The sequence below is a fragment of the Nisaea sp. genome (genome assembly GCF_017640745.1).
Classification (GTDB): Bacteria; Pseudomonadota; Alphaproteobacteria; order Thalassobaculales; family Thalassobaculaceae; genus Nisaea.
In genome coordinates, this window is the sequence record NZ_JAEPQA010000006.1 from 57,199 (window position 1) to 141,141 (window position 83,943).

Below are 83,943 nucleotides of genomic sequence, written 5' to 3' on the forward strand. Positions count from 1 at the left end.
ATGCTGCGTGTTCTGCCCTATGGACCGCTCAAGGCGGCATTGGAGGCGAGCTCGGCCGTTTGGGCGGAGGAACTGAAGGACACCGGCGTGACGGTGAATGTCCTGGTTCCGGGCGGGCCGACCGACACCCCCTTCATCCATCCCGATGCCGGCATTCCGCGGGAAAAGATGCTCCAGCCGTCGGTCATGGGGCCGCCGGCAGCATGGCTCGCCAGTCCCGAGTCCAACGGAATCACGGGAAAGCGTTACATCGCCGGTTTCTGGAACACGTCCCTGCCGGAGCGCGAGGCCGCCCGGGAATCAGGTGCCCCCATCGGCTGGCCCGACCTCGCCGCCGCAACCAGGCTGTGGCCCGGCCAGGAACCGGGGAAAGGTCCCGGTCAGGGGATATAGAGCCGGCTGACGCTCCCGTAAACGTTGCTGCGGGGCAGGATCCGGAGGCGCCGAAACTAAGATCCCGACGGCGTATCAGCATTCTCCACGACCTGCCCCCCCTATCGCGCAGGCAGGTGCACCGTGATCTTCGTCCCGACTCCAAGTTCGCTCTCGATATCCATCCGCCCGCCGTAGAGCTCAACGAACTTCTTCGAGAGTGCCAGCCCGATACCCTTGCCGTGCGGATTGTGGGTCTTGCCGTTTTCAAGCTGGTTGAACGGCTCGAGGGCTTTCGGAATATCAGACTCGGACATACCGATCCCGGTATCGGAGACACTGATCTCGACGGCGTTCCCCGTGACCCGCTTCGCCGTCAGCTCGATCCTTCCACCCTGCAACGTGTAGTGAATGGCATTGTTGAGCAGATTGATCAGGACCTGACGCAGTTTCAGCGGATCGATCTGGATCGGCGGCAGGTCTTCCTGGCCGCGCACGAGGCGCAGCTCGATTCCCCGCGTCTTGGCAAACGGCGCGAGCATGTCCCGGCAAAACACCATGATCTCGCTCACATCCACCGGCTCGCTGTCGGCTCCTGCCTGCAGGGAGTCGCCTTTCACGAGGGTGAGCATCTCGTCGATCAGATTTGAGAGATGTTTGCCGCTCTCCGCGACGAGCGCGGCATATTCCTTGTATTTTGAGGTCCCGACCGGACCGACCGCTTCGCTTGCGATAACTTCGGCGAACCCGATGATGCTGTTGAGCGGCGTCCTCAGTTCATGCCCCAGCTTGTTGAAGGTTTCCTGCTTGAACTCCTTCTCCAGCTCGGTCTCGCGCTGCGCGAATTCCAGATTGGCGAGCAGATGCTCCTTCTCCGCCGCCAGCGCGAGCCGTTCTTCGGCAGAGCGTCCGATCTCGCGGCCCCAGACCAGGACCACGGTGAGATAGACAAGCCCCATGAGGGCGATCACATGCCCTCCAGACGTATCGAGGAAGCTAACTCCCGCAATCAACCCGATGCCCGCCGGCAGGACATAGGCCCTGAAGATTCTCTGGCTGCCGGTAAGGGTGAAGGTCGCCCCGGCCAGCATCCCGCAGACTCCGACGGACACAATCCCGAGAATCTCGATCGGCATCGGAAAACGCGCGACCGCGAGGCCGGTCAGGGACCAGGCGATACCCTGGGCCGCCGCGCAGTGGAACATCCGGCGCTCCCAGAGGGGCGCCTTGGAAGGGTCCGGCTCCGAGCTGCGAAATCTGTCGACCAGGAACACGCGGTACAGCGAAAGCACGCCCATGAGGAGCACCCATCCGAGGAGATAAATGGGTGGAACATGATCCTTGGCGGCGAAAGAAATCAGGGCAGCGATCGCGACGTTGGCAAGCGCCGGAAGATTCGAACTGAAGAGCGGTTCAATCCGCTGAAACATCAGATCGACCGCAACATCGTGGACGGCAGGTCTCTCGATCCGATGCGGAGAAGACTGCTTCATCGATCCTTCCGTCCTGCTGTTTCGCGCCTAAAACCCAACGGGAGTAAGCCTTCCCGGATCTTCTGAGTCGAGGCAATACGACATCTTCAGTTTCAGCATGCGTTTGCCGTGTCTGATTTCTCACAATTTTCCGATGCCAAAAGCATGCGGCATACATGCTGGCGCGGTTAACGTAATCAAACGGTTAAGAAACGCGTAAACGATTGAAATTTTTGCCAGTCGCGCGCGGCCAGAGGACACTCCCGGAGGATATGGAGCAGCTTCGCGTCACCTGGATCAGGTACGGCCTTCGAGACCAGGGCCGTCTGTTTCTGACGTACGGACGGATTCCCGCCCGACCGCCGGAGACACTACCGTTTAGCCGGAATAGCCGAGCAGGCGCGGCAGGAACAGGACGAAGTCCGGCACGAAGGTTATGATGCCGAGCGCGACCAGAAGTGCCGCGAGAAACGGCAACAGGTCCCTTACGATCCGGATCATCGGCTGCTTTGTGATCGCAGCGACAATGAAGAGCAGCAGGCCGTAAGGCGGCGTGATCAGCCCCATCATCGCATTGACCACCGCGATCACGCCGAAATGCACCAGGTCGATCCCGAGCGCCTCGGCCGTCGGAAGGAAGATCGGCACGATGATCAGGAGGATGGCCCCGGATTCCAGAATGCAGCCGAGCACCAGGAACATGATGTTGATCGCGAGCAGGAAGCCCGTCCGCGACAATTCATACTGGGACAGGAAATCAGCCATCATCTGCGGCACGTTCTCCCGCGTGACGACGTAATCGAAGGTCAGGGCGCCGGCGATCAGGATGCCGACCGTCGCGGTCGACCGGGCCGAGCCCAGCAGCGCCCGGTAGAAATCTCCGAAGGACACCGAGCGATAGAACAGGACGGAGATCGACAGCGCGTAGAACGCCGCGACGGCGGCCGCTTCCGTCGGCGTCATGACGCCGCCGTAGATCCCGCCGAGCAGGATCACCGGCAGCAGCAGCGCCGGCACGGCGCGGAATGTGGTTGCCGGAAGCTCCCGGAGCGGAACCGCCGTATCGGTCGCGAAATCACGGCGATGGGCAATGATCGCGTTCATAATGATCAGCACCACGCCCATGAGCAGCCCCGGCAGCATGCCGGCGGCAAAGAGGTAGCCGACCGACTGGTCGGAGACGAGCGCGTAAAGCACCATCGGGATCGAGGGCGGAATGATCGGGCCGATGGTCGCCGAGGCGGCGGTGATCGCGCCCGCATAGGACCCGGTGTATTTGCCGTCCTTGGTCATCATGGTGATGATGATCTTGCCCATGCCGACGGCGTCGGCGACCGCTGAGCCGGACATGCCGGAGAAGATCAGCGAGGAGACCACGTTGACGTGGCCGAGCCCGCCCTTGAAGCGGCCGACCAGCGCCTGGCTGAATCGCAGAAGCCGGTCCGCGAGAGAGCCGACATTCATAATGTCGGCCGCCAGGATGAACAGCGGGATGGCAAGCAGCGTGTAGCCGTTGAACAGACCCTGCAGCAGGGTCTCGGACGCGATCGATGGATCGAAACCAGCCAGCAGCAGATAGACGAAGGCGCCGCAGATCATCGCGAGGCCCATCGAGAGCCCGCCGAACGCCAGGAACAGGATCAGCAGGAGCGCCGCCGCAAACGGATCAATCATAATCGTGACTCTCCGCCCCGTGGGTCGGGCTGAAGGCTGGCCCGGTGCCGGAAAGACCGAACCAGACGCTCTTGAGCGAGCGGACGATCACGGCCAGCGCGAAGGGCACGTAGATCGCGAAGACATAGTCGAAGCGCAGCCGGATGTAGGCTGTCTTCTCGATCTTCATAAAGGAGATGTATTCCCAGGCCTTCGGCAGGGTCCAGGCGAAGAGCCCGGCACAGATCAGTCCTGTGATCACGTCGAGCGCACGCCGCCCGCCGCGCGGGAACATGTCGTAGATGATGTCGAGACGGATGATATCGCTGTCCCGGACCACGAAGGCGTAGCCGAAGAGAATGCCCCAGAGCCAGCAGATCGAGACCAGCTCGACGGTCCAGCCGAGCGGCAGGTTCAGCACATAGCGGAACACGATCTGTATCAGGAAACTCGCGAACAATGCCGCAAGCACCAGCGCGAGGAAATTTTCCGCGCGACGCGACAGCCAACCCAGCAAGACGGCCCCTCCCGGCGAGAGAACGGTCCCGGCAGACGAGCGCCGGGACCGCGTTTTTATTAGTTTGCGTTGATGCTTTCGAGGAGACCGGCGGGCCAGTTCTTCGAATAGTCGGAGTTCTTGTACATCTCGAGCGCGTGGTTGCGGAACGCCTCGATGTCAGGGGTGTAGATCTTCAGGCCCTGCTGCACGAAGAAGTCGGACATTTCCTTCTCGAGCCCGAGCGTGCTCGCGTCCATCGCCGCCTGGAACTTCATCGCACATTCCTTGACCTTCGCCTGCTGCGCCTCGTTCAGGCTGTTCCACTTCTTGCCGGACATGGCGAAGATGTTGGTCGCGACCCGGTGGCTGGTGAGGATGATCTGGTTGGTCACCTCGTAGAACTTCATCTGCTTGTTGGTCGGCAGCGGGTTGTCCTGGCCGTCGACCGTGCCGGTCTGCAGCGCGGTATAGACCTCGGTGAAGGCGACAGGCGTCGGGTTGGCGCCGAGCGCCTTGCCGAGGAACTGCCAGCCTTCGCCGCCCGGCATGCGGAGCTTGATGCCCTGCATGTCGGCGGGCGTCATGATCTTCTTGTCGCCGCGGATATTGACGTGACGGGTGCCGATATAGGGATTGGCCAGGACCTTGACCCCGGTCTTTTCCTCCATCTCGCCGAACAGCCCGTTCATGGTGTCGCCGTCAAACACCTTGCGCATGTGGTCGTAGCCGCGGAAGAGATAGCCGATGCCGAGGATCGATGCCGACGGCACCTGATTCTCGAAATCATAGCTGGCGAGGTTCGCCATATCGAGGTTGCCGCGCTGCATGGCGGTCAACTCCGTGCCCTGCTTGAACAGGGTGGCGCCGAAATACGGCTTGAATTCAAACCCGTCACCGAGGCACTGGCCGAAATGCTCTTTCAGGATGCCGCTGCGGCGATCGGTCTCCTGCACGGTGTCGGAATAGATGATCTCCACCACGTCCGCGGCGGCGACGCCGCCGGAGACCATGAGGGCAACGGCGGCGGCTGCACCCCGGAGAGCTGTCTTGAATGTCATGTTTCGCATTGTTTCCTCCCTTTTGCGAAATCTGTGGAACCCCATTCCGGCGGTCAGCCGAAGGAGTCGAACGTCTTTTTCATCCTCTCCGCGTCCGGCGCGATGCCGGTGAAGAGCTCGAACGCCTTCACCGCCTGAAAGAGCGCCATTCCGGAACCGGGCAGCACGGCGCATCCCTTGTCCCGGGCGGTCGCCAGCAGTTCGGTCTCCAACGGGAAATAGACGATGTCCGCCACCCAGTGACGCGACTCGATGAGGCGCCCCTCGATCGGCATCCCCGGCATTTTCAGCATGCCGACCGGACTGGTATTCACGATGCCGTCCGCAGCAGCGGCGGCAGAGGCCGGATTGCGGGCAACCTCCGCGCGCTTGGCCCCGGCCCGCGCGTTCAGCTCGTCCGCCAGAGCTTCCGCCAGGTGCCCGTTGACGTCCCGGATCAGCAACCGGCCGACACCGGCATCGAGCAGGGCATGCGCGACGGCATGCCCGGCACCGCCGGCGCCGAGCAGAAGCACGCAATCGCGTGCCGCTCCGGGCAGGCCGCGCCGCAGGCTTTCGGCGAATCCCCAGTAATCCGTGTTGTGGCCGACGCGCCCGTGCGGCGTGAACAGCACCGTGTTTACGGCGCCGACGGCCTGCGCTTCTACCGACAGCGAGTCGAGGTGCGACAGAATGGCCCTTTTGTACGGTACGGTTACATTGATGCCACAAAAGCCGGAATGCTCAAGGTTGCCAAGAAGCTGCGACAGTGCCTCCTCACCGAGATCCGGCGGCAGGTCGATCAGCCGGTATTCGTAGGACATCCCGAGCGTCGCACCTTCTGCCATATGCATCCCAGGCGTCCGGGACGCGGCGATACCGTGCCCGATCAGTCCGACCAGCACATCCTGCGGCTCCGGCATTGCCTCTATGCCGGCGGCTTCCGGTCCCGCGGCGCCCATCCCTTTTGTCCTCAACCGTTAATATTTCGGTTCAATTCTGCAAAATATTGTTCGTGACGGTTAATTATGTCAATAGTGATGCGCGCCCTCCGTCACGACCTTGCGGAGGGCGCGCATCCGCAACGGCACTCCGCTATGCTGGAAGCCCCGGAGAACAAAGAAGAAGAAGGGAAGAAGAGTGGGAGAGGTCGTTACGCCGTCGGGCGAGATCGAGGAACTATACCGCGGGGGCTGGAAGCAGGACCCCGACGCGGTGCGGGCGAATATTCTCGAGGTTGCCCGCGAAGTCTTTGCCGAAAAGGGGTTGTCCGGCGCGCGGATCCAGGAAATCGCCGCGCTGACCAAGACCTCGAAACGCATGATCTACTATTACTTCGGCGACAAGGAAGGGCTCTATCGCGCCGCCCTGGAAGAGGCCTATCAGGAGATGCGACGGTCGGAGGACGCGCTCGATCTGACCCAGGTCCCACCCGTCGAGGCGCTCCGCCAGCTCGCCGAATTCACCTTCGACCACCACCGCAACGCGGTGAATTTCGTTCGCCTCGTGACCATCGAAAACATCCATCACGGCGAACATATGCAGCAGTCCGACGGCATCGTCGGCCAGAACAGCTCCGCCATCCGGTTGCTGGAGAACATCTACGCACGCGGCTGCGAGCTTGGACTCTTCCGGCGCGGCCTCACCGCGCTCGAACTGCATTGGCACATCTCCGCGCTCTGCTATTTCAACGTCTCCAACCGCGCGACCTTCTCGCGGATCTTCGGGGACGATCTCTTTCAGGAAAAAGGTCAGCAGATGCTGCGCCGGCATGTCGGCGACATGATCCTGCGCTTCGTCATGCGGACCGATACGGACAAGGGACGCACCGTGCTGAACGCTCTGGACGACGGCCGGAAGATCAACCCCGGCATTCTCAAGTTTCTCGATGTCTGGGACGGCAAGTGGGCAACTCTCGCCCCCGGTGCGACACCCGCCGACCGGCGGCTCAAGTTCGAGGCGATCGCACGCGAGATGCGCCTTGAAACACCGCCCGGCATCGAGACCGACGACGAGCACTGGATCGACAGCGAGGGCGGACCGGTCCGGGTGCGGATCTTCCGCCATTCCGGCGGCGGCAGCCAGGCCGCGCTGATCTACATGCATGGCGGCGGCTTCATGCAAGGCAGTCCCGAAACCCACTGGGATATCACCAGCCGGATCGCCGCCTGGAACCGGCAGACCGTGATCAGCGTCGACTATTCCCTTGCCCCCGAACATCCCTACCCCTTGGCTTTCCAACAATGCGTCGCCGTGGTGGAATGGGCGCGCGACAATGCGGCAAGCCTCGGCATCGACCCGGCGCGCCTTGCGGTCGGCGGCGACAGCGCCGGCGGAAACCTCGCCGCGGTCACCGCTCTCAAGGGCCGCGAGATCGGTCTGCCCCTTCGTGCGCAGATGCTCGTCTATCCGGTCTGCGACTTCGACCGGTCACGCCCGTCCTATAGCGAGAACGCGAACGGTCCGCTGCTGCGCGTCGCGGGCATGGCGGAGAACAACGCGCTTTATTGCGCCGATGTCGAGAAGCTCAACACCGACCCATTCATTGCGCCGCTCGCGGCCTCGAGCCATGCGGGCCTTCCGCCCGCTTTCGTCGCGGTCGCGCAATACGACCCTTTGCGGGACAGCGGCCGCGCCTATGCCGACGCGGTGAAAACAGCCGGCGGAGACGTCACCGTCGATGACGGCGCGGGCCTGATCCACGGCTATCTGAGGGCCTTGGAATATTGCCCGGAATCCGAGACCGCGCTTCGGCGCATGTGCGCCTGGCTCAAAGAGAAATGCGCCTGACCGGCAAGAGGCCCAGAAACCGGTAACGATGCGGGAGGAACCGTAACGAAGATGAAGACATCCATCGCCACGGTCTCGATCTCGGGAGATTTCGAGGAAAAACTGGCCGCCATCGCCGCCGCCGGCTTCGACGGGATCGAGATCTTCGAGAACGACTTCCTCGCCTTCGACGGCTCGCCGCGCGAGGCGGGACAGATGGTCCGGGACAGAGGCCTCGAGATCACCCTCTTCCAGCCGTTCCGCGATTTCGAAGGCATGCCGGAGCCGCAGCGCGCCCGCACTTTCGACCGGGCCGAGCGCAAGTTCGACCTCATGGGGGAACTCGGCGCCGACCTGGTGCTGATCTGCTCGAACATCTCCCCGCTGTCGCTCGGCGGGATCGACCGCGCGGCGGCGGATTTCGCCGAGCTCGGCGAGCGCGCCGCCAAGCGCGGCATCCGCATCGGCTACGAGGCGCTTGCCTGGGGCCGTCATGTCAGCGATCACCGCGATGCCTGGGAAATCGTGCGCCGGGCCGACCACCGGAATGTCGGTCTGATCCTCGATTCCTTCCATACGCTCGGGAAAGGCCTCAGTCCCGAATCCATCCGCTCGATCCCGGGCGACCGGATCTTCTTCGTGCAGCTTGCCGATGCGCCGAAGGTCGACATGGACCTGTTTCACTGGAGCCGGCACTACCGAAACATGCCCGGCGAGGGCGACCTCGACGTGACCGGCTTCATGCGTGCGGTCTGCGCGACCGGCTATGACGGCGTGGTCTCGCTGGAGATCTTCAACGACCAATTCCGCGGCGGCTCGCCCCGCACCATCGCCGTCGACGGCCACCGCTCCCTGCTCTACCTGATGGACCAGGTGAAACGCATCGAGCCCGGCATCGCGATCCAGGTTCCGGAGATGCCGGCGCGGGTGAAGGCATCGGGCATCGAATTCATCGAGTTCGCCGCCGACGAGAGCGAAGCGGAAGATCTCGGCGCGATGCTCCGGTGCCTTGGTTTCCGGCGCGCGGGGCGGCATATCGCGAAAGACGTGATGCTCTGGCGCCAGGGTGGGATCAATATCGTCATCAATACCGAGCGCGAGGGGTTCGCCCACTCCTCCTATCTCGTACATGGCACGACGGTCTGCGATATCGGTCTCAAGGTCGAGGATGCGGGCGCGACCGTGGAGCGCGCGAAAGCGCTCGGCGCCACGCCGTTCGAGCAGCCTGTCGGGCCGGGCGAGCTGAAAATCCCGGCAATCCGCGGGGTCGGCGGCGGCCTCATGCACTTCCTTGACGGCAAGAGTGATCTCGCCCGTGTCTGGGAGATCGAGTTCAAGCCGGAACAGGATGAAGCGGCACCCGGCGACGTCGGGCTGACCGCAGTCGACCATATCGCGCAGACGATGAACTACGAGGAGATGCTGACCTGGCTGCTCTTCTACACATCGATCTTCGAGACCCGGAAGACGCCGATGGTCGATGTGGTCGACCCGGCCGGTCTCGTCCGAAGCCAGGCCATCGAGAATGCGGACGGCTCGCTCCGCATCACCCTCAACGGCGCCGAGAACAGCCGGACGCTGGCCGGCCATTTCATTTCAGAGAGTTTCGGCTCTGCCGTCCAGCATATCGCCTTCCGGACGGAGGACATCTTCAGGACCGCGGAGAACCTGCGAGAAACCGGCTTCGTGCCGCTCTCGATATCACCGAACTACTATGATGACCTTGAGGCCCGCTTCGGGCTCGAACCGGACCTGCTCGACCGGCTGAAAGAGGCGAACATTCTCTACGACAGGGACGAGCGCGGGGAATTCTTCCAGCTCTACAGCCCCAATTACGGCGACGGCTTCTTCTTCGAGATCGTCGAACGGAGGAACGGCTACGGGGGATACGGCGCCGCAAACGCGCAGTTCAGGATCGCGGCGCAAAAGCGGGCCTTGAGCGCCAGCGTGAGCGCCGCATCCGCATAATGAGAAACGCTCGAGACCAGAGCGGCTTCTCAGACGATTTTGATCCCGACGCCCTTTTCGTCGACCCGCTGGACCTTGCCTGACAGCGGCTTTCCGCCATGACTGAACTCGACGCGGTCACCGACCCTCGCCTGCAGTTCGGTCGAGAAGCCGGCTCCGGCCTCGGAAATGTCCAGAAGCGTGGCTTTCTGCGACTGACCGTTGACGCTCACCTGGATCTTTGAGCCGACCTCGCGGCGATCCCGGGAACGGCGATCGACTTCCTTGGTCGAACTGCGGACGATGCGCACGATGGTTTGGCCGAGTTGATCGACTCCGGCATGTAGCGCACTGGCGATCGAGCCGATGGAAACCGACACGGTCTCGTTCTCGGTTGCCCGCTGCGCGACTTCGGCGATCCGCGTGGCTACCTCGCGCGCAGCGGACGCCGTTTCGCCGACCGAATGGGCGATTTCGCCCGTCGTCTGGTCCTGCTGCTGCATCGCTTCGGTCACAGTACCGGCCATCTCGTTGATCTGATCGATCATCCCGGCGATGGACCGCACCTGCTCGACCGCATTGCCGGTCGCCTGCTGGATTGCCGCAATCTGCGCCGAGATCTCTTCTGTTGATTGCGCGGTCTGGTTCGCGAGCGATTTGACCTCGGAAGCGACGACGGCAAAGCCCTTGCCCGCGTCGCCGGCGCGCGCAGCCTCGATGGTCGCATTGAGGGCGAGCAGATTGGTCTGCTCGGCAATTTCGCTGATCATCTTGGACACGGATTCGACCCGCTCGACGGCCTCGGCAAGCGAGGCGATGGCCTGTTCCGCGCCTGAAGCGTTGCGAACCGCCTTGTCGGTGATGCTGCCGGTCTCTTCCATCTGCCGCACGATGTCCCGGATCGATGCCGACAATTCTTCGGTGCCGGCGGCAACGGTCTGGACACTGGCAAGAGCCTGTTCGGCCGCGGCGGCAACGCTCTGCGAGTTGCCGCCCACTTCAGACGCCGATTCGGCAACCGCGCCCGCCGCCTGGTTCATTTCCTCGGTTTGCTTGCTGACCTCGACCAGCGAAACGCGGATCTGGTCTTCCAGCGTGTCGGCCATGTCCGACAGGGCCTTGGCCTTGGCGGCTTCAGCTTCCTCCTCCAGCCTCTTCTGTTGAGCCCGGAGTTCGACAGCCTCGCGGCCGCTTTCCTGGAAGCGGAGCAGGGCCTTCGCGATCGAACCTATCTCGTCGCTGCGGCCCGCATCCTCGATCGGCCCGTCGAAATCGCCGTCGGCGACACGAAGCACAGCACCTGTTAGGCGGCTCATCGGCCTGAGCACCGAGGTCACGGCGAACCAAAGTATCGCAAGCACAATGGCCAGAGATACGGCGGCCACCCCGATATTGACCGTCAGGCTGATATCCTTTTCCGCTCGCGCCTGGGCGATGACGCGCTCCACCAGTTCAACCGACTTGTCCCGCTCGCGGCGAACCTCGTCGACAAGTGCTTCCACGGCGTCGTTGATCGCCTCGGCGCGCCCGTCGAAATCCGGCATCACCTTGTTGCCCTCGGCAGGCCCGCCCGAGATATACGCTTCGGCCAGTTTCGCGCCGACTTCGACATAGGCCTGGCTGGTCGCTGAGATCGCCTTTGTCTTTTCGACGACGGCCATCATCCCGGCTTCCTGCGCCAAGGCCTGGAGCTTGGCCAGGTGCTCGCGCAGAAAGCCTGCGTATTCCAGCGCCTTCTCGTCGCCATCGTCGAGTCCGTCCAGCGCCCGGGTCGCGGAAACATCGGTGAACCACTGCTGGATCTGGACGACATCGTACCTGATCTCGCCTGTCAGCTCGGTCATTTCCTGAATGGTTTCAGCGAGGTACGTGACCTGCCTTTCCATTCTTTGGAGCTGTTCATTCTCCTTTTCGGCGGTCAACAGCGAATAGCCAGAACTGACGGTCAGGGCGACGGCGATGAAGCCGAGTCCGGCCAGAATCTTGGTGCGAATTTTCACGAAAGCCTCCAGTGCGAAGAGAGAGCGATCCTAACAGAAATTAGTAAACGAATTCTATACGCCCGGATATTTCAGCAAGACCCTTAAACCGCTGGAGCAGGCAGTGGACCGGGTCACCTTCCGCGCCAAGCGACTTGACATTGCGGCAATTTTGCGACTGATTCTGCAAACAACTCTCATTTTCAATAGCGGCACCCGTTGCCGCATCAGGCGCGGGGCCATGCAGTCAGAATTATCCGTTTCGCTCGGAAATGCCGGGCATTGGCTGGAAGAACATGTGCGTCACCTTGCGACGCACGATCTCCATCCTGTTGCACGCCACTCGGGCCGGGCTGTCTTCGAGACTTCTTACGGAAAGATCCGGCTCGCCGCGGACGCGGACAGGCTCAGTGTCCGCATCGACTCCCCGGACGAGGACGGCCTGACGGTGCTGCAGGGCTCCGTCTCGGAATATCTGATCGCCCACGATCCGGGCCTCGCGAAAGGCATCGCCTGGAGCGGAACGGCACCGGCGCCGGGGCGGCCCAAGAATCTGCGGGAAATGAAGGTCGTCCGCACAAGGGAGATCTGCGACTGGCTGCTGCGCATGACCCTTAGCGGAGAGGATCTCGCACCCTTCACCGAACGCGGGCTGCATGTCCGGTTGATGCTGCCGCGTGACCCGTCGAGCACTGAAATCGTCTGGCCGACCATTGAGCCCTCCGGCGCCGTGCGCTTTCCGACCGGAGAGGACGAGCTGACCGTTCGCGTTTACACGATCCGCGGGATCTGTCCGGAACGGGGTACGGTCGAGATCGACATCGTGCGCCATGCCGGCGGCCTCTTCTCGGACTGGGCGGAGACCGCACAGCCCGGTGACCGGATCGGCATGATCGGCCCCGGCGGTGGTTATTTCCCGGCTGACGGCTGGCTGGCGATCGGCGGAGACGATACCGCCGTGCCGGCGATCATGCGCATCCTCGAGGCCCGGTCCGGCACAGAGGGCGGGCATGCAGTCATCGGATTGCGGGAGCATCAGGAACCGGTCGCGGTCTCCCTGCCCGAAAATTTTACGTTCGACTGGGTGCCACTCGACGAGCTGCCCGCCGCGCTGAAGGCGGCGACGGCGGCGCGCGGCGCAGACCAGACTGGCTGGTTCGCCGGCGAGGCCGAACAGGCGAAAGAAATCCGCGACCATTTCAAAACCGTGCTCGGCCTCGCGCCGGAGCGCAGGTACAGCGCCGTCTACTGGCGGCGCGACGAAACCGCCGAATCCCATTGAATTCCAAAGCGTAAAGTGAGTCACTCCATGAACAAGCTGCTTCTGCTCGCGCTGACCGCCTCGACTGCCCTGACAGCCGCGACGGCCATGGCCCAGGACGCAACGACCGCCGGTACGTCGGCCACGCTCGACAAGATCACCGTGACCTCGGCGACCAGGACCGAAACCCCGGTCGAGGAAACGACGGTCTCCGTCACCGTGATCACCCGCGAGGAGATCGAGGAGCAGACATCCGTCAACACGCCGGTCGGCCAGATCCTCGCCAAGACCGTTCCCGGCTTCGGACAGTCGACGGAGAACCTGACGGAATACGGCCAGACCCTGCGCGGACGGAACTTCCTCACCCTGATCGACGGCGTGCCGCAGACCAACACGCTGAACAACAATTACCGGGCGCTGAACAGCATCAGTTCCAGCGCGATCGAACGGATCGAGGTGGTGCGCGGCGCGACGGCCGCATACGGCTTCGGCGCACCGGGCGGTCTGGTCAACATCATCACGAAGAAACCGGAACAGGGCGAGGTCAACTACACCGCCTCCGCCGGCTTCCGTTTCCAGCCGGAAGATGTCGGCGAGTCCGCAAGTTACACGACCAATCTCGGCACCTCCGGCCGGACAGGTCACATCGACTATCTGGTGAACGGCAACTTCGACAAGGCCGGCGGCAGCTTCACCGCCGACGGCGAGCGCCGTCCGCCGGACAGCTACGGCACCCAGGGCGGCACCGACGACATCACCTCCTACAACTTCCTCGGCAAGCTCGGCTTCGAGCGGGAGGACCACCGGCTCGACGTCAGTGCCAACTATTACGACTACACCCAGGACAGCGACTGGGCCGGCCTGGTCGGCGGCGGCAGCATCTCCAACAACACAAGCGCGACGCCGTCCCGCGGCAACCTCAACACCAGGAAGCCCGGGATCGAGAACCTGACCCTGAACGCGACCTACAGCAATATCGACGTGCTGGGGAGCGCGGTCAGCCTGCAGGGCTACTTCAACAACAACACGACGACCTTCACCCGGACCGAGTTTCTGAACACCGTCTATAACCAGTACGAGACGGAATCCTCGAAGTTCGGCTCCCGGCTGACCATCGACACGCCGGTCGAGGCCTCTCCGCTGCCCCTGAACGTGATCTGGGGCGTCGACTACATCCATGACAAGACGGTCGTGAACGACATCGACGCACCCTCGACGGTGCCGGATTACACGATGAACGGCTATGCGCCCTTCGCGCAGCTTCAGGCCGACCTGACCTCCGACCTCAAGGTCACCGGCGGCGTCCGCTATGAAATCATCGATGTCGACATCCCGACCCACGTGAACGAGCTCGGCAATACGGTCAACGGCGGCACGGTCGACTACCGCGAGCCGCTCTTCAACATCAGCGCCTCCTACCAGATCCTCGACGGGCTCGGCGTGTTCGGCGGCTATTCCGAAGGCTTCCAGCTCGGCGATCTCGGCCGCTACCTCTACGACTCGAACTTCACCGACGTCTCCCAGCTCTCCTCCGAGGGACAGAAGACCGAGAGCTACGAGCTCGGCTTCCGCTTCGAGCATGCCGGGCTGATGGTGCAGCCGACCATATTCTACAACGAGTCCAACAACGGCGTGACCTACGACCGGAACCTGAACATCCAGCTCGCGCCGGAGAAGGTCTACGGCGTCGAGGTGGCGGCGTCCTACGCGCTGCACGAGAAGGTCGATATCGGCGGCACCTTCACCTGGCTCGAAGGCCGCTACGATGCCAATGGCGACGGCGACTACGATACCGATCTCGGCTCCGACCGGATCGCGCCGGCCAAGATCACGACCTATATCGAGGCGCGTCCCTGGGACTTCGGCTCGCTCCGCCTGCAGACGCTCTATTCCGGCACCCGCAATCCGGACAGCGACCAGTTCTCCGGCCTGCAGACCATCGACAACTACTTCCTTGTCGACCTGCTCGGCCGCTTCCAGGTCGGTCCCGGAACCCTCAGCTTCGGCATCGAGAACATTTTCAACGAGAGCTACGTGCCGGTGCTGCAGCAGTCCTACTCGGTGCAGTCCTACGCCTATGACGACTACTACTACGTCAAGGGACCGGGCCGGACGGTCGCGCTGGCCTACAGCGTGAAGTTCTGACCGGAAACGGCCGACGAAACCGGCGCGGGGCGACGACTTAATGTTCAGGATCAGCGACCTCAGGGTCACCTACGGGAAACGGACAGTCCTCGATCTCGAACGGCTTCGCATCGCGCCGGGCCGGTTTACCGTCATTCTCGGGCAGAATGGATCGGGCAAATCGACCCTGATGAAGGTCCTCGCACGTCAGCATCGCGCCGGGAGCGGTCAAGTTCTCCTCAAGGACAAGCCGATCGAACAATACGGGCAGTCGGAGTTCGCCCGCACGGTCGCGTATCTGCCGCAAAATCTTCCGGAAGCACCGGGGCTCGATACCCGCGCCCTCTGCACCCTCGGGCGCTACCCCTGGCGCGGCCCCTTCGCCCGCTGGCGCCAGGAGGACGACCGCATCGTTCAGGATTGCCTGAAGGCGATGAATGTCGAGAAATTCGCCGACACGCTGGTCGACCACCTTTCCGGTGGCGAGCGCCAGCGTGGATGGATCGCCATGGCACTGGCGCAGGACGCGAGCTGCATCCTGCTCGACGAGCCGGTCTCCGCGCTCGACACCGCCCATCAGGTGGAGGTCGTGAGCCATCTTGCGCGGCAGAACCGCGAAACAGGGATCGGCGTGGTCGCCATCCTGCACGACATCAATCTCGCTGCGCGCTATGCGGACGAGATCATCACCCTGAAACAGGGACGGCTCGCCTTTCACGGAGCGCCGGAAGAACTGCTGGACGGCGCCCGCCTTCGTGAACTGTTCGGCCATCCCTTTTCCATCACGCGGCATCCGCGCGACGACCGTCTCGTTGCGCTCAGCGACTGACAGGACCCTTGCATGTGCCCCCTCGCACGACGCGCTTTCCTCGGGAGCCTGCTGGCCTCCGCCGGCGCCACGGCTTTCCCGGCAACCCTCCTTGCCGGTGACGTCAAGACGATCACGGACTCGCGCGGCCCGCGCAGCTTCTCTTCCGTTCCTCAGCGGGTCGTTTCGCTCAACTGGACGCTGACCGAACAGCTTATCGAACTGGGCCTCACGCCGGTCGGGGTGGCCGATCCGGAGGGTTACGCCCAATGGGTCGCTTACCCGCCGATCCCGAAGGCTTCCGTTAATGTCGGCACACGCGAGACTCCGAATCTCGAACGCATCCTCGGCCTGCAGCCGGACCTGCTGCTGCTGGGAGGCCAGCAGGGAAACTATGCCGACCATGCGGAAGCCGTTGCACCGACGCTGCATTTCGAACTTTTCAGCAAGGATCACGACAACGAAGCGTCCGTCCGCGCCAATTTCCTCGAACTCGGCTCACTCTTTGACCTCCGCGACCTGGCGGAGAGGAAACTGGCGGAAATGGACGCGGAGCTCGCACGGCTGAAGCGCGAGGTCTCCGCCGCCTTTCCGGATGGCGCGCCGAAACTCACCATCGTGCGCTTCATCGACGACAAACGCGTCGTGATTTCAGGCACCAACGGATTGCCGGAAGCGGCGATGGACGCGCTCGGTCTCGAGACCGGCTATCCGATCGAGAACTCGCGCTGGGGCATCGCCTTCAAGCCGGTCACCGCGCTGGCCGAAATCGAGGACGGCTACGTCATGCATATGGAGCCCTTCCCGAAAGGCGATCAGCTGTTTGACACCGCGCTCTGGCGGGAGATGCCTTTCGTGAAGGCGGGACGATTCCGCACCCTGCCGACGCTCTGGACCTATGGCGGGGCGCTCTCGATCGGCCGCATCGCCCAACAGATCACGAAAGCCCTGCTGGCCGGCCAAAACTGATGCGGCCGTATCTCATCGTCCTGGGCTTGCTGGTCGGGGGATCCTCTCTGCATCTCGCCGCCGGTTATCCTGCCGGCCTGACCGCCGCCACGCTGCTGGACGGCAGCGGCCTGCCCGGCATCCTGTTCTGGAGTTCCGAGCTGCCCCGCATCGCGATGGCGCTCCTCGTCGGCGCCGCGCTTGGCCTCGCCGGCAGCACCATGCAGGAGATCACCCGTAACCCGCTCGGTTCTCCCTCGACCCTCGGCACCATTGCCGGCGCCTGGCTCGCCCTGATGGTCGCAACCGTGTTCTGGCCTGATTTCGCGGCCCGGCATGGTGTCTGGATTTGCCTCTTGGGCGGTCTCGGGGTGACGGCACTGGTACTCACCGTATCCGGTCTCGCGCGGATGGACGGGATCGTCGTCATCGTCGTCGGGATGGCGACCAACCTGTTTCTCGGCGGGGCGGCCCTGATCCTTGCGCTGCTCAACGGCGATTCCGTACAGGCTGTCTTCGTCTGGTCCGCCGGGGATCTGACGCAGACGGGCTGGGCCGACGCGCGGTGGCTGGCGCCGCAGATCGCTGCCGGAGCGATCCTTCTGCTCGCCCTTGCCCGGCCACTCTCCATCATGCGGCTGGGCCAGGACGCCGCCAAAGCCCGCGGCCTTGCGGTGCTGCCGCTGGTGATCGCTCTGCTCGGCCTCGCCGTCTGGCTGACCGCCGCCTCGATCGCGGTGGTCGGCGCCATCGGCTTCATCGGCCTGATAGCGCCAAACGTGGTCCGCCTGCTCGGGGTCCGGGCGGTCGTGCCCTCGCTGTTGCTCGGCGCCCTCGTCGGCGCAGCGAGCCTTGCCCTGACCGACGCCATCCCGGTCGCCCTGAACGACTGGTCGCGCACCCTGATCCCGAGCGGATCCAGCGCGGCACTGATCGGGGCGCCGGTGCTGATCCTGGTCGCCTTCAGGCAGCTCAGACCGGAATCAGCGGGCGGTTTCCACATGGCATGGGGGCTGGAGCACTGCCCTCGCCTGCTCATTCCCACGCTCTGCGCAGCCGCACTCGCGGCCCTCGCCCTCGCTATCGGCTTCGGCGCCTCGCCCGACGGCCCCGTCTGGATCGGAGACCAGTCGGAGCGGATCCGCGGCATGATCCTCGCCCTGCGCTGGCCAAGCGTGGTCGCAGCCGCCGGCGCGGGCGCCCTGCTTGCCACCATCGGCGTCATCCTGCAGCGCCTGCTGCGCAATCCGCTCGCCAGTCCCGACGTGCTCGGCGTCACCGCGGGCGCGACATTCGTTGCGGTCGGCGGAGTCGTGTTTCTCGGACTTCCGGCCGCTCAAATCGCGATCCCGAGCGCGGCGCTCGGCGCGTTTGCGGTGCTGATCCTTTTGTCCTTCCTCTGGCAGCGGAGCGAAACTCCGCCGGCGATCCTGATCCTGACCGGCATCGCCCTCGCGGCTTTGCTCGACGCGATGATCCAGTTCGCAATGGCACGCGCCGGCGAGGAAGCCTACGACCTGCTTGCCTGGAAGACCGGCGCGACCTCCCTGGCCTCGCCCCCCGGCGCCGCGACTCTGTGCGCGACCGCCGTCGCCATATTCGGCCTCACATTCGCGCTACGGCGCTGGCTGACCTTGCTGTCCCTGGGAGAAGGCATGGCGGCGGCAAGGGGTGTCGGCGTGATCCCCGCCCGGCGCATTCTGCTAACGCTCGTCGCCGCGGGAGCCGGCAGCGTCGTCGCATGGGTCGGCCCGATCTCCTTCATCGGCCTCCTGGCGCCGCACGCGGCAACCATGCTCGGGGCGCGAAGGGTGGGACAGCAACTCGTTGCCGCCACCGCACTCGGCGCGATCCTTCTGGTGGCCGCCGAGGTCACCGGCCGGTTCGTCGCCTATCCGAACCAGCTTCCGGCAGGCGTTGTCGCCGCGCTGATCGGCGGTGGTTATCTGTTCGTGCTGCTACTGCTTTCGCTGCTCCGGCGGCGCGGGCTCTGACGCCGCACCCGCATCAGTCCGCCGCCTCCGGCTGCGGAACCTGGCGCGCGCTTCCGATCTGCGCCTCGAAGGCCCGCAAACGCTTGTAGACCGAGATCAACTCGACAATCGTGCTCCAGCTGCGGACCAGAAACTGGAAGGAGGATTCGACGCGGCCGAAGGCGCGGACGATCTGCTGCATGACGCCGAGCGTGATCCCGGCGGCGACGATGGTCGGCGCCAGCGCGATATAAGGCACCAGCACGCCGAACTGCAGGTAGCTCCACTTCGCGACGTCGAAATACATGTAGTGGAAGAACAGGCGGAAATAGTTTCGCCGCACGTTCTGGAAGAGTTCGCGCACGGTCGGCGGATCGGCGCGTTCCTCATGGTCCTCGCCATAGACCAGTTCCTTGCGATAGGCCGCCTCGACCTTCTGGTTGTTGAACTCGAGGCCCGGGAGCTTCACCCCGACCGCCGCCAGAACCGCGGTGCCGAAGAGGGCGAACAGGATCGCGACATAGACCAGCGCGTGATCGACCTCTCCGAAGAAAGGCACTTCCTTCACTTTTTTCGACAGTTCCCAAAGGATCGGCAGGAACGCGACGAGCGTCATCAGGGAATCCAGCAGATTGCTGCCAAGCGACTCCATGATGTTCGCGAACCGTTTGGTGTCTTCCTGAACGCGCTGGCTCGCGCCCTCGATGTGCCGCAGATGCCGCCAGTGCCCCATGTAGAAATTGTTCATCGCCTGGCGCCACCGGAACACCCAGTGCTTGGTGAAGAAACCAAGCATCACGGCGACGAAGATATAAATGCCCGCGATCTGTCCGAAGGTGAGGAGAAATTTGTAGAACTCCCCGATCGTGATGCTGTTTGGCGCGGCCAGCGCCTTCTGCACCATGTCGTAGAAACCGCCGAACCACTCGTTGATCTGTACGTCGAGCTGAACCTGATACCAGGTGCCGCCGAAGATGATCGCCATGCCGACCCACGCCCAGATCGCCCATTCGCGGGTCAGAAAGAAGGATCGAAACATCTGGTTATCCGTTCTCGAAAGAGTTCAGTTTTGTGGATGTATAGGCTGTATCGGCGAAGAACAACCGGCACCGCCATTCAGACAGCGAGAAGGCCGTTTCTATGCCTCGCCCGGATTCTCCTCGGGCAATGCCTTCGGGCCAGCATATTTATGCTCCGCAATGGCCAGGTTGGGGCCGAGTGAGGCCTGCAGCCAAACGGTCACCTTCGTGCCCACCCCAAGGGTACTCTCGATTTTGAACTCGCCCGAATGTGCCTCCACGAGGGATTTCACGATGCTGAGACCAAGTCCGGTCCCCTCCCGGCTGTGGTGCGGGTGATGGCCTGACTGCGAAAACGGGTCGGTAATGGTCGGAAGCCGTTCCGGGGCGATGCCCTCACCGTTGTCCTCGACCGAAATCGCGACCATGTCGCCGCGATCCGGTTTTGCAGTCGCCCGGATCCAGCCCCCTTCCGGCGTGAATTTCACGGCGTTCGACAGCAGATTGAGAACGATCTGCCGGACCGACCGCGTGTCGGCCAGAACGGTCAGCCGCTCGCTCGGAACGCCGACCTCGAGATTGATCGATTTGTCCGCCGCGATCGTGGAGACCTCGACCGTACATTCCTTGAGCATGTCGAGAACGGCGATCTCCTCCTTGGCGAAGGTCCGTTTGCCGGCCTCGATGGCCGAAATGTCGAGAATATCGTTCACCAGGGCAAGCATGTGCGCCCCGCTGTCGTGGATCGCCTCCGCATAGTCCCGGTAACCGTCTTTTCCGAGGGGCCCAAGGACCTCTTTCGCCAGCATCTCGCTGAAACCGAGGATGGCGTTCAGCGGGGTCCGGAACTCGTGGCTCATCGTGGCGAGGAACTCGGACTTGGCGCGGTTCGCGCGCTCGGCTTCGAGGCGCGCCCGGTCCCGCGATATCTCGGCCTCGCGCTGCTGGGTCACGTCGCTGCCGGTGCCCCGGTAGCCGAGAAACGCGCCATCGTCGTCGAAGATCGGTATGCCGTTGATCACCACCGCGACATCGTGACCGTCGTCTCCGCGCAGGAGATAGCGGAAACCGCTGAACGGGCGCCGCGCCTCGATATCGGCGATATGCGCGCGCCACTTTTCCGACGTCAGATCCTCGATGGTCGCCTCGAAGCGGGTCTTACCGAGATTTGTCTCCGGAACATGACCGCTATAGTTCGCGCTTCCATGGGCGAAGTAGGTGAAGCGCCCGTCGACATCCGTTTCCCAAAGCCAGTCGGACGACGACTCGGCAAAATCCCGGAAGCGTTTCTCGCTCTCGTACAACTGCCGTTCCGCCCGCTTGCGGTCGGTCATGTCCTGCAGGACGCCGACGATCGCCGGGCGCTCGCCCCCGTCGATCAGGAGCGGCACTTTCGAGACCACGTAGTCTCGGCTTTCCTTGCCGGGCAGCGTCAGCTGGGTTTCCATGACTTCGGACTCCCCGCGGCCAAGAGAACCATCTGCGATGCGGAAGATCTTGTCGGCGGCCGGATCGTTCCATATCTCCGTGACGGAGACGCCAAGAATCTCGGCGGACGATCTGCCGAACAGCTCCGCGAACGCGCGGTTCGCGCTGATGATCCTGTCGTCGGAATCCTTCAGGAAAATCGGGATCGAGACCGCATCGATGATGCTCTGCTGGATGTCCAACTGCTTGCGCAGCGCCTTGTCGGCGAGGTTGCGCGCCGCGCCTTCCGCCTCGGCTTTTTCCATGAGACTGTGCTGCGCCACAAGCATGAGACCGACCGCTGCCGCTATGGCAAGCACTTCGGCGAGGATGAAGCCGTAAGGCGCGAAGGACTCGACCGGACGCAGGAACGGATAGTCGAGCCGATGCAGTCCCCAGAGCACGAAGACGACGCTCACGACGCGGTATCCCGTTCCGAGGCGCCCGACAGAAGATCTCCGCCACAGCAGCCATGCGGTCAGCAGTAGAGCGCCGCCCGACAGCATGAAAACCGGCAGCGTCCGGAGCACGAAACCAAGCTCGGCGACCGCCCCGAAGAGCGCCCAGAAGGCCACGAGGGATATGCCGACGACGAGCAGTGGCGGGCGAACACTCCGCCCCATGAAGACAGCGGTCCCCGCCAGAATCAGGATAGCCGAGGCAGCCTGAAGAATTTCGCCGAGCAGTGATTGGAGCGGAGGCTGGATGAACGCGGTACAGGCATATCCGGAGACATGGACCCAGAATCCGCCGGCCCAGTAACCCAAACCGCGTGGCGCGTTGGGCAAGGTCCGAAGATAGGTAAGCGCCGCCGCGAGCAGCAAGGTCCCGACCATCGCGCTGAGGACTGCCGTCTGCAGAGATATCGCCATGTCGAGGTAGCCCACCGATCGCGCGACTGGTTCTGGATTACGAACCGACAATTTATTGAAATATAAGCCGGAATACCAGACTTGTCACTCATCCGGACTATGGGGACGTGGCCGCCGGTTCGGGACCTTGAGCAATTGCCCGCAGGATTGATAGGCTTTCCGGAAAGGCTGCGAGAGGACTGTGGAATGCATATCCGCGTTGACGATCTGACCGGCCGCGAAATCGCCGCGCTGCTGAGTGCGCATCTCGACCACGGGAACGCCCACTCCCCGCCGGAGAGCGTTCACGCTCTCGACCTCGACGGACTGCGCGCGCCGGACATCACCTTCTGGAGCGCCTGGGAGGGCGACGAACTGCTCGGGTGCGGCGCTCTGCGCGAGCTTTCGCCGGAACATGCCGAGCTGAAGTCCATGCATACCGCCGCCCGGCACCGCGGCAAGGGCGTCGCCAGGGCCATACTGGAACACATACTCAAAGAGGCGAAAGCGCGGGGCTATGCCCGGATCAGTCTCGAAACCGGGTCCATGGAGGCCTTCGCTCCGGCGCGGGCACTCTATCAGCGCTATGGCTTCGCGGAGTGCCCGCCCTTCGGCAGTTACAAGCTCGATCCGTACAGTACTTTCATGACGCGCGAGCTCGCGGCCTGACAGCTTCGATCAGCGGCCCTGCCAGTTCGGCTTGCGCTTCTCCAGGAAGGCGGACATGCCCTCGCGGAAATCGGCGCTGGTATAGGCCGCAACGATCAGATCGTGGTCGTCCGGGACGCCGCCGCTGGATTTGATCCGCCGCAGCGCCTCCTTGGTAACCCGCATGGTGATCGGCGCATGTCCCTTCATCGTTCCGGCGAGCGCCGCCGCGCGCTCGATCACTGCCGCCTTGTCCGTCAGAACCTCCGAAACCAGCCCGATCGCCTTGGCCTCCGCGGCTTCGATCAGGCGGGCGGTCAGCAGCATCTCCGAGACGCGCGCCGGCCCGACCAGCCAGGAGAGGCGGCGGAGATTCTCATTCGAAAGGCAATTGCCGAGGGTGCGCGCGATCGGAAACCCGAATTTCAGATCCTCTGCCGCGATGCGGATGTCACAGGCGGCCGCGATCGCGGCCCCCCCGCCGGTGCAGGCACCGTGGATCGCAGCGATGGTCGGCACCTCGCAGCGCTCGATATCGTTCATCATCTTGTTGCCGTTCGCCTCGTAGGCGAGCGCGTCGTCGGCGCCGGAGAAATCCTTGAACTGGCCGATGTCGGTCCCGGCGGCAAAGGCCTTGTCGCCTGCGCCGGACATCACGATCGCGGCCACATCGCCGCCTGCCCGCGCGTTGCGGCAGATCTCCGCCACCGCCGCGTACATCGCGAAGGTGAAGGCGTTGCGCGCCTGCGGCCGGTTGAAGGTGATCCAGCCGATCCCGTCCTTCACCTCGTAAATGAGATCTTCCGTTGCGCCCGTCATTACGCTTCCCCTTTGACCCTTGCGGTCTTTCGATTTTGCCGATGTGCCACGGAGGACTCCGTGGCAAAGTCGCCCCCATGAAAGCAGGAAACAAAACCCTCGGTCCACGCTTGCGCGTCGTCTTGGACGAGAATGTCGCCATCGGCCCCGGCCAGGCCGACCTTCTCGAGGCCATCGGCGAGACCGGCTCGATCAGCAAGGCCGGGCGGCAGATGAACATGAGCTACCGGCGCGCCTGGCTTCTGGTGCAGAAGATGAACGCGCATTTCTCCGCCCCGCTGGTCGAGACCGCGAAGGGCGGCAGCAGCGGCGGAGGAGCGCGGCTGACGAAGCTCGGACAAGAGGTCGCGGCCTGCTATCGGCAGATGGAGGCGCGTGCAGTCGAGGTGCTGGCACCCGAGATCGAGCGTTTGCGCGGACTTCTCGCCGGGAATCGGGATTAGCAAAGGCCTGGGCCGGGCGCTTGACGCTGCGATGTATCCGAATGAATATATCGACATCCCGTTGAGCACCAGTTACCGGTTACGAGACCATTCATGCATTTCCGTCTTTCCGGCAGGGTCGCCCGGCATCTGATCTGCCGCATTCTCGGACTGGCCGCAGCCCTCGGGGCCTTCGCCTGCGATGCCCACGCCGGACAAGGCACTGTGGCCGTCGCAGCCAATTTCACCTCGACGGCGCAGAAACTGGCCGAAATTTTCGAGCGCCGGAGCGGTCACAAACTGGTCATCGCAACCGGGTCGACCGGGCAGCTCTATGCACAGATCCGTCAGGGCGCCCCGTTCGACGTGTTGCTTGCCGCAGACCAGCACCGCCCGGCGCTGCTCTTCGCGGAACATCAGGCGGCGGCAAAGCCCTTCACCTATGCGACCGGACAGCTCGCGCTCTGGAGTCCGGATCCGAAAAGGATACCCGCGGACGGTGCGGCCTTTCTCGCCTCTGATATGGACGGACGGATAGCGCTAGCGAACCCGAGACTTGCGCCGTACGGGCTGGCCGCCCGCGAGAGCCTCGAAGCGATGGGGCTATGGGACGGCTTTCGCGACCGGATCGTGATGGGACAGAACATCGCACAGGCGTTCCAGATCACCGCCTCCGGAGGCGTATCGGCGGGCTTCGTCGCACTATCCCAACTCCAGGACGCGCCCGCTGGGCTGCAAGGAAGCCACTGGGTCGTTCCGGCGGAACTGCACACGCCGATCCGGCAGGACGCAGTCCTGCTGCTCCGCGGCAAGGACAATCCCGCTGCGACGGCATTCCTTGCGTTCCTTACCGATCCCGAAGGTTGCACCGCGGTCCGGACCGCCGGATACGCACCGGCCGAGGGCTGCCCATGAGCGACGGCGACCTTTCCGCGATCCTGCTGACCCTGAAGCTTGCAGGCGCGACGTCCGTCATCCTGCTGTTGCTCTCGACACCGCTCGCCTGGTGGCTGGCGCACACCCGCTCTCGGCTGCGCTGGATCGTCGAGCCGGCGGTCGCCCTGCCGCTTGTCCTGCCGCCGACCGTGCTCGGCTTCTATCTGCTGATCCTGCTCGGTCGCGCCGGCGGCCTCGGGAGCGCCTGGGTCGCGCTTACCGGCGACAGTCTCGCCTTCTCCTTCGCGGGCCTGCTGATCGCCTCCATCGTCTATTCTCTGCCTTTCGCCGTGCAGCCGCTGCAAACCGCCTTCCAGGCCGTCGGCAACAAGCATATGGAAGCGGCGGCCACGCTCGGTGCCTCGCCGTTCGATGCCTTCCTCACTGTCGCCTCGCCGATCGCGCTGCGCGGCTATCTGACCGCAATCGTCCTCACCTTCGCCCACACCATCGGGGAATTCGGTGTCGTACTGATGGTCGGCGGCAACATTCCCGAGCGGACCCGGGTCATCTCCATCGCGATCTTCGAGCATGTCGAGACCCTGCAGTACGACGAGGCTCACAGGCTTTCGGTCGGGCTGCTGGTCTTCTCTTTCCTGGTTCTCTTGGCGGTCACGCTGTTGAACCGGCGCTCGCCGGTCAGAGCCGGGTAAAGCGCCATGCTGATTCTCCGCAGCACCATCCGCTTTCCGGAATTCGCCGCCGACGTGGACGTCTCGACACCGCTCGCCGGCATCGTCGGCCTCTTCGGGCCCTCCGGACATGGCAAGACGACACTACTGAGGCTGGCGGCGGGACTGGAGCGGGGCACCGATACTTATGTCGAGCATGCGGGCGAGGTCTGGCAGGACGACCGGCGCGGGATCTTCCTTCCCCCGCACAGGCGCGGCATCGGCTTCGTCTTCCAGGACAGCCGTCTGTTTCCGCACCTGACGGCCGCTGGAAACCTGGATTACGCAGCCCGCAGGGCGCGTCCGGACCGGAAAGATCCGACACGGGAGCAGATCGTCGACATGCTCGATCTCGCCCCCTTGCTCCACCGCCGGATTGAAGATCTGTCCGGCGGCGAGACACAACGCGTCGCCATCGGCCGTGCGCTTGTCTCGCGGCCGCGGCTCCTGCTCATGGACGAACCGCTCTCCGCCCTCGATCTCCGGCGCAAGATGGAAATCCTGCCCTATATCGAACGGCTTCGGGAAGAGATGGACATCCCGGTGCTCTACGTCACCCATTCGATCGACGAACTCAGCCGCCTCGCCGACCACATGCTGCTCATCCGGGGCGGGACTGTCGCCGCCCAGGGCGCCGTGCCGGACGTCATGCAGCGGATGGATCTCGGCCCGATGATGGGACGGTTCGAGGCGGGCGTGATCCTCGAAGGGCCCGTCGTCGGCCAGGACGCGGAATTCGCCATGACCGACCTCGCGATCGGCACCCAGGTCCTGCGCATGCCGAATATCGATGCCGAAACCGGCACCATCGTCAGGGTCCGCATCCGCGCGCGCGATGTCTCGATCGCAACGGAGGAACCCGCGGGGATCAGCATCCGCAATGCGTTGCGAGCCCGCATCTCGGAGATCTTCATCGAGGAAGGGGCCTTCGCCGAAGTCCTGATGGACCTGGAGGGAACCGGTCTGCGTTCCCGCATCACGCGGGAGAGCGTCGTCCGTCTCGGCCTCGCACCAGGCCGGGAAGTCTTTGCCCTGATCAAGAGCAGTGCCGTCGACCGCCGGCTCATCCCGGGCGGGGGCAAGCGCGGCAGCACCGAGCAATCTGGAATCATTCCAACCGAATAACGTGCCTGTGATCTTCCGCACTCCGTTGATTTCGGACTTGACCACAGCCACCGCTTCACGCATCTCTAAAGAAATTGAGACTAATTCTCATTAATAGAACTAGGGGAAACTACGTGGCCCACCTGAAGAAAATCCTGTTCGGCCTGATCGGCGCGTCCATGCTAGCGCCCGCCGCGAACGCCGCCGAGGAAGTCAACGTCTACTCCTACCGTCAGGAATTCCTGGTGAAGCCGTTGTTCGACGCCTTCACCAAGGAAACCGGGATCAAGGTCAACGTCGTCTTCTCCGACAAGGGGCTCATCGAACGTGTCCAGGCCGAGGGCGACAACAGCCCGGCGGACCTGATCTTCACCGTCGATATCGGCAAGCTGAACGACGCCGTCGATGCGGGCGTCACCCAGCCCGTCACCAGCCCGACGCTGGAAGAGAACATCCCGGCGAACTTCCGCCATCCGGACGGGCTCTGGTACGGCATGACCACGCGCGCCCGCATCATCTATGCCTCGAAGGACCGGGTGAAGCCGGGCGAGATCACCAGCTACGAGGATCTCGCCGACCCGAAGTGGAAGGGCCGCCTCTGCACCCGTAGCGGCAAGCACGTCTACAACGTCGCCCTCATCGCTTCGATGATCGCCCATCACGGCAAGGACGAGGCGGAAGCCTGGCTGTCCAAGGTGAAGGACAACCTCGCTCGCAAGCCGCAGGGCAACGACCGGGCGCAGGTCAAGGCGATCAAGGAAGGCGAATGCGATATCGCGGTCGGCAATCACTACTACTACGGCAAGATGCTGCATGACGAGAAGCAGAAGCCCTGGGCCGACTCCGTCTATCTCGTGTTCCCGAACCAGGAGAACCGCGGCACGCATGTGAACATCTCCGGCGTCTCCATGACCAAGTCGGCGCCGAACAAGGCGAACGCCCTGAAACTGATGGAGTTCCTGAGCGGCGCGGGGCAGACCCTCTATGCCGAGCAGAATTTCGAATACCCGGTAAACCCGACAGTGGAATGGCTCCCTGAAGTGAAGTCCTGGGGCGAGTTCAAGTCGGACACGCTGAGCCTCGCGGAGGTCGCCGAGCTCCGCAAGGAAGCCATCATGATGGTGGACCGGGTCGGCTATAACGACTAAACGCCTTCCCTTTCGGATCCGAGAGCCCGGGCCCGCGCCATAGCGCGGGCCTTTGGGCGTTCGGGCCGGAGGCATGAGGAGTCCCGATGGACGAGGCATTTTCCGCGCATAGCGTCATCGACGAGGCCCGGCCGGTCCGGCATAGCGGCGGCGGACCGTGGCTGCTTGCCGCCTTCGCCCTTGCCGCGCTCGTGGTCGCGCCGATCGCGGCCCTCGTCTGGATCGCCTTCAATCCGGCGGAAAATATCTGGCCGCATCTCTTCTCCACCGTCCTCGGCACTTACCTCTCCAGCACCCTGATCCTGATGACCGGCGTCGGCGTCAGCGTCGTTCTGGTCGGCACCGGCACCGCCTGGCTGGTCGTGAGCTGCCGCTTTCCGGGCCGCCGCTTCTTCGAGTGGGCGCTGCTATTGCCGCTCGCGGTACCGGCCTATGTCATCGCCTATACCTATACCGACCTTCTGGAATTCGCCGGGCCGGTGCAGACCGGGCTCCGGGCCGTGTTCGGCTGGGAGACCAAACGCGACTACTGGTTCCCCGACATCCGCACCATGGGCGGCGCGATCGCGATGATCTCGCTGGTGCTTTATCCCTATGTCTACGCGATGGCGCGCGCGGCCTTCCTCGAGCAGTCGGTCTGCGTGCTGGAGGTCAGCCGCACCCTCGGCTCCACCGCATGGCGGGCCTTCTTCACCGTCGCGCTGCCGCTCGCCCGTCCGGCCATCGTCGTCGGCCTGACCCTCGCGCTCATGGAGACGCTGAACGATTTCGGGACGGTCGACTATTTCGCCGTCCGCACCCTGACCCGCGGCGTCTTCGACACCTGGTTCTTCATGGGCAATCCCGGCGGCGCGGCGCAGATCGCGCTGGTCATGCTGGTCTTCGTCATCGGCCTGATCTGGATCGAGCGCAGTTCCCGCGCCCGGCAGCGCTTCCATCACACCTCGACCCATGTGCGCGCCCTGCCCGGCTACCGGCTCACCGGCGCGAAGCGCGCCGGCGCTATTCTGGCCTGTGCCCTGCCGATCCTGCTCGGCTTCGTCGTGCCGGCCTCGGTCCTCGGCTATTACGCCTACGAGTATTTCGAGCAGTCCTGGACAGCGGACTTTCTGCATTATGCGGAGAACAGCCTGAAGCTCTCGCTGATCAGCGCCGTCGCCACGGTCGCCGCCGCGGTTCTGCTCGGCTATGCCGTCCGCCTCAATCCCGGCCGCGGCGTGCGCTTCGCCTCCCGCCTCGCGAGCGTCGGATACGCCATTCCGGGCGCGGTGCTGGCGATCGGCATCCTCATTCCGGCCGGTGCGCTCGACAACGCGATAGATGCCTTCTCGCGCGAGCAGTTCGGCTTTCCGACCGGCCTCCTGCTGAGCGGCACCACCACCGCTCTGGTCTTCGCCTACATGGTCCGTTTCATGGCGATCTCATTCGGAGCGGTCGAGGCCGGCCTCGGCAAGGTGACGCCGAACATGGATCTCGCCGCCCGCGCGCTCGGTCACGGGCCCTTCGCGACCCTGCGCAAGGTGCATCTGCCGCTGATCCGGGGCAGTTTGCTGACCGCCATCGTGCTCGTCTTCGTCGACACCATGAAGGAGCTGCCGGCGACCCTGGTCCTGCGCCCCTTCAATTTCCAGACACTCGCGACCTATGTCTACCAGTACGCCTCGGACGAACTGCTGGAACAATGCGCGCTCGCGGCCCTCGCCATCGTTGCCGCGGGTATCCTGCCGGTGATAGTCCTGAGCCGCGCGATCTCCGCTTCCCGGCCCGGACATCGCCAATCCGTCTGAGGCCGGCTCCGAAAGACGCAGCATGTCTGCCGAGAGTGCCGCCGCACCGGACCGCCGGATTCTGTTCCTTCGCCTCTCCGGTTTCTATGGCGCCTTCTTCCTGATCTTCGGCGTGCTGATGCCGTTCTGGCCGGTCTGGCTCGACCATCGCGGGCTCAGCGCAATCGAGATCGCCTCGATTATGGCGGCGGTCTTCTGGGTCAAGATGGTCGCGCATCCACTTGTCGCGCATATCGCCGACCGGCGCGGCGCCGGACGCAGGCTCTGCATCGTGCTCGCTCTCGTAGCCCTCGCGGCCTGCCTCGCCATGAACGGCGCCGCCGGATTCTGGCCGATCGCGCTTCTCGCGGGACTCTTCTACGCAACGCATAATCCGATCCTGCCGGTGATGGAGAACATCACCCTGCGCACGATCCGCGACACCGGCCTCGATTACGGACGCATCCGGCTCTGGGGCTCCATCAGCTTCATTCTCGGCACCACGGCGACGGGAGCCTTCCTGACAGGACGCGACCCTGACTGGGTGATCTGGATCGCAAGCGGCTCGGTCGCGCTCATGCTGCTCTCCTGCATCGCCATGCCGGAAGCACCGCGCACGGCCAGCGTAGCGCGCGCAAACCCGCTCGGTCTGCTCGCCCGGCCGGATTTCCTGCTCTTTGTCGCGACGGCCGGACTGCTTCAGATCAGCCACGCGGTCTATTACGCCTTCGGCTCGATCTCCTGGCGCGCGGCCGGACTCGACGAGAGCACGATCGGAATGCTCTGGGGAGTCGGCGTGGTGGCGGAGGTCCTGCTCTTCGCAGTCGCCGGCCGTTTCGTCCACCGCGTCGGGCCGCTCGGCTATCTTGCGATCGCGGCCGTCGGCGGGATCCTGCGCTGGCCGCTGACCCCGCTCACCAACGACCCGGTTCTGCTGGTCCCGCTGCAATGCCTGCACGCTTTGACTTTCGGGGCGGCCCATCTTGGCGCGATGGCCTATCTCGCACGGAACATCCCGGATAATGTGGGCGCCACCGGCCAGAGCCTCTATTACGCTCTCACCGGCGGAGTCCTGATGGGCGCGATGATGCCGCTCGCCGGGACGCTCTACGAGAGTTTCGGGCCTGCGGCATACAATGCGATGGGGCTGTGTTCGCTCCTCGCCCTGCCCGGTCTGTTCATCCTGAAGCGAAAGGCGCCAGCCCGCAGCTAGCCGTCACTCCGCATCCGGGTCCTTATTGACCAGCGACGCATGCGGATCGCCTTCGGGCAGGATCTGCCTGATGTAGTCACGGGTTTTCCATTCCGGCGGCGGCGGCGTGCCTTCGCCTTCCCTCGGCACGTGCGGCGACGGCTCGCGATCGGCCAGATTCGGCGTGTAGCGCGGACAGTTCGGATAGATCTCGCATTCGATGCGGAGGACCATCTTGGCCCCGTAATGCCGGTCGAGTGCTTCCCTGTCGGTCAGGACCTCCGCCTTGCCGTTGACGCGGATACGCCGGCTCTTTCCGTCAAAAGCCACGAAGAGCAGCCCGACATTCGGGTTCTTCGCAATGTTCCCGACCGTGCGGTACATCGAGTTCCCGTCATATTCGGGATATTCGAGGATGTTGGGCCCGACAATTTTGACGAAACCCGGATCACCCGATTTGATGTTGCAGTCGACATAGTCCTCGAAGGTCGAGGCGATGAAGAAGAACGGCGCCGCCTCAATGAACGCGATCTCGTCCTCCCAGAACGCATAGTGCTTTCGGTTCTTCTCGATCGCTTCCGCCGTACGCCGGCCGTCGAAGCGGTCCTGCCAGTCGCGCATGCCTTCGTGAAAGAAGGCGCGGTCTTCGAAAACATTCATTGAATTGCCTGCACGTGTCGTCAGCCCGAACGTGCATCAAACACCGAATGGCCGGCTCAGGCTAGGCGGCTTCCTGCCGTGGAACCAGCGCGGCCGCCTCCCGGATCACCTCCGGGCGGGCGCCGTCGAGATGGGCGTTCTCCGAGAGATGCCGCCGCCAGGCGCGGGCACCGGCGCGGCCCTGGAAAAGGCCGAGCATGTGCCGGGTGATGCTTTTCAGCGGCACGCCTTCCGCCATCCGGGCGCCGGCATAGTCCACCATCGCCTCTGCGACCTCCCACGGATCCGTAGGCGCACCGGTCTCGCCATAAAAGCGGCGGTCGACATCGGCGAGGATCCAGGGCGTCTGATAGGCCGCGCGCCCGATCATCACGCCATCGACATGGGCAAACTGGCGCTCCGCCTCGTCAAGGCTCAGGATGCCGCCATTGATCGAAACCGTGAGGTCTGGCCGCGCCTGTTTCATCGCATGGACCAGCGGATAGTCGAGCGGCGGGACGTCCCGGTTCTCCTTCGGGCTGAGGCCCTGCAGCCACGCCTTGCGGGCATGGATGATGATATGCCGGCATCCGGCATCGCTGACCCGGCGGATGAAGTCCGGCAGGACCTCCTCCGGCACCTGATCGTCGACCCCGATGCGCGACTTGACCGTGACCGGGATGGAGACCGCCGCGCTCATCGCCGCGACGCAGCGCGCGACGAGATCCGGCTCGCGCATCAGGCAAGCGCCGAAACTGCCGGACTGCACCCGGTCGCTCGGACAGCCGACATTGATGTTGACCTCGTCATAGCCTGAGGCCTCGGCCATGCGGGCGCATTCGGCCATCGCCTCCGGCTCGCTGCCGCCAAGCTGCAGGACCACCGGATGCTCGGTATCGTCGTAACGCAGGAAGCGAGCGGTATCGCCGTGCAGCAGCGCGCCGGTCGTCACCATCTCGGTATAGAGCACCGCCCGCCGGCTGATCAGCCGCAGGAAATAGCGGTCATGCCGGTCGGTCCAGTCCATCATCGGCGCGACGGATATACGGTGCATCTGGTCGTTCTGCATCTCTTCCACGGAGGCGGCGTCAAGTCTCTCGATCGGGCGGCACCCCGCCCGACGCGGCGCCTTCTTTAGCATCTTCGCCCACTTCTCGCACCCCGTAGCTGCGGACGCTTCGCTGGTGGAGCAGCGCGGAGCCTCGAGGCTACTCGAAAACCAGTTGACAGTGCCCCGGAGGCGAAAATAGCATGCCACACAAACTAATATATTAGATGATTTAACATCTTAATAATCCACAGGGAGGATCAAATGACCTTTTCAAGGAAACTGCTCGGACTCTGCGCGGCCGCCGCCATCTGCGTCGGTACCGCCATGCCCGCATTCGCGGCCACGACCCTTCGCATCGGTACCGTTCTCGCGCCGGACGATCCGATGGGCCGGGGGCTCGAAAAGTTCAAATCCGAGGTGGAGGCCGCAACCAAGGGCGAAGTCCAGGTGCAGGTCTTCCACAGCTCGCAGCTCGGCGACACCACCGAGATGATCGATCAGGCCCGGGCGGGCGCCAATGTCGGCACCGTGACCGACGTGGCGCGGCTCTCCAGCTTCGTGCCGTCTCTCGCCATCATGTCGGCGCCGTTCCTCTTCGACACTTACGACCAGGCGGACAAGTTCGCGCTGTCGGAGGAATATCTCGCCTGGGGCGACACGCTGAAGGAGAAGTCCGGCCTCGTGATGCTGGCCTCCAACTGGTACCAGGGCCCGCGCCACGCGCTGACCCAGAAGCCGATCTCGGGACCGGCGGACCTCAAGGGCGTGCGCATGCGCACCATCGGGGCGCCGATCTGGATCGAGACCATCCGCGCCATGGGTGCCGAGCCGACCCCGATCGCCTGGGGCGAGGTCTATTCCGCTCTGCAGATGGGCGTGATCGATGCCGCCGAGGCGCAGCCGACGGCGATCAAGGGCGCCAAGCTCTATGAAGTCATCAAGCATGTCACCAAGACCGGCCACATCCAGCTCGTGACCGCGCTCGTGGTGTCCGCCGAGGCCTGGGACCAGATCTCGCCGGAAAACCAGAAGATCGTTCGCGATCTCGCCGTGGAGAACGGCCGCTACGCCTCGCAGCTCACCATCGATCTCGGCGAGAAGGCGCTGGCCGACGTCGCCGCGAGCGGCGTCACGATCTCGGAAACCGATCTCGCGCCCTACAAGACAGCGGTCGCGGGCGTCTACGAGCTACTCAACCTCAACAAGGAAGTCGCGATCGTGAACAAGGTTCTCGGACGCTAAGTCATAGGTTCGCGCGGCGCAGGCTGAAACAAAAGGCGGCCCCATGTTGAGACGAATTGAATATGCCTGCGCCGCGCTGCTGCTGGTCGCCGTGGTGCTTCTGGTCGGCATCGCCTCCGTCGCCCGGGCGACGGGATCGCCGATCATCTGGTCGATCGAGGTGGCGCAGCTGCTGTTCCTCTGGCTCTGCATCCTCTCGATCGATCTCGCCCTGCAGCACGACCGACATTTCGGCATCGGTTTGCTGCTCGACAATGTGCCGCCGGGTGCCCGGAGAGTGATCGAGGTCCTCAATCTCCTGGTGATGATCGGACTGTTCGGCTACCTGATCCGCTTCGCCTGGAAGAACACCATCCTGATGCATCCGCGGCTCGACGGCGCGCTGCAGATCCCCGGCTCCTACTTTCACGCCAGCATGGTGGTGGGTTTCGCGCTGATGATGCGCACGCTCGCCACACAGCTTCTCCAACGTGTCCGAAGCAAGGCCTGACCTCCGATGCTGACCCTCATTGCGGCGCTCTTCCTTCTCTTCCTGCTGAGCGGACTGCCGGTCGCCTTCGCGCTGGCGCTCGCCGCTTTTCCGGTCTTCGTCCTGACCGGCACGATGCCGCCGACGGTCGCGATCCAGAAGATGGTGACCGCGACGCAGAGCTTTCCGCTCCTCGCCGTGCCGTTCTTCATCTTCGCCGGCAACCTGATGAACTCGACCGGCATCACAGAGCGGCTGATCACCTTCGCGCGCCTCCTGACCGGCTGGCTTGCCGGCGGTCTCGGCCAGGTCTCGATCGTCCTCAGCCTGATGATGGGCGGGATTTCCGGCTCCGCCGTCGCCGACGCCTCGATGGAAGCGCGTCTGCTCGGCCCGAGCATGATTTCCAAGGGCGGCTATTCAAGAGCCGCGACCGCCGCGGTGCTTGCCTTCGGCTCCATCATTACGGCGACAATCCCGCCCAGCATAGGGCTGATCCTCTTCGGCTTCATCAACGAGGTCTCGATCGGGCGCCTGTTCCTCGCAGGCGTAGTGCCCGGCATCCTGCTGACCGCAACGCTGATGCTGACCGCCTGGATCGTTGCCCGGCGGAACGGCTATGCCGCGGACATGAAGGAACTGCCGACGACGGCACGGCTCTGGGCGAGTTTCAAGGAAAGCGTCTGGGCCCTCGCCTTCCCGGTGATTCTGATCGTCGGCTTCCGCTTTGGCTTCTTCACCGCCACGGAGGCCGGCGCCTTTCTGGTGTTCTACGCTCTTTTCGTCGGGACCGTGATCTACCGGGAACTCACGCTGGCGAAACTCTACGAGGCGATCCGGAGCACGGTGACAGATCTCGGCATGGTCATGCTGCTCATCATGATGGCCGCGGTGCTCGGATACGCGGTCACGCTCGAGCAGGGGCCGCAACAGATCGCGGCGATGGTCACCACGGTCACCTCGGAACCGTTCTTCATCCTCGCCCTCGTGCTCCTGCTGCTGCTGGTCAGCGGCATGTTTCTCGAGGGCGCGGCGAACATCCTGCTGGTCACGCCGATCGTGCTGCCGGTGCTGGTGCAGGCAGGGTTCGACCCGGTCCATATGGGCATCCTCATGGTCACGCTGATCAATATCGGCGGCCTGACCCCGCCGGTCGGCGTCATCATGTTCACGGTTTGCGGTATTCTCGACGTGAAGACCGGCGCCTTCACGAAAGCGTCGGCGCCCTATTTCCTGGCTCTCTTCGTTTTCCTGCTGATGCTGGTCGCTTTCCCGGCGCTTTCGCTTTTCATGCCGGGACGGCTTATGTAGGTCTCTGGAGTGCGCTTGAACGAGGTAATTGCATGAACTTCGGTTCCCTGTCCGAAGCCCTGATCAAGGCGTCAGACGACCTGACGGCCCCGAGCCAGCAAGGCACGGCCGCCGCGCGGGTCTATGCGCGGCTCCGGGCCCGCATCATCTCGCTCGAGCTGCTGCCGGACACGGTCCTCTCGCGTGCCGAGATCGCCAGAGAGCATCAGGTCAGCCAGTCCCCGGTTCGCGAGGCGATCCTGAAGCTGGAGCAGGAAGGGCTGGTCGTCTCCTATCCCCAGTCCAAGACGCTGGTGACCCGGATTGACACGGAGCAGGCGCGCGAGACCCAGTTCCTTCGCATCAGCGTCGAGATCGAAGTCGCGAAGACCCTCGCCAAGGCAGGCAACCCGGATCTGCTGCTGCCGACCATCCGGGTCCTCAAGATGCAGAAGATGGCGGGCGAGGATCACGACATTCCGGAATTCACCGCGCTCGACCGGCTGTTCCATCTCTCGCTCTTCCAGGCGGCGGGCGTCGCCTCGCTCTGGCATTTGATCTCCGGACGCTCCGGCCATATCGACCGGCTCAGGACCCTCAACCTGCCGGATCCGGGCAAGATGGCACAGGTCCTCGACCTGCATGAGCGTATCCTTGCGGCGATCACCGCCGGCGATATCGACGAGGTCGAACTGCAGGTCCGCGAGCACCTGTCCGGAACCATGGCCTCGATCCCCGCAATCATCGAGGCGCATCCGGATCATTTCGAAAAACGGGACTGACTTTTCCTCGGCGGCCGCCAGCGGAAACAATCCTTTCACCTGACGGCACTGGTTTTCTCATCCGGGAGGCTCACCTGACTCTGCGAACACTTGGAAGACGCAAGCGGAGACGAGAATGAGCTGGAGCCCCTGCCCCGACCCGGTCCTTGGCGACGAGGCCGCCTGCGACGCCATCGAGACCGTCATCGTGCCGCGCGCGGTCGATCTCGGCGAGATGGAAGTTCGCCGCGCACTGCCGAGCGTGAAGCGGCAGATGGTTGGCCCGTTCATCTTCTTCGACCAGATGGGCCCGGCGGAGTTCCTGACCGACGAGGGCATCGACGTGCGCCCGCACCCGCATATCAATCTCGCCACCGTAACCTATCTTCTGGAAGGCGAGATCCTGCACCGGGACAGCCTCGGGACCGAACAGGCGATCCGTCCCGGCGCGGTGAACTGGATGAAGGCCGGGACCGGTATCGTTCATTCCGAACGCACCTCCGAAGACCTGCGGAAAACCGGCCAGCGCCTGTTCGGCTTGCAGACCTGGGTCGCGCTTCCGGAAGCGGAGGAGGAAACGCCGCCGGATTTCCTGCACTACGCCGAGAGCGAGATTCCCTCCATCACCGACGGCAAGCTCTCCATGCACCTGATCGCCGGTTCGCTTCACGGTGTCAGCTCGCCGCTCCGGACCGCGTCGGAAACCCTCTATGCCGACATCAAACTCGGCGGCGGCGGCGCCTACCAGGTGGAAGCGAGCCACGAGGAGCGCGCGCTCTATGTGCTCACCGGCGAGATCGAGGTCGACGGCGACCGGCACGGGCCGGGCACATTGCTGATTCTCCACCCCGGCATCCCCGCCGCGGTGCGCGCCGCATCCGACAGCCGTTTCATGTTGTTCGGCGGCGAGCCGATGGAAGGGCCGCGCTATATCTGGTGGAACTTCGTCTCCTCCCGGCTGGAGCGGATCGAGCAGGCCAAGGAGGAATGGCGCCGCGGCCGATTCGAAACCGTACCGGGAGACGAGGAAGAATTCATTCCTCTGCCGGAGGGCAAAGGGCGGCCGCGCAGAGCCGTTGGCGGGCGGGATTTCGACTGAGCGACAGACCGCAATAGTTGCAGGCCTCCAGGTACCGGACTAGCCTTCGCGAAATCTCGACCGGGGGTCCCATGCCTGCTCTCAAGCGCTTCACCGCGCTGCTGCTCTGCGCTCTCTTGAGCGCCTGCGCGATCTCAACCCAAAGCACCTTCAAAGGCGGCCCCGCTCCCGGCAAGGCCATCGTGATCGTCGGCGGTGCGTTCCTGGTTCCCAATTTCGGACCGGCCGGCCGAGGCGACAAGATCGAGGTTGTGTCCCTTCCGCTGCGCGTCCCCGCCGTCCTCTCCGAAGCGTCCGCATCTTTCAGGCGTTACGACCCGGCGACCGGCGAGGATCTGGACAAACTCATCCTTGAAGATCCCTCGCCCGAGCTGATTCCGGTTCCGCTCAGCAAGCCGAACACACTTCTCAGCCTACCCGATCCGGAAGAACGCTTCGGAGCCACGAATTACGCCATCGTCGAAGTGACGCCGGGCGACTGGTTCCTGGATCGCCAGATCGTCCGCTCGATCAACCGCACCACGATCGTCCGGTCGGTCAAGGAGGACAAGCTGCGCGAGGGCGTTCCGGTGTTTCACGTCGAAGCGGGCGAGGTTCTATATGTCGGCGACGTGGTGCTCGCTTCCGGGCAATATCTGAGAGACCTCGATACGCAGAAATACAGCCGGATCCGCGCGAACAGCTGGAACCTCGGGATTGCGGGGAACGTCGAGGCGATGAAAGCGAGTGTCGCCGAGAGGATCGACACAAACCTGATCCGCTATCGCCCGATGACGCAATTCGGCGGCTGACGGACGGGTCAGCTGACCGAGAAGCGCTTCAGGAAATCCGGATCCGGCTCGACGCCGAGCCCCGGTCCGCCCGGAAGCGCGACCGTACCGCCGCTTTCCTTGACCTGCTCGCCGACGCGGAGCGGTTCGGTCAGCAGTTCCTCGCGGAAGCGGTTCGGCGTGGTGTCGTATTCCAGCATCGGCTGCACCGGATGCGCGCCGCCCGGAAGGTCCGGGAGCGCGGCCAGCAGATGCATGTTGGTCGCGACCGCCACCGCAGAGCCCCAGACATGGTTCACGATGGGCAGGAAATGCGCCTCGGCGAGCGCCCGGACCTTCAGATATTCGGTGATTCCGCCGAGCCCGCAGACCTCCGGCTGCAGCACGTCGACGCAGCGCTCGCGGATCAGGTCGCGGAAGCCCCAGCGCGTGAACTCGCCCTCCCCGCCGGCGATCGGCATGTCGAGCGCGGTGCAGAGATCGCGGTAACCCTGCTTGTCTTCTGGCGCCACCGGCTCCTCGAACCAGGCCACGCCTAGCCGCTCCAGCTCGCGCCCGAGCGGGATAGCCTCGCGCGCCGTGTAGGCATGGTTGGCGTCGACCATCAGCCCGGTATCGTCGCCAATCGCGTTGCGGACCGTCTCGACCAGCTCGATATCCGTCTTCGGATCGATGCCGATCTTCATTTTCATTGCCTTGTAGCCGGCATCCCGGATCGCTTGGCTGTCGGCGGCGAAGCGCTCCTTCAGGTCCGGCACCCGCTGCAGCATCATGCCGTAGCCATAGACCGGGATGCGCTCCCGGAAGGCGCCGCCGAGCAGGCGGTAGAGCGGCACGCCGTGGACCTTTCCGGCAAGGTCCCAGAGCGCGATATCGACGCCGGAGAGCGCCTGCAGCGGCATACCCTTCTGGCCGTGGTCGCGCAGCAGATTGTAGACCTTGTGCCAGATCACCTCGCGGGCCAGAGGGTCCATGCCGAGCACCATCGGCTGGATCACCCGCTCGACGATCGCCTTGTTGGCGAAAGCGATGTCGCCGCCGCCGAAACACTCGCCCCAGCCGGTGAGCCCCTCGTCGGTCGAGATCTCGACCAGGTGGGCCGTCCGCTTCAGGTAATATTGCTGGGAATAGCCGAGTTCTTCTTCGAGATCGTATTGCAGCACATGGCTGCGGATTGCGGTGATCTTCATATGCGGCGTTCCCTCCACTGTCCGGCCGGGAGGTCTTGCCGCCTCCCTGACAGGCCGAGGTTAGTCCGTTCCGCGGGGAAATTAAATCCGCCTCCCTACCCCGCCCGCGCCGCCCGCGCACTGCGCCGGGTTGCCAGCAACAGGTTGGTTTCCGAATTGGCGATGCCCTCGATCAACCTGATCCGGCGCAGCACGTCATCGAAATCCGTCAGCGTCTCGGCGCCGATCTCTGCGATCAGATCCCACCGTCCGTTGGTCGAATGGATCGCGCCGACAGCTCCAATGCCCGTCAGCTGGCGCACAACGTTTTCCGTCCCGCGCCCCTCGATCTCGATCAGCATGATCCCGCGCACCGGCAGTTCCTGCGCATCGCCCCGCAGCACGACGGTATAGCCAAGGATATGCCCGTCACGCTCCAGCCGCTCGAGGCGGCTGCGCACCGTCGCGCGGGAGACCTCGAGTACAGCGGCGAGCTCCGAGATCCCGGCGCGGCCGTCCCGCCGGAGTGCGGCGATGAGTTTCTCGTCGATCGCGTCCATTGATCAAAACGTCACTTTTGCTTCTCGTTTTGATCATATAATCTACCATTTTGCGCGAATTGCTATCTTTTTTGCGCCATCGCCTTGCCCGCATAGTTCGACAGGTTTGTCGGCGGGCGCGTTCTGATCGACAGAGTGGAGCAGTCAATGATCGATCCCCGTTCTTGTGTTCTCGTCGGCGCCCCCGTGCAGATCGGGGCCGGTCAGCCAGGCTGCCTCATGGGGCCGGACGCCTTCCGCACCGCCGGGCTCGGCCGGGCACTGCAGAGTCTCGGCCATACGGTCGAGGATCTCGGGAATTGCGCCGCCGCACCGCTGCCGGAGCTGACGCATCCGAACAGGGCGATCAAGAACCTGACGGAAACCGCCGGCTGGGTGCAGTCGCTGACCGAAGCCGCCTACGAGGCCAAGCAGGGCGGCCGCACGCCGATCTTCCTCGGCGGCGACCACGCGCTCGCGGCGGGCACGCTTCCCGGCATCGCCAAGGCGGTGCGCGAGGAGGGACGCGAGCTGTTCCTCCTCTGGCTCGACGCCCATACCGACTTTCACAGCCTCGACAGCACCGAGAGCGGCAACCTGCACGGCGTGCCGGCCGCCTATTTCACCGGCCGCGAAGGGTTTGACGGCTACTTCCCGCCGCTGGAGGTGTCGGTGAAACCGGAAAACATCACCATGATGGGCATCCGCTCGGTCGATCCGGCGGAACATCACGCCCTGCTCGACAGTCCGATCGAAGTACTCGACATGCGCGCGATCGACGAGAGCGGCGTCAGCGTCCTGCTGAACGACTTCCTCGGCCGTGTCGAGGCGGCGGACGGGGTCATCCATGTCAGCCTCGATGTCGACTTCCTCGACCCTGAGATCGCGCCGGCGGTCGGCACCACCGTTCCGGGCGGCGCCACCTTCCGCGAAGCCCACCTGATCATGGAGAAGCTCAACGATTGCGGCCGCGTCTGCTCGCTCGACCTCGTGGAGCTGAACCCTTTTCTCGACGAGCGCGGCAAGACCGCCCGTCTCATGGTCGACCTGACCGCGAGCCTCTTCGGCCGCAAGGTCATGGACCGGCCGACCAGACCTTTCTGAGACAACTAACCCACGGAGACCATCATGGGCCACGCCGCCGCAGACCTCATCGCCACGGAACAACTCCTCGGTGCGCATAACTACAAGCCGCTCGATGTTGTGCTGACGCGCGGCGAGGGCGTGCATGTCTGGGACGTGGACGGCAAGCAGTATCTCGACTGCCTCTCGGCCTATTCCGCCGTCAACCAGGGCCACTGCCACCCGAAGATCTTCGAGGCGATGGTGACCCAGGCGAAGAAGCTGACCCTCACCTCCCGAGCCTTCCACAACGACCAGCTCGCCGGCTTTTACGAGGACATCGCGAAACTCACCGGCAGCCACAAGGTGCTGCCGATGAACTCGGGCGCCGAGGCGGTCGAGTCCGCGATCAAGGCGGTGCGCAAATGGGGTTACGAGCAGAAGGGCGTGGCCGAGAACCAGGCCGAGGTCATCGTCTTCAGCAACAACTTCCACGGCCGCACCATCGGCGTCGTCGGCTTCTCAACCGACCCCGTCGCGCGCGGCAATTTCGGCCCCTTCGCGCCCGGCTTCCGGGTGGTGAAGTTCGGCGATATCGAGGCCTTTGAGAAGGCCATCACGGCGAACACCGTCGCGGCGCTGATCGAGCCGATCCAGGGCGAGGCCGGCGTGATCATCCCGCCCGCCGGCTATTTCACGCGGATGCGGGAACTCTGCACCGCCAACAACATCACTCTCATCCTCGACGAGATCCAGACCGGTCTCGGTCGCACCGGCAAGCTGCTGGCCGAAGAGCATGAAGGCATCGAGGCGGACGTCACGCTGGTCGGCAAGGCGCTCTCCGGCGGCTTCTACCCGGTCTCCGCCGTGCTTTCGAACTCCAACGTGCTCGGCGTGCTGCAGCCGGGCCAGCACGGCTCGACCTTCGGCGGCAACCCGCTCGCCTGCGCCATCGCGCGGGCCGCGCTCGACGTGCTGGTGAACGAGGGCATGATCGAGAACTCCGCCGAACAGGGCGCCTATTTCAAGAAGGAGCTCGAGGGCATCCGTTCCAACGCCGTGAAGGAAGTGCGCGGGCGCGGCCTGATGCTCGCGGTCGAGCTCGAGCCGGAGGCGGGCGGCGCCCGGAAATACTGCGACGCCCTGAAGGAGCGCGGCATCCTCGCAAAGGATACCCACGAGCATTCGATCCGCATCGCCCCGCCGCTGGTCATCACCCGCGAGCAGGTCGACTGGGCGCTGGAACGCTTCAGCGACGTGCTGACCAACGTCCACTGACGGGGATGCCAGGCTAGCTCCGGGCGAGCGCCTGAAGGCCGAAAAGGCCGGGTTCCGGATGGGTGATGCGGTAGACGGCGACGTTTTCCAGGTAGGCGCTCATCCGGCCCTTCGCGTTGAAGGCGGCACGGAAGAGGTCCGTGCGGAACCGGTCGCCGAGATTTTGCAGTACGCCGCCGGCGAGATAGACGCCGCCGCGGGCACCGGCGGTCAGGGCGGCGTTGCCCGCCACGGTCCCCAGAAAGCCCGAGAACCGCTCCACCGCCTCCCGGGCCGCCGGGCACCCTTCCCTGTCGAGACGCTCGACCACTTCCTCGCCGCGCGCGGGCTCGATTTCCAGTCCGTCGCGTTCGGCAATGGCGGAGAAAAGGTTCACGAGGCCCGGCCCGGACAGCACGTCCTCGGCGGAGACATGACCGAGACGCCGCGCCAGGCGGGCAATCAGGTCCGCCTCCTCTTCGCTTAAGGCGGCGAGGGTGACATGCCCGCCCTCTCCTTCGAGAATGCGCCAGGATTCGCCTGCGGGCACCGTGATGCCGACCCCGAGCCCGGTTCCGGGCCCCAGCACCAGCTTCGGCATGCGCGCCACCTCGACACCGGTCTGCACGGTATCGAGATGCCCGTTGGCGAAATGCGGCAGCGCCGCCGCCACCGCCGCGAAATCGTTCATCAATCCGAAACGGGACCAGCCGTAGCGTTCGCGCACGGCATCGCGGGAGAACTGCCAAGGACAGTTGGTAAGCCGGATCCGGTCGCCCGAGACCGGCCCGGCGACCGCGACGATCGCGCTGCGGGGCCGCTCGACCCCTGATATCCCTTCGAGATAGAGATCGAGCGCGGCTTCGAAACCCGCATGGTCCGCCGTCTTGAAAACCCGCTCGCTCCTGAACCCGGCACCATCCGTCAGCGCCAGACGCAGGTTGGTGCCGCCGAGGTCCCCGATCAAAGTCCACACACTCATTCGCCGCCCGTCTCTTCGCATTCCTGCCGCGCACGAAGCCTAGCATGCTGGAACCGGCACGCGAGCCCGCAGGGTTGAAACCTCACGCGATCTCCGGATCCGCTGACGGAGGCGTGACTTCACAGCGGGCGGCAGATCGGGCATATGCGACATCAGGCGAACACGGGAAAATGCTGATGGAAAGTATCTACTACGTCCTCTCCTGGGCCTGTCACCGGCGCTGCAAACATTGCTACGAGGAGCGCTTCCGGCCCTATGTGCGCGACGAGCTCAAGGCGGTCGTCAGCGCGGCGGAAGAGAATTTCCCGAAGATCATCGCCAATCTACCGGAACGCCTGACCTATCTCGACCTTGAGCAGCCGGACGATTCCGCCCCGGGCCGTTATGTCGAACGGACCAGCCGGGTGATCGTCTCCGGCGGCGAGGTCCTCTTGGACCCGGTGCGCGAGAGGATCCTCTATCCAGCGCTGGAACAGATCCGCGACAAGTACCGGGCGCAGGGCGGAGTGAAACTGGTGGTACAGACCACCGGTGACCTGCTGACCGAAAAGATCATCGAGGAGCTGCTGGAACGCGGGATATACATGATCTCCGTCGCGGGCATGGACGATTTCCATGTCGGCATGGAGGGCGAGAAACGCGTCCCGCTGCAGGAGCAGCTGACCCGCTGGTTCGAGGCTGCCGGCATGCGCCCCTTCCTGCACGATCCGAAAGTCCGTGCCTGGGACGATGACGGCCCCAACTTCTCCTTCTTCGGCGCGACCGAGGATGCCTGGATCGGCAAGATCTGGCCGCGCGGCCGGGCCTGGTCGAACGGTCTCTCCCGCGCCACCATCTCGGACAATTTCTGCAACGCCTGGTCCGGCGGCCTCAATTTCCTGAACCGGCGCTACTCCGGCTCCGAGGTTTCCATCGATCCCAACGGCGACGTCTTCCCCTGCTGCCTGAAGACCAAGGCCCCGCTCGGCACCCTGACCGAGGAACGGCTGGAGGACATCATCGACAGCCTGGTCGGCCATCCGGCCTTCGAGGCGATCTCGATGGGCCATCCGGAGCGCATGGGGATCGCTCACGGTTGGGATGTCGAAACGTTCCTCAAGAAATCCGAAACAGTGACGGTCGACGGCCGCCCCTACCGGAATCTCTGCATCGGCTGCGACCGCTTCCATACCGAAGTGCTCGCCGGCGTGCTCGAGGAAGCACGGTTGAAGAGGCTTTCGCTCAAGAGTCAGGACGCAGCCGACTAGGCCTTCTTATCTGTCCCGCGGACCGCTGGTCGCCAGCATCACCGAATAGACGCTCGACGTCGCGGTGATGAACAGCCGGTTCCGTTTCGGGCCGCCGAAACAAAGGTTCGAAACCCGCTCCGGGATGAAGATCTTCCCGATCAGGGTGCCGTCGGGATGAATGCAGTGCACGCCATCAGCGGCGCTGGTCCAGATCCGGCCCTTGTTGTCGAAGCGGAAGCCATCGAAGAAGCCGTTCTCACACTCCGCGAACACGTCACCGCCCGTCAGTTTGTTGTCTGCCGTGACATCGAACACGCGGATATGTTTCGGCCCGTCCGGATAGCGCGACGCACCGCTGTCCACGATGTAGAGCTTCGACTCGTCCAGCGAGAAAGCGAGACCGTTCGGACAGGTGAAATCGTCGGTGACCTGTGTGATCGCACCCGTGCTGCCGTCGATCCGGTAGACATGCTGGCCGCCGATCTCCTCCTCGCCTTCGAACCCCTCATAGTCGGACTCGATACCGTAGGCCGGGTCGGTGAACCAGATCGAGCCGTCCGACTTCACCACCACATCGTTCGGACTGTTGAACCGCTTGCCCTCGAAGCGGTCGGCGAGAGTTTCGATGGTGCCGTCATGGTTCGTCCGGGTGACGCTGCGGCTGCCATGCTCGCAGCAGATCTGCCTTCCCTCGCGGTCGAGGATACTGCCGTTCACATTGGCGCCCTCACCGGCCCGGAACACGCCAACCGCGCCTGAACATTCATCCCAGCGCAGCCGCCGGTCGTTCGGAATGTCGCTCCAGATCAGGGATTTGTAGGCGGGGACATAGACCGGCCCCTCGGTCCATTTCCCGCCGGTCCAGATCCGTTCGACCGTCTCGATGATCTTGACGCTTCGCCGGAAACGTTCGTCCCGGATCTCATAGTCGCTCGCAGCCATGTCCCATCCCCCCGAATGAAATTTGCGGCCATTCTTGCGCAACCCCGACGCGAGGTCTTCCCATTTTCGATCCAAGTCGGCAGGCTCCCTCTCAACAAACGGGAACAGAGGGGGAAACGATGGAACAGCGCTACGACGCCAAGGCCCTGGCGGACTTCGCCACCAGCCTTTTCGAGGCCGCCGGGCTGGACCGGGACAAGGCGGAGACGATCGGTCCGCTGCTGGTCGAGGCCGATCTCATGGGGCACACGACCCACGGCCTGCAGCTCTGCGCGCCCTACCTGAAAGCCCTCGAAGACGGAACGATGGAGAAGCAGGGCGGACCCGAGGTACTGAGCGACCGCGGCGCCGTCGTCACCTGGGACGGCCGCCGCCTGCCCGGTGTCTGGCTGACCGCGCGGGCCGTCGATCTCGGTGTCGAGCGGGCGAAACTCTACGGCACCGCCAGCATCGCGATCCGGCGGAGCCATCACATCGCCTGCCTCGCGGTCTTCCTCGAACACGCCACCCGGCAGGGCTGCATGGTGCAGATCACCTCCTCCGACCCCGCGGTTGCCAGCGTCGCGCCCTATGGCGGCACGGAACCGGTCTTCACCCCCGACCCGATCGCCGTCGGCATCCCGACAGGGGGCGACCCGATCCTGATCGATACCAGCGCCTCGATCACGACCAACGGTCTCACGGGACGGCTGCACGGCGAGGGCAAGAAACTTCCCGGGAAATGGGTTCAGGATGCGGACGGCACCGCGAGCGACGATCCGGCGGTGCTGTTCAGCGATCCCCCCGGCACCATCCTGCCGATCGGCGGAAAGGAATACGGGCACAAGGGCTACGGCCTCGCCCTTATGATCGAAGCGCTGACGCAAGGTCTTGCAGGTCATGGCCGGGCGGACCCCGCCGAGGGCTGGGGCGCCGGCGTCCACATCCAGATCAGCGATCCGACGGCCTTTTCCGGCCGCGACGCCTTCAACCGGCAGATCGATCACATCGTCAAACGCTGCCATGAAAACAAACCGGTCGCAGGCGGCGCGCCCGTACGCTTGCCCGGCCAAAACGCGCTCGCCAAACGCAAGAACGCGACGGCTTCGGGGGTCGATCTTTATCCCGGAATCATGGACGCGCTGAAACCCTGGGCGGCGAAATACGGACTGGTGCCGCCCGAGTCACTTTGAAGCGGCACACAACGTGATATCCAATTGATAAATAACAATATATTGGACAAATACACATAAAAAATATCTTTTTATTGCAGTGCAATATTTCCTGGATGCGACGGCTTCAATTCCTTGCCAACAGGATGTCAGCCTGCAATGCTTCGCGCTCCAATCGGTCCGGACGTCCCGTCCGACTTGGCGGAACGGCATCGGCAGATGCCTCTGCTGCGCAAAAAACCGTTCAATGAGCAGGAGTGGACATGAAAAGATTACTTGCTGCGTCAGCGTTAGCTTCGCTGGCGGTCGTCTCCGCAATCCCGGCGGCCCTCGCCGGCAAGGCGGACGACACCCTCAATATCGTCTGGGAACGCGAGCTGGAGAACGTTGATTTCTATTTCAACACCGCTCGCGAAGGCATCATTTTCTCCCGGTTGACCTGGGATGGCCTGCTGTATCGCGACCCGAAGACGATGGATTACGTCCCGCTGATCGCGAAGTCCTACAAGTGGGTCGACGACGTCACGCTCGAGTTCGAGCTTCGCGAAGGCCTGACCTTCCACAATGGCGAGGAACTCGACGCCGACGACGTGGTCTACACCTACAACTGGGTCTCCGACCCGGCGAACGGGATGAAGACCCCGAGCAACGTCAACTGGATCAAGACCGCCGAGAAGGTCGACAAGTACAAGGTGCTGGTGCACCTGAAGGAACCCTTCCCGGCTGCGCTCGAATTCGTCTCCGGCACCCTGCCGATCTACCCGAAGGACTATTATTCGGAAGTCGGTCCGGACGGCATGGGCCTGAAGCCGGTCGGTTCCGGCCCCTACAAGGTCCTCGAAGTCGAGCCGGGCAAGAAGGTCGTCTGGGAAAAGTTCGACGGCTACATGAAGGGCGGCCCCAAGGGGACGCCGACGATCGGCAAGATCATTCAGCGCACCATTCCGGAGCGCAACACCCAGATCGCCGAACTGCTCGCCGGCCGCGCCGACTGGATGTGGCGAGTGCCTGCCGACCAGGCCGATCGCCTGCAGTCCTCCGGCAAGGTGCAGGTCGTCAACGAGCAGACCTTCCGCATCGGCTACCTGACGATGGATGCCACCGGCATCGTAGCCGATACGCCGCTGAAGGACGAACGGGTCCGCAAGGCGATCTCCCATGCGATCGACCGCAAGGCCATCGTCGAGGCTCTGGTGCGTGGAAAGTCCTCCGTCGTCGACTCCGCCTGCTTCCCGTCTCAGGTCGGCTGCACGACGGACGTTCCGAAGTACGAATACGATCCGAAGAAAGCGAAGGCCCTGCTGGCCGAAGCCGGCTATCCGGACGGCTTCGCGATCGACTTCTTCGCCTATCGCAACCGCGATTACGCTGAAGCGATGATCGGCTTCCTGAACCAGGTCGGCATCAAGGTGAATTTCAGCTATCTGAAATACGCCGCGCTGCGTGACAAGATCCGGGCCAAGGAAGTGCCGTTCGCCTTCATGACCTGGGGCTCCAACTCGGTGAACGACGTCTCCGCGATCACCAGCCACTTTTTCGGTGGTACCAATGACGACCTCGCGCAGGATCCGAAGGTTCAGGAATTGCTGAACAAGGGCGACACGACGGTCGACCTTAAGGCACGCGAAGCCGCCTACAAGGAAGCCCTGACCATCATCGCGGAAAAGGCCTACTGGCTGCCGCTCTGGTCCTACAACACCAACTACGCGTTCTCGAACGACCTTAATTTCACCCCGACCGCGGATGAAATTCCCCGGTTCTTTAACGCGAGCTGGAAATAAGATCTAATCGCACCGGCCCCTGCAAAAGCGGGGGCCGGCTGCCACCCCTCAAAGAACAAACGCGCCGCCGGCAAAACGCGGCGGGCGCGCGGGACGCACGATAATGCTGGTCTACACGCTGAAACGCCTGTTCATAGCGTTTCTGGTCGCTCTCACGGTTTCGTTGATCACCTTCTCGCTGACCTATGTCGCGGGCGATCCGGCGACCGCGATCGCCGGCGAAGCGGCGACGGAAGCCGATATCGAATACATTCGAGAGCTGTACGGTTTCGACCGCCCGATACTGATCCAGTATGCGGAATGGTTCCTCAACGCCATGCAGGGCGATTTCGGTCAGAGCTTCTATTTCAAGCTCCCGGTCGCCGACATCCTGTTCGAGCGGCTTCCGATTTCCATGACCCTCGGGGTCTGCGCCATCACCTTTGCGATCTCCCTGTCGATTCCGCTCGGCGTGCTGGCGGCGATGCGGCCGAACAGCTTTCTCGACCGGCTGGCGCTTGGCATTTCCGTCGTCGGACAGGCCATGCCGAGTTTCTGGTTCGCGCTGATGCTGATCGTCATCTTCGCGGTCTGGTATCCGATCCTGCCGACCACAGGGTCTGAGTCCTGGGAGCATTTCATCCTGCCGACCATCGTGCTCGGCTATTACGCCACGCCGGCCATCATGCGGCTGACGCGGACCGGAATGCTGGAAGTGCTCGGCTCCGATTATATCCGTACCGCGCGGGCCAAGGGCCTGCCGCAACATGTCGTGCTGTTCAAGCACGCCCTGCGCAACGCGGTGATCCCCGTCGTCTCGCTGGCGGCGGTCCAGTTCGGTTTCATGCTCGGCGGCTCGATCGTGATCGAGAGCATCTTCGCCCTGCACGGCGCCGGCTATCTCGCCTGGGAGTCGATTGGACGCAACGACCTGCCGGTGGTGCAGGCCGTGGTGCTCATCTTCTCGCTGTTCTACATCGTTCTGACTTTTCTTTCGGATCTGCTGAATGCCTGGCTGGATCCGCGGATCCGGGTGGGCTGACGCCATGACGACGACCATTGCAAATCGCGGCCTTCCCGCCGCCGAGGACATTGTCGGCCCGACCCCGGGCCAGCAGCTCCGTCGGCGTATCTTCGGGCATCGTGGCCTGATGATCGGCGGGGGCATCCTCCTCGTGATGTTCCTGATGGCGCTCACCGCGCCCTTGATCGCGCCGCACGATCCGTACATGCAGAGCCTGCTGTCCCGGGTGAAGCCGCCGGTCTGGGTTACCGGCAACTGGGACCACGTCCTCGGGACGGATCAGCTCGGCCGGGACTATCTCTCCCGCCTCATGTACGGCGCCCAGATCTCGCTGCTGATCGGCTTCGCCGCCGCCTTCATATCCGGCGTGATCGGCACGGCGATGGGCGTGGCCGCAGGCTATTTCGGCGGTCGGGTCGACATGGTCGTGACTTTCCTCATCACGGTCCGCCTCTCCATGCCGGTGGTGCTCGTCGCTCTTGCGGTCGTGGCCCTCATCGGCGGTTCGCTGACCGTCGTGATCAGCGTGCTCGGCCTGCTTCTCTGGGACCGCTACGCCGTCGTCATGCGTTCGGCCACCCTGCAGATCCGGCAGATGGACTATGTCGCCGCCGCCAAGGCTGTCGGCTGTTCCACACCGCGCATCCTGCTGACCGAGATCATGCCGAATATCGTCAACAACCTGATTGTGGTCGCGACCCTGGAAATGGCCCACGCCATCCTGCTGGAAGCGGCTCTTTCCTTCCTCGGCATGGGCGTTCAGCCCCCGACCCCGTCCTGGGGCCTCATGGTCTCGGAGGGCAAGGACTACATCCTCTTCGAGTCCTGGATGATCATGATTCCCGGCGTCGCCCTCTTCCTGCTCGTGCTCGCGATCAATCTGGTCGGCGACGGGATCCGCGACGTCACCGCGCCGGAGGCCCGGAACTGATGCCGGCCCCGATGAATTCTGGAACAGGAGCTTAAAGTGTCAGCCGTTCTCGAAGTCAAAGGCCTTACGGTCGATATTCCGGTCGCGGCCGGCGACCTGCATGCCGTGCGCGGCATCGACTTCTCTGTTGAGAAGGGCGAGACCCTTTGCATCGTCGGCGAGTCCGGTTGCGGCAAGTCGCTCACCTCGCTCTCGATCATGGGCCTGCTGCCGAAGCGGGCGAAGATCGCCGCCGAGACGATGGAATTCGCCGGCACCGATCTGCTCGGCATGAAAGAAAAGGAACTGGCGTCGATCCGGGGCAACCGGATGGCAATGATCTTCCAGGAGCCGATGACCTCGCTCAATCCGGCCTATACCATCGGCAACCAGCTGATGGAGCCCTATATTCGGCACAAGAAAGCGAGCGACAAGGAAGCCCGCGAGCGGGCGATCTATCTGCTGGAGCGGGTCGGTATCACCGCCGCCGCCAGCCGGCTCTCGCAGTATCCGCACCAGCTTTCGGGCGGGCTCCGCCAGCGCGTTATGATCGCGATGGCGCTGATGTGCGACCCTGAACTGATCATCGCGGACGAGCCGACAACCGCGCTCGACGTCACGATCCAGGCCCAGATCCTGCACCTGCTGGCGGAGCTCCGGAACGAGTTCAATTCGGCCCTGATCCTGATCACCCACGATCTCGGCGTGGTCGCCCGGGTCGCGGACAAGGTCGCGGTCATGTATGCCGGGAAGATCGTCGAAGCCGGTACCGTCGAGGAGATCTTCAGAAAGCCGCTGCACCCCTATACCCAGGGCCTCATCAACTGCATCCCGGTCCCGGGCAAGACCGCCCGCGGGTCGCGCCTAGGGTCCATTCCGGGGATCGTCCCGACCCTGATCGGCGACATCAGGGGTTGCAGCTTCCGCAACCGCTGCGCCTTCGCGCATGACGCCTGCGACACCGCCGACCCATACCATTCCCTCGCGCCGGGGCGCGGCTACCGCTGCACCCTCGACGTCGCGACCTGTGAAGCCAATGCCAAGGAGCTTGTATCCGCATGACCGGAGCGACCGTTCCTCCCGTCCTCGAAATGCGGGACGTCACCAAGACCTTCATGATCCGCCGGGGCATCTTCAGCCCGAAGCAGCCGCTGCACGCGGTGAACGGCATTTCGATCAGCATCAACAAGGGCGACGTGCTCGGCCTCGTCGGCGAGTCCGGCTGCGGCAAGTCCACGCTGGCGAAAATGCTGCTCGGTCTCGAGCCGCCGACCTCGGGCGAGATCTTCATCGACGGCGAGCCCGCCTATCAGGGCGGCAGCCGGACCGCGGTCGCGCGCCGCATCCAGCCGATCTTCCAGGACCCGTATTCTTCCCTCAACCCGCGCAAGACCATCGGCTCGATCATTTCCCTGCCGCTGCGCGTCCACAAGGTCGGGGAGCCCTCGACCTGGCGCAAATCCGTCGAGGACATGCTCGACATCGTCGGCCTGCCGCGCCGGGTCTATGACAGCTATCCGAACCAGCTTTCAGGCGGCCAGCGCCAGCGCGTCGCCATCGCCCGTGCACTGATCATGAAGCCGGAGATCGTGATCTGCGACGAGCCGACCTCGGCGCTCGACGTCTCGGTCCAGTCGCAGATCCTGAACCTGCTGATGGATCTCCGCGAGGAGCTCGGTCTCACCTATGTGCTGATCAGTCACAACCTCGCCGTGGTCGAACATATCGCGACCAAGGTAGCGGTGATGTATCTCGGACGGATCGTCGAGGAAACGGACACCGCCGCCCTGTTCGAGAAGGCGCGGCATCCCTATACCGAAGCACTGCTCGACTCCGTGCTGACGCCGGAGCCCGGACTCGGCGTCCCGGACAGCGGTCTCGGCATCGCCTTCCCGAACCCGATCAACCCGCCGAGCGGCTGCACCTTCCATCCGCGCTGCGTGAAGGCCTTCGGGCCGTGTTCCCAGACCAAACCGCCGGTGATCCAGGATGCCGACGGCAAGGTCGAGTGCCATCTCTACGCCTAGGCTCCCTGGGCGACCGCTCCGGCGTCATTTGAGTGTCATGATCGGCGGCTAGTCTGTGCGTCCCACCTTCGCCCAGCTTCCGGGACCGCCATGACACTCACCTTCGCCACCTACAACATCCAGTTCGGCCTCGGTCAGGACGGGCAGTTCGATATCTTGCGCATCGCCGACGCTGTCGCGGAGGCCGACATCGTCTGTTTCCAGGAGGTCGTCCAGGGCTGGCCGCGCGACAGTTACGAGGATCAGGCGGCGGCCCTTGCCGGGCGGCTGAACTATTTCTATGTCTTCGGCTCCACCTTCGATGTCGACGGCAGCACCCGCGACGAGGACGGCAAGGTCGTGAACCGCCGCCGCACCTTCGGGAATATGGTGGCGAGCCGCTGGCCGATCTCGGCCTCCCGCACCCTGCATTTGCGCAAGAAGCCCTCACCTGGCGTGTTCGATCTGCAGCGCTGCGCCGTCGAGGCTATCGTCGAGGTGCCGGGCGGCCCGCTCCGGGTCTACAGCACCCATCTCGGCCATCAGGCGCCGTCCCATCGCATGCCGCAGGTTGAGGCGCTGCGCGAGTACATCTTCCGCGCGCCATACGAAGCGGCCCCGATCGATGCCCCGCACCCCCAGCCTCCGGAATCCGCTTTCGACTGGACCGAAGGCCTCCCCTTCACACCGGCTCCGCGGAGCGCGATCCTGGCCGGCGATTTCAATTGCCGGCCGACCTCCGAGGAATACGCCCATCTCTGCGGCGAGCCGCACCACAAACACGGCCGGACCCGGCACTATGACCAGTTGGTCGACACCTGGGTTGCCTCGGGGCACGGAGAGGAAGGCGTCTCGACGATCTACAACAGGGACGGCGCTTACAAGATCGACCACGTGCTGGTCACCGAAGACCTCGCGCCGAAGGTGAAGAGCAGCCGCGTCGCGACCGACGTCACCGCGTCCGATCATTACCCGGTCTTCGTCGAATTCGACGTTTAGAGAGCTCGGGCAGGTCACGCCCGGGTCTACCCGTATCCGGCGCTGAGACGAGCCTTCCCCCATAATTACGCACGACTTCGGTTATTTTTCCGACATGCAGGCCGCTGCAATTCGCCCCATGGGCAGGCGGATAGCGGCTCCGGAGTCAAATATCATTGTTCTCGCATTTCATTTAATTTACAGTAATTCATTCTATTTTGAGTTGTTAATTAATTGAATCTGATTGTTGGAATGGGAAGTGTGCTTGGATTTGAGGTCTTTTTGACCCCGGAAAACTGAATATCCAACCATCAATTTGTAAATATCGGCAGCCTCTCTCCAATTCACACGCATACAGCAATCAGGCAAGACGGTACTTCCACGGCGAAATACCGATCATCCATAATATCCAATCAGGGAATTGATTAAATGAGAGGAACGATAATTACACAAAGCAGGGCAGGACTCTTCGCTCTGCTAATTGCTCTGTCCGTTTCCGCCTGCGCGACACCGGATCTGGGTCCCTTCGCCGAGCAAACAGCAAACCTCAAGGCAGCGATCGTCTCCGAGCAGACTGAGATCAAGACGAAACACATTTCGGTCACGGAACTGACCAAAGCGGTTTACGGCAGCTCCGAATGTCCGGACGAGCTTGTAAAGATAAAGGATGAAGACGCGACGGCCTTGAGCTCTTTTTGCAAAGCAAGAAGAGCGTCCGAGCTCTACAAGCTGGAAGCCGCAAAAATCGAGGCATCGCTGACAATTGCGGTTGCTTACAGTGAAAAGCTGAAAGAAGTCGCGGAGGCCGGCGAGACCGGAGACGAGGCTTTTGTCGAAATTCTGGGCACCGTTCGGGATACGGCCAGTACCGTCGGTGCCGTGGTTCCGGGTGTGGCGGCTGCAGGCGGCATCTTTGAGAAGATCGGCGCAACGGCAGCGGATCTCATCACCAAACATCAGGCAAACCGCACGCTCCTCGAGGCCATGGACATTTCCGACACCTTGTGGATCGAGATCATGGAAGCGGACGTAAAGGGACTCTATTCCCGCACCGGTTCGCAAACCTGGATGGCAAAAGGCCTCGCTTCTTCGGAAATGGCACTCCGGAATTCGGAAACCGGCATTCAGTTGCTCGGCTTCTACCACTCCCTGAATGTCGACGGCAGACCGGATACTCGCTTCCAGCGCTATCTCGGTGACCTCAGGAAGAAAATCTCGAAGTCCGACCCGTCGAAATGGATCTGCGAAGGTGCGCCTCAAGACGACGAGGAATGCATACGCGAAGAGGATTTGCAGACCCTCTCCGCCACATATCAGATCCTTGGCATGATGGCCCCCCGCTACGAGAAGCATACCGACCGGATCGTGGCTGCCTTGAAGTGGGAAGCAGCACGAGCGGAGTCGGCCGAGCGCATCTACATCGCGGTGTCGAAATGGCGGGAGGAGCACGCGAAGATAACCGAATATCTCCGGAAATGCGCCGCATTTGAAGACGGCATATTCGAATGCAAGAAGCTCAATTTCGCCACGCTCAAGTCGCTGACCGACTCGCTCAAGGCGACGGCTTCCAAAAGCACCGAATAATCTGAAACACGGAGATCGACATGCATCTTACGGACATCGAACACGCCCGCGCAGACGGTGCAAAACTTGAACTGATCCTGGCGAATATCTATGCGGCCATTAAGGCGAACGACATCGCGAAATTCGATACCCATCGCGAGGCGCTGCAGAATTTCATCGTGAACGGCAATACCCACCCGGATATTGCCCAGAGAGCGAACGACGCCCTGCTTGAGATCGGCACCGGGATCACCGCCTCTTCCCTGGCTATGATGGCCGAACAGGCCGATCGCATGGTGATTGCCGGGGCCGGATTGAAAGCTGCGATTGAAGTTCTCGAGAGCGGCAAGGCGGAATTGTTTTTCCCGACACTTGCCTCGGCCTCGAAACGCCTCGCCGATCTTTTCGCGACCCTGAAAGAGGCGGCAGACGAAATCGGTGGAGATATCACCGATGTCGATGGCCTTGGCGACCTGCCGGATCTGATCGGGGAAATCGCCGACAAGGGCCAGACCGTCCTCGATAAGCTCAAGAACGCCGACAAGGCCTGACCGCGAACCTGTATCAACGGAGGGACTGCGCGGACAAAGCCGCGCAGTCCCTTAGGAAGGCGTGATCTCCTGCCGTCGCCTGCGCCGCGCGACGGCTTCGCGGTGCGCAATGTAGGACACGCTGCCGACGATGATCGCCGCGCCGATCCAGGTGAAAATCTCCGGCACCTCGCCAAAGATCGCGAAGCCGATGATGGCGGACCAGACCAACTGGACGAACTTGATCGGCTGGATCGCCGACATCTCGGCGACCTTGAAGCCCTGGGTCATCAGCAGGTGCCCGAGGGTCGCGAGACCCGCCGTCGCGGCCACCAGCAGCAGTTCCTCAAAGGTCGGCGAGCGCCAGACATAGATCGCCGGGCCGAGCGTGAAGAGCGTGACGAAGACCGAGAGATAGGCCACCACGGCCGGCCCGCTCTCGGTCAGTGTCAGTTTCTTCGCGACAATGTCGGCGCAGGCAAAGACCGGCGCCGCGATCAGCATCGCGATTGCGCCCGGATCGACCACCGCGTAGCCGGGGCGGATGATGATCAGCGCCCCGAGCAGACCGGTGACGATGGCGATGATGCGGCGGATCCGGATCGCCTCGCCGAGAAAGAGGGCGGCGAGAAGCGTCGTGTAGACCGGCGCCGTGAAGCCCATGGCCGTCACTTCGGCGAGCGGCATGCGCGACATGGCATAGAACCAGAGCAGCACGCCGCCGCCATGCAGGAAGCCGCGCAGGGCATGCAGCGGCAGCCTGGCATTGCGAACGTCCGACGGTCTCAGCTTCAGAAAGAACGGCGCCATGAAGAATAGCGCGAAGGCGTAGCGCAGGAAGCCGGTCTGCACCGGATCAAGCGTCGCGCCGACATAGCGCACGATCGCCATGAAGCAGGAAAAGACCAGCCCGGAGAGGGCGATCCAGATCATGCCCTGGACGTTGGGCGATATGGCGAGGAAACGGGACTGAAGCTCTCGGAACAGGGCGCGGATCATCTTTGCCTGTTGGAAAGAATAAGGATTTCTTACCCGCCACTATTTCACATTCGGGAAATAAAAACAGCCTTTCGCGCAACCGGAAGTCACTAATCCGGCAGGCCGATCGGAGGATCCTATTCCACCTCACTGCTGGCGAGCAGATGGAGACGGGCTTTCTGGGCGCCGCGGATATGCTGCCGCATCAGCCGCTCCGCCAGTTCGGCGTCCTTGGCGGCGATGGCCTCGACGATGGCAGAGTGCTCCTTCTTTGCCTCCTCCGAACGGCCTTCGACCTCCATGGTCGTCGGCCCGAGAAGCGCCATCGCGTCCTGCAGCACATTGAGGGTCTTCAGCAGGTACCTGTTGTGAGCGGCGTGATAGAGCGCGCTGTGGTAGCGGCGATTGTGCCCGGCCACCGAGGACGGCTTGCCCTTGCTCCCCGGATCGAGCGAGACCAGTTCCTGCAGGATCGCGACTTCCGCCTCCGACGCGCGGCGCGCGGCGAGCCCCGCGGCCGTGCCTTCCAGCACCTCACGCATGAAATAGAGTTCCATGATCGCCTGATGGTCGAGTTCCGAGATCACCATGCCGCGGTAAGGCGCGAAGCTCAGCAGCCCGTCCGCCTCGAGGCGCCGGAATGCCTCCCGCACCGGCGTGCGGCTGACGTCCAGCTTCTCCGCCATCTCGTTCTCGCGCACCCGCTGACCGGGTTTCAGCTCTCCCGACCGGATGGCCTCCTTGAGCTTCAGATACGCCGTTTCGCCACGCGGCTCCCCCGCCGGGGAGCTGTGGCCGTCCTTCGCTAGACGCTTGCGGGTCATGACCAATCCACTCACTGTCCGGCCGCCCTGAGGGCCGGAAACACGCATCAGGAAGTCACCATAATGTAACCGCGCGCCGGCTCCCACCACGAAGTCCCCGGCCCGTAGAGATGCGACTGGCCCGGACCTTGCGTGTCGGCTAGGGTGTCTCGCCTTCAGAAAGAGCGTCCGGTCCCGCCATGCCCTACGTTTATCCGATCCCCAATCTCCTGCCGCAGGAACTCGTCGCCGAAATCAACAACAGGATACAGTCCGAACCCGATGCCTGGGTCGATGCGCGGCATGCCGTCGAGCGCCGGAAAGGCGCGAAAAGCAATCAGGAGCTCGCCGCCGACAGCGATTTACGGATGCAGATCTCGGATGCGATCACGACAGTGCTGCGCGACTATCAGCGCCGGGAGTCCCTGCTCTTCACCTTCCTCGCCGCGCCGTCGAAAATCGGCAAGTTCCGTGTCTCCAAGACCGGGAAAGGCGGCTCGCACGGCGACCATATGGACAGCAACGTCATGAGCCGGGGAACGGCGGAGGAAGTGCGCGCCGACCTCTCGATGACGATCTTCCTGTCCGACCCCGAGAGCTATGAGGGCGGTGAGCTGGTCATCGACAGCGACATGACCTTCGCGCCGAGTTTCAAGATGCCGGCCGGCGGCGCGGTGCTCTACGCCACCAACTCCATCCACCGGGTGAACCGGGTTACCGCCGGCGAGCGGCTCGCCGCCATCACCTGGATCGAGAGCGAGATCGCGGATGCCTTCATGCGCCAGATGAACGCAGACCTGCTGCAATGCCTGAACGCGGTGTCGCAGAATGCGGAGCAGAACCCGCAGCTCTCGACCTTTCTCACGCTGAAACTGGAAAAGATCCGGAGCAACCTGCAGAAACGGGCGCGCTGAGCGCGTCCCTTCAGGCGCTGCGGTCCTTGTTCTTCGTGCCGTAGGTCCCGTCCGGATTCTGGACGAGATCGACGACGCCGTCTTCCTTCGCAGAGCCTTGCGAGGCAGAGCCGTTCCCGGCCGTTTCCTTCAGCTTCTGCTTGCGCGCCTGATCGAGCCGGGTCACCAGCTTGAAGCCGTACCAGATGGCCGCGAGAACGGCGAAGAGAACGAGGATTTTCTGCAGACTGAACATTTGACCGTTTTAGCTGATCGCACCGGGAGTTCAAGAGCCTCAAGAAGGCTTGAGCAGATACCTGACGACACCGTGACCGTGCGCCGGCACCTCGCGCCGCTCGACCAGCTCCATGCCGAGCTTCTCCAGCACCTTGTGCGAGACCGCGTTGTCGCCGCGCGAGAAGGCCACCAGTTCGGGCAGCTCGAGCACTTTCATGGCCACATCCCGCGCCGCCGTTGCCGCTTCCGTCGCATAGCCCTTGCCGCGAAAAGACGGAAACAGCCCGTAAGAGATCTCGACATCCTTGCCTTCGTCCACATGACGCAACCCGCATTCGCCGCAGAAGGCGCCGGTCTCCCGCTCCAGAACGGCGTAGAGACCGAATCCGTGCGTCTCCCAGTGCCGCATCAGAACGTCGAAGGCCGCGCTCGCCGCCTCCGGGTTCCTCGGGCCGTATTTCCGGATCGCCATGACCTCGGGATCGCCGTAGAAGCGGATCATTTCCGTGCGGTCCGCCTCGACGAAGCGGCGCAGGGTGAGACGGTCTGTTTCCAGCCGCTCGGGCGCCGTCCTGACCATCCTGCTTTCGGGGGTTCTGTCCATGAAGCGAGACTATCAGGCGCCGGGCGCCGAACACAGCATTGCTGAAAGAAACTGTTGAATTACCGGCCCGTTGGTTCATTTCTGAAAGAGCGAGCCGGAAAACCGGCGATGGGGTGCGTCCGGAGCGAGGGAGAGCCAGCATGAAAGCCGCAGAACTGACACGTGTGGGACCTGCCGAGCAGGTCGTCGTCTGCAAGGAAGTCCCGGACGCCCCGGCGCCCGGCAAGGGCGAGGCGACGATCGAGCTGATCGCTTGTTCTATCAATCCGGCGGACATTCTCGGCATCGAGGGCAATTACGCCAGCATCCCCGAGACGCCCTCTCCCCTGGGGATCGAGGGCGCCGGTCGTGTGACCGCAATCGGCGATGGGGTGAAGGACCTCGCGGTCGGCGATCTCGTGATGAGCCTCTACCGCGCGAACTGGAGCCAGCACCTGACCCTTCCGGCGGATCAACTGGTGAAGCTGCCGGCAAAAATCGATCCCGAACAGGCGGCGATGATGAAGGTCAACGCGGCAACCGCCCTGCTCATGCTGCAGAAATTCGTGAAGCTGAAGCCCGACGACTGGGTGATGCAGAATGCGGCCAATTCCGGCGTCGGGACCGACGTGATCAAGCTTGCCCGCAAGCTCGACCTGCACACCGTCAGCGTCGTCCGCCGCAAGGAACTGATCCGGCCCATGCATGACATGGGCGCCAATGTCGTCGTGCTGGAAGGCCCGGACCTCGCGAAACGGGTCGCCTCGGCGACGAACGGCGCCGAGATCAAGCTCGGGCTCGATGCTGTCGCCGGCACCGCGGTTCAGGATATGGCCGAATGTCTCGCGCCCGGCGGCACCATCGTGAATTACGGACTGCTGAGCGGAAAGCCGTGCACGCTCGACCCGCACCAGGTCGTCTTCCGCGACATCACCCTCACCGGCTTCTGGCTGGCAAAGCTGATGCGCGGCATGTCGAAGAAAAAGATCCGGGAGCTCTACGGGGAACTCTCCGGGTATTTCCTCGACGGCACACTCAAGGTCGCGGTCGAGGCGCGGTACGGGCTGGAAGACATCCAGAAGGCGATGGCCCATGCCAAGCGAGAGGGCCGGGGCGGCAAGGTCCTGCTGCGCCCGAACGGGTGAGGCTCAGAGCCCGAACCTGTTCCAGAGCAGCCGCTCCTCGATCGCCGCGATCAGACCGTGCGCGAGGGACGGCATCTCTCCCGCCGAACCTGACGAACGGCTTCCGCGCCGGAGCCTTTGCCAGAACGAGACGCGCGGACCGTAGCTCCGGAAGCGCACGTCCTCGCCATAGCGCTCCCGCATCACCGTGCGAAGGTCGCCGAGCCGGTCGACGATGCCGAGTGCGAGCGCCTTCTGGCCGGTCCAGACCGCGCCGCTGAACAGCTCCTCGTCCTCGCCCTTGAGCTTGCCGCCGCGGCGCCGGCGGACGACCTTCTTGAAGCCCTCGTAGAGATCCTGCTGCAGGGCCTCCAGCCGCTCCACATCCTCAGGTTTTTCAGCCTGGAACGGGTCAAGCATGCCCTTCGCCGTGCCCTTGGTGTGAACCCGGCGCTCGATCCCGAGCTTCGCGATCGCGTCCTGCAGACCGAAGCCCGCCGTGATCACGCCGATGGAGCCGACCACGGAGGACGGGTGCGCGACGATCTCGTCTGCCGCCTGGGCGATCCAGTATCCGCCGGAAGCGCAGAGATCCTCGGTGAAGGCGATGACCGGCTTCTCATATTCGCGGGCCAGCGCCTCGATCCGGCTCTTGATCAGGTCCGACTGCACCGGCGAGCCGCCGGGAGAATTGATCAGCAGAGCCACCGCACTGGTCCGGCGAGAGGCGAAGGCGGCTTCGAGGATACCGTCGAAGCGCTCGATATTAAGCCCCTGGCGGAACGAGCCGAGATCGCCGATGGGGCCTTTCAAACGGATCACCGCGACCTCGGGATCGCGCGGATGGAACGGGTTGAGCCACGACCAGCGGCGACGGGGCATCTGCTGCTCCTCTATTCGGACGGGGCCGGCGCCAGCGCGCACCCGGTCTCCAGGGCGGCAGCGACGGCCGGGGAATAACTCCCATCCATATTGTGCAGGACGATCCCGCTTGAAAGGGCAAGCGGGGAGCGCACGCCCTTGCGCGCGATCAGCACCACCCGCTTCGCCCGCCGTCCCGGCTTCGGATAGAGCGGATGGACCTCGATCCCGCCGAAGCGCCGGTCGAGCGGCGCCAGCAGGTCCGCCAGCCGGTCCGCCCGCTGGATCATCGCGAACCGCCCCTTGTGCCGGAGTGCACGGAACGCGGCCTCGATCCAGTCCGCCGCCACACTATTCGCCTCGACATGCGCCGCCGCCTTCAACCGGTTCGCCGACGGGTCGGCCGTCTCCGGCGCCTGGTAGGGCGGGTTGGCGAGCACGAGATCGAATGCGCCTTCCTCGAACAGCGGCGGGCGCGCCTCGATCCGTCCCTGCCGGACCTCGAAACGGTCGGCGGCGCCGTTCAGCACGGCGTTCCGGCGGGCGAGCTCGCACATTTCCGGCTCCGCCTCGATGCCGGCGACCGAGAGTTCCGGCACACGCGCCAGCAGGCAGAGCGGGATCGCCCCCGCGCCGCAGCCGAGATCCAGCACGCGCATGCCCGCCTCCGCCGGCGCCATCGCCGCCAGCAGAACCGGATCGATTGCGGCGCGATACCCGGCTGCCGGCTGCAGAAAGCGCACCCTGCCGCCGAGCAGGCTGTCCTCGGTGACCGCCACCGGAGGCTCAGTCTTCGTCGAGAGGCTCACCCGCCTCCTCCAGAACGCGTTTCGCCAGATCATAATCCTCGTCGCGGACCGCAAGCCGGCGCGGGATCGCGTTGGCGCTGCCTTCGAGCACGCTCATATGACTGTCGAGCACCAGCGGCTCGACCCCGGCATCGCGCAGCAGCGCGCCAAGGAAGGAAAGCCGGACAAGGTCGGTCGTACGCAGCAGTTCCTTCATGGCGAGTTCCCGGAAACCTGTATCTCTTGCGGACCGTCGCGGTGGCATATTTCGCTGTGCGGCACCGAAGCGCGGGCGCGAGACTTGACCGCCCGATTTGCGGACCTATGCTCGCTGCGCGATTGAAGGGCGTCAAGCGACACGGAGTTTGCCTTGGGCGTGGTTGTGGATTTCGGAGACGGCGGAAAGCGCAAGGCTTCCATCGAGGGCCTCTCGAATTTGGTGAAGGCCGATCTCGACCGGGTCAACAAGACCATCATCGAGAACATGCAGAGCCCGGTGGCGCTGATCCCGCAGCTCGCGGGTCACCTGATCGCCGCCGGCGGCAAGCGCCTTCGCCCGATGCTGACCCTCGGCGCGGCCGCGCTCTGCGGCTACAAGGGCGAGCGGCATGTGAAGCTCGCGGCCTGCGTCGAGTTCATCCATACCGCCACCCTGCTGCATGACGACGTGGTCGACGAGAGCGAGCTCCGGCGCGGCCGGGAAAGCGCCAACGCGGTCTGGGGCAACCAGGCGAGCGTTCTGGTCGGCGACTTCCTGTTCAGCCGCTCCTTCCAGCTGATGACCGCCGACGGGTCGATCGAGGTCATGCGTATCCTCTCCGAGGCCAGTGCCGTGATCGCCGAGGGCGAGGTGCAGCAGCTCATCACCACCAACGACACCGAGACCGACGAGAGCGCCTATCTCGAGGTGATCCGCGGCAAGACCGCGAAGCTCTTTGCTGCCGCCGCCGAAGTCGGCGCGGTGGTCGCCGAACGCCCGAAGGCGGAGCAGCAGGCGCTCGAGAGCTACGGCATGAATCTCGGCATCGCCTTCCAGCTCGTGGACGACGTGCTGGACTATTCGGCGCAGCAGGAGAAGCTCGGCAAGACCGTCGGCGACGATTTCCAGGAGGGCAAGATCACCCTGCCGGTGATCCTCGCCTTCCGCCGCGGCGACGACGAGGAGCGCGCCTTCTGGCGCCGCACCCTGCAGGATCTCGACCAGCAGGACGGCGACCTCGCCCATGCGCAGGCGCTGATGGCGAAGCACAACACGCTCGCCGACAGCCTCGACCGCGCCCGCCACTACGCCGCCATCGCGCGCGACGCGCTCGGGCTTTTCGAGGACGGGGACGCCAAGCAGGCGCTGATCGACGTGGTCGATTTCTGCGTCGAACGGGCCTATTGAGCGGCGATCCGCAAAAACTTGTAACGGAATGAAAATCACCGCTTGATGCGGTCGGGAGGCCACGCTATATAGCGCCCTCTCGTCGGTCGGGGAGTAGCTCAGCCTGGTAGAGCACTGTCTTCGGGAGGCAGGGGCCGGAGGTTCGAATCCTCTCTCCCCGACCAAAATTTCCTAAGGAAATCAACGAGTTACAAAAAGAAGACCGCCTTCGAGGCGGTCTTTTTTTGCCATAATTTTATGGTGATTATGGTGAGTTTATGTCAGATCCAAAAATAATTGGATCGCCTATTTGAGGATTATTTCCTCTCAACCCAAACAAATCACTGTAAAAAGATAGCAAAACAATACTACAGGAAGCCCATTCTATTCCTCATCGCTGAAAAAGTGTGCCGACGGTTTATTTTTGTAAGCACACTCATTCTTTGGATGGCAGATACAACTCCGCAGTGCTTATAGATTCTAGCACCTGATCTTGCGGATCGATGTCTTCGTGAGGCTGCTCACATACTTCAGACGACACACCACGCAGGACACTGAGCCGGCGTTCAAGGGCATCAGCAATCCCGATTAAGCTGAAGATGCACGAAGCTACGTCGCCGATATCTTTAGCTTCGGCCTCTGCGCTTTGTCCGTAGATACGATTCTGATCTTTCTTACCGCCAGTGTACCAGATGACATTGAAGTTGCCGGTCTCTGGATGTTTCCCCCACAAACCATGTGCGTAGTGATTGCGCCAGGTCTGCACCTCCTCCACATACTTCTCCAGTGTACTAATCGCGCTTCCCGCCTTCTCGTCGTTGATATGCCGGTCAAACAACAGCCGCAGCATGATCAACTTCGAGCGCATGTTTATCCTGGTAGTGATGATCCTTCCGGTCTTGTTGTCGGCGTCAAGGATGCGCCAGATCGATCGATCAATAGATGATTCGAGGTAAGCCCAAGCGGCCATGACCTTGCCTATCTGTTCATATTGTTCGGTTGAGAGCTCAGGCGTGATGACGTATGTGGGCATTGGGACGCTCCGAATTGAATACGATCCGACGTGGAATGAAGTCGCAATCTCGTGTCAAAACGAAACGGGACGCCGAAGCGCCCCGCCGCCGTTCATCCAAGTAGGGCGTAGGCAGCAACTAGCCATTTAAGGCAGTTGGCCACGTCCAAGTGGACAGTCAGCTGTGCTGTGAATCTCATCACGCTCTCGCATAACGAGCCCACAGGCCTGTGAGCGTTTCGCTCTGCATTTGTATACCGCCCCGTGCATGGCGGTTGCCTGCCCCTATGTACAACTTGGAGCTGGCATCGGACACAGTCCCCGATTGCTTCACCTTTTCCTTCCATCTCTTTGGTAAGGCGGGCCATTGGCTTGCGCCCATCGCCGAGGCTAAGGAACAGGGCCGGATCGGCTATGCACCCTTTAGCCGCTCCCGGTACGGAGCGACACACGGCCTACCTGAGCCGTTCCCTCCATCAGGGATCGCCCACTGGGCTCCCCTTTGGCGAGTGCTGGCATTGTGACTGATTCAATCATTGAGAGTCGATAGGTAGAAGTTTAACCACGCCAACGAGATCACCCAGTGTCTCGCTGGAGCACTCGACAGAAGTTGAGGCACCCGATTGCGAACGACACTGCCTCGGTAGGTCAGGGGTTGAGCATGACCCCTGCCTTGATAATACAGGGGTCATACACCCTCTCAGCTAACCTGCTACGGTAGGAACTTGGCGGAATCCCTAGGCGTTCACCCAGAGCAGGACGAAATAGACTCATCTGAGCTATCTTTTTCCCTACGCTTAAGTCTTTGGATATGTTGAGAAAATATCTTTTAGTATCGATTGGCTTACTTCGGGAGGCAGGGGCCGGAGGTTCGAATCCTCTCTCCCCGACCATTTAACCTCACTGCCTCACCCCTTCATTTCCGTATCTGTCGCCCTCGGGGGTACCGGGATATTTCCCGGGCCCGGACCGCGTCAGAACTCGTCGCGCAGCGGACGGAAGAACTCCCGGATATCCACCGCCAGCGCCTCGGGCTGCTCCAGGGCGGCGAAGTGACCGCCCTTCTCCATCACGCTCCATTGCCGGATGTCGGTATAGACCCTTTCCGCGACGGATCGCGGCGGGCGGCGGATTTCCTTCGGGAAGGCGGCGTAGGCCGTCGGCACGTCGACCGTCCTGCCGTCCGGGATCGGCCATTCCCCGTGCAGCCGGTCGTAGTACGGCCAGAAGGACGAGCCGATCGCGCCGGTGAACCAGTAGAGGCTGATATTCGCGAGCATCCGGTCGCGGCCGACCGCCGTCTCCAGATCGCCCTCGTGATCGGTCCAGACATGGAACTTCTCGACGATCCAGGCGGCGAGCCCGACCGGCGAGTCCGTCAGGCCGTAGGCCAGCGTCTGCGGCCGGGTCGCCTGGATCTGGGTATAGCCGGTCTCCTCCTTCAGCCAGACCGCCATTTCCTCGGCATAGCGGCGCTCTTCCGGCGTCGCGTTTTCCGGCGGCACCGGGTCCGGCTGGTTGCCGAGAAGGTTGAGATGGATCCCGGAGAGCTTCTCCGGGTGGCGGATGCCGAGGGCGGAACAGGCATAGGCGCCCCAGTCGCCGCCCTGCGCGGCGAACTTCCGGTAGCCGAGCACATCGACCATGAGCGCGGCGAAGCAGTCCGCGATCCGGTTGATGCCAAAGCGTTCCTGCCCAGCCCGGAAAGACAGTCCGAAGCCCGGAAGCGACGGCGCGACCACCGTGAAGGCGTCCGCCGCGTCGCCGCCGAAGCGGGCCGGGTCGGTCAGCCGGGGGATCAGTTCCATGAACTCGAAGACCGATCCGGGCCAGCCATGCATCAGCAGAAGCGGCTTCGGATCCGGGCCGATGCCCGGGACATGCAGGTAATGCAGCCCGATCCCGTCCAGTTCGACCTTGAACTGCGGAAAACCGTTGAGGAGCCGTTCCTCGGCCCGCCAGTCGAACCCCGTGCGCCAGTATTCCGCGAGCGACTGCATGTAGGAGAGATCGGTTCCATAGGCCCAAGGCCCGTCCGGCGCCTGGTCGGGAAAACGCGTTCGTTCGAGCCGCGACCGCAGGTCTGCGATGGCCTCGTCGGAAACGTGCAGGGTCCAGGGAGTGGGTTCGGATGCCATGGGGGAGACCTCTCCGGCGGATGCGATGCACAGGCTCCCAAGAAGATGCGGGCCCATCAACAGAAACCTGTTCAAGGCCCGCCGCAGCGCCTCGATCGCGTGCGCAAGCGAAAGAATCCCGGACTTTCCACCGGCGCGGAAATTCAGTTCTCGCCTCCGCCGAAAACCGGCATGCTCGCTTCCGGACGGCTTTGGGGTGTGGGGCTTGCGCTAAAAATGAAAAGCAGAAAAAACGGGTTTCTCGCGGCGCTTCTGGTCGCCTTTCTTGTCGCCTTCTCCACGGGTCCGGCCGGCGCCGCCATGCCGAGCGAGGAAGAGCGGGACATTCTCATCGTCAGCACGCTGCTGCGCTTCAACGACGCCAATCTGAGCGGCAATTACTCGGTGTTCCGCGAGATGGCGTCCCTCGACTTCCAGAAACAGAACAGCGAACAGGACATCGCCCGCGCCTTTGCCGATTTCAGGCAGGAAGCCGTCAATATCGAGGAAGTCGCGGTGCGGGAAATCCTCCCCGACGAGGACGGCGAGACCGTGCATGACGGTGTTCTCCGGCTCTCCGGCGAGATCGAGCTCAGCCGCTTCCGCATGACCTACCTGTTGCGCTTCCAGGCGGAACGCGGCGTGTGGCGGCTCTACTCGATCAATGTCGACCTGAGGCAATAGGTGCGTGACGGCCTGATCCCCGGACCGGGCCTTTCCGTCCGAGGCAGGGAAAAGCCCCTTGGAACCGTTAGTTCCCCAGAACCTTGGCGATCATCGCATTGATCATGGAAGCCGGAGATTCGATCACGCCGCGATCGCCGGGATCGACCAGAAAATCCAGGATATCCGAGGCCAGACCTGAGGCCTGCGCGTCGCTCAGGCCGCAAGAACACAGCTTCTCGGCGAGTTCGTCCGCATTCAGTTCGAGGTATCCGCTGAACCGCACAGGATCGGTCTCTCCGCCAGGAAGACGCAGGCTGAGGACCCGGCCGGCGATCGGACGCATCTCCGCATCGCTCAGGGTCACGCCGCTCATCACTCCGGCCAGAATGGCGGCGGGCGCTGGCGGAATCGAATAGGTGAAATTGATCGCCATCTCCGCATCGCTGTCGATGATCGGAGCGGTCATGTTGCGCCCGACGCGCTGGACCACGCCCGTCATGCGCAACTCGCCCCAGGGCAGACATTCAAGATAGCCGCACTGAAACCGGCCGTCGGAATCCCGCGAGAGGGTTGTCACTCCGACGATCAGCGTTCCGGGACGATGCGGTGACCAGGCGCGGGAAACCGAGAAATAGCTTCCGGCGAGATAGGCCGGAAGCGGACCGCCTGGCTCCTGTGTCTCCGCGGATGGAGTCTCTGTTTCATCCGGGCCGGTTTCCTCGGAGAGGGGCGGCAGCAGGTCGTCGTAGCGCGCTGAAACAGCGCTGTAGAATTCCTCGTAACCGCTGTTCCGCAGCCACTCCCCCGTCGCCTCCATTTCAAGCAGCTGCGCGAGGTCGTCGTAAACCGCCCGATTGCGCGGGCTCGACCGGCCCTGGATCCACTTGTAGGCGCGTATCGGGTCATATGCGGTTTCCGGATTGAGCGCCTTGAGACGGGCATAAAGCGCTTTCTGGGTTTCGCATCCGGCAATGCGCATGATCACGCGAAGCTTGTCGGAGAACGGCCGATTCATGGAAAACGCCGGAGCCTTTCCGTGATGACCGAAACATTTTTGGAAAAATTGGAATTTCCAAACATACACCGCTCGCAAGCCCGACAGGATTGTAGATTGATCTCTATGGACAGATTTAAGGCGAACCCTATTCGAAGCGCCACAAAACCATTGAAATACCACGGAAATATTTCAATCGGGAGGAAATAAAATCGAACCGTATTTCAGACAATTTTGATCATTTTCCGCGGTGATGGGCTGTTCCTTTGTCATTGTCGGAATTTCCAATCTTTCCAGAACAACGCCGCGTCTTTCCATCCTAGCGTATGCATGGCGCCGTCAATCGCGGCAGCGCGCTGACGCGGATAGGTGCGCTTGGACCGGCTCGCCACGGCAACGCCATCAGATGCAGCGGGGACGGCGCCGTATTCCCCCTCGATGTCGTGAGCAATTCTGGGACCAGCGATGAGACCCGACCTCGCCGGCTCTCGCGGACAGATGATCCCCGCAGCGCTCTCCCTGCATGGCAAGACCGTCCCGGCGGTGAAGCAATCCGCTCAGCCGAGCAGGTCGAGACGTGCTTCAAGCCAGATCAGCGACGGATAGGACGCGGCCCAGACCCAGACGAAGCGGTTGAAGCCGAACAGGACGAAGTTCGCGACGTGGAACGACATGGCGAGCACGAGGAAGATGGTGAGCGCTGCGGGCGACAGCAGAGCCAGAGGAAAGAGCAGTTCGAGCAGGATCACCGCCCAGCCCGCCGCGCAGAGCAGGCGCGGACGCGACGCCCAGCGCCTCGTCGCCTCGCTCGCCGGGTAGACGGAGAACTCGAACACATCCACCAGCGCCTGCCCGGTACGCCAGTCCCGGTGGATCACCTTTGACCATCCGGACTTGAAGTAGGAGAAGACGACCTGCAGGCCGAGATAGCCGAGGACGTATTCCTGCCACCGCCCCTCCGGTACGAAATGCACGGCGGCAAGCGCGGTGATCAGCAGGATGCTCAGAAGGTCGCTGCCGCCGTTATAGGGGCCCTGGAACCGCCTCAGAAGCAACAGCGCATTGACGAAGAGCAGCAGCGACACCCACTGGGTCTGGACGCCGGCCAATAGAAGCACGCTCAGGCCGAGACGGCAGAGATAGTGCGGAATCTCGTCCCGAAGACCGGAAAGATGTTCGAGGCTCTGCTGGATCAGCGCGATCGACAGGAGGATCTCCGTCAACCGGATCGCGGTCTCGAGGCTCATGAATCAAGCGGGTCGAAGGTTTCGAAAGGCGGAGAGACGAAGGCGACATCGCGCCGGATCATGCCTTCGTGGCGGCTGACGAAAACCAGTCTGAAGCAGAAAAAGGGAGCCGGCACCGCGCCATCTCCAGCGGCCCGCAGATCGGACCGTACACGGCGGCGGATCTCCCGGGTGCAATGCTCCGTCTGTCCCTGAACGAAGCGTTCGGCGCAATTTGCAAGATGCAGCGTTTCGTTCCAGCGCGCGTTCCAGAAAAACGCGCGCAGCCGGTCGAAAACACCGAGACGCAGAGGTCGGGACCGAAGTGCCCGCCACCCGGTCCGGTCATCGCCCGGATGCTCCAGCAGGCAGATCTCGACACGCGGAGACGGACCGATCACGTCGAAAAAGCGCCATGACGGAAACAGCGCAGGCAGAAGCAGCTTCAACACACCGGGAAAACTCACCACCCACGCCCCGCACCAGCACCCCACTTCGAGCCGCGTCCGCCGCATGCGGCCAGACACGTCAGGAACAGAGTGTCACGGCGTGCTTACCAAGAAGTAAAGGAACCAAACCGGCTTCATGCCGGCTTATGCAAGCCGACCCCCATCAGGCGGTCCACGCGCAACGTCGCGTCCCTCATCGCGGCCTCATCGAGCGTGAACCGCGCGAGCGTCACGAATGCAAAGGTCTCGCCCTCGATCCTGTAGGGGCAAATCAGGCGCTCGATCTCTTTCACGTAATCGTACCGGCCGATATAGGGCCCCCGTGAGAAAATTGCGCTGCGCTTGAAGACGGTCAACCCGAACTCCCGCGCCATCACTTTCTTGTTCTTGAGCGGAACGTCGGCCAGGAACCGTTTGGCCGCGGGGAAGCCGTTGTGGCTTTCGATGGCCTCGCCGACGACTTCGTAAAAAAAGCGCCGGGGCTTGCCGATCAGCTTGCAGAGAATCAGGTGGCTGAACAGCCTTGGCGGGATATCCAGGACATCGAAGCGGCCATAATGTGGGAATGCATCCTCCGCTTCGGTCTTATGTTGCCGCCAGCGCTGGAGAAGCGGCCGGAAAAAATCGGGAACATCCGTATTCGGGTCCGCGAGGATCCGGCGCTCAATCGTATCGAGATATTTCACCTACGCCCCTTAGCTTGCCGCAAGGAGTCGAAATGCGAACCGCCTCCGGCAACAGACTCGCCGGAAAGCAGCAGGCGACTCAAACTATAGAATTGATTATATCCAAAAAATATCAATCCTAAGTAACAAAGAAAATCCGGCTTCTGTGACCCTAATTGACTTGCGCCAATACCGGCCGGGACCTGGAGAAATAACCTTAGATCGGCACCGCCAAAGAATACCTGAGCGGCGAGACACGCACTCAGTCGCCCAGCTCGAACGTGCCGGTTTTCAGGAATGCCGCGATCAGCCGCAAGACGGCGGGGCGCCACGGGATCATGGTGTGCGACACTGCGATTGTCGTATGCGCCCGCATTCCCGGCAGTTTGGTGCGCTCGACCGCAACCCTGCCGTCATGCGCTCCACCGAACAAACTGCCGGCGGCCGGAAAAATCCAGCCGCTCGTCCCGGCGATGATCCCGAGTTCGTAATAGGGCGCCTGCGGATCGGTCCGCGCCTCCGTCGTCAACTCCTGTCCGGCGGGCCCGTAGAACCAGCGATAGAGGCCCAGCCGGTGCAGAAGGTCCGCGACCTCGCTGCCGCCATGCGGCGGCGCCAGCATCACCACCCGCCCAAGCCGGTCTTCCGGGATCTCCGCACGATACTTTTCGAGATAGCGCGCGACGACGAGGCCGCCCATGGAATGGGTGACGAAATGGACCTTGCCGGTGCCGTCCCAGAGCCCTTTCGCCCTAAGCTCTTTTCGCAGCCAGTCGGCAAGCGCATCCAGGCCTTTCGTGGTCGACGGATAGGAAAGCGGGACCGGTTCGAACCCCGCGCGCCGAAGGAAGAATGTCACCCCCGCCATGTTCCACGCCATCTGCGCGATGCCGTGCAGGATGACGACGCGGTCCTTAACCCTGCCTGCCACTTCGGCCGCCATGCCTCAGCCAAACCGACCGTACGCGAAGGGCTCAAGTAATTCGGGCTTCCGGCCCTCCAGAACCCAGTCCCGCATCAGTTCTGCCACCGCGGGCGCAATCGCCCAGCCATGGCCGGTCCAGCCGGCGGCATAGAGCACATGCTCGTTGCCCGGCAAATTGTCGATGATGGGGATATGGTCGATGCATTCGGCCTCGAGATGGTCCGTGTCGGCTGTCTCGATCTTCAGACCCTCCAGCGAAGGATAGACCGCGACCGCGTCGGCGACGTTGAGATCGACTTCCCTCTGGATCGGCGTCCCTCTGCGGGTTGCAGCGTCCCATGTGCCGGGACGACCGCCGGAGATCATCAGCCGTCCGTCCGGCTCGCGCTTGAGAGACAGGGTCCGGCTGGCATGCCCGACCAGATGGCGCACCGGATTGTCGACGAGCGGCGCGGAGACGGCGACGAGGAAGGTGCGGCTCCAGAGCGGCAAGTCGATCCAGGGAGCGACGAGGTCCTTCACCCCGGCATTGCAGAAAAGCATGAGCTTGCCCTCGACCGGGATCTCCTCGCCCTGGGTCGTGGCAAGGGCGGTGACTCTTCCGTTCGTCGCGACCAGCCGCGCCGCCTCGACGCCCTCGCGCAGGATTGCGCCGGCCTGACGGGCCTTGTCCGCATAGGCAAGCGTTGTCGTCTTGTGGAAGGCGACGCCGTCGCCGGGGCAGTAGAGACCGCCGCGGATGAAGGGCGCCACATCCGGCTCGAGCTCGCGCACCTCGCTCTGCGAGAGCACCCGGCTCTCGATCCCGAGGCGGTTCTGCAGCGCCGCTCGCGCCTCCGCCGGCGCGAGGTCGATCTCCCGCTCGAAAAGCTGGATCTGTCCCATGGTCTCGTAGAGCGGCGCGGTGCCAAGGCTTTCATGCAGGCCCGGCCAGAGTTCCCGCGCCCGAACCATCAGCGGGATTTCGCGGTAGTCACGCCCGTTGGCGCGCACGCCACGTCGCCCCGGGCCGCCGGAGGCACCCGAGGCGATGGTTCCGGCCTCGATCAGCTCGACCGCCTCGCCGCGGGAGGCGAGGTGCCAGGCGACGGCCGCGCCATAGACGCCGCCGCCGACAATGATGTGTTTGGACATGGGTTCGCTCCGGACCGGAAATGTCCCTCACCTATAGGCGAGGATGCCCGTCCTGTCGAAGCGCGCGGTTGGAAAAGGAGCTATTCGAACTCCATCCGCTCGAACACGCGGCCCGCGTTCTTGGTCGCGAGCTCCTCGTAGGTATCCAGGTGCCGATAGGGGGACTGGTCGACGTAATAGGCGTCCGCCAGGGACCCTCCCTTATCGAGGTGCTCGCGGATCCGGGCCCGGAGATAGACGAGATAGTCCTTCGTGTAGCGCCGCACCTGATCCATGTTCGTTGGATGCCCGTGACCGGGAATGACGTAGGTCGCGCCGAGCTTTTCGAAGCCCTCGTCCCAGCTTTCCAGCCAGGCCGCGGTGTCCGTCTCCTCGAAGATCGGCAGCATCCGCTCGTGGAACGCCATATCCCCGGCGATCACAAGGCTCTGCTGCGGCAGCCAGACGGAGACGTCGCCCGGCGCGTGGGCCGGGCCGAGATTGAGAACCTCGATCGGGAAGGTCCCGAACTCGACGACGTATTTCTCCGCGAAGGTCTCGTCCGGCATCACGACGGTCGTGTTCTCCGCCTTCTCCTTCTGCACCCGCTGTGCCGCCGCAAGACTGGCATGGCCGCTTGCCTCGAATTCCGCGGCAGCCTCTTCGCTGGCGACGATCTTCACGCCCTGGGCATGCCAGTAACTGTTGCCCAGCATGGCGTGGCCCTGACCGTTTTCGTTCACGACCAGGCGGACCGGCTCGTCCGTCACCTTCTTAATCTCTTCGTGCAGCGCCTCGGCCAGTTTCCAGGAGGCGCCGCCATTGACCACCACGACGCCCTCTCCGGTGATGATGAAGGAAAGGTTATTGTTGTGGCCGCTATTCTCGTAGGTCGGCGGCGCGGTCGCGCCAATGGCGGAGAAAACGTTCGGGATGAACTCGACGGGCTTGGAATAAAGCACCGAGCCCGGATACTGGTCCGGAATGTCCTGGCTCGCCTCGACAGCGCCCAACGCTGCGAGACAAAACGCAAATGCCGCCAGCAGTGCGGCCGAAATTCTCTTGAACATCTGATTGCTTCCTCCCCAGAGGGGTAACTTGCGGCGGTTGCTCCGCCTTGACGTGGTTCCGGAAAAAACCCCGGCACGGCGGACCGTGCCGGGGAGGTGGCGAGAGACTATTCCGCCGCGACCCTGCTGTCCTTGCCTCCAAGAAGACGGTCCGGCAGGAACCAGGCGATGGCGATGAACGCGATCCCGGTCACGACGCCGATGAGCTCACCGGACATCCCGAGCAGGGCCGGATACTCGGTGCCGGCGATGGTCCCGAGCGTCGCCTTGCCGCCGAGGATGTGATCGAGCAGGCCGGTCGCCTTCACGTTCTCGTAGGTCAGCATGTAGCCGAAGGCGCCGGCGAGGCCGCCGAGCACGAAGACCATCGCGTCATAGCGCCCGGAAGCCGCCGCTGCGAGCCCGGTGCCCGGGCAATAGCCGGCGACGGCGAAGCCGAGGCCGAGCAGAATGCCGCCGACGAAGACGCCCATATAGGCATCCTTGACGTCGAGATGACCCGGATCGACCAGCCCCGTCAGCAGGCCGCCAAAGGTCAGCAGCGCGGCGGTGCCGATCGCCAGCAGTATGGTCCTCATCAGATGCAGATTGGTCAGGTTCAGCATGCGGATGATGAAGTTCGGATTGGTTGCCCCGACGCGGTCGAGAGTGAAACCGAAGGCGCCGCCGATAACGATGGCGAGAAGGATGGAACTCATCTCAGCTCTCCTTTCGGAACAGAACGAGGGCGGTCGGAATTCCGGCCGCGAAGGCGCCGGCCGCGAAGATGAAGCCGGACACGGCGGTCTGCATCATCCCGCTCATCATGTGCCCCGAGGTGCAGCCGCCGGCCATTCTCGCGCCATAGAGCACGACGAAGCCGGCGAGGAAGGCGGCCACATAACGCTTCCACGGCTCATCGCCGAAATTCGCCCGCCAGACCGCCGGCATCGTCTTTTCCGCTTTCTCCACGCCACCGCGGAGGCGTGCGGAAAGCGCCGCACCGCCAATCAGGGCGAGCACGAAGACGAAGCTGTAATTGAGCGGGTTCTCGACATTCTTGGCGTATTTCCCGCCGCTCTTGGCGAGATACGCATTGGTGCTGGTGTAACCGCTCTTGGCCTCCGTCGACTCGGTCACCACCGAAGGAGAGACCGCGTCCCAGAGAATGCCGTCGAAGATCACGAATTGGGTCGAAACGCCGATCGGCTTGACCAGGAGGACCGCAGCGAAGAACACGGCCCCAAGCAAGAGTCCGCCGGCTTTCCACGTAAGAGGAGCGCGCATGGCATGACATCCTTTGTCTGCTGCAACAATGCGAACACGCCGTCCTCGTGACGAGGGACAGGACGCGAACGACATAGATTATACATATTCAATTTATTGAATATAACAATCAAATCTTCGCATATCCATGAATTTCGGACGCTTTGTCGCACTTCGGGCAGCGCAAGCAGAGATTGCGCGGTTTTTTCGCAGGCAGACGGGTTGGGCTTGGCTTGAGTTTTGTCGTAAAAACGAAACATAAAAAAAATATCGACCATGGGAGGAGACGCCATGTTGCGTTGCGTGGTCCCGGATGTTGTGACGAATCAGGATCTTCTGACGCTTCCGACGAGTGCAACCGTCGAAGAGGCCGCATTGCGGATGACGGAACGCCGGGTCCGTTCCGTTCTCGTGGTCGAGGAGCAAAAACTGGTCGGGATCTTTACCGGCACGGACCTCATAGAGCGCGTGGTTGCGGCCGGCATGAACGCGCGGGTGACCTGCCTCGGCGAGGTCATGAGCACGGATCCGCAGACGATCGGGCCCGATCTCCCCGCGATCGAGGCGCTCCGCATGATGCAGGCCGGCGGGTTCCGCCATCTTCCGGTGCTGCGGGACGGCAAGCTCGTCGCCGTGCTTTCCAGGCGCGATTTCGCGCGCGAGGAAGAGCAGGAACTTGAGCTCGAGGAAAAGCTCTGGGAAGAGATGTGACCGCTCGCCCCGCCTGTCCGACCGCCTGTGATCATCTTAAGAAAGCAGCTTTTTTCACTCTGTGAAGATTACGGCTGCATCCATGCATGGCGTCTGGACGGAAACTCCGGCGCCGTCCAAACTCGGCCCCCGAACAAACGGGGAGCGAGATACATGGCGGACAATGACAGAAACACCAAGGCGCACGGCTTCGCCCGCGGCCTGACGAATTACGGCGATTTCGACTTCTCTCTCTATCTGCGCCGCTCCTTCGCGGCCTCCATGGGTTATCTCCCGGAAAGCCTGGAAAAGCCGATCGTCGGCATCGCCTATACCGGCTCCGGCTTCAACAACTGCCACCGTCATTTCCCGGAACTGCTCGAAGCGGTGAAGCGCGGCGTGCTGGCGGCGGGGGCCCTCCCGATCGATTTCCCGACGATTTCCCTCGGCGAGGTCTATCTCAACCCGACGAGCCTCAAGTTCCGCAACCTGATGAGCATGGATACCGAGGAGATGATCCGCGCCCAGCCGATGGACGCGGTCGTCCTCATGGGGGGCTGCGACAAGACCGTCCCGGCGCAGCTGATGGGAGCGGTCTCCGCCGATCTTCCCGCGATCCAGTTGATCGGCGGCCCGATGATGACCTCCCGCTACACGACAGCGGCCGGCGACGAGGAACGGCTCGGCGCCTGCACCGACTGCCGCCGCTTCTGGGCGCAATACCGGGCAGGCAAGGTCGATGGCACGGAGATCCGGGAGATCGAGCGCCGGCTTGCCACCACGGCGGGCAGCTGCGCCGTGATGGGCACCGCCTCCACCATGGCCTGCATCGCCGAGGCGCTCGGCATGGCCCTGCCCGGCACGGCCGCGATCCCGGCGGTACATGCCGACCGCCTGCGCGCGGCAGAAGCGACAGGCGCCGCCGCAGTGCGGATGATCTCCAACCCGATCCGGCCGAGCCAGATCGTGACGCGGGACTCGGTCGAGAATGCACTCCGCGTGCTGCTCGCGCTCGGCGGATCAACCAACGCCGTCATCCATCTCACCGCGATCGCCGGACGCGCCGGGATCGATATTCCGCTCGACTGGTTCAACGAGCTTTCGGAAACGACACCGGTGCTGGTGAACCTGAAGCCGGTCGGAAGCCATTACATGGAGGACCTGTTCGCCGCGGGCGGACTGGGCGCCGTGCTCCGCGAACTGAAGCCCCTGCTCAATCTCGATTGCATGACGGTCACCGGCGAGACGCTCGGCGAACGGCTTGCCGGCGAGATCGGTCCGGTGAACCGCGACGTGGTGTCTCCGGCGGACGATCCGATCGAACCCAAGGGCGGACTTGTCGCCCTCTTCGGCAGCCTCGCACCCGGCGGCGCGATCCTGAAGCGCTCGGCAGCGGATCCCTCCCTGCTGGAGAAGGAAGGACGCGCGGTCGTCTTTAGCTCGCTCGAGGATCTCTCGGCGCGCATCGACGACCCGGACCTCGATGTCGAGGCCGACGATATCCTCGTGCTGCAGAATGCGGGACCGCGCAGCCCCTCGGGCATGCCGGAAGCGGGATATCTGCCGATCCCGAAGAAGCTCTCCTCAAAAGGTGTGAAGGACATGGTGCGGATCTCCGACGCGCGGATGTCCGGCACGGCCTTCGGCACGATCGTCCTGCACGTCACACCCGAGGCCGCGATCGGCGGTCCGCTGGCGCTCGTGAAAACCGGCGACCGGATCCGGCTTTCGGTCAAGGAGAAGCGGATCGATCTGCTCGTCGCCGAGGAGGAACTGGAGCGGAGGCGGGCCTCGTTGATCCTGACCGAGCGCGATACGGCGACGCTTCGGGGCTACGACAAGCTCTATGCGGAGCAAGTACTCCAAGCGGACCAAGGTTGCGATTTCAGGATGTTACAGGCGTTGGATAAACGCACGAATTAAGTGAGACATATATAGTTGCGACAGCCCGTGCTACACGCTATTGTACTCAAAAAGCTTGGCACGGGGTGGCGCAACTATGGATCGGGATAGTCCGCCGAACTGGAATTTCTTCGGAACGGTCGAACGACTGATCAAGGCGACGGAAGCGTTGCTCGATCGGCGGGCCGAGAATGATGCGGTCGATTGCGAGCTGGCGCGCAACATGATCATGCGTCTGACGGTCATCATGGAAGATGCCGGCATCTACATGACCGTGGAAGATCAGGAACGACGCCTTGAGCTCGAAACACGCCTGAAAAGCATTCGCGAGCGCTTCGATTTCTGCGACGGCGGCCTGACCCGGAAGACCAGTCCGGAGCGCCTCATGATCGGCGGAAACCGCACTCAATTCGGACGCGTGCCGGTCTAGACAATCATTTTCGAAACGTCCGAGCCCATCGATCCGCACTGCGACGGACCGACGGTCTCGCACATTTCCGCGTTCGCCTCATTCGGCCGCCATCAGCGCGCCGTTGAAGCTGTCGACGGTCGACCGCATGTCCATGGCCGGTGAGGTTTCGAGGAACTGTGTCCGCATCCGGACTTCCTCGCGCATTTCCTCGTCGGTGATCCAGACCAGCGCCAGAGACACTTCCCCGGAGGTGAAGGGGAAACTGTGCGGGTGCATCATCTGCGAATGACGGTAGCCATAAAGGCGCGGCGCCAGCTGCGCAGCGGTGATCTTCGGGAAGGTGTTACCAACGGTCGCATTTGCACCGGCTTCGATTGCGTAGGTATAGGCGAGCGTGGTGATGTACCAGCTGATGCTGTTACCCCGGTCGTAGCTGTGCAGCCCGCCCCGCGAGCAGATCTTCCCATCCAGATGCACCTTGTCCCGCAGCCCAGAATGGTGCCGCACCCAGCCGTGAGCCTCCGGATAATCGTAGAACAAACGGCCGGCCTCGAAATGATCGAGAAAATCGTCCGTATCGAAGAACCGGAAGGCGATCGTGCAAGCCAGATCGCCCGCCTCGTTCCTTATGTGCACATAGCGGCTGTTCGACTGATCGAGATTTTCCGGCTCGAACTGAGGATTCACGAGATTGGACTGGCGGCGAATTACCTCGCACCAGGCGTTCATATCCGTACCGCTTTCAACCGTGTAACCGAAGTTTTCCAGGTACCGGGAAAAGACGCGCCTGCAATGCGGGACCAATGCCGAAGTTGACTGATTCATTATCGAAAACCCCGTCTCAAAATTAACGGCGTTGCCGATCGACACAGCCTCGCCGTCCACATATCAGCGGCATTCTGCCAACAGCGTTTCGTTGCGGGTGCCGAGCCAACCTGAGTCAGGATGACGCACTCCCGAAAAGCGAGGCACGGCCATTGACTCTTTTTTGGCCGAATTACACCCGCCTACGTCTTAACTATACACGGTTTACGGCTAAATCAGACGCGGATTCGTTTAGAGTTTTTTAACAAAAACTGCGGACATGCTTAATACCACGATCATTCGACGCAAAATCAGCCCGTCAAAGCAACCTTTTCAGGTTTCAGCGCCGCCGTTCACCGCGATCATCTGACCGCAGACGAAACCGCCCTCGTCACTGCAGAGCAGCGCGACCATTGCCGCGATGTCGTCGGCCTCTCCGAGGCGGCCGACAGGAATGCGTCCGAGCTGAGAGCGGATATGTTCGGCATGTTCGTGATCGGATTCGTCGGGCCGGATCGGGCCGGGCGAAATGACATTCGCGGTAACGCCCTTTGGACCGAACTCCTTCGCAAGGGCCTTTGTCAGTCCCCAGACGCCATGCTTGGCGGCGGAGACCGGAGCGCGGCCCGCATAGCCGTGAATGGCGTTCATGCCGGCCATGTTGACGATCCGGCCCCAGCCGGCCTCGACCATCCCCGGGAGGAAGGCTCGGGAGAGATAGAAAGCGGCGTTGAGATCGACGGAAATGACCCGGTCCCACTCATCGTCCGTCATCTCGAGCAGAGGCTTCTGCGGGCGGATCGCAGCGTTGTTCACGACCGCGTCGATACGGCCGAAACGTTCCAGCGCGGCCTCCGCCATCTTGCGGACATCCGCGCTCTTTCCAACGTCGCCCATTGCGATCAGGGCCTGCCGTCCGGCCGCCTCGACCTCTTTCGCGACGCTTTCGCAGGCGGTCCGGTCGTGACTGCCGTTCAGGACGACATCGAACCCGTTCCGCGCGAGCCTGACCGCAATCGCGCGTCCGATATTCCGTCCCGAGCCACTGATGAAAACCGTCTTGCCGGTCGCCGTCATATTCATTCCTCCCTGAATTTTCAGAGAGGATAGCGGCACACCGGATCAGATGAAAAGCGCCGACCTTACCGGCGGCATCGCGGCGGCTGATCGTAGATTGTCATATGGGCGCAATCGCGCTCGAAAAACTCGGCCATATAGTCGAATGGCGTCTTGTCCGCGTAGGCTTCGGTGGCCACCCAGGCGGAGCCGGCGACAACACTCGCCGTGCAGCCGGACAGGCCGAAAAGAACGGCCATAAGGCCGAGAGATCTGATGAACGGACGCATTATGCCTCCTGTATAGCGACGCTTTTGTCACAAATGCTATTTAATTATATCAGCAGATCGCGGCAAAAGATACCAGAACAGTCACGGCACGGTTCTTGCTCCGTTTTCTTTGAGCGCGGAACAGGTTATGCCTGTCCCTATGCAAGTAGCAGTCAACAGCATGCGGAACGGACATAATGGGATTTAGTTGGACTCCTTCGGACCTTCCGAGACTTGCCGATCCCCACTTCATCGACGCCGTCGGTCATCTCGTTCATGCACGGCAATCGGACGGTTACCGGTTCTCCATGGCGCTGATGGGCTATCAGGCTCTGTTCTACGACCCGGCCTTCGAGGAACTGGTCAAGGCGGAAACCAAGATCGACCGGCTTCAGACCGTTGTGCACGAGATCCGCAGGGGATCGTTTGTCAAGGAAGGCAAGGATGGATGGGAAGTCAGTTTCCGCGCCGACATCCTGATCCGGAACGAGCTCGACCCGGCGACAAACAAGCCGGTTGGAGCTGTCGACTATGCCTCCGACCTCGAATATCGCGACCCGGTGCTCTATGCCACGGACGAGGACGGCTTGCCCCGGTTCCGCGCCTGGTGCAAGGAACTGGGTCTGGAAGCCTAAGCGCGCGGCGGCTGGCTAGTTGCTGAAGACTTTGTCGAACGGGATCGAGTACATCAGCATAAGCGACTCGGTCCCGGGATTCTGATCATCCAGGCTCGCGTTCGAGATGTGATGAAAGGTCAGGCCGAGACGCGAGTAATCCTCGAACCGGTAGGCCAGCTCCAGGCCGGAGCGGAATTCGACAGGATGACCGAGGTCCTTGCCGTCTCCGTTACCGTAGAGGCCGACCGCGAAGTTGGGCGTCAGGACCCAGCGCTTGCCGAAGAAGATATCGACCCCGATCCCGCCATAACCGTAGGTCGCTCCCTCCGCCGTCGCCATCAGCCCGACAAACGGTGTGAACAGCCAGAGCTTGTGATCTTCGGAAAACCGGTATTCGACGCGCACCTCTGCCGTCGTCTCGTTGTCGAGCAGGTCGTACACACCTGCTCCGAGCGACAGGAAGGCCGGTTCCTCCGCCCGCAGGGACGATCCAGACGCAACGATGACCGACATTGCCGCGACTGCGACTTTCAAAAACTTCCGCACGTTGCCCCCCTCGGCAAATCCGCGCGCATGATAGCCGCCGCCGCCGCCGCATCAAGTCCGGATCGTCGTCCGGATCCGTTCCATCGCGGCAACGAGGCTCCGGGCGATGCCTGGCTCCATAGCGGAATGTCCCGCATCCGGGACAATATCGAATTCGGATCCCGGCCAGGCCTGCGCCAGCATTTCCGCCGTTGCGATCGGACAGATCACGTCGTAACGCCCCTGAACGATGATCGCCGGCAGATGCGCGATTCGCCCGAGGTCGCGGAGCAACTGTCCCGGTTCGAGAAAAATCCTGTTGCGGAAATAATGCGCTTCGAGACGCGCCAGCGACAATGCCCGCCCGGGCTCGCCCGCGGCGAGCGCCGGCAATGGCAAGAGCGCGGAGCAGGCGGCTTCGTAGCCGGCCCAGACTTCGGCCGCCGGCTGATGGATGGCAGGATCCGCCGCGACCAGCCGCGCGTGATAGCTGCCCAGCAGATCGCCACGCTCCGTTTCCGGCAAGAACTGGTCGAACCGGCGCTTCGCCTCGGGGAAGAAAGTTCCCATGCCATGAAGGAACCAGTCGATCTCCGGGTCCGTTCCGAGAAAGATTCCGCGTAGCACAAAGCCGAGGCATCGTTCCGGATGCGCTTCTCCATAGGCCAGCGCAAGCGTGCTGCCCCAGGACCCGCCGAAAACGATCCAGGTCTCTATCCCGAGATGCTCCCTCAGACGCTCGATATCGGCCACCAGATCCTGCGTTGTATTGCCGCTCAGTTCCGCCACGGGCGTGGACCGTCCGGTCCCGCGCTGATCGAACAGCAGAACGTTGAACCGGTCGGGGTCGAAGAAGCGCCGGTGCGCCTCCGCAATTCCGGAGCCGGGGCCGCCATGCAGGAAGACCACCGGAATACCGTCCGGGTTGCCGATCATCTCCCAATAGATCCGGTGTGGCCGGTCGACCTCGAGATGACCGCTGCACCGGGCAGCGGTCCGCGGGAACAGAACTCTCTCGGACACGATATCTCCTGCGCCTGCTTCCATCCGATCACTGCGACATCCATATCCTCTGCAGCATCCGCCGTCACCCCCGGGCGGAACGGGGCGGGAAACATTGCTTGAGATGATCCAGGGCACCGTGATTCGATACGGCATGAGACCAATCCGCCGCCCGACCCGTCTGTTCGCGGGAATCCTGTTTCTGCTGCTCGCGGCCGGAGATGGCACCGCAGAGACGGTGCCCCTGCCGGAAAACGGCCCGCCGGCCAGCCTCGAAGACCAGGAGACAGTCGAGATTGTCGATGGCGACACGCTCGTGCTCGCGACCGGAAAACAGGTCCGCCTCGTCGGCATTCAGGCTCCCAAACTTCCGCTCGGACGCCCCGGCTTCGAGACCTGGCCGCTCGCGGATGAGTCACGGGACGCCCTTCTGCGGCTTGCGCATGGACAGCGCCTCGCCCTGCATTTCGGCGGACAGCGCGAGGATCGCTACCGGCGCTATCTGGCGCATCTGACCCTGCCGGACGGCACCTGGATACAGGGCACGCTGCTGGAAGAAGGATTGGCCCGGGTCTACAGCTTCCACGACAATCGCGCTCTCATCCCCGAGATGCTGGCCCTCGAGCGCCGGGCCCGCAGCCAAAAGCGCGGCATCTGGAATCTCTCCTATTACAGGATCCGGAACCCATCAGAGACCTGGAACGATATCGACAGCTTCCAGATCGTCGAGGGCCGCGTCGTCGATGCGGCCAGGGTGCGCAACGTCGTCTATCTCAATTTTGGCCCGAACTGGCGCACCGACTTCACCTTCAAGATCGGAAAGCGGGCTCTGGGACTGTTTTCCAAGGCCGGCATCGATCCACTCACTTTCACCGGCAGGACCGTGCGCGGCCGCGGCTGGGTCAAACCGGAAAATGGCCCCCTGATCGAAGTTACCCACCCCGAACAGCTTGAACTCTTGCCAGAATGACCAACATCGCGCTCTAAGACCGATGAATTGGCGTGCACATTCGGGAGAAAGATGGTGGCGGCGGTGATCGAGGCCATTCGTGCAAGATTGTCTGGCACCGGATCCGTCGCGGCTCTGCTCTTGGCCGCGCTCATCAGTGCCCCCCTGCTCTCGGGCTGCAGCACCAATCCAGCCACCGGCGAGCAGAGCTTCACCGCCTTCATGTCGCCGGAAGACGAGTTGCGGGTCGGGCGCGAACAGGACCCGAAGATCAAGGAGGAGTTCGGCGGGGCCTATCAGGAGGATGCGGACCTCGCCGCCTATGTGACCCGGATCGGCAAGAAGCTCGCGGCCACTTCGGAGATGCCGAATCTCGACTTCCGCTTCACCGTTCTCAATACGCCCGATGTAAACGCTTTCGCCCTGCCCGGCGGCTATGTCTATGTCACCCGAGGCCTGATCGCGCTCGCCGAGAACGAGGCCGAGCTTGCCGGGGTGATTGCGCACGAGATCGGGCACGTCACAGCGCGGCACAGCGCGGAACGCTACAGCCGTGCCGTGGCGACGAATATCGGCGCCACTCTGCTGGGCATCCTGGCGGACAGCCGCGCTGTCGCCGATATTGCGAGCCAGGGCGCCAACCTCTACCTCAAGGGCTATTCCCGCGACCAGGAATTCCAGGCCGACATGCTCGGCGTCCGCTATCTCAGCCGTGCCGGCTACGACACGGGCGCAATGGCGAGCTTCCTCTCAAAGATGGGACAAGCGAGTCGCCTGCAGGCGGAAATGGCCGGTTCGAACCGTGACCCCGACGGCGTCGACCTGCTCGCGACCCATCCGAGAACGGTAGACCGGGTAAGGCAGGCGCTCGCGGCGGCGAGTGTGCAGCATATCGCTTCCCCGATCGTCAATAAGGATGCCTTTCTCGACCGCGTCGACGGCATGATGTTCGGAGACGATCCGAAGGAAGGTCTGATCAGAGGCCGGGAGTTCCTGCACAAGGATCTGAATTTCCGCTTCGAGGTACCGCCGGGCTTCCGCCTCTTCAACAAGCCGACCCAGGTGCTCGCCGCCGATCAGACCGGGACGCGCTTCGTCTTCGACAAGGCGCAGCAGAGCGATGGCCTGCATCCCGCCGACTATCTGCGCTCACGCTGGGCGCAGGGTCATCAGGTGCGGGATCTCGAAACCATTAATGTGAACGGCATGGAAGCGGCAACCGCATGGCTGCCCGTGACGGCGCGTAACAATGAAACCTTCGTCCTCCGTCTCGTCGCGATACGTTACGATCCGA

At 63.2% G+C, this 83,943-nt stretch carries 82 protein-coding genes and 1 tRNA gene (1 of these 83 only partly in view); 45 read left to right on the forward strand and 38 right to left on the reverse strand.

The window, feature by feature from the left end:
* On the forward strand, positions 1-393 hold the end of the coding sequence (locus JJ959_RS06475) for an SDR family oxidoreductase (RefSeq protein ID WP_292881075.1). 468 nt of this gene lie to the left of the window's left edge; 393 of the gene's 861 nt are visible here — the last part of the coding sequence; its start codon lies beyond the left edge, outside the window; its stop codon occupies positions 391-393.
* A 101-nt stretch (positions 394-494) separates the two neighbouring features.
* On the opposite strand, the gene JJ959_RS06480 is transcribed toward JJ959_RS06475, so the two are convergent.
* The 5 genes from JJ959_RS06480 to JJ959_RS06500 form a co-directional block, all read right to left on the reverse strand.
* Positions 495-1,865, reverse strand: coding sequence for a HAMP domain-containing sensor histidine kinase (locus tag JJ959_RS06480; protein ID WP_292881077.1), 1,371 nt, complete (start codon positions 1,863-1,865; stop codon positions 495-497).
* A gap of 357 nt (positions 1,866-2,222) precedes the next feature.
* Complete coding sequence (locus JJ959_RS06485; RefSeq protein WP_292881079.1) at positions 2,223-3,518, reverse strand: TRAP transporter large permease; 1,296 nt, start codon at positions 3,516-3,518, stop codon at positions 2,223-2,225.
* Positions 3,511-4,014: a TRAP transporter small permease subunit gene (locus tag JJ959_RS06490; RefSeq protein ID WP_292881082.1), complete on the reverse strand. Its 504-nt coding sequence runs from the start codon at positions 4,012-4,014 to the stop codon at positions 3,511-3,513. The genes JJ959_RS06485 and JJ959_RS06490 overlap by 8 nt, the downstream gene beginning before the upstream one ends.
* 59 nt (positions 4,015-4,073) lie before the next feature.
* Positions 4,074-5,054: a TRAP transporter substrate-binding protein DctP gene (gene dctP / locus JJ959_RS06495; protein ID WP_292881085.1), complete on the reverse strand. Its 981-nt coding sequence runs from the start codon at positions 5,052-5,054 to the stop codon at positions 4,074-4,076.
* Positions 5,055-5,107: 53 nt separating this feature from the next.
* On the reverse strand, positions 5,108-5,995 hold the full coding sequence (locus JJ959_RS06500) for a shikimate dehydrogenase (protein WP_292881088.1): 888 nt from the start codon (positions 5,993-5,995) through the stop codon (positions 5,108-5,110).
* 178 nt (positions 5,996-6,173) lie between these two features.
* Between JJ959_RS06500 and JJ959_RS06505 the strand changes: the two genes are divergently transcribed.
* Positions 6,174-7,823, forward strand: a complete 1,650-nt coding sequence (locus tag JJ959_RS06505; protein WP_292881090.1) for an alpha/beta hydrolase fold domain-containing protein — start codon at positions 6,174-6,176, stop codon at positions 7,821-7,823.
* Positions 7,824-7,874: 51 nt separating this feature from the next.
* Positions 7,875-9,770 (forward strand): bifunctional sugar phosphate isomerase/epimerase/4-hydroxyphenylpyruvate dioxygenase family protein, encoded by a 1,896-nt coding sequence (locus JJ959_RS06510; protein ID WP_292881092.1) that lies wholly within the window; start codon positions 7,875-7,877, stop codon positions 9,768-9,770.
* A gap of 29 nt (positions 9,771-9,799) precedes the next feature.
* On the opposite strand, the gene JJ959_RS06515 is transcribed toward JJ959_RS06510, so the two are convergent.
* Positions 9,800-11,749 (reverse strand): methyl-accepting chemotaxis protein, encoded by a 1,950-nt coding sequence (locus JJ959_RS06515; RefSeq protein WP_292881094.1) that lies wholly within the window; start codon positions 11,747-11,749, stop codon positions 9,800-9,802.
* 220 nt (positions 11,750-11,969) lie between these two features.
* Here JJ959_RS06515 and JJ959_RS06520 point away from each other — a divergent pair, with 220 nt between their 5' ends.
* From JJ959_RS06520 to fhuB, 5 genes are read left to right on the forward strand one after another with little or no spacing between them, the layout of a single operon-like run.
* Positions 11,970-13,010: a siderophore-interacting protein gene (locus JJ959_RS06520; RefSeq protein WP_292881097.1), complete on the forward strand. Its 1,041-nt coding sequence runs from the start codon at positions 11,970-11,972 to the stop codon at positions 13,008-13,010.
* A gap of 27 nt (positions 13,011-13,037) precedes the next feature.
* Positions 13,038-15,134 (forward strand): TonB-dependent receptor, encoded by a 2,097-nt coding sequence (locus JJ959_RS06525; RefSeq protein WP_292881100.1) that lies wholly within the window; start codon positions 13,038-13,040, stop codon positions 15,132-15,134.
* 40 nt (positions 15,135-15,174) lie between these two features.
* Complete coding sequence (locus tag JJ959_RS06530; protein ID WP_292881103.1) at positions 15,175-15,942, forward strand: ABC transporter ATP-binding protein; 768 nt, start codon at positions 15,175-15,177, stop codon at positions 15,940-15,942.
* Between the two features lie 12 nt (positions 15,943-15,954).
* Positions 15,955-16,890 (forward strand): ABC transporter substrate-binding protein, encoded by a 936-nt coding sequence (locus tag JJ959_RS06535; RefSeq protein WP_292881106.1) that lies wholly within the window; start codon positions 15,955-15,957, stop codon positions 16,888-16,890.
* Positions 16,890-18,863, forward strand: coding sequence for a Fe(3+)-hydroxamate ABC transporter permease FhuB (gene fhuB / locus JJ959_RS06540; RefSeq protein WP_292881109.1), 1,974 nt, complete (start codon positions 16,890-16,892; stop codon positions 18,861-18,863). The genes JJ959_RS06535 and fhuB overlap by 1 nt, the downstream gene beginning before the upstream one ends.
* Positions 18,864-18,876: 13 nt before the next feature.
* On the opposite strand, the gene sbmA is transcribed toward fhuB, so the two are convergent.
* Positions 18,877-19,881 carry a peptide antibiotic transporter SbmA gene (gene sbmA, locus JJ959_RS06545; protein WP_292881112.1) on the reverse strand — a complete coding sequence of 335 codons (1,005 nt, stop codon included), beginning with the start codon at positions 19,879-19,881 and terminating at the stop codon, positions 18,877-18,879.
* Positions 19,882-19,980: 99 nt separating this feature from the next.
* Positions 19,981-22,200: a PAS domain-containing sensor histidine kinase gene (locus JJ959_RS06550; RefSeq protein WP_292881114.1), complete on the reverse strand. Its 2,220-nt coding sequence runs from the start codon at positions 22,198-22,200 to the stop codon at positions 19,981-19,983.
* 186 nt (positions 22,201-22,386) lie between these two features.
* On the opposite strand from JJ959_RS06550, the gene JJ959_RS06555 reads away from it, so the two are divergent.
* On the forward strand, positions 22,387-22,848 hold the full coding sequence (locus JJ959_RS06555) for a GNAT family N-acetyltransferase (RefSeq protein ID WP_292881117.1): 462 nt from the start codon (positions 22,387-22,389) through the stop codon (positions 22,846-22,848).
* 9 nt (positions 22,849-22,857) lie between these two features.
* Here the strand turns inward: JJ959_RS06555 and JJ959_RS06560 are convergent, their stop codons facing one another.
* Positions 22,858-23,646 carry an enoyl-CoA hydratase gene (locus JJ959_RS06560; RefSeq protein WP_292881119.1) on the reverse strand — a complete coding sequence of 263 codons (789 nt, stop codon included), beginning with the start codon at positions 23,644-23,646 and terminating at the stop codon, positions 22,858-22,860.
* Between the two features lie 77 nt (positions 23,647-23,723).
* On the opposite strand from JJ959_RS06560, the gene JJ959_RS06565 reads away from it, so the two are divergent.
* The 7 genes from JJ959_RS06565 to JJ959_RS06595 all read left to right on the forward strand — a co-directional run bounded on the left by JJ959_RS06565 (position 23,724) and on the right by JJ959_RS06595 (position 30,906).
* Positions 23,724-24,089: a LysR family transcriptional regulator gene (locus JJ959_RS06565; protein ID WP_292881122.1), complete on the forward strand. Its 366-nt coding sequence runs from the start codon at positions 23,724-23,726 to the stop codon at positions 24,087-24,089.
* Between the two features lie 93 nt (positions 24,090-24,182).
* Positions 24,183-24,983 carry a molybdate ABC transporter substrate-binding protein gene (gene modA, locus JJ959_RS06570; RefSeq protein ID WP_292881124.1) on the forward strand — a complete coding sequence of 267 codons (801 nt, stop codon included), beginning with the start codon at positions 24,183-24,185 and terminating at the stop codon, positions 24,981-24,983.
* Entirely contained in the window at positions 24,980-25,657 is a 678-nt protein-coding gene (modB, locus tag JJ959_RS06575; RefSeq protein WP_292881127.1) for a molybdate ABC transporter permease subunit, read from the forward strand. The genes modA and modB overlap by 4 nt, the downstream gene beginning before the upstream one ends.
* Before the next feature lie 6 nt (positions 25,658-25,663).
* On the forward strand, positions 25,664-26,800 hold the full coding sequence (modC, locus tag JJ959_RS06580) for a molybdenum ABC transporter ATP-binding protein (protein ID WP_292881130.1): 1,137 nt from the start codon (positions 25,664-25,666) through the stop codon (positions 26,798-26,800).
* Between the two features lie 113 nt (positions 26,801-26,913).
* Positions 26,914-27,927, forward strand: coding sequence for a Fe(3+) ABC transporter substrate-binding protein (locus JJ959_RS06585; RefSeq protein WP_292881133.1), 1,014 nt, complete (start codon positions 26,914-26,916; stop codon positions 27,925-27,927).
* An 86-nt stretch (positions 27,928-28,013) separates the two neighbouring features.
* Entirely contained in the window at positions 28,014-29,714 is a 1,701-nt protein-coding gene (locus JJ959_RS06590; RefSeq protein ID WP_292881136.1) for an iron ABC transporter permease, read from the forward strand.
* A gap of 22 nt (positions 29,715-29,736) precedes the next feature.
* Positions 29,737-30,906 (forward strand): MFS transporter, encoded by a 1,170-nt coding sequence (locus JJ959_RS06595; RefSeq protein ID WP_292881139.1) that lies wholly within the window; start codon positions 29,737-29,739, stop codon positions 30,904-30,906.
* Between the two features lie 3 nt (positions 30,907-30,909).
* Here JJ959_RS06595 and JJ959_RS06600 read toward each other — a convergent pair whose 3' ends face one another.
* On the reverse strand, positions 30,910-31,545 hold the full coding sequence (locus JJ959_RS06600; protein WP_292881141.1) for a pyridoxamine 5'-phosphate oxidase family protein: 636 nt from the start codon (positions 31,543-31,545) through the stop codon (positions 30,910-30,912).
* A 61-nt stretch (positions 31,546-31,606) separates the two neighbouring features.
* Positions 31,607-32,665: a tRNA dihydrouridine(20/20a) synthase DusA gene (gene dusA / locus JJ959_RS06605; protein ID WP_366816923.1), complete on the reverse strand. Its 1,059-nt coding sequence runs from the start codon at positions 32,663-32,665 to the stop codon at positions 31,607-31,609.
* Between the two features lie 171 nt (positions 32,666-32,836).
* Here dusA and JJ959_RS06610 point away from each other — a divergent pair, with 171 nt between their 5' ends.
* The 6 genes from JJ959_RS06610 to JJ959_RS06635 all read left to right on the forward strand — a co-directional run bounded on the left by JJ959_RS06610 (position 32,837) and on the right by JJ959_RS06635 (position 38,227).
* Entirely contained in the window at positions 32,837-33,817 is a 981-nt protein-coding gene (locus tag JJ959_RS06610) for a C4-dicarboxylate TRAP transporter substrate-binding protein (protein WP_292881144.1), read from the forward strand.
* 43 nt (positions 33,818-33,860) lie between these two features.
* Positions 33,861-34,307 (forward strand): TRAP transporter small permease, encoded by a 447-nt coding sequence (locus JJ959_RS06615; protein ID WP_292881147.1) that lies wholly within the window; start codon positions 33,861-33,863, stop codon positions 34,305-34,307.
* A 6-nt stretch (positions 34,308-34,313) separates the two neighbouring features.
* The gene (locus tag JJ959_RS06620) at positions 34,314-35,597 is read left to right on the forward strand and encodes a TRAP transporter large permease (RefSeq protein WP_292881150.1); all 1,284 of its coding nucleotides are present in this window, start codon (positions 34,314-34,316) and stop codon (positions 35,595-35,597) included.
* A gap of 32 nt (positions 35,598-35,629) precedes the next feature.
* Complete coding sequence (locus tag JJ959_RS06625) at positions 35,630-36,358, forward strand: GntR family transcriptional regulator (RefSeq protein WP_292881152.1); 729 nt, start codon at positions 35,630-35,632, stop codon at positions 36,356-36,358.
* A gap of 115 nt (positions 36,359-36,473) precedes the next feature.
* Positions 36,474-37,436 (forward strand): pirin family protein, encoded by a 963-nt coding sequence (locus JJ959_RS06630; RefSeq protein ID WP_292881155.1) that lies wholly within the window; start codon positions 36,474-36,476, stop codon positions 37,434-37,436.
* 71 nt (positions 37,437-37,507) lie between these two features.
* Complete coding sequence (locus JJ959_RS06635; protein ID WP_292881158.1) at positions 37,508-38,227, forward strand: hypothetical protein; 720 nt, start codon at positions 37,508-37,510, stop codon at positions 38,225-38,227.
* 8 nt (positions 38,228-38,235) lie between these two features.
* On the opposite strand, the gene JJ959_RS06640 is transcribed toward JJ959_RS06635, so the two are convergent.
* Positions 38,236-39,396 carry a mandelate racemase/muconate lactonizing enzyme family protein gene (locus JJ959_RS06640; RefSeq protein WP_292881161.1) on the reverse strand — a complete coding sequence of 387 codons (1,161 nt, stop codon included), beginning with the start codon at positions 39,394-39,396 and terminating at the stop codon, positions 38,236-38,238.
* A gap of 95 nt (positions 39,397-39,491) precedes the next feature.
* Positions 39,492-39,935 carry an Lrp/AsnC family transcriptional regulator gene (locus tag JJ959_RS06645; protein ID WP_292881164.1) on the reverse strand — a complete coding sequence of 148 codons (444 nt, stop codon included), beginning with the start codon at positions 39,933-39,935 and terminating at the stop codon, positions 39,492-39,494.
* A gap of 147 nt (positions 39,936-40,082) precedes the next feature.
* Here JJ959_RS06645 and rocF point away from each other — a divergent pair, with 147 nt between their 5' ends.
* Complete coding sequence (gene rocF / locus JJ959_RS06650) at positions 40,083-41,018, forward strand: arginase (RefSeq protein WP_292881166.1); 936 nt, start codon at positions 40,083-40,085, stop codon at positions 41,016-41,018.
* 24 nt (positions 41,019-41,042) lie between these two features.
* Positions 41,043-42,254, forward strand: coding sequence for an ornithine--oxo-acid transaminase (gene rocD, locus JJ959_RS06655; RefSeq protein WP_292881167.1), 1,212 nt, complete (start codon positions 41,043-41,045; stop codon positions 42,252-42,254).
* A gap of 13 nt (positions 42,255-42,267) precedes the next feature.
* Here rocD and glk read toward each other — a convergent pair whose 3' ends face one another.
* Entirely contained in the window at positions 42,268-43,215 is a 948-nt protein-coding gene (gene glk, locus JJ959_RS06660; RefSeq protein ID WP_292881169.1) for a glucokinase, read from the reverse strand.
* A 176-nt stretch (positions 43,216-43,391) separates the two neighbouring features.
* Here glk and JJ959_RS06665 point away from each other — a divergent pair, with 176 nt between their 5' ends.
* Positions 43,392-44,462 (forward strand): radical SAM/SPASM domain-containing protein, encoded by a 1,071-nt coding sequence (locus JJ959_RS06665; protein WP_292881172.1) that lies wholly within the window; start codon positions 43,392-43,394, stop codon positions 44,460-44,462.
* A gap of 6 nt (positions 44,463-44,468) precedes the next feature.
* Here JJ959_RS06665 and JJ959_RS06670 read toward each other — a convergent pair whose 3' ends face one another.
* Positions 44,469-45,386, reverse strand: a complete 918-nt coding sequence (locus JJ959_RS06670) for an SMP-30/gluconolactonase/LRE family protein (RefSeq protein ID WP_292881175.1) — start codon at positions 45,384-45,386, stop codon at positions 44,469-44,471.
* Between the two features lie 119 nt (positions 45,387-45,505).
* Here JJ959_RS06670 and JJ959_RS06675 point away from each other — a divergent pair, with 119 nt between their 5' ends.
* From JJ959_RS06675 to JJ959_RS06715, 9 genes are all read left to right on the forward strand, one after another.
* Positions 45,506-46,558: an Ldh family oxidoreductase gene (locus JJ959_RS06675; RefSeq protein ID WP_292881178.1), complete on the forward strand. Its 1,053-nt coding sequence runs from the start codon at positions 45,506-45,508 to the stop codon at positions 46,556-46,558.
* 242 nt (positions 46,559-46,800) lie between these two features.
* The gene (locus JJ959_RS06680; protein ID WP_292881180.1) at positions 46,801-48,318 is read left to right on the forward strand and encodes an ABC transporter substrate-binding protein; all 1,518 of its coding nucleotides are present in this window, start codon (positions 46,801-46,803) and stop codon (positions 48,316-48,318) included.
* Between the two features lie 103 nt (positions 48,319-48,421).
* Complete coding sequence (locus tag JJ959_RS06685; protein ID WP_292881183.1) at positions 48,422-49,339, forward strand: ABC transporter permease; 918 nt, start codon at positions 48,422-48,424, stop codon at positions 49,337-49,339.
* Positions 49,340-49,343: 4 nt separating this feature from the next.
* Complete coding sequence (locus JJ959_RS06690) at positions 49,344-50,252, forward strand: ABC transporter permease (protein WP_292881186.1); 909 nt, start codon at positions 49,344-49,346, stop codon at positions 50,250-50,252.
* A gap of 36 nt (positions 50,253-50,288) precedes the next feature.
* A complete protein-coding gene (locus JJ959_RS06695; RefSeq protein ID WP_292881189.1) occupies positions 50,289-51,293 on the forward strand; it encodes an ABC transporter ATP-binding protein in 1,005 nt (334 codons plus the stop codon).
* Positions 51,290-52,258, forward strand: a complete 969-nt coding sequence (locus JJ959_RS06700) for an oligopeptide/dipeptide ABC transporter ATP-binding protein (protein ID WP_292881191.1) — start codon at positions 51,290-51,292, stop codon at positions 52,256-52,258. The genes JJ959_RS06695 and JJ959_RS06700 overlap by 4 nt, the downstream gene beginning before the upstream one ends.
* Before the next feature lie 90 nt (positions 52,259-52,348).
* On the forward strand, positions 52,349-53,236 hold the full coding sequence (locus JJ959_RS06705) for an endonuclease/exonuclease/phosphatase family protein (protein ID WP_292881194.1): 888 nt from the start codon (positions 52,349-52,351) through the stop codon (positions 53,234-53,236).
* Between the two features lie 408 nt (positions 53,237-53,644).
* A complete protein-coding gene (locus JJ959_RS06710; RefSeq protein ID WP_292881196.1) occupies positions 53,645-54,799 on the forward strand; it encodes a hypothetical protein in 1,155 nt (384 codons plus the stop codon).
* A gap of 20 nt (positions 54,800-54,819) precedes the next feature.
* On the forward strand, positions 54,820-55,329 hold the full coding sequence (locus JJ959_RS06715; RefSeq protein ID WP_292881199.1) for a hypothetical protein: 510 nt from the start codon (positions 54,820-54,822) through the stop codon (positions 55,327-55,329).
* 51 nt (positions 55,330-55,380) lie between these two features.
* On the opposite strand, the gene JJ959_RS06720 is transcribed toward JJ959_RS06715, so the two are convergent.
* Positions 55,381-56,307, reverse strand: a complete 927-nt coding sequence (locus JJ959_RS06720; RefSeq protein WP_292881202.1) for a DMT family transporter — start codon at positions 56,305-56,307, stop codon at positions 55,381-55,383.
* Positions 56,308-56,423: 116 nt separating this feature from the next.
* Complete coding sequence (locus tag JJ959_RS06725) at positions 56,424-57,110, reverse strand: GntR family transcriptional regulator (RefSeq protein WP_292881205.1); 687 nt, start codon at positions 57,108-57,110, stop codon at positions 56,424-56,426.
* A gap of 179 nt (positions 57,111-57,289) precedes the next feature.
* Here JJ959_RS06725 and JJ959_RS06730 point away from each other — a divergent pair, with 179 nt between their 5' ends.
* Complete coding sequence (locus JJ959_RS06730; RefSeq protein WP_292881206.1) at positions 57,290-58,003, forward strand: Fe2+-dependent dioxygenase; 714 nt, start codon at positions 57,290-57,292, stop codon at positions 58,001-58,003.
* A 10-nt stretch (positions 58,004-58,013) separates the two neighbouring features.
* Here JJ959_RS06730 and JJ959_RS06735 read toward each other — a convergent pair whose 3' ends face one another.
* Positions 58,014-58,238, reverse strand: coding sequence for a hypothetical protein (locus JJ959_RS06735; RefSeq protein WP_292881209.1), 225 nt, complete (start codon positions 58,236-58,238; stop codon positions 58,014-58,016).
* 39 nt (positions 58,239-58,277) lie between these two features.
* Complete coding sequence (locus JJ959_RS06740; RefSeq protein ID WP_292881211.1) at positions 58,278-58,799, reverse strand: GNAT family N-acetyltransferase; 522 nt, start codon at positions 58,797-58,799, stop codon at positions 58,278-58,280.
* A 164-nt stretch (positions 58,800-58,963) separates the two neighbouring features.
* On the opposite strand from JJ959_RS06740, the gene JJ959_RS06745 reads away from it, so the two are divergent.
* A complete protein-coding gene (locus JJ959_RS06745) occupies positions 58,964-59,947 on the forward strand; it encodes a zinc-dependent alcohol dehydrogenase family protein (protein WP_292881214.1) in 984 nt (327 codons plus the stop codon).
* Positions 59,948-59,950: 3 nt separating this feature from the next.
* Here the strand turns inward: JJ959_RS06745 and JJ959_RS06750 are convergent, their stop codons facing one another.
* From JJ959_RS06750 to JJ959_RS06760, 3 genes are read right to left on the reverse strand one after another with little or no spacing between them, the layout of a single operon-like run.
* A complete protein-coding gene (locus JJ959_RS06750; RefSeq protein ID WP_292881216.1) occupies positions 59,951-60,808 on the reverse strand; it encodes a S49 family peptidase in 858 nt (285 codons plus the stop codon).
* An 11-nt stretch (positions 60,809-60,819) separates the two neighbouring features.
* Positions 60,820-61,596, reverse strand: a complete 777-nt coding sequence (locus JJ959_RS06755) for a methyltransferase (protein WP_292881218.1) — start codon at positions 61,594-61,596, stop codon at positions 60,820-60,822.
* A complete protein-coding gene (locus JJ959_RS06760) occupies positions 61,574-61,792 on the reverse strand; it encodes a DUF2007 domain-containing protein (protein WP_292881221.1) in 219 nt (72 codons plus the stop codon). The genes JJ959_RS06755 and JJ959_RS06760 overlap by 23 nt, the downstream gene beginning before the upstream one ends.
* A gap of 153 nt (positions 61,793-61,945) precedes the next feature.
* Between JJ959_RS06760 and JJ959_RS06765 the strand changes: the two genes are divergently transcribed.
* Together JJ959_RS06765 and JJ959_RS06770 are read left to right on the forward strand one after the other, a co-directional pair.
* Positions 61,946-62,962 (forward strand): polyprenyl synthetase family protein, encoded by a 1,017-nt coding sequence (locus JJ959_RS06765; RefSeq protein ID WP_292881224.1) that lies wholly within the window; start codon positions 61,946-61,948, stop codon positions 62,960-62,962.
* An 87-nt stretch (positions 62,963-63,049) separates the two neighbouring features.
* Positions 63,050-63,126: transfer RNA gene (locus JJ959_RS06770), tRNA-Pro, on the forward strand.
* A gap of 251 nt (positions 63,127-63,377) precedes the next feature.
* Here the strand turns inward: JJ959_RS06770 and JJ959_RS06775 are convergent.
* On the reverse strand, positions 63,378-63,974 hold the full coding sequence (locus JJ959_RS06775) for a hypothetical protein (protein WP_292881226.1): 597 nt from the start codon (positions 63,972-63,974) through the stop codon (positions 63,378-63,380).
* Between the two features lie 953 nt (positions 63,975-64,927).
* Entirely contained in the window at positions 64,928-66,091 is a 1,164-nt protein-coding gene (locus tag JJ959_RS06780; RefSeq protein ID WP_292881227.1) for an epoxide hydrolase family protein, read from the reverse strand.
* 216 nt (positions 66,092-66,307) lie between these two features.
* On the opposite strand from JJ959_RS06780, the gene JJ959_RS06785 reads away from it, so the two are divergent.
* The gene (locus JJ959_RS06785; RefSeq protein WP_292881230.1) at positions 66,308-66,754 is read left to right on the forward strand and encodes a hypothetical protein; all 447 of its coding nucleotides are present in this window, start codon (positions 66,308-66,310) and stop codon (positions 66,752-66,754) included.
* Positions 66,755-66,821: 67 nt separating this feature from the next.
* Here the strand turns inward: JJ959_RS06785 and JJ959_RS06790 are convergent, their stop codons facing one another.
* The 9 genes from JJ959_RS06790 to JJ959_RS06830 all read right to left on the reverse strand — a co-directional run bounded on the left by JJ959_RS06790 (position 66,822) and on the right by JJ959_RS06830 (position 74,444).
* Positions 66,822-67,751, reverse strand: coding sequence for a hypothetical protein (locus JJ959_RS06790; protein ID WP_292881232.1), 930 nt, complete (start codon positions 67,749-67,751; stop codon positions 66,822-66,824).
* A 536-nt stretch (positions 67,752-68,287) separates the two neighbouring features.
* Positions 68,288-68,977 carry a hypothetical protein gene (locus tag JJ959_RS06795; RefSeq protein ID WP_292881235.1) on the reverse strand — a complete coding sequence of 230 codons (690 nt, stop codon included), beginning with the start codon at positions 68,975-68,977 and terminating at the stop codon, positions 68,288-68,290.
* Positions 68,974-69,423, reverse strand: a complete 450-nt coding sequence (locus tag JJ959_RS06800) for a hypothetical protein (protein ID WP_292881238.1) — start codon at positions 69,421-69,423, stop codon at positions 68,974-68,976. The genes JJ959_RS06795 and JJ959_RS06800 overlap by 4 nt, the downstream gene beginning before the upstream one ends.
* Before the next feature lie 116 nt (positions 69,424-69,539).
* A complete protein-coding gene (locus JJ959_RS06805; RefSeq protein ID WP_292881240.1) occupies positions 69,540-70,091 on the reverse strand; it encodes a hypothetical protein in 552 nt (183 codons plus the stop codon).
* Between the two features lie 241 nt (positions 70,092-70,332).
* Positions 70,333-71,001: an alpha/beta fold hydrolase gene (locus JJ959_RS06810; RefSeq protein ID WP_292881243.1), complete on the reverse strand. Its 669-nt coding sequence runs from the start codon at positions 70,999-71,001 to the stop codon at positions 70,333-70,335.
* A gap of 15 nt (positions 71,002-71,016) precedes the next feature.
* Entirely contained in the window at positions 71,017-72,129 is a 1,113-nt protein-coding gene (locus JJ959_RS06815) for an FAD-binding oxidoreductase (RefSeq protein ID WP_292881245.1), read from the reverse strand.
* Positions 72,130-72,209: 80 nt separating this feature from the next.
* The gene (locus tag JJ959_RS06820) at positions 72,210-73,178 is read right to left on the reverse strand and encodes an MBL fold metallo-hydrolase (RefSeq protein WP_292881247.1); all 969 of its coding nucleotides are present in this window, start codon (positions 73,176-73,178) and stop codon (positions 72,210-72,212) included.
* Between the two features lie 107 nt (positions 73,179-73,285).
* The gene (locus tag JJ959_RS06825; protein ID WP_292881250.1) at positions 73,286-73,876 is read right to left on the reverse strand and encodes a YeeE/YedE thiosulfate transporter family protein; all 591 of its coding nucleotides are present in this window, start codon (positions 73,874-73,876) and stop codon (positions 73,286-73,288) included.
* A gap of 1 nt (position 73,877) precedes the next feature.
* Entirely contained in the window at positions 73,878-74,444 is a 567-nt protein-coding gene (locus JJ959_RS06830; protein WP_292881253.1) for a YeeE/YedE thiosulfate transporter family protein, read from the reverse strand.
* A gap of 270 nt (positions 74,445-74,714) precedes the next feature.
* Between JJ959_RS06830 and JJ959_RS06835 the strand changes: the two genes are divergently transcribed.
* From JJ959_RS06835 to JJ959_RS06845, 3 genes are all read left to right on the forward strand, one after another.
* Positions 74,715-75,134 (forward strand): CBS domain-containing protein, encoded by a 420-nt coding sequence (locus tag JJ959_RS06835; protein ID WP_292881256.1) that lies wholly within the window; start codon positions 74,715-74,717, stop codon positions 75,132-75,134.
* Between the two features lie 153 nt (positions 75,135-75,287).
* Positions 75,288-77,036, forward strand: a complete 1,749-nt coding sequence (locus JJ959_RS06840; RefSeq protein WP_292881258.1) for a dihydroxy-acid dehydratase — start codon at positions 75,288-75,290, stop codon at positions 77,034-77,036.
* Positions 77,037-77,112: 76 nt separating this feature from the next.
* Positions 77,113-77,445: a hypothetical protein gene (locus JJ959_RS06845; RefSeq protein ID WP_292881261.1), complete on the forward strand. Its 333-nt coding sequence runs from the start codon at positions 77,113-77,115 to the stop codon at positions 77,443-77,445.
* Between the two features lie 78 nt (positions 77,446-77,523).
* On the opposite strand, the gene JJ959_RS06850 is transcribed toward JJ959_RS06845, so the two are convergent.
* From JJ959_RS06850 to JJ959_RS06860, 3 genes are all read right to left on the reverse strand, one after another.
* On the reverse strand, positions 77,524-78,297 hold the full coding sequence (locus tag JJ959_RS06850; protein WP_292881263.1) for a hypothetical protein: 774 nt from the start codon (positions 78,295-78,297) through the stop codon (positions 77,524-77,526).
* A gap of 267 nt (positions 78,298-78,564) precedes the next feature.
* A complete protein-coding gene (locus JJ959_RS06855; RefSeq protein WP_292881266.1) occupies positions 78,565-79,308 on the reverse strand; it encodes an SDR family NAD(P)-dependent oxidoreductase in 744 nt (247 codons plus the stop codon).
* Positions 79,309-79,373: 65 nt separating this feature from the next.
* Entirely contained in the window at positions 79,374-79,577 is a 204-nt protein-coding gene (locus tag JJ959_RS06860) for a hypothetical protein (protein WP_292881268.1), read from the reverse strand.
* Positions 79,578-79,753: 176 nt separating this feature from the next.
* On the opposite strand from JJ959_RS06860, the gene JJ959_RS06865 reads away from it, so the two are divergent.
* On the forward strand, positions 79,754-80,191 hold the full coding sequence (locus JJ959_RS06865) for a hypothetical protein (protein ID WP_292881271.1): 438 nt from the start codon (positions 79,754-79,756) through the stop codon (positions 80,189-80,191).
* Between the two features lie 15 nt (positions 80,192-80,206).
* Here the strand turns inward: JJ959_RS06865 and JJ959_RS06870 are convergent, their stop codons facing one another.
* Positions 80,207-80,719, reverse strand: coding sequence for an acyloxyacyl hydrolase (locus tag JJ959_RS06870; protein ID WP_292881274.1), 513 nt, complete (start codon positions 80,717-80,719; stop codon positions 80,207-80,209).
* A gap of 51 nt (positions 80,720-80,770) precedes the next feature.
* Positions 80,771-81,721 (reverse strand): prolyl aminopeptidase, encoded by a 951-nt coding sequence (pip, locus tag JJ959_RS06875; RefSeq protein WP_292881276.1) that lies wholly within the window; start codon positions 81,719-81,721, stop codon positions 80,771-80,773.
* A gap of 103 nt (positions 81,722-81,824) precedes the next feature.
* On the opposite strand from pip, the gene JJ959_RS06880 reads away from it, so the two are divergent.
* Positions 81,825-82,670: a thermonuclease family protein gene (locus JJ959_RS06880; RefSeq protein WP_292881279.1), complete on the forward strand. Its 846-nt coding sequence runs from the start codon at positions 81,825-81,827 to the stop codon at positions 82,668-82,670.
* A gap of 54 nt (positions 82,671-82,724) precedes the next feature.
* Positions 82,725-83,943, forward strand: a 1,219-nt coding sequence (locus tag JJ959_RS06885) for a M48 family metalloprotease (RefSeq protein ID WP_292881282.1), incomplete at its 3' end; no start/stop codon positions are given.

Excerpts from the sequence above, each read along its gene's own strand:
- JJ959_RS06480 (WP_292881077.1), bottom strand. The coding sequence starts at position 1,865 with ATGAAGCAGTCTTCTCCGCATCGGATCGAGAGACCTGCCGTCCACGAT.
- JJ959_RS06485 (WP_292881079.1), bottom strand. The coding sequence starts at position 3,518 with ATGATTGATCCGTTTGCGGCGGCGCTCCTGCTGATCCTGTTCCTGGCG.
- dctP (WP_292881085.1), bottom strand. The coding sequence starts at position 5,054 with ATGACATTCAAGACAGCTCTCCGGGGTGCAGCCGCCGCCGTTGCCCTC.
- JJ959_RS06500 (WP_292881088.1), bottom strand. The coding sequence starts at position 5,995 with ATGGGCGCCGCGGGACCGGAAGCCGCCGGCATAGAGGCAATGCCGGAG.
- JJ959_RS06510 (WP_292881092.1), top strand. The coding sequence starts at position 7,875 with ATGAAGACATCCATCGCCACGGTCTCGATCTCGGGAGATTTCGAGGAA.
- JJ959_RS06520 (WP_292881097.1), top strand. The coding sequence starts at position 11,970 with ATGCAGTCAGAATTATCCGTTTCGCTCGGAAATGCCGGGCATTGGCTG.
- JJ959_RS06525 (WP_292881100.1), top strand. The coding sequence starts at position 13,038 with ATGAACAAGCTGCTTCTGCTCGCGCTGACCGCCTCGACTGCCCTGACA.
- JJ959_RS06530 (WP_292881103.1), top strand. The coding sequence starts at position 15,175 with ATGTTCAGGATCAGCGACCTCAGGGTCACCTACGGGAAACGGACAGTC.
- JJ959_RS06535 (WP_292881106.1), top strand. The coding sequence starts at position 15,955 with ATGTGCCCCCTCGCACGACGCGCTTTCCTCGGGAGCCTGCTGGCCTCC.
- fhuB (WP_292881109.1), top strand. The coding sequence starts at position 16,890 with ATGCGGCCGTATCTCATCGTCCTGGGCTTGCTGGTCGGGGGATCCTCT.
- sbmA (WP_292881112.1), bottom strand. The coding sequence starts at position 19,881 with ATGTTTCGATCCTTCTTTCTGACCCGCGAATGGGCGATCTGGGCGTGG.
- JJ959_RS06550 (WP_292881114.1), bottom strand. The coding sequence starts at position 22,200 with ATGGCGATATCTCTGCAGACGGCAGTCCTCAGCGCGATGGTCGGGACC.
- JJ959_RS06555 (WP_292881117.1), top strand. The coding sequence starts at position 22,387 with ATGCATATCCGCGTTGACGATCTGACCGGCCGCGAAATCGCCGCGCTG.
- JJ959_RS06560 (WP_292881119.1), bottom strand. The coding sequence starts at position 23,646 with ATGACGGGCGCAACGGAAGATCTCATTTACGAGGTGAAGGACGGGATC.
- JJ959_RS06565 (WP_292881122.1), top strand. The coding sequence starts at position 23,724 with ATGAAAGCAGGAAACAAAACCCTCGGTCCACGCTTGCGCGTCGTCTTG.
- modA (WP_292881124.1), top strand. The coding sequence starts at position 24,183 with ATGCATTTCCGTCTTTCCGGCAGGGTCGCCCGGCATCTGATCTGCCGC.
- modB (WP_292881127.1), top strand. The coding sequence starts at position 24,980 with ATGAGCGACGGCGACCTTTCCGCGATCCTGCTGACCCTGAAGCTTGCA.
- modC (WP_292881130.1), top strand. The coding sequence starts at position 25,664 with ATGCTGATTCTCCGCAGCACCATCCGCTTTCCGGAATTCGCCGCCGAC.
- JJ959_RS06590 (WP_292881136.1), top strand. The coding sequence starts at position 28,014 with ATGGACGAGGCATTTTCCGCGCATAGCGTCATCGACGAGGCCCGGCCG.
- JJ959_RS06595 (WP_292881139.1), top strand. The coding sequence starts at position 29,737 with ATGTCTGCCGAGAGTGCCGCCGCACCGGACCGCCGGATTCTGTTCCTT.
- JJ959_RS06600 (WP_292881141.1), bottom strand. The coding sequence starts at position 31,545 with ATGAATGTTTTCGAAGACCGCGCCTTCTTTCACGAAGGCATGCGCGAC.
- dusA (WP_366816923.1), bottom strand. The coding sequence starts at position 32,665 with ATGCTAAAGAAGGCGCCGCGTCGGGCGGGGTGCCGCCCGATCGAGAGA.
- JJ959_RS06610 (WP_292881144.1), top strand. The coding sequence starts at position 32,837 with ATGACCTTTTCAAGGAAACTGCTCGGACTCTGCGCGGCCGCCGCCATC.
- JJ959_RS06615 (WP_292881147.1), top strand. The coding sequence starts at position 33,861 with ATGTTGAGACGAATTGAATATGCCTGCGCCGCGCTGCTGCTGGTCGCC.
- JJ959_RS06620 (WP_292881150.1), top strand. The coding sequence starts at position 34,314 with ATGCTGACCCTCATTGCGGCGCTCTTCCTTCTCTTCCTGCTGAGCGGA.
- JJ959_RS06625 (WP_292881152.1), top strand. The coding sequence starts at position 35,630 with ATGAACTTCGGTTCCCTGTCCGAAGCCCTGATCAAGGCGTCAGACGAC.
- JJ959_RS06630 (WP_292881155.1), top strand. The coding sequence starts at position 36,474 with ATGAGCTGGAGCCCCTGCCCCGACCCGGTCCTTGGCGACGAGGCCGCC.
- JJ959_RS06635 (WP_292881158.1), top strand. The coding sequence starts at position 37,508 with ATGCCTGCTCTCAAGCGCTTCACCGCGCTGCTGCTCTGCGCTCTCTTG.
- JJ959_RS06640 (WP_292881161.1), bottom strand. The coding sequence starts at position 39,396 with ATGAAGATCACCGCAATCCGCAGCCATGTGCTGCAATACGATCTCGAA.
- JJ959_RS06645 (WP_292881164.1), bottom strand. The coding sequence starts at position 39,935 with ATGGACGCGATCGACGAGAAACTCATCGCCGCACTCCGGCGGGACGGC.
- rocF (WP_292881166.1), top strand. The coding sequence starts at position 40,083 with ATGATCGATCCCCGTTCTTGTGTTCTCGTCGGCGCCCCCGTGCAGATC.
- rocD (WP_292881167.1), top strand. The coding sequence starts at position 41,043 with ATGGGCCACGCCGCCGCAGACCTCATCGCCACGGAACAACTCCTCGGT.
- glk (WP_292881169.1), bottom strand. The coding sequence starts at position 43,215 with ATGAGTGTGTGGACTTTGATCGGGGACCTCGGCGGCACCAACCTGCGT.
- JJ959_RS06665 (WP_292881172.1), top strand. The coding sequence starts at position 43,392 with ATGGAAAGTATCTACTACGTCCTCTCCTGGGCCTGTCACCGGCGCTGC.
- JJ959_RS06670 (WP_292881175.1), bottom strand. The coding sequence starts at position 45,386 with ATGGCTGCGAGCGACTATGAGATCCGGGACGAACGTTTCCGGCGAAGC.
- JJ959_RS06675 (WP_292881178.1), top strand. The coding sequence starts at position 45,506 with ATGGAACAGCGCTACGACGCCAAGGCCCTGGCGGACTTCGCCACCAGC.
- JJ959_RS06680 (WP_292881180.1), top strand. The coding sequence starts at position 46,801 with ATGAAAAGATTACTTGCTGCGTCAGCGTTAGCTTCGCTGGCGGTCGTC.
- JJ959_RS06685 (WP_292881183.1), top strand. The coding sequence starts at position 48,422 with ATGCTGGTCTACACGCTGAAACGCCTGTTCATAGCGTTTCTGGTCGCT.
- JJ959_RS06690 (WP_292881186.1), top strand. The coding sequence starts at position 49,344 with ATGACGACGACCATTGCAAATCGCGGCCTTCCCGCCGCCGAGGACATT.
- JJ959_RS06700 (WP_292881191.1), top strand. The coding sequence starts at position 51,290 with ATGACCGGAGCGACCGTTCCTCCCGTCCTCGAAATGCGGGACGTCACC.
- JJ959_RS06705 (WP_292881194.1), top strand. The coding sequence starts at position 52,349 with ATGACACTCACCTTCGCCACCTACAACATCCAGTTCGGCCTCGGTCAG.
- JJ959_RS06710 (WP_292881196.1), top strand. The coding sequence starts at position 53,645 with ATGAGAGGAACGATAATTACACAAAGCAGGGCAGGACTCTTCGCTCTG.
- JJ959_RS06715 (WP_292881199.1), top strand. The coding sequence starts at position 54,820 with ATGCATCTTACGGACATCGAACACGCCCGCGCAGACGGTGCAAAACTT.
- JJ959_RS06720 (WP_292881202.1), bottom strand. The coding sequence starts at position 56,307 with ATGATCCGCGCCCTGTTCCGAGAGCTTCAGTCCCGTTTCCTCGCCATA.
- JJ959_RS06725 (WP_292881205.1), bottom strand. The coding sequence starts at position 57,110 with ATGACCCGCAAGCGTCTAGCGAAGGACGGCCACAGCTCCCCGGCGGGG.
- JJ959_RS06730 (WP_292881206.1), top strand. The coding sequence starts at position 57,290 with ATGCCCTACGTTTATCCGATCCCCAATCTCCTGCCGCAGGAACTCGTC.
- JJ959_RS06735 (WP_292881209.1), bottom strand. The coding sequence starts at position 58,238 with ATGTTCAGTCTGCAGAAAATCCTCGTTCTCTTCGCCGTTCTCGCGGCC.
- JJ959_RS06740 (WP_292881211.1), bottom strand. The coding sequence starts at position 58,799 with ATGGTCAGGACGGCGCCCGAGCGGCTGGAAACAGACCGTCTCACCCTG.
- JJ959_RS06745 (WP_292881214.1), top strand. The coding sequence starts at position 58,964 with ATGAAAGCCGCAGAACTGACACGTGTGGGACCTGCCGAGCAGGTCGTC.
- JJ959_RS06750 (WP_292881216.1), bottom strand. The coding sequence starts at position 60,808 with ATGCCCCGTCGCCGCTGGTCGTGGCTCAACCCGTTCCATCCGCGCGAT.
- JJ959_RS06760 (WP_292881221.1), bottom strand. The coding sequence starts at position 61,792 with ATGAAGGAACTGCTGCGTACGACCGACCTTGTCCGGCTTTCCTTCCTT.
- JJ959_RS06775 (WP_292881226.1), bottom strand. The coding sequence starts at position 63,974 with ATGCCCACATACGTCATCACGCCTGAGCTCTCAACCGAACAATATGAA.
- JJ959_RS06780 (WP_292881227.1), bottom strand. The coding sequence starts at position 66,091 with ATGGCATCCGAACCCACTCCCTGGACCCTGCACGTTTCCGACGAGGCC.
- JJ959_RS06785 (WP_292881230.1), top strand. The coding sequence starts at position 66,308 with ATGAAAAGCAGAAAAAACGGGTTTCTCGCGGCGCTTCTGGTCGCCTTT.
- JJ959_RS06790 (WP_292881232.1), bottom strand. The coding sequence starts at position 67,751 with ATGAATCGGCCGTTCTCCGACAAGCTTCGCGTGATCATGCGCATTGCC.
- JJ959_RS06795 (WP_292881235.1), bottom strand. The coding sequence starts at position 68,977 with ATGAGCCTCGAGACCGCGATCCGGTTGACGGAGATCCTCCTGTCGATC.
- JJ959_RS06815 (WP_292881245.1), bottom strand. The coding sequence starts at position 72,129 with ATGTCCAAACACATCATTGTCGGCGGCGGCGTCTATGGCGCGGCCGTC.
- JJ959_RS06820 (WP_292881247.1), bottom strand. The coding sequence starts at position 73,178 with ATGTTCAAGAGAATTTCGGCCGCACTGCTGGCGGCATTTGCGTTTTGT.
- JJ959_RS06825 (WP_292881250.1), bottom strand. The coding sequence starts at position 73,876 with ATGAGTTCCATCCTTCTCGCCATCGTTATCGGCGGCGCCTTCGGTTTC.
- JJ959_RS06830 (WP_292881253.1), bottom strand. The coding sequence starts at position 74,444 with ATGCGCGCTCCTCTTACGTGGAAAGCCGGCGGACTCTTGCTTGGGGCC.
- JJ959_RS06835 (WP_292881256.1), top strand. The coding sequence starts at position 74,715 with ATGTTGCGTTGCGTGGTCCCGGATGTTGTGACGAATCAGGATCTTCTG.
- JJ959_RS06840 (WP_292881258.1), top strand. The coding sequence starts at position 75,288 with ATGGCGGACAATGACAGAAACACCAAGGCGCACGGCTTCGCCCGCGGC.
- JJ959_RS06845 (WP_292881261.1), top strand. The coding sequence starts at position 77,113 with ATGGATCGGGATAGTCCGCCGAACTGGAATTTCTTCGGAACGGTCGAA.
- JJ959_RS06855 (WP_292881266.1), bottom strand. The coding sequence starts at position 79,308 with ATGACGGCGACCGGCAAGACGGTTTTCATCAGTGGCTCGGGACGGAAT.
- JJ959_RS06860 (WP_292881268.1), bottom strand. The coding sequence starts at position 79,577 with ATGCGTCCGTTCATCAGATCTCTCGGCCTTATGGCCGTTCTTTTCGGC.
- JJ959_RS06865 (WP_292881271.1), top strand. The coding sequence starts at position 79,754 with ATGGGATTTAGTTGGACTCCTTCGGACCTTCCGAGACTTGCCGATCCC.
- JJ959_RS06880 (WP_292881279.1), top strand. The coding sequence starts at position 81,825 with ATGATCCAGGGCACCGTGATTCGATACGGCATGAGACCAATCCGCCGC.